This window comes from Polaribacter filamentus, from assembly GCF_002943715.1.
Classification (GTDB): Bacteria; Bacteroidota; Bacteroidia; order Flavobacteriales; family Flavobacteriaceae; genus Polaribacter; species Polaribacter filamentus.
Map to the genome: position 1 here is coordinate 346,029 of NZ_MQUA01000014.1, position 115,343 is coordinate 461,371.

Below are 115,343 nucleotides of genomic sequence, written 5' to 3' on the forward strand. Positions count from 1 at the left end.
TTACTTCGTTTGCTTTGCTTGCTAAAACGGACAAATTATCACCAAAAATTTTAATAGCTACATCTGCTCTAACTCCGGTAATCAACTCGTTAAAACGCATTTCTATAGGTTGCGTAAATTCTACCTCCATACCTGGAATAATAGCTAAAGCTTCTTTAAATTTATCCGCTAATTCGTCTTTGCTTTCGGCAGAAATCCATTCGTCTTTTGGTTTTAATTTGATAATGACATCGCTTTCTTCCATAGACATTGGGTCTGTAGGAACTTCCGCAGCACCAATTCTACTGACTACTTGATCCACTTCTGGAAAATTATCTAAAAGAATTTGCTCAATTTTAGTAGTAATTTCTATGGTTTTACCAAGGGATGTTCCTGTTTTTAATACTGGTTGAATCACAAAATCACCTTCATCTAAGGTAGGAACAAATTCGCCGCCCATTCTACTAAATAGAAAAACGCTAGACGCTAATAAGAATATTGCAAAACCAATAACGATTTTTTTGTGCTGTAATGCCCAATTAATAGATGGACTGTACCATGAGTTTAAAGCTTTCATTAATCGAACAGAAATGTTCTTTTCGCTTTGTTTTTGAGGTTTTAAAAAAAGTGAAGATGCCACGGGAACATAGGTTAAACATAGCAACATGGCACCAATTAGGGCAAAACTAAAAGTAAGTGCCATAGGTCGAAACATTTTACCTTCTACGCCATTTAAAGATAAAATGGGAATGAATACGATTAAAATGATTAATTGTCCAAAAATGGCGGAGTTCATCATTTTTGAAGCACTTTTAAGTGTAATGGCATCAATTGCTTGTTGTTTTACTTCTGCCGAAAGAGATTTTAGTTTGTCACTTTCTCTAATAATCCGAAATGCAATAAACTCTACAATAATAACAGCACCGTCAATGATAATTCCGAAATCGATGGCACCCAAACTCATTAAATTGGCATCCACACCAAAGATATTCATCAATGAAATTGCAAATAATAAACTTAAGGGAATTACAGAGGCTACCACTAAACCAGAACGTAAATTACCTAATAATAGAACGACTACAAATATTACAATCAATGATCCTAAAATCAGGTTTTCCGATACCGTAAATGTGGTTTTGTCAATCAGTTCACTACGTTCTAAAAATCCATTAATATAGACACCTTCTGGCAAACTACTCTGTATTTCGATAACGCGTTCTTTGACAGCATCAATAATGGCTTTAGAATTCCCATCTTTCAGCATCATAATTTGGCCAAGTACTTTTTCACCTTCACCATTTCCTGTGATAGCGCCAAAACGAGTTGCGCTTCCAAAACCAATTTTGGCAACGTCTTTAACGTAAATAGGTGTGCCCTCATTTTTAACGACAATATTGCCAATATCCTCTAAACTTTTTATCAAACCTTCGCCTCGAATAAAAAAGGTTTCGTTGGTTTTTTCAATATAACCGCCACCTGCAACACTGTTGTTTTTTTCTAAAGCATCATAGATTTCAACCACCGAAACTTGCATTGCATTTAGTTTATTCGGATTTATAGCAACTTCATATTGCTTTAAAAGTCCGCCCCAAGTATTCACTTCAACAACACCAGGAATCCCTGAGAGCTGACGTTTAACTACCCAATCTTGAATGGTGCGTAGTTCGGTTGTTGAATATTGGTCTTCATAACCTGGTTTTACATCTAAAATATATTGGTAAATTTCGCCCAAACCAGTTGTTATTGGACCCATTTCTGGTGTACCAAAATCTTGAGGTATTTTTTCCGATGCCGACTTAATCTTTTCCGCAATTAATTGTCTTGGTAAATATGTACCCATGTCGTCGTCAAAAACAATAGTAACTACGGATAATCCAAATTTTGATACGGATCTAATTTCTTCTACACCAGGTAAATTAGCCATCTCTAACTCAACAGGATAGGTAATAAATTGTTCGATATCTTGGGTAGATAAGTTGCGTGATGTGGTAATCACCTGCACTTGGTTATTGGTAATATCTGGCACGGCACCAATAGGTATTTGAGTTAATGAAAAAATACCAAAACCGACAATAAATGCTGTAAAAATGAAAATAAGCAGCTTATTTTTTAAGCTGAATTTTATAATGTTTTCTAACATAATTCATAAATAATTTAAGAAATAATAAAGGCCTATTTTAAAAACAGGATTAAGAATCTAAAATAATTTATGCGCACTTGGGTGGTTGAAAAATAGAAGGTTTTTCGAAAAAAGAAAGAGACTCTTTATAAGAATAATTTGGTTTAGATTCTAAAATAATAGTATCTTTTATCTCAAAAAGAGTATTGCTAAAGCTAAAATCTGTAATGTGATGTGTGCAATTGTGTGTATTATGTTTAAAAGGTAAATCTTTATGCTCTTTATGCTCTTTTTTAGCTAAAAGATCTTGAGTTCCATAATGTTCAGATAAAAACTCAAAAAAACTATCTCCATATTTTTCTTGATGAAATTGTGCGTGTTCTAACAATACATTTAGTTTAGAAAATGATTCTACATCAACATTTAGACTCTGAAGCAGAATCAAATTTGATAAGAGTATTGTTATGAATTTCGTCATTGAGTTGCGAATTTAATTTATTTTTAGGTGTAAATAAAATATATCAACTTAGAAATTTGCTCTCAATTGCACACTTCCTGTGTGAATTGTTTTAGAATTTTCACTTTTTCTTCCTAAATAATTAAGGTTTAGATTTAAAAAGGAGTTTAACTTCTGATTAAATAACAAGCTCCACGTGTAATTTTTTCCATTCTGTAAGCCTTCTAACATTTGATATGCAACTGGCGTATTTGCACTTCCTGTAAAATCATTTAAAAACACATTTACATTTGCAGAAATCTGATTTTGCTTTTTACTGATATAAAAATATTCCATTCCGAATTTTTGTTGATTTAATTCTTCAAAATCTTGCAGTTTATTTTGCTTGTTTTTAAAATGATAAAACGCAGAAAATCGATTGTTATCATTGTATAAAAAAGTAAGTTTTGGCTGAATTTCTTTTGCATCAATTTTGTAATTTCTATTGATAAAATTTTCAGTCTCTAAGGTGTTTATCGATGTTTTACCCAAAAGGTCTATCAACCATAAATCTGCAAATTTATGCGCATACTCTAGTTGGTGAAGTTTGATGTTATTTTCTTGATTACCAATAAAATACTGTTGTTTTATTTTAGAATCACCAAATGTAAAAGTTACACTGTTTTTTTGTAAATCTTTGTTGAAAAACAAACTGTTTCTAACACTTAGATTTAAACCAATTAACGAGTTTTCATCAAAATTAAATGGATTTAATCGAAACGAATTTCCAGTTCTTTCTTGTTCGTTTGCAACGGATAAAAAACTTTGATTGTAAAAATGAGAAATCAGTTTTTTAACACCAGTTTTATTTGACCATTTTCTAGGATTTACAGTTATATTTTGCTGAAATTTTGCACGTTGCGTTGCGATAAAACGCAAGTTTGGTTTTGGCAATCGCAAATAGTTGGCTTGGTCTTGAAATTGTGCAATTTCAAACTCATTAAAATCTTGCACACCGTCATTATTGTAATCAATCCAAGTGTAAAAACCAAAACCAGGCTCTGTTTTTACATAAATATAATCTTGTCTTGGAACATTCCCCGAGGAAGTTTTGTACACAGAATTTAAAAGAATAAATTCATTAAATAATTTCTGATTAAAAACTACCCTTGAATTCAAGTTTTTTTCATCTTCTGTAAAGTAGTTTTTCGTGATTCTGTAATTTGCAAACACACTTAAATCTGTGTTTTTATTTTGGATGAGTTTACTGTTGATGTAAACCGTTTTTCTGTTGTTAATTTCAGTAAATTCATTTAACTTAATACTGTCATTATTTCTATAATTAATACCGATTTTTGCAAAAATTTTAGTTGAATCTCCAATGCCAAAATAACCTTCGTATTCTTTAAAACGATGGCTTGTAGTTACAAAATTCTGCGTATTAATATTTTTTCTGCTGTTGGTTTCAAAATTCACAAAAGCACCAATCCAAGAATTTTTTAAACTTTGTTCGGCTTTTGCGCTGGCTCTAAAAAAGGAATTATCTTCTAGTGTAGAGGTGTTTTCTAAAAAGCTTCCATCAACAAAAACAGCGGTATTATTTAACTTTAATTTCGATTTTAGTTCATGTTTAGTTCCTTTAAACACATCGGTATAATTTAGATTGTTAAAGCGATACAGTACAAAATCATCTTTTTTATTTTGCAAACGTACTTCGGATTGAAAATAGTTTTTTGTGGCATTATTGGTTAAAATATTCCAATCTCTATTAAATTCCACGGTTTCCCAACGCTGAATTGTTCTAAAATTTTTGTGTGCAAACTCATAATTGATATTACTTTTTAATTGCCATTTTTTATCAATTAAAACTTGTTGCCAACCAACTTTTGCCGCTAATGCCTTATTTTGATTGTCATCTATAGTAGAAAACAAATTGGCATCGTTATTACTCAAAGCAATTTCTGAATTAAATTGCGTCTTTTCTGTATGATTATAGTCTGATTTTACAATAAAAAACTGCGATTTTGTTGGTGCAATTAAATTCACAATAGGCTGATAATCTCCTTGATTTACACCTACAAAAACAAAAATAGTACCAATAGCGATGCTTCTATCTAAATTATAATCGCCCCTATTTGCACCAACATTTGTAAACGTTACATTGTACAATTCATTGGTTTCTACTTTGGAATATTCAAAGTTTTCTACAGCTCCGATTGTTACTTTTTTGTACAAAATTTTATTCTCATTATACGTGTCTAAAAAAGCACTCTCAGAAAACATTGCATCGGTATTGTTGCCAGCATTTGCTAAAATTTGTTTTTGTTCGATGGTTAAATTTTGTTGTATTGGTTGATTTTTAGCATCATTTTCCGAATATAAATAACCAGCAATAGTTAGTTTTTCACTTTCATAAGATACTTCATTATAGGTGATAAAACGGGTGTAATTTCTATCTGAATATTGAAATTCTATCGTAATTCTCATATCATTTGTAATAGGGAATATAGTAGTAAAGGAAATTTCGGCTAAATTATAGTTGATCGTATAGTCTGCATTTTCTCCGCGCTTTAAGGGAATTCCGTTTGCATAAACGCTTTCACTTCCTTCAATAATTAAAATTGCAGCTTCATTATTTGTGCCAAAAAGTTTGTACGGACCTTGGTTTCCTTCAACGCCAACAAATCTAAAATTATTAAATTTCCCTCGCACAGCGGCTCCTGATGCAGCTACTTTTAAGTTGTCATTGATGTTTGCTTCAACCTCTAAACCAGCAACTTGTTTTGTGAAAGGTAAAAAGAAACTTTTATTATTTTTAAGCGAGATATCACCCGCTTTTACACGCCAATTATCGCTGAACATTTCAATAAAAATTCGATCAAAATCTGTGATATTTTGCGAATATCCATTTTCTTGAATCGGAATATTGGTGTCAAAAATATTAGCTCTTAAAGTAACATCCTTAGAAAGTTTACCAGATATTTCTAAATCTAAAGCCGAGTTTGTAACCGCATTTTGGTTGTTACCGGAAGTAAGGCCTCTCGTAATAAAACCTTTGGTTTCTAAACCTTCAAAGAGCTTGATTTCGGATGCTTTTTTATTGGTAGTTAAACTGTATAAAACGCCATTATTAGTCGTGTTTTTTATGATGAGTTTTTCATCAAAAGGAGCATATATTTTAGTTACAAATTCTGGAAACCTAAAATATTCAACGGTAATTTCTGAATATTTTTTTGAGTTTATAATTAAGACTGCTTGGTTAAAATCTATTTTGTAATTTGAAGAAGAAAGCTCTTTTTTTGAAACATCAAGGATTTTAAATGTTTGAGAATTGATAGGGACAGAATCCAATTGAATGGTGTCTGTTTTTACTTCAATAATTTTTTTTCTAAAATCTTTAGATATTGTTTGCGATTGGACAGAAAGTCCAATAAGAAAAATCAAAAAGAAAATATTTTTTTGAAACATATAAAACAATATCTAAGGAACGTAAAAATATGTTTTTTATGTTTTAATAGATTTAATTTAAAAAAGAGATTGTTGTTTTACGGGGTTTTCATGCGCCAACAACCATTTTTTACGCCAAATTCCGCCTGCATAACCTGTTAAAGAACCATCAGAACCAATAACTCTGTGACACGGAATAATAATCCAAATTGGGTTTTTGCCATTTGCAGAAGCAACAGCGCGTATCGCTTTTACATCACCCAAAGCTTTACTTTGTTCTGCGTAACTTCTCGTTTTTCCGTAAGGAATGTCTAATAAAGATTGCCACACTTTTATTTGAAATTTAGTTCCTTTAGGGTTAACGGTTAAATTAAAACTGGCTCTTTCGCCTTTAAAATATTCTTTAACTTGTTTAACACATTCTTGCAAACACGTGTGGGTTTCTGCATTTAGGAGTTCATCAGAAATGGCGTCATCATCTAAAACAGAAACAGCCTGAATTCCGTTTTCATTGCCAATAATTTTTGCAATTCCTAAAGGCGTTTTGTAATAGGTGGTATATGAATTCAAATTATTGGATGTTTTCAGCATCAAAAGTAATAAAAACTATTCGTTTTCTTGTGAATCCTTTGTAAAACTCATTTATTTTGTATATTCTCAATCAATTATAAATCAAGTAATTAGATTATTTTTTAAAAAGTTATTCATTTTTTCGGTAGGGTAAAGCTAAACGAAATACATTAATAAACAGAAGCACGAATCAATAAGTAATAACAATTTAAAAATCAATAATTATGAGAAATTCAATATTAAAAACAGCAATTTTAGCTTTAGTAGTATCCTTTGCATCTTGTTCTGAAAACGGAGAAAGTATGGCAGATGACTCACAAACAAGAAACACGAAAGTTTCTATTACAGATGCACCAATTGACAACGCAGAGGTAAGTGGCGCTTTTGTAACGATTACAGATGTAAAAGTTGACGGAGTTTCTATTCAAGGGTTTACAACTACTACAATAGATTTAATGACTTTACAGAATGGAACAAAAAAAGTACTAGGAGATTTAGATTTAAACGTAGGCGCAATGTCTAGTGTTAGTCTAATTTTAGATTATGATATGGATGCGAATGGCAATGCTCCTGGAAGTTATATTAAAACAAAAAATGGTTTAAAACACAAATTAAAAGCTGCTAGTAACGAAATTAAGATTTCAGAAAAAGTAGAAGTATTAGCAAGTACTGCAAACGAAATTATTATTGATTTCGATTTAAGAAAAACAATAATTGCATCGAATACTATTCAAAGTGATTTCGATTTTGTAACTGATTTCGAATTATCTAAAGGTATAAGGGTAGTTAATAATGAAGGAGCTGGTACGGTTTCTGGTTCAGTTTCTGATGGCAATAATACAGCGGAAACTATTGTAGTATTTGCTTACAAAGCTGGTGTTTATACAGAAGCGGAAGCGAGCGGACAAGGGTCAAGTAATGTGCAGTTTGTAAATGCAACTACAAGTACAATTGTTGCTTCAAATACTACTTATGAACTAAATTTTTTAAAGGAAGGCGATTACGAAATTAAGTTTGTTGCTTTTGAAGATTCAAATAATGATGGCAAGCTAGAGTTTAAAGGAATGTTAAACGTAGAAAGTATAATAGGATTAAATGTAAATAGTTTAAAAGTATCCTCAAATACGAACGTTAATTTATTGATTAATGTAAAAGGCATAAAATAAGACAACTCCCAATTCTTTTGTAAGACCCGATTTAAAAATCGGGTTTTTTTGCGTTAGTTTAAAAGTTGACTAGTTCGTTAAAAATAGTATCTATGTTCTTACGAATTAATTGGACTAGAAATTGCAAATAAGATTATAAATACAAAGTATTTTTTCATAAAGTTACACATTAAAAATATCTTTAGAATTTTGAGTGGTAATTTCTGCAATTTCATTAAAACCGATGCCATAAATGTCTACTAGTTTATCTACAACATTTGTAATATAAGAACTTTCATTTCTTTTTCCTCTAAAAGGAACGGGTGCTAAGTAGGGTGAATCCGTTTCTAAAACAATGTGTTTTAGATCTATTTCATTTAGAAATGTATCTATTTTTCCGTTTTTAAAAGTGGCAACTCCGCCAATTCCTAATTTCATATTGTACGAAATAGCCTGTTTTGCTTGTTCTAAAGTACCGGTAAAACAGTGGAAAATTCCGCGTAAATCGTCACTTTTTTCAGATTCTAAAATCTCAAAAATTTCATCAAAAGCGTCTCTACAATGAATTACAATTGGTAATTTTTTTTCTTTTGCCCATTTAATTTGAGTTCTAAAAGCTTCTTGTTGTTGTTGAAGAAAACTTTTATCCCAATATAAATCGATTCCAATTTCGCCAATAGCGTAAAAATTTCTTTTATCAATCCAATTTTTTACGTGAACAAGTTCTTCTAAATAATTTTCTTTTACCGAAGTTGGATGCAAACCCATCATTAAAAACACTTCATTAGGGTTTTCCTTTTCCAAAGAAAACATACTTTCGGTGTAAGAAGAATCTATGGCAGGTATAAAAAAACGTGAAACGCCGGCGTCTTTTGCACGCTGCATCATAGCTTTTCTATCGTCATTAAACTGTTCTGCGTATAAATGTGTATGCGTATCTGTAATCATTTTTTAGTTTGATTTTCATCAACAAAACTACTAAATATTACTGTTTAGAATACTATTGTTGTACATTTTATAAAACGTACCTTTGCACAAAATTAAAAGAATGACTTTTAAAGATTTAGACTTATCAAATCAGTTACACTATGCGATTGAAGATTTGCGTTTTGAAAACCCAACGCCAATTCAAGAGCAAGCATTTTCTGTAATTAGATCTGGTAAAGATGTTGTTGGAATTGCCCAAACAGGAACAGGAAAAACATTTGGTTATATGTTGCCAATTTTAAGAGATTTAAAATTCTTAAAAACGCAGCATCCAAGAGTTTTGGTGTTAGTTCCTACGCGTGAATTGGTTTTACAAGTTGTAGATGAAATAGAAAAACTGGCAAAATATTTGAATGTTCGTGTTTTGGGAGTTTATGGAGGAACGAATATCAATACTCAAAAACAAGGAATTGCGCAAGGTCAAGATATTATTGTGGCAACTCCTGGACGTTTATATGATTTAGCGTTGAGCAATGTTTTAAAGCTAAAAACGATTCAGAAATTGGTGATTGATGAAGTGGATGTCATGCTAGACTTAGGTTTTAGGTTTCAGCTGATGAACATTTTCGATTTGTTACCAGAAAAAAGACAAAATATTCTATTTTCTGCAACCATGACAGAAGATGTAGATGCTTTGATTGATGATTTCTTTAAAAATCCAGAAAAAATTTCTGTAGCAGTTAGTGGAACACCTTTAGATAATATAGAGCAAGTTTCTTACAATATTCCTAACTTTTTTACGAAAGTAAATGTATTACATCACTTTTTAAAAGACAGACAAACTTATCATAAAGTATTAATTTTTGTTGCTTTTAAAAGAAGTGCAGATTTACTTTTTAAACATTTAGAAGAGGTTTTTGGGAACGAGTTGTGTATTATACATTCTAATAAAACACAGAATTATAGAATACGTTCTATTCGTCAATTTGATGAAGGTAAAAACAGAATTTTAGTTGCTACAGATGTAATGGCACGTGGTTTAGATTTTGATAACGTTAGTCATGTTATCAATTTTGATACGCCAGATTTTCCTGAAAATTATATGCACAGAATTGGTAGAACCGGTAGAGCAGAAAAAGCGGGAAAAACTATTTTGTTTTCAACAGAAAAAGAGCTCGAAAACAAAGAGACTATTGAAGCATTAATGGATTATAAGATTCCTGTTTTAGAGCTCCCTGAAGGCGTAGAAATCTCGAAATTATTAACAGAAGATGAACGTCCAAAAGAAGATAGCCAGCAATCTAAAAACAGAACAGCTTTAGAGTTTGTACCTGGAGCATCTTTTCATGAAAAGAGCGAAAAGAATAGCAAAACCAATCAAGGAGGTTCTTATAGAAGAGAAATTGCTAAAAAATATAAGAAGCCAAAAACAAGAGGAGATAAAAACTACAATTTACGTAATAAGAAAAAGTAATGCAGATTTTAAAAGCGCAAGAATTGCATAATTTGGCAATGAATATCGTTGGCGAAAAGTTGCAAGAAATGGGGTATGAGTTCCAAGCAATTAATAGCCAGCTAAAAAGACATCCACAGTTTGTGTTATTTAAAAAAGGAGAACCAACCATCTTTGTGTTGGTAAAAACATCCAGTAATTTGCAAAATCCAAATGAGTATGATACCGTTTGGATGGAAACTTTTAAAGAACATGCCAAAAATCAAAATGCTAAAGTATGGTTTGCTGGTGTGGGGATTGCCAATGCAGAAAGTGTAGAAAGTCCGGTTTTTAAAGACCAACCATATTATGTTGCTTTTGATGATTTTGTAAAGATTTTGGAGTAGGTTCGTTTAACGTATTTGTGTATGGTTAGTTGCGAGTTTTAAGCACCAAAGTTAGCAAATAAAACACAGATAGAAAGTCCGCAAGGACTTTCGTAAATTGGCAGAAACCAAGCAATTAATTATACACGGTGTTAGCAAACGTTTTTATTCTTCTTCAATTTTTTTAAATAGTTCAGTTTTTTCTCGTTCACTAATATCCTTTCTTGACATAACTTTATTTCTATATTCTGTTTTATAATATTCTGACATTTTGAGATTATTGAGCTGATTATAGTATCCAATAAGTTCTAAATCAAAATCAGGATAATTAGGATAATACTTTTGCCCTAGTTTAATAAAGTCAATAGCTGTTTGAATGTCTTTTTTCTCATATCCAAAAGAACTCGCTAATGAAAATATATGAGTTAGGTTAGGATTTACCTCAAACCCTAATTTTTTACCTGTTTGTTCTAAATCAGATTTAAATTCCTCTATTGGCTTTTCGATAGTATCTTTTTTTAACTTGATATAAAACCAGTTATTTAGGATTGAATTATAATCAGCGTATGCGTCCATAAAAATAGAAGGTGCTGAAACCCAATAGTTGGTCATATGGTTAGCGTTTTTGCTTTCGGCAAAACGTCCTACAAAGTTTTTTGGCATTTCGGTTTTGGAAATATAATCAGATACATCTTTACATTCAGTTAGATATGTTTCTTCTTCCAAAGTGCTTCCAGCAGTAAAATAATAATTAAACTTATTAAGAAAATTAGAAGAGTCTGAAATATAAGATTTGAAATTCTCAATAGACAAAGGTTTATTATTGTAAAATCCACTTAACGCAATTGCGATATCAATTTTTTTACTTTGTTTTGTGGTTAAATAATTGACTAAAAAAGCAGTCCTTGAATGTCCAACAAGAGTTATATAGTCGTTTGCTTTAAACTCTTTTTGAAGTTTTGGAATAAGTTCATTAAAAAGAAACCTTTCCATTCTTTCAATACCTAATAAAGAATCGTTTTTATTTTTCTGACTAGAAGTTAAGTAATACCTATTATTGCGATTAAAAGGCACTCCAATTATAATTGTTTCTGGTATTTGAGATTCATTAGTCAATAAATCAATTGAATTTATTATTTGAGGATACGTTCTTTCGTGTTGACTATCAAAAATTATTGTGATTGGATATTTTGTTGATTTTGCTGAAAAGTTAAATGTTTCCGGAATATGTAGGTTAAGACTTACTGTTTCTTTTAGAAAAACGGATTTAATTTTTAAGCTATCATTGGAATAACCTAAATAGTTTTGACCAAGTGTAATGTTTGTAAAAAACAAAACAATTATTATAAGTTTTACTATTTTCATTTTAATATTTGCTAACTATAATGATAAGGTGAGTTTTAATTCATTTTATCAGAAGTTAAACGAAGTTAGTGGTTTTTTTTGAGAAAGTCAAGTTTAAGAAATCATCTAAAAAAGTAAAACCCAACTCATTTGAGTTGGGTTTTAAAATAATGTAAAGTTTAAAAATTATTTAGTAGCATCTTGCTCTAACAATTCAAAGAATTGATTTAATTTAGGCATGATAATAATTTTTGTTCTTCTGTTTATAGATTTATTTGCAGCAGTATCATTTGGTGCTAAAGGAATATATTGACTTCTACCCGCAGCAATTAATCTTTCTGGTTGAACACCGTATTTATATTGTAAAATTCTTGTAATTGAAGTAGCTCTCAAAGCAGATAAATCCCAGTTATCTTGAATGATATCTCTTTTTATTGGAGTGGTGTCTGTATGGCCTTCAATCATCACTTCCATAGTAGGTTGGTCATTAATTACTTTTGCAATCTTTTCTAAAACAGTATATGCTTTATCAGTTACATTATAGCTTCCGCTTTTAAATAATAATTTATCCGAAATTGAGATAAAAACGACCGTTTTTTCAACGTTTACCTCGATATCTTCATCTCTAATCCCATCAGTTAAGTTTTTAGTTAAATGAAACTTAATAGCTAGATTTAATGAGTCTTTTTGAGTCATTGCTTCTCTAATACCATTAATGTACTTGTCTTTTTCACTTAATTGAGAAATAACAGTTTTAATATTGTCAGAAGAAGATTGTGTTAAAACAGTTAAGTTTTCAACTTGTTTTAAAGCTGTTTTTTTATCCTCTTGTAAATATTTTATTTGCTCTAACAAAGTAAAAACCTTGGTAGATTCTCTTTCATTGTCAATTAAACATTTTTGTAAATTTGCTTTTAGATCTACTAATTCTGTTTTAGATAAATCGTGTTTTGTTTCTAATTCAACAAATTTTTTCTTAGAAACACAAGAACTTACCAAAACAGCGGTTAATAATAATATTGATATTTTTTCATCTTTATATTAATTAAATTTATCTACAAATTTAACAAAATGTACCAATAAAAAGTGTGTTTAACAATAAATTGTGAAAAATTTATACACTATTTTTGTACAAAAATTAAGAAATTCATGAAACTCAAAATAATAGTCGCTTTTCTTATCATTTCATCAATTTTAATAGCATGTAAGAAAGAGGTTCAGAACAGGGATTATACGTTACAAGGCCTAGTTTTTGGGACAACTTATAAAATAACCTACTTAAATTCAGCTATTAATTACCAAGATTCGTTAGACAGTCTATTTTTGTTGATAAACAGCGCTACATCTACATATATTTCTACTTCAGATATTTCTAAAATTAATAATGGCGATACCACAATAGTTGTGGATGCTATTTTTTCTGAAGTTTTCGAAAAATCAAAAAGAATCTACAAAGAAACAGATGGTTTTTTTGATCCAACGGTTGGAAATTTAGTAAATGCTTACGGATTTGGGCCTGAAAATGAAAGAAACAATCTTACAGAAGAAGAAATAAAAGCGCAAATGCTATTTGTTGGTTTAGAAAAAATTTCTATCAGTAAAGGAAAGGTAGTTAAAGAGGATCCAAAAATATATTTAGATTTTAATGCCATTGCAAAAGGTTTCGGAATCGATTTGGTTGCTCGTTTTTTTGATGAAAAAAAAATAGAAAATTATTTAATTGAAATAGGCGGAGAAATAAGAGCAAAAGGGACGAAAAAGAATCAGAAACCTTGGCTAATTAGAGTTGTAGATCCAGCAAGTGCAAAGGAAAATGGAGGTTTCAAAAATATTAACCTTTCTAATAAATCAATGGCAACTTCCGGGAATTATAGAAAGTTTAGAATTGCTGATGATGGAAAAAAATATGTACACACCATAAATCCTAAAACGGGTTTTGCAACAGAAAGTAATTTATTAAGTGCTTCTGTAATTGCAAGTAAAGATTGCGCAGATGTTGACGCCTATGCAACTGCTTTTATGGCAATGGGTTTAGAAAAAACGAAGGAGTTTTTAAAAAAACATCCTGAAATAGAAGTGATCCTTTTATTTTCTAATACAGAAGGACGTGTTGAAGAATATGCAACATATACATTTCATCAATAAATTTTATTCTTTGTAACAAACAGGAAGAATTTCGTTCTTCATTAAGCAAAATCGTTCTAGTTTTTCTGGAGCGATTTTTTTTGTATAATCAACTTCATCCACTTTAAAACCTACAGAACGCAGTTTGTTAAAATAATCTTTGCCATAAATACGCACATGATCATATTGACCAAAAATTTTAGCACGTTCTTTTCTATCGGTAATAGAATCGTTTTCAAAAGTGGTTTCTTTGGTAATGTCTTGCGGAATTTGAAAAATACCAAATCCGCCTTTTTTCATTACTCTAAACAGTTCTTGCATTGCTTTTGTGTCATCAGAAATATGCTCTAAAACATGATTACAAAAAACAACATCAAAAGAGTTATCTTCAAAAGGTAAGTCGCAAATATCTGCTTTTACATCTGCAATTGGGGATTCTAAATCTGATGTTAAATAATCAAGATTTTTTTGTTTTCTAAAAATGTTTAAAAAACATTGTTCAGGTGCAATGTGTAAGGTTTTTAGTCTCCTATCTGATGTAAAAAAATCAGTTTCATCCTTTAGAAAAAGCCACATCAATCGATGTCTTTCTAGTGATAAAGTTGACGGAGAAAGTGCATTTTCTCTTTGTTTTCTATATCCGTAAGGTAAAAATTTACGAAAACTTTTCCCGTCTATTGGATCGGTAAACTTATTGCCTTTTAAAGAAAGTGCAATTATTGGACGCACTAAATAACTAGCTTTAATTAGCCAAGGTCTAGGGATGGTATTTAATACGGATTTGAAGATTTTCATAGTTGTTACACAGCGGTTTTTTGACACGGATTTCACTGATTTTCACTGATAATATTATAAGATAACTCGTTTATATTTTAAACTACCTTCACCAAAATTGATTAGTAAACCAATTTTTAATTTAGAAACGGCTAAATAATTTAATGTTTGTTTTACATGCGAAGATGTCAGACAATGAATTGCTTTTATTTCTAAAACTATGGTATCATTAATTATAAAATCAGCCCTGTATTTATGAGGAAGAATATTTCCTTTATAACTGATATTAAATTTTTGTTCTTTTGAATATTTAATATTATTATCAATAAATTCTATTTCTAAAGCGTCACTATAAACAACTTCGCTAAAACCTTTACCTAATTGATTGTGAACTTCCATACAGATTCCAATTATCTTAAATGTATCTTCTTTATATAATAGAGTATTCATAATATTATAATTTGATAAATTTTCTTTAATCCTTGAAGATCAGTGAAATATGTGTCATTTTTTTTTAAGTAATTTTGTGATACTCCATAATTTCTCTGTGAAGCTCCTGAACGGTGTTAATTAAATAACTTAGAAGAATCTTTATTTAATTATTTTTAATTCGTGAAAATCCGTGAAATCCTTGTCAAAATTTTAATTGCATCTCATTGAAATCCATATCAAAATCTAATTCCGAAACTCATCCTCAATATCAGTAACAATCCCCAATGCCTCATTCACATATTTAAAAGTCGATAAAAGCTCTGGTTTACCATTCACAATGGCTACATCATGTTCAAAATGAGCCGAAGGTTTATTATCTAAAGTAGTAATGGTCCAACCATCAGAATGCTGTCTTATTCTATGAGTTCCTAAGTTTGTCATCGGTTCAATGGCAACAACCATTCCTTCTACAAATTTCTTTCCTCTTCCTCTTGTTCCGTAATTTGGCATTTCTGGATCTTCGTGCATTTCTCGTCCTAAACCATGACCAACAAGTTCTCTTACAACTCCGTAACCATGTTTTTCCGTAAAATCCTGAATTGCAAAACCAACATCGCCAACTCTATTACCCGCTTTAAACTCTCTGATGCCAACATATAAACTTTCTTTGGTAACTTCTAATAATTTTTGAACTTCCAAATCAATTTCTCCGATGGCAAAAGTGTACGCATGATCGCCATAAAAACCGTTTTTTAAAGCGCCACAATCAATGGATATAATATCTCCTTCAATTAGAGGGTTTTTATTCGGTATTCCGTGAACAATTTGAGAATTCGGACTCATACAAAGGGTGTTTGGAAAATCATACAAACCTAAAAAACCCGGAATAGCTCCTTGTTCTCTTATAAATTCTTCGGCAAGTTTGTCTAAATATAAAGTAGAAACGCCAGGTTTTACCTCTTTTGCAAGCATTCCTAATGTTCTAGAAACTACCAATGCACTTTCGCGCATAATTTCTATTTCTTCTCTGGTTTTGATCTTTATCATTATAAAAAATTGAATCGCAAAGTTACTATTAATTATTAGGAATTAATTTTCTTGATCAAACAATGGTGCATAAAACGGCTTAAAAAAAATAGGACACGAATTTCACAGATTTTTTTCTGTGTTCATCTGTGAAATCAGTATCAAAAAAATACTTGAAATTAAATAAATTACTGACTTCTGTCGTAAGAATGTTTGTAAGGTTGGCCCATTACAATTTTTAAAATATCTTTCTCTAAAGTTTCTCTTGGATACTCTACATAACGTCCAACTTCTTCACCATCTTTATAAAAAATAAAGGTTGGCACTCTTATAATATTTAAACCTTCTTGAAGATTATCAGGTGTTTTTTTACTTCTATCAACTGTAATTAATTCAAAATCATTTTGATTAAAACTAGTTTCATCTAAAAGTTTATAAAAACGAGGTGTTTCTCTTTTACTATCTCCACACCAACTACCCATAAATCCTTTTATAGTATAGCCTTCAATAGCAGTTTTAAGTTTGTCCATCGTTTTTTTATCAGTTGTATATTCCTCATAGCTATTGTCAAACCAGCCTTTAAAAGCTTCATCTTGAAAAGATTCTTTGTTAGCAATACCTATTAAATATCCATTTGCATCTTTTTTAGCAGTAATTTCTCTAGCAATTTTATTTACACTTTTAGGAGCTACTTTTTGAACTTCAATTCTTTCGGTTTCAATTGTGTTTGTTTCTGTAACTTTTTTAGCTGAATTACAAGCCGCAAGAATCGTTACTAAAAATAAGAATAGTATTTTTTCATAATTATAAAAGTGATTTTTGTGTCATTTCTTTTGGTTGTGCAACGCCCATTAATTCTAGAATTGTCGGTGCAATATCGCCTAAAACTCCACTTTTTATTGATTTTATATCTTTATCAATCAAAATAAAAGGAACGGGATTTGTTGTGTGTGCTGTGTTTGGAGAACCGTCAGGGTTCATCATCGTTTCACAATTGCCGTGATCTGCAATTAACAAGATTGAATAACCGTTATTCAAACCAGTTTCAATCACTGCTTTTGCACAAACATCTACAGTTTCACAGGCCTTTATAGCAGCCTCCATAATTCCTGTGTGCCCAACCATATCGCCGTTTGCAAAGTTTAAACAAACAAAATCGGCTTCGCCTTTTTCTAAATCTTCACAAAGTGCATCTTTTAATTCGTAGGCAGACATTTCTGGTTGTAAATCGTAGGTAGCTACTTTTGGTGAGTTTCTTAAAATTCGAGATTCGCCTTCAAAAGGAGCTTCTTGACCGCCAGAAAAGAAGAAAGTTACATGTGGATATTTTTCTGTTTCCGCAATTCTAATTTGTTTTTTTCCAGCTTTTGATAAAACTTCGCCTAAGGTGTTTTTAATATTATCGTTGTTGTATATAACATTGATACCTTTAAAAGATTCATCATACAAAGTCATTGTTGTGTAGTACAAATCTAACTTTTTCATGTCGAATTCAGGAAAATCATTCTGACTTAAAGCATTCGTTAATTCGCGTCCTCTATCGGTTCTGTAGTTGAAGAAAATGACAGCATCACCTTCTTTTATTTGTGCTTTTGGAGATCCATCTGCATTTGTAATTACAATTGGCTTGTGAAATTCATCCGTTAAACCAGCTTCATAATTTTGGTTGATGGTCGCCAAAATATCCGTAGTTTTTGTCCCAACAGCATGTACTATTCCGTCGTACGCAATTTTAACGCGTTCCCATCTATTATCTCTATCCATAGCGTAATAACGACCAGTAACTGTTGCTAATTCGCCCGTACTTTTTTTCATGTATTCTTGCACTTCGTTGATGAAATACGAACCCGATTTAGGGTCACAATCTCGTCCGTCTGTAAACGCATGTAAAAACACATTGGTAACGTTATTTTCTTTGGCAACATCCAAAATTCCTTTTAAATGATCAATGTGCGCATGAATTCCGCCATTAGAAACCAACCCTAATAAATGCACATTTTTGTTATTTTCTTTGGCATATTTAAAAGTATCTAACAACGCTTTTTCTTTACCTAAGGTTTTTTCTCGAACAGCTTTGTTTATTCTTGCTAAATTCTGATATACAATTCTACCAGCACCTAAATTCATGTGTCCAACTTCAGAATTCCCCATTTGACCCTCTGGCAAACCAACATGTTCTCCTTCGGTTCTTAATTGAGCGTTCGGATATTTGTCATATAAACTATTGATAAATGGAATTTTAGCATTGTAAATTGCGGATACTTTTGGGTCTTGCGTAATTCCCCATCCGTCTAAAATCATTAGAATAACTTTCTTGTTCATTTTTCTGAATTATACTGTAAAAATAAGAAATATTTTAAAGCTTTTTTTAAATTTTCACGAAACCGATAACGTAAATGATAACGGAAATAAGAGCAATGATGATCAATATATTCCTTTTTAATAATTTTTTATTTTCTTCTTGAAGTTTTTCTTTAATCTTTTTGAGTTGGTAGGAAGAGGCTTCTTTGTCAAAAGCAACTTGAATACTTTTCCCTTTCTTAAAATTTTTCAATTTATCAAAAGTTGAAACACGAGTTCTTTTATTATTTTTTAAACTGGTAATCATTCCGGATATTGAACTCATAGCTGAAAGTCTTTTTTTTTAATAAGTATTTGAAAATCAATAAATTTTATAAGAAACTACTTTTTAATTTTCGATATTTTTTACTGATAAATTTAAAGATACAAAAAAGATCTTTTAACAAGAAAACAAGCATATTAAATTGTAAAATTCGTAATTTTGTACTGAAAACTTTATGAAATCTTTAATGAAAGAACATTTTGAATTTAATGAGGTAACAAAAAAGTTACCAAAACATTTGCACAAATTTGTTGTAAAGCAACCTTATAACGAATATACTCCTCAAAATCAAGCAGTTTGGAGATATGTAATGCGAATGAATGTAGATTATTTAAGCAAAGTTGCGCATAAATCCTACATGTCCGGACTTCAAAAAACAGGAATTTCTATTGAAAATATTCCGCATATGGAGGGCATGAATAGAATTTTAAAAGAAATTGGTTGGGCAGCAGTTTCTGTAGATGGTTTTATTCCTCCAAATGCTTTTATGGAATTTCAAGCCTATAATGTTTTGGTAATTGCTTCTGATATGAGAACTATCAATCATATAGAATATACGCCAGCGCCAGATATTATTCATGAAGCAGCTGGTCACGCACCTATTATAGCAAATCCAGAATATGCAGAATATTTAAGACGTTTTGGAGAAGTTGGCAGCAAAGCAATTTCATCTTCTAAAGATTATGAAATATATGAAGCAATCAGGCTTTTATCCATCTTAAAAGAAGACCCAAGTTCAATCGAAAAAGAAGTAGATGAAGCGCAAGAAAAAGTAGAATGGTTGCAAAATAATATGGGCGAATTGTCAGAAATGGCACAAATTCGAAACTTACACTGGTGGTCTGTAGAATATGGTTTGATAGGCACTTTAGATGCCCCAAAAATTTATGGAGCAGGTTTGTTATCATCAATTGGTGAAAGTGCTTGGTGCATGACGGATGAAGTTAAAAAAATGCCCTATTCCATTGACGCAGCAACTATAAATTTTGATATTACAAAACCCCAACCGCAATTATTTGTCACTCCAGATTTTGCTTATTTAAGTTTGGTTTTAGATGAATTTGCAAATACAATGGCTTTAAGAACTGGTGGTTTAAAAGGAGCTCAGAAACTACTAAATTCAGAAAATTTAGGAACCGTAGAATTATCAACAGGAATCCAGATTTCTGGAGTATTTACAAAAGTAATTCAGTATAAAAATAATAAAGTTGCGTATTTACAAACAACAGGTCCAACCGCTTTGTCTAACAGAGATAAAGAATTAATTGGTCACGGAATTACAACACATGCTAGTGGTTTTGGTTGTCCTGTAGGTAAATTAAAAGGGATTAATTTGCCAATTGAAGACATGAGTCCGAGAGATTTAAGAGCGTACGGAATTTACGAAGGCGAATTTATGACCTTAGAGTTTGAGAGCGGAATTATGGTGAAAGGAAAAGCGATTACAGGAACAAGAGATTTAAGAGGTAAAATTTTAATTATTTCTTTGGATAAGTGCACAGTAACTTATAAAGACGAGATTTTATTTCAACCAGAATGGGGTATTTATGATATGGCGATTGGTAAAGAAGTAGTTTCTGTGTATTCTGGTTCTGCGGATGTAGATTCTTTTGCGGATACGAGCAAAGTATCCGAAGTAAAAACACATAAAATCACGTATTCAGAAACTGAGAGAGAATTGTATGGTTTATACGACCAAGTAAAACAAATACGCGAAGGGAATTCATCATCCGAAGATAAAATAACAGCCATTTTTAATCAATTAAAAGCAAAATTTTCCAAGGATTGGTTATTGCTTTTAGAGTTGTACGAATTAGCGAAAAGAAATGATTTTTCTATCAAAATTGCTATTTTAAAAAGTCTAAACGATTTAAAATATAATAAAAGTTACACAAAACTTATAGAAAATGGTTTAAATTTGCTCGAATAATAAAAATAGATAGCATGGTTTTTTTTGACATGTTTAAAAGAAAAGATATGAGTGCAGGTATTAAAGAATATTTAGAAAAAGACGCCGTAATTTTAGATGTAAGAACTCTGGATGAATGGAATGAAGGTCATATAACAAGCGCAAAACATATTGTTTTGAATTTAGTTCCTTTAAAAATTGATGAAATAAAATCTTGGGAAAAACCTATAATTGCTGTTTGTAGAAGTGGTGGTAGAAGTGGCCAAGCAGCACAGTTTTTAAAACAAAATGGAGTAGATGTTATTAATGGTGGTCCTTGGCAAAATGTGGATCAGCATATAAAAAAATAAGTCTTTGAAATTTAATAAATTATTTTTAACCTTAATATTAAGTGTTGCTGCTGCTGCCATCTATGCATAAGATAAATTAACTTTCAGTATTCAAGGAGGAGTTAAGTATTCATCTCTAAGGTTTGAAGATGATAGAATCACAGACCATGACTCTGAAATAGGGTATCTTTTTGGAGTATCTTCAAATTTTTATTTAGGAAAAAAGTTATATTTAGATGTTGAAGTCAATTATGAGCGTAAAAAGGTAAGTGTTTATGTAGCTGAGATCTTCATTAATTCAGTTTCATTTGGTGGAGATTTCAGGAATTTTGATATGTATGAATTTATAACATTGCCAGTTATGTTAAGATACGAAATTGGTAAAATAAATTTTTTTTATGTGAAAGGAGGTCCTTTTTTAGGATGTTTTTTAACCGCAAAAGAAAAAATTAATGATGGAGACTTAAGTCAAGATTTATCTGAGTATTTTACAGATTTTGATTTTGGGTTTTCTAGTAGGAATCGGAAAAATAGTTTCTTTAAATGGCTCTAATAAACTGATGTTAGAATTAAGAAATAATATTGGTTTAACAAATGTTGATAGTGATCCTAAAAGTCAATATACAAAGTCAAATTCATTAAATTTTATTTTAGGTTGGAATTTTGCTCTTTAAAAAGATGAAAAATTTTATGCTTCGAAAATCTTTAAATAACATTGTTTTTTTTTTGCTTTCAATACACCTTCTATTTTACGCTGAATTTTTAATTTTTAGTAAATATGTTTTCTAAAGGTAGCAGCAGATATAATTAGATTTTCAGAAATACTATTGTAATTTAAACCTTTACATAGTTCTAGTAGTCTCTCTGTTGCTCTTTTTGCTCGTTTTAACTTCTTCTGGTCTAGAATAACAAAATCATTTTAAGAATAGAAATAAGTAAAATGCCGTATTTTAAAAGTTTACAAAAGGTAATTGTTGCTGAATTTTCTCTTTTTTAGCTTCTAAATTTTTAAGAAATTGTTGATGTTGCGCAGTATTTTCTTGAAAAGGTCTGTGTAGAATCCCTTTTTGGATTGCATCAATTTCTTTCATGGTTGATAGCGTTTCGTCTAAAAACCAAGTTTCAGTAAATCGTTCCCAAATATAATTGATGGCCGTTTTATTTGGGTGAATCATGTCTTCTGCGTAAAAACGATAATCGCGTAATTCATCCATCATAATTTCATAAGACGGAAAATAAGACACATTTTGGTGCTCTAGCACCTGATGAATTGCAGCAATTAAATGCGCTTTGCTTTGCGTGTTTTCTATAAATCCGTCTTTTAAATGTCTAACGGGTGAAACTGTAAATAGTACAGAAATATCTTTATTTACAGATTTTAAAAGCACAAGTATAGCGGCTAAACTTTCTGTAATTTCAGCAACAGTTAAGAGTTCTTTTAAGAATTTTTTCTGTGGAATTTTATGACAATTGGCAACAATAGCATCCGTTTCTATAAATCTATAAACCCAACAAGTGCCTAGCGTAATTATAATGTGTGATGCATCTTTTAGTGCTCTATTTGTATTGGAAATCGATGCGTTTAATTTGTTTAAAAGTTCATTTTTATTTACCGAACTTAAACTAGAATGTGCATCAAAAGAATGCCAAGTTTCATTTTGAAAAATAAGATCATCATCCAAATACTCTTTCTCATTAATAGCATTTGTAATAAAATTTTCTATAGCCTTTGGATGAAAAAGAATCCCAAATGGGTTTTGAGTAGACTGAAATTTAAAGTAACTCAATTTATCGCCAATGTTTTCCGAAAAACAAGAACCTAGCAATAAAATTTTAGATTGATACGCTATTTGGTTTCTAGTTTCCTTTTTTAACGGGATTTGAGTATGAAGTTTCATAAAATAAGTATTAATGCTAATTTACAATTTTACTAAAATGCATTCAATTCTTCAAGAATCTCGTTAAAACTAAGACGAGATTTAACATCTTTAGTTGTGCAATCAGTAATTAATTTTTGCCATTTATTTAGAAACTGATTATTCATTTCGTTTACAATAACAAGACTTAATAAATCTTCTAATAAACATCCAAAAGCCCTCGATTCGACACGTTCAATGTTATGAGAAATATTTGAATTGATATCGTAGAAAGGCGTTGCACCAAAATCGCCAAAAAGACAATCTGGTGTTTTGTTTATTAATATATTATGAGCATAAAGATCTCCGTGATTAATTCCCTTACTATATAATTGGGCACAAACTGAAGCGATACTTTTAGCGATTTTTAAGATTTCTCTTTGATTAAAAACTACTTTTTCATCAAAAACATCTCTGGTACAAGTTTCTAAACTTGGCGGATTCCCTAAATTAGTAAAAGTAGGAGATGTTAGTTTCATAATTAAGCCATCTTTCTTTTTAGGGTGATTTTTAATTTTTCCTAATATTTGGATTAAATTTTCTTGAAAACCAGTTGAAATTGATATTTTCATTTTATCTTCTGGCAATCCATCACAAGTCATGCTTCCTTTAAAAATCTTAATTGCAGCCTTTTCTTTTTTTGATTTCCGGCTTGTTTTCGAAATCAGACCAGAACCATTTTCACCTAAAATTTCTTTCAGACCGAAATCATTCCAATCAAAGGAATCAAAATTAGTGTTTGTTTCTGTTTGATGAGAAACAGGATTTCCTCCAAAAGCAATCCAAGATAATTTTGGTAATTCAAATAACCAATTAGGAATCGATTGGAGTTTGTTCGCAGAAATTCGTAAGAGCTCTAAATTTACGCAATTACTCATTTCTGATGGTAATTCTTTAATTTGGTTGCCTGCGATTGTACCTTTTTGAAGGAATAAACAATCACCAATGCTTTTAGGTGTTTTTTCTATTTTATTATTCGTTAAAATCAGCCATTTTAACATTGATGGAAATACATTTTCTGGCACTGTATGAATTTGATTGGATTTAAAACTAATCATATTTAGAACCGGTAATTTCTTTAGTATTATAGTGAATTTTGTACACTTATTTCGATCGAAAAATATACTTTTTAAGTTCTTTTAGCTCATAAATACGCTCAGGTAATTCAGTTAATTGATTGTCTGATAAATCTAAAATTGCTAAAGTATCTGAAAGAGATAATATTTCGATTGGGAACTGTTTTAAATCACAAGCTAAATTTAATCTTTTTAATCCAATTAAGCTTCTTGATTTTAATTATTCTAAAGCGGGAGTCATATGTATTTAATAGTCTATAAATATTATTGATTTTTATTAAGATTTAAATCAATCAATAGCCATTTTTATAAGTTTAGCACCAAACTATTTTTACCAAAAGTCAATAAAATCTTTACAGGTTGATCCCTTGAATAAACATCAGTACATCAAAAAGTATACGAGAAGACACAAAATATTTAAAATGAATGTGTTTGAAATTTTGTAGAATAAAGCTCGATTATGAAAGAGCGAGTTTTTTAATAAAATATTTGAGTTATTAAATATTGGATTAAGTTTTTGCTTTTTTAATGAAATTTTTGTTTGAAGATTCATAAATTAGTACTTCAACAACTTTTTGGTTTTAGATATTCCCTTAGTCTGGTAATGCACAAAGTAATTTCCTTTAGGCAAGCTATCAATATTCACTTTTAAAACTTGCTGTATAGCATTATATTTTTGATTTGTAACTTGTTTTACAACTGCTCCAATGCTATTGTATAAGGTAATTTTTATGTTTTCGTTATTTCCAAAAAATCGAATATTCACAGTATTTATTGTTGGATTTGGATACACTTCAATTTCTAATTCTTGTAAAAGAAAATCGTTGGTAGATAGTGCAGCAGCGCAACCTTCTTTAAAAAGAGGTAAAGCAACAAATTCATCAAATAATACATTGGTAGATTCTTGTTTTGTTGCACCTAGCCAATCTGTTAAAATAGTACTGTAAACATTTCTAAAATCATATTGCATTTGCACTCCTTCTTGATCGTCAACTTGTGTGTCAATTTCTGGAGCATCTCCTAAAACTTGATTTTTTGCGCAAGTACCAAACAAGAATAAAGGAGCTGCTGAGCCATGGTCTGTGCCCAAAGCACCATTAGAACGAATTCTCCTACCAAATTCAGAATAAGTCATTCCAATCACTTTTTTATCGATATTTAGCAATTCTAAATCTTCTTGAAATGCCGCAATTGCATTAGATAATTCTTTGAGTAAATCACTGTGTTTTCCTTCAGTAAGATTTCCTTCAATTATTTGATTATCATGATTGTCAAAACCACCTAACTGAACAATGTAAACTTTTGTTTTTAGTCCGCCAGAAATTAATTTGGCTACATTTTTCAGTTTTCCTGCTAATTTATTATTGTTGCTATTTTCATATTTGTCAGATAAATTGTTGCCAGCGTTATCAGCATTAGTAATAATATCAGCATACGCATTTGTTTGAGCAATGGTTTTGTTTACAAAGTCTAACGTTTCTCCGTAACAATTTGCAGGGATTTCTCCTGTATTAGATACCAAAGCAGTTCCAGGATTGCTTGGATCTGATATTGCCATAGAAAAATTAGTGCTTGTGCCTTGGCAAGTTTCTGATACAACTTTCCCTATGGTAATTGCAAATGGATGCGGATTGTTTGTGTTTGGATAATTCTCAGGATATTCACCATGATTTTCATCAAAAAAACGTCCAAGCCAACCAGAGGAAATGTATTCATTTGCAGGTGAAGCAGAATTCCAAATATCTGTAGATCTAAAATGCGATCTATTTTGGTCTGGATATCCAACATTCTGAATAACAGCCAATTTTTCTTGATTCCAAATTCCTTTCATTCCTGAAAAAGAAGGATGAAAACACGTTTCACCATCAAGAGATAATAAATTAGCTTCAGGAATAATAATATTTGAACGTACGCTTTGTAAATTATCGTATTGATTTAAATTAAAAACAGTATTTAATCCGTCATTACCACCTTGTAATTGAACTAAAACTAAAATGTTTTCATTGTCTTCTGAAAATTGATATTCTTTTGGTTTATCATTTGCAAATAAACGAAAACCACCTAATGTAATAGGTAAAGCAGCAGAAGCAAAGGTGCTTAGTCTTATAAAATCTCTTCTATTTAATTTGTTTGTCTTCTTCATAATTACATAATTTGAAATTCAGACATTTGTACCATTACAGCAATAAGGTTTCGTAGTTTGTTATCTACAGAAATTCGCATTGCATTGTCAGATGGGTTGTTTATATAATTTGAATATTCTACAGTCCACTCAAAATCGGGTAATCCAGGAATTAAAATATCTTTTAAGGTTGTTATTTGACTTTCTGTAATAGGATAATTAAATAATTGATTCGATAATTCTGTGATTAGAATAGTAGGATCTTGAGCATTAGTTATTCTAGAAGCAATAAGTAATACTGGAACTAAAGGAGGGACTGTATATTTTTTTTCATCAATTATTAAATCGCCACCAGAAACAATAATTCTACAATAATCCAATCTTTTTGGTAATAAATAACTATTAATCCAACTTTTATAAAATAGCGGTTCTTGGTAATATGCTTTCCAACCTGCAACATCAGGATGATGTAAGTAAGATTGATTTAAATCTGTAGCAGCTAAATATAATACATATGCGAAATTATATTCGTCATTAACCGAAGTTTTTGGAGCCGAAAATAATAAAGATTTTGTGGCTGATAGCATTAAATCAATTGGACTTTTTACCATGCAAAATGTGTTCTCAAAGAAATGTTCTGAGGATAATAATACTTTCAATGCAGGAACAATATCATAATTGTTATCTCTTATAATTTTTGCCAAAGGTTCTATAATATTCGTTTCAATTTCTGCTGATAATTCAGAATTTATAAACCATATATAAAATTGCCTGCTAATGAATCGTGAGCACTCATCTTGTTTAAAAATGATGTCAATTAAATCTTTGTATTCATTTGCGCCATTTTCAGAAATAACAGCATTATTAAATCTATGCGATAAATTTTTATTGCCTTTAGCATGATTAAAGTTTGAAAACCAAGAAGTAAGTGCCTCAGTTTGTTGTACACCTCTCACTCTCCATCCAGTTAAAACTTGTGCAATTGCTATTACATCATCTTCTGTATAATTTGTATAATCGCCATTTCCAAAAGCCTGTCCTTTTCCAATAGTAAAAAGTTCAAGCAATTCTCTTGCATAATTTTCATTTGGTGCACTTTCTGTGTTTTGAGAACCACTCAAATAAATTAGCATATTAGGGTCTACCGTAATTTGCTTTACCAATTCTTTAAAGTTTTTTAAAGAATTTCTTCGTAAAACATCTGTATAGTAATACTCTCTATGAGGATTTGAATTTTCTGATACAAAATGATTGTGCCAAAATAACGTAAGTTTTTCTCTGATAGAAATTTCTGCATTTTGCATTTGTAAAAAAGACCAAGCATACATAGAACGATTTCTAGAATTATAGATTCTAGTTCGTTCTTGAGTTGTAGCAACCTCTGGATAAGGTGGCGAAGTCACCCAAGTTTCTCCATAATTTGCCCCAGGATCATTTATTTCATCATTTCCAACACCATCTAATAGATATTTTAAGGGAGGTTCTGGTAACGGATTTTCCTCAAAAAGTTTTTCTATAGTGCCAGATAATCCTAATGAAACGGATGTTGTTACTAAGTTTTGTGTAACACCAAAAGAAGATCTTTTTAGTAAATGTCTTGCTTCTTTCTCAGTCCAATTTCCAGAAAAAGTATCTAAATTAGGCATAGTATAGTTAATGTTGATGAAAACAAATTTTTATAGTATTTCAAATTTAATCTTTTTATTCGAAATACTACAGAATAATTATTTTTACAATAACACTTTAGAAGTTAAAAAAAAGTTTAAAATCTACACCAAATAATCTTGCGCTCTTTCTAAAGCTTTCGGAATTCCGCCAGGATTTTTACCGCCTGCAGTTGCATAGAAATTCTGTCCACCACCGCCACCGTGAATTAATTTCCCTAATTCTCTAACTACTTTTCCGGCATCGTAACCACGTTCAGTTGCTAATTCTTTAGAAATATAACAGGTTAACATTGCTTTTTCTTTATTCTCTGATGATGCAAAAAGCAAAAACAAGTTGGTGTGCTCTTTCCCAATTGCAAAAGCTAGGTTTTTAATTCCGTTTTGATCTAAATCAACTTTGGTTGCTAAAAATTGAACGCCATTAATTTCTTGCAATTCATTTTTTAAATCACCAATTAAATTTTGTGCTTTATCTTTTAATAATTGCTCAACTTGTTTTTTAAGTTGGGTATTTTCCTCTAATAAAGTATGTACAGCTTTTACTGGATTTTTAGCATTATTTAAAAGATCTTTAACTTCAAATAAACTCCTATTATTTTCAAAATAAAAATCTTTTACAGCATCATTCGTAATCGCTTCAATTCTTCTAATTCCTGCAGCAACTGCGCCTTCAGATTTTATTTTAAAATGCCAAATATCACTTGTATTTTTTACGTGCGTTCCTCCACAAAGTTCTATCGATTTTCCAAATTTAATAGCTCTCACGGTATCGCCATATTTTTCGCCAAATAAAGCCATTGCGCCATCATCAATTGCTTGCTGCATTGGTATGTTTCGTTTTTCAATTAAAGGCAGTTTACCCTCAATTCTTCTATTTACAAAATTTTCTACTTCACGTAATTCATCCACAGATAATTTAGAAAAATGAGAAAAATCGAAACGCAAATATTTAGAGTGAACAGCAGAACCTTTTTGCTCTACATGCGTTCCTAAAATGGCTCTTAATGCTTGATGCAATAAATGAGTAGCCGTATGATTACATTCCGTTTTATGGCGTTGTTTTAAATCAACAACCGCTTTAAAACTTTCGTTTAAATTTTTTGGTAGATTCTTTGTAAAATGGATAATTACATTGTTTTCTTTTTTGGTGTCTAAAATATAAACAACATCACCTTGAGGTGTTTCTAAATATCCTTTATCACCAACTTGACCACCCCCTTCTGGATAAAAAGGCGTTAAATTAAATACAAGCTGATACATTTCGCCATCTTTTTTAGAAGTAACTTTTCTGTATCTTGTTAATTTTACAGCTGTTTCTAGCGTGTCATAACCTACAAATTCTTCAAGAGCATCATCACTTAAAGTCGTCCAATCTTCGGTAGTCATTTCACTAGCTGCACGCGATCTTTTCTTTTGCTTTTGAAGCTCAACCTCAAAACCTTTTTCGTCTAAAGTATATCCTTTTTCTGATAAAATTAAAGCAGTTAAATCTATCGGAAACCCAAAAGTATCATACAATTCAAAAACTTTATCGCCAGAAATTTCTTTAGTTTCTGCGGATGAAATAATGCCATCTAACAATACTAAACCTTGATCTAAAGTTCTTAAAAACGAAGTTTCTTCTTCTTTAATTACGTTTTCTATTAAATGTTTTTGTGCTTTTAGTTCGGGGAAGGCTTCTCCCATTTTATTGCTTAAAACAGCTACTAATCGGTAAATAAAAGGCTCTTTTTTATCTAAAAAGGTAAAACCATATCTAACAGCTCTTCTTAAAATTCTACGGATAACGTAACCTGCACCCGTATTACTTGGTAATTGACCATCCGCAATAGAAAAAGCGACAGCTCTTACGTGATCAGAAATTACACGAGTTGCAATATCTTGTTCTTTATTTGAGCCATATTTTGTGTTGGTGATTGTTTCAATTTCTTTAATAATTGGTGTAAAAACATCCGTATCATAGTTAGATTGAACACCTTGTAAAACCATACACAAACGTTCAAAACCCATTCCGGTATCGATATGTTTGTTGGGTAAATTTTCTAGAGATCCATTTGCTTTTCTATTGAATTGCATAAAAACCAAGTTCCAAATTTCTACCACATGAGGATGATCTTGGTTTATCAAAGTTCTTCCATCAACCTTTGCTTTTTCTTCTGCAGAACGAATATCAACATGAATTTCAGAACAGGGTCCGCAGGGTCCTTGTTCGCCCATTTCCCAAAAATTATCCTTTTTATTTCCTTTTAAAATACGATCTTCAGAAATAAATTGTTTCCATAAATCAAAAGCTTCTGTATCCATTTTTAGATTATCGGCATCATCAGATCCTTCAAAAACTGTTACATATAAAATGTCTTTGTCAATTTTAAACACATCAACTAACAATTCCCATGCCCAGGCAATTGCTTCCTTTTTAAAATAATCGCCAAACGACCAGTTTCCCAGCATCTCAAATAAGGTGTGATGATATGTATCATAACCTACTTCTTCTAAATCATTGTGTTTACCAGAAACACGCAAACATTTTTGAGAATCTGCAATTCTATTATTTTTCGGAGTTCCGTTTCCTAAAAAATATTCTTTAAAAGGCGCCATTCCAGAATTCACGAATAATAAAGTAGGATCATCCTTTGTAACCATGGACGATGAGGGCACAATTAAATGTGATTTTTCTTTAAAATATTGTAAAAAAGTAGCACGAATTTCTTGAGATTTCATAAAAAAGAAGTTTCCAACAAGTTGGATTATGTTAATTTATTTTTAAAAAACTACTTATAAAAAGCAGTTGTAAAACATTTTGTAAATTTGTGAGTTGTTATAAAAGTAAAAACCAGTTTAAAAGAACAAAAATAGTATATTTCGCAATATGGCAAAAGTAAAATATTATTATGATGAGAGTGCTCTTTCTTACAGAAAAATTACTGTAAATAAGAGTAATTACTATCGAAGAATATTTTTAATTTTTTTAGCCATCTTTTTTATTGCTTTTATTGGTTTTATAGGCTTTAGTCAAATTATAATGTCGCCTACTGCGATTGCTCAAAAAAGAGAGTTAGAAAATTTAGAATTTAATTTTGAGTTACTAAATAAAAGACTAGAAGAAAGTTCTGCAATTTTATCGCAACTACAAGAACGAGATAATAACATTTACAGAAGTTATTTTGAGGCAAACCCTATTACAGAAGAACAACGCAAAGCAGGTTTTGGAGGTGTAAACAGGTATAAAGTTTTAGAAGGATACGACAATTCTAAATTAATTAAAAGCATTACAAAAGAAGTGGATATTTTATCTAAGCAAATGGTTGTACAATCTAAATCTTTGGATGAAATCGTTGCTTTAGCAAAACAAAAAGAAAATATGTTGTCTTCTATACCTGCTATTCTTCCTATTAAAATTGAAGATTTAACATCGGTTGCATCTGGCTATAAAATGAGAATGCATCCTATTCTTAAAATTAATAAGTTTCATAAAGGAATGGATTTTACTGCCAGAATTGGAACTCCAATTTATGCATCCGGAAATGGTAGGGTTATTATCGCAGAAAGAAGCAGTACGTACGGTAATGTTGTATATATAAGTCATGGATATGGATATAAAACTATTTATGCTCATATGAGTAAAATTAAAGCCAGGCGAGGACAAGAAGTAAAAAGAGGAGATTTAATAGGGTATGTGGGTAATACAGGTTTATCTGTTGCAGCACATTTACATTATGAGGTTCAGAAAAATGGTATATCTTTAAACCCGATTAACTTTTATTATGGAAATTTATCTTTAGATGAATTTGCAGCACTACAAAAAGCCTCCGAAGAAAGTCAATCTTTTGATTAATCCTTATTATTTATGTACGTAGAATTACCCGAAAAAAGATATTATAAAATAGGAGAAGTAGCCACAGCTTTTCAAGTAAACACTTCATTAATTCGTTTTTGGGAAAAGGAATTTGCAATTATAAAGCCCAAAAAAAATGCAAAAGGAAATAGGCTATTTACCCAAGAGGATATCATTAATTTTAAATTAATCTTTAATTTAGTGAAGGAAAGGGGTTTTACTTTAGAAGGTGCAAAGCAAAAACTCAAGAATAATCCGGAAGGAATGTTTAATAAACACGAAATTATTAGTAGACTAGAAGCTGTAAAAGCGGAACTTCAAAAAATTAAGGATCAACTATAAAGCTTCAATTTTATAGTTTTTTTGATTTACAAACTCTTCAGCATAGCACTTCATAGCGCTTATATGTGAAATTTAACGCAGTGGGTCTTCAAAATTTTTATAATTTACTATGCGTGCATAATAATTTTTCTTATATTTGGATATACGAAAGCTGTTATATCAGCATAGAACTATATTAAACCCAACTATAAAATTTAAAGAAAATGTCAAAAAAATATATAGACCTCGAAACACTTAAATATGTACTTTATGATATTCATAAATTAGAAGATTTATTAACAAGAGAAAGATTTAAGGAACATGATTTAGAATCTTTAGACCTATTTATAGACTCAGTAAAAGAATTTTCTGATAGAGATTTGTATCCTTATTTTAAAGAAATGGATCAAACTCCGGCATATTATAAAGACGGAACCGTAATTGTTCACGAACAAGTAAAAACAGTAATGCATAAATCGGGCGAAATGGGTATAATTGCAGCCTGTTTTGATTATGAAGACGGAGGTTTACAAATTCCGTTTTCTGCTTTACAAGCCGCATCTTATATTATGGATGCTGCAAATAATCAATTACCGGGGTACCCAGGTTTAACGCAAGGCGCAGCTGAATTAATTGTAGAATTCGGAACTGATTCTTTGAAAGAAGCTTTTTTGCCTAATATGTTATCTGGAGTTTGGGGCGGAACTATGTGTTTAACAGAACCGCAAGCAGGAAGTTCGTTATCGGATATTGTAACCAAAGCAACACCAACCAACGAAGGATTTTATAAAATTTCTGGTCAAAAAATATTTATTTCTGGTGGTGATCATCAGTTTGCAGAAAATATTGTGCATTTAGTGTTGGCAAGAATTGAAGGAGCACCAAAAGGAACAAGGGGTATTTCTCTTTTTGTAGTTCCTAAAAATAGAGTACAAGAAGACGGAACTTTAACGTATAATGATGTAATGACAATTGCCGACTTTCAGAAAATGGGACAAAGAGGTTATTGTACAACACATTTAGGTTTTGGAGATTCTGATGATTGTAGAGGTTGGCTTGTTGGGGAAGAACACAAAGGTTTAAACCAGATGTTTTTAATGATGAATGGTGCAAGAATTGCAGTTGGTAGAGGAGCGGCAGCAATTGCAATGGCTGCGTATAGAACGTCTTTACAATACGCAAATGAAAGACCACAAGGAAGAAAGTTATCTGCGGACGGCAAGAAAAACCCATCAGAAAAACAAAGTTTGATTATAGAGCATCCCGATGTTAGAAGGATGTTGTTATTGCAAAAAGCAATTGTTGAAGGTTCTTTAAGTTTGGTGATGTTGGCTTCAAAATATCAGGATATTTTAACTACAGCAACATCCGAAGAAGAAAAAGAAAAGTATCATTTATTGTTAGAAACTATTATTCCTATTGTAAAAACATATCCTTCAGAAGCGGGTGCAGAAGCTGTCGATAACGGATTGCAAGTTTTAGGGGGTTATGGTTTTTGTACAGATTTTAGCTTGCAACAATATTACAGAGATATTCGAATTTTTGCTTTATATGAAGGTACAACTGGAATTCAATCGCAAGATTTATTGGGTAGAAAAGTAACCATCGAAAATGGAAAAGGGCTACAATTGTTATACGCAGAAATTTTAATAACCATAATTGCAGCATCAAACGATGAATATTTAAAGCCGTATGCCATTATTTTAGGTGAGAAATTAAAACTTTCCGAAAAAATATTGGGTCATTTAATGCCTTTTGCGATGAAAGGAAATTACGAACGTTATTTAGCGGATGCCAATTTATTTATGGAGTATTTAAGTATTGTTGTTTTAGGTTGGTTGTGGTTAGAAATGGCAGTTGATGCAAAGAGAGAACTCGAGAATGCGGATAGAAAATACTCAGAAAATTTTTATGAAAGTAAAATTCATACCATGAAATTTTACTTCAAATATGAAGTTCCGAAAACAAATTCATTAGCAGAGTCTTTAATGTCTGATGAAGTTCTAACTATTAAAAACGAAAAAGAATACATCATATAATGACACATATTTCAGCACAATTTAACTTAGCACATAAAGTGGCCATTGTTACAGGCTCTAGCAAAGGAATAGGAAAAGCAATTGCAAAAGGTTTAGCAGAAAATGGAGCGCACGTTGTTATTTCTAGTAGAAATCAAGAAGCTTGCGATGCCGTTGTAAAAGAATTTACAGACGAAGGTTTAAAAGCGATTGGCATTGCCTGTCATATTGGCGATGAACAGCAACGTAAAGATTTGATTGCTCAAACAGTAGAAGCTTTTGGGCGAATTGATATTTTGGTGAACAATGCTGCAATAAATCCAACGTATGGACCAATTGAAAATGTAGATCCATCAATTTTTGATAAAATAATGGATATCAATGTAAAGGCTCCTTGGGCTTTGTCAAACTTGGTTTTGCCATATCTTCAAAAACACAAAAACGGCAGTATTATAAATATTGCTTCGGTGGAAGCTTTAACTCCGGGTTTTGGTTTAGGAATTTACAGCACCAGTAAAGCTGCCATTTTAATGCTGACTAAAAATCAAGCAAAAGAATGGGGACAACACGGAATAAAAGTAAATGCAATTTGCCCAGGATTGATTAAAACAAAGTTTAGTGCAGCTTTGTGGCAAAATGAAAAAATGTTGAACAAGTTAGAAAAAACCATTCCTAGCGGAAGAATGGGAATGCCAGAAGAAATGGTTGGCTTGGCATGTTTATTAGCTTCGGATGCAGGAAACTATATGACTGGTGGAGTTTATACTGCCGATGGTGGTTATATGATTGCTGGATAGTCAATTAACATTTAACAATAATAAATTGTCAATTTTTCATTTTCCGATAATTGATAATTGATAAAAGAACATTGAATAAATGAACTTCGAATACACCCCAAAATCAATAGAATTACAACAAAAATTATCCGCTTTTATTGAGGAGCATATTGTCCCTATCGAAGCTGAATATATTGCTTTTCAAAGTGATGCAAATAATCAATGGACACGTTTTCCTAAGATAGAATTGCTAAAACAAAAAGCAAAAGAAGCGGGTTTATGGAACCTTTTTCTTCCAAAAGACTACGGAACTTTAAGTCCGGGTTTAACTAACTTAGAATACGCTCCATTAGCAGAAATAATGGGAAGAAAAATTTGGGTTTCAGAAATTTTCAATTGTTCTGCGCCGGATACTGGAAACATGGAGGTATTAGCAAAATACGGAAATGATGCTCAGAAAAAACAGTGGTTAATACCTTTAATGAACGGCGAAATTCGTTCTGCTTTTTTAATGACAGAACCACAAGTTGCTTCTTCGGATGCTACAAATATTGAAACTTCAATTGTTTTAGAAGGTGATGAATATGTGATAAACGGAAGAAAATGGTGGTCTTCTGGAGGCATGGATCCTCATTGTAAAGTTGCTATTGTGATGGGAAAAACAGATACTACACTGCATAGACATCAGCAACAAAGTATGATTTTGGTTCCTATGGATACGCCAGGATTAAAAATTGTGAGAGCGCTTTCTGTTTTTGGATATGTAGATTCACCAGAAGGACACGCAGAAATTATTTTAGAAAATGTAAGAGTGCCAAAAGCAAATTTAATTTTAGGCGAAGGCAGAGGTTTTGAAATTGCACAAGGTCGTTTAGGTCCTGGACGCATTCATCATTGTATGCGTTTGGTTGGGATGGCGCAATATGCGCTAGAAATAATGTCTCAAAGAACCTTAGAAAGAGAAACCTTTGGTAAAAAGTTTTACGAGTATAGTAGTATCCGTCAGGAAATTGCAAAATCTCAATGTGAAATTGAACAAGCACGTTTGTTAACACTTTCTGCTGCTGATAAAATGGATAAAGCAGGCAATAAAGAAGCAAAAGATATTATTGCGATGATTAAAATTGTGGCGCCAAATATGGCTCAAAAAGTAATTGATAGAGCAATTCAAGTTTTAGGGGGAAAAGGAGTTAGTCAAGATACGTATTTGCCACATTATTTTGCAATTGCAAGAATATTACGTTTGGCAGATGGTCCGGATGAAGTGCACATGTATCAATTAGGTAAAAGTTGTATCCAAAAATATGGTAAGAACTCATGAGCAATCAAAAAGTAAGAGAAGGCGAAGCGTTATCGGAAGTAGCACTTAAAAAATATTTACAAGAAATTAAGCTGATAAATTCTGTTGAAAGCGAATTATTTGTTGAACAATTTACACACGGTTTTTCCAACTTAACCTATTTGTTGAAAATAGAAAATAAAGAATTTGTTTTAAGAAAACCACCAAAAGGAGCTATCAAAAGAGGTCATGATATGCATCGCGAATTTAAAGTACAAAGTGCGGTACAAAAAGTATTTTCTAAGGTTCCAAAAATGTATGGTTTTTGTGATGACGAAACTATTTTAGGAAGTGATTTTTATATCATGGAAAAAGTAGAAGGAATCATTTTAAATTATAAGGAAGCACACAAAAGAAAAATAACCTCAGACGATTATGAAACCATTGCAAATTCTTGGTTAGATACTTTGGTGGCATTGCATAATGTAGATTATAAAGCCATTGGTTTAGCCGATTTAGGTAAACCTGAAGGCTATGTAGAAAGGCAAATTTCTAATTGGGGAAAACAATATTTGAAAGCAAAAACTGATGAATATCCAGAGGCAGAAATTGTAATGAATTGGATGGAAGCACATCAGCCAGAAAAATACGAGCATTGTTTAATTCACAATGATTTTAAATACGATAATGTTGTTTTTAAAGATGATTCTTGGCAAGAAGTTGCTGCTGTTTTAGATTGGGAAATGGCAACTTTAGGCGATCCTTTAATGGATTTAGGAACATCTTTAGGCTATTGGACAGTTGCCACAGATCACGATTTTGTAAAACAAGGAATTCCGTCGCCAACTATTTTTGAAGGAAATCCAATAAGAAGTGAAATCGCAAAAATGTATACCCAAAAATCTGGAAGAAATACTGACAATTTAGTTTTCTATTATGTTTTTGGTTTGTTCAAAATTGCAGTAATTGCCCAGCAAATTTATTTTAGATATGCGAAAGGATGGACAACAGACCCTCGTTTTGCGAACCTGAATAAAGCATCAGAATTATGTTGCAAGTTGGCTTTGAAAGCGATTAAAACGAAATCAATAGATTAGAAAGCGTCATTGCGAATGCAATGAAGCAATCTGTTCATTTAAACAAACAGATTACTTCGTCATTCTTCCTTGTAAGGATATAAATTAGAACAATGGAAATTAATAAAGAAGGATTAGCAATTTTAGCAACTTTTGATGAAAATTCGCCTGTTTTTATGATGAATTATCTCAATTATAAGGAACGAGTATCATCCACAGGAAAAACAGGGAAAGAAACATATAACAAATATATGAAAGCTGCATTTCCTTTTTTTCAAAAGATAACAGCAGAAATTGTTTTTAAAGGAAAACCAATGGCAACTATCATTGGTTCGTCCGAAGAAAAATTGTGGGATGAAGTTTTAATAGTAAAATATGCCACAAAAAATGAATTTTTCAAGTTAATGGAAATGAAGGAATATCCGTCAGAACTAAGAGCATCGGCATTATCAGATTCACGTTTAATTTTTTATAAATAATATGGAAGTAACAAATAAAATAGTCATTATTACAGGCGCAGGTTCTGGAATAGGGAAAGCAACTGCAATTCATTTTGCAAAATACGGAGCAACTGTGGTTGTTTCTGATATCAATTTAGAAAGTGCTCAAAAAGTTGTGGATGAAATTGCAACAAATAAAGGGAAAGCATTCGCTATAAAGGCAAATGTTGCCAAGTTTGAAGACGTGGAAAATTTAATAAATACCACTGTTGAAAAGTTTGGCAGCTTAGATGTAATTGTAAATAATGCCGGAATTGGCCCAAATTTATTAAAAACGCACGAGTCACTTTTAAAAGATTGGGACAGGGTAATTGCTGTAAATCAGACAGGTGTTTTTTATTGCATGAAAGTAGCTTTGCAGCAATTTTTGAAGCAAGGTTACGGAAATATTGTAAATATTGCTTCTTTGGCAGGTTTAAAGGCATCACCAAGTAACATCAGTTATAGCGCAAGTAAATTTGCAGTGGTTGGAATGACGAAGTCTGCAGCAATGGAATATGCAACGAAAAACATTAGAGTAAATGCAGTGTGTCCTGGGTATACAGAATCGGCTTTATTAGATCAATTGCTAAACGCAAAACCAGAAATGGATGCTGTTTTAAAAAGTGTCATTCCGATGAAACGGTACGGGAAAACATCAGAAATTGCAGAAGCAGTAGTCTGGTTGGCTTCGGATAGTACAAAGTTTATTACAGGTCAAACAATTACTTTAGATGGAGGAACATCGCTTTAAAGAGTGGATAATAATCCGTAAATTTGTGAGGTAAAAATCAACATAAAATTAAAATTTAGAAATTATGAAAAAATGGTTAATTCCGGTAATAATAATAATTGTAATAATATTCGGATTTTATAATTTTGGAAAAGGCTTTAATAACACAGCAGTTGTTTTGCAAGAAGACGCAAAAACGACTTGGTCTAACGTAGAAAGTTCTTATCAACGTAGAAACGATTTAATTGGCAACTTGGTAAAAATTGTACAAGGAGCTGCAGACTTTGAGAGAAACACGTTAACAGAAGTGATTGAAGCAAGAGCGAAAGCAACGTCTACAACTATTGATGCAAATAATTTATCACCAGAAAACATGGCGCAATTTCAACAAGCGCAAAGTGGTTTAACTGGCGCGATGTCTAAATTATTAGTTTCTGTAGAGCGGTATCCTGATTTAAAAGCAAACGCAAATTTTTTGGAATTACAAAGTCAATATGAAGGCAGTGAAAACCGTATAAATGTTGCCAGAGATCGTTTTAACGAAGGTGTGAATAATTATAATAAACATATTAAAGTATTCCCAAATTCATTTTTAGCAGGTTTGTTTAATTTTGATGAAATGAATCGCTATACAGCGGACGCAGGTTCTGAGAAAGCACCAGATGCTAGTTTCGATTTTAATAAGAAAAAATAATAAATATGTCTAAAGTAGAAGCTTTTCTTACTAAAGAAGAAGAACAAGAAATTATTTCTGCTATTAGAACTGCAGAGAAAAATACTTCTGGTGAAATACGAATTCATATGGAATCTTCCACGAAAAAGGTTCATTATGAGCGGGCGCTAGAAGTATTTCAGCTCTTAGAAATGCACAACACAAAAGACGCTAATGCCGTGTTAATTTATGTTGCTGTAGCTGATAAAAAGTTTGTTATTTATGGTGATACAGGGATTAATAACGTGGTGCCAAAAGATTTTTGGGATACCACTAAAGATGTAATGCAAAACCATTTTAAAACAGGTAATTTTAAACAAGGAATTGTTGACGGAATTTTAAAAGCCGGTGAAGAATTACGCGATCATTTTCCATATCAAAAAGATGACGAAAACGAACTTTCAAATGAAATTTCTAAAGGATGAGTTTAAAAAAAGTTTTCAGTTTTCAGTTTTCAGTTTTTAGTAAAAGTCTTGTAATACTGGTGTTTTTAGTGTCACAAAATATTTTTTCTCAGGGATATGAAATTCCGGAGAAACCAAAATTTCAAACAAGTGTTTACGATTTCACGACTCCAAAATTACTTACAGATTTTCAAAAAACAAGTTTAGAAAATAAATTAGTTCGGTATTCAGACTCTACCTCAACTCAAATTGTGGTTGCAATTATCGCATCCACCGAAGGTGAAAATATTAATTATTTAGCCGCCAATTGGGGAGAAAAATGGGGAATTGGTCAAGCCAAAGAGGACAACGGTATTTTATTTTTATTAGCTAAAGACGATAGAAAAATTGCAATTCAGGTTGGTAAAGGTGTCGAGTATTTAGTAACCGATTTTCTATCAAAAAGAATTATTGAAAGAGTCATTATCCCGGAATTCAAAAAAGGAGATTATTATAGCGGTTTAGACAAAGGATCTGACTATATATTTAAAACTCTGAATGGCGAGTTTGAAGGTTCTCGTAAAGAAGAGTCTAAAGGTTCTGATTTTTCAACCATCATTTTTATTATAATCATAGGCGTATTTTTTCTTTTAGTTTCTAGAGGGAATAAAAATAATAAAGGCGGACGAAATAATCGAACAGGTTCTTTATCTAGCACTGTTTTTGACGCTATACTTTTAAGTAGTTTAGGCAGATCTGGTGGAGGTTTTGGTGGCTCGTCTGGCGGGGGAAGTAGTGGTGGATTTGGTGGTGGCTTCGGTGGAGGAAGTTTTGGCGGTGGCGGTGCTTCTGGTGGCTGGTAAATAAGCCCATTTTAACCTTGCTAACTTAAAGAAATAGACAACTTGTGTAATTTTAATTTAGATGTTGAAAAAAATAGTTTACTCATTCATTTTTTTTCTATTGATAAGCTGTCAAAATTTTGGACAATTAAATATACTCGCAGATTTACCAAATGAATTAAAAGAAGTTTCTGGGACAGAAGTTTTAAGGAATTCCAATATTATTTGGATGATTAATGATGGAGGAAACAAATCAACATTATTCGGAGTTTCTGAAAAAGGAAAAATAAAAAAAGAAATTGAGATAAAGGCTAAAAATACAGATTGGGAAGACTTAACGACCGATGAAAAAGGCACTATTTATATTGGTAATTTTGGAAATAATACAAACAGTAGAAAGAATTTAAGAATACTAAAAATTGATAAAAAGTATTTAAGGAAAAAAAAGCAGAGGTCGAAGAAATTAAAATTGAGTATGAAGATCAGTATGATTTTCCTCCAAAAAAGAAAGAGCTATTTTTTGATGCAGAGGCATTTTTCTATTTTAAAAAGAACTTTTATATTTTTACTAAAAGCAGAGTAGAGGATAGATACGGTAAAACTTCTTTGTATAAAGTCATGGCAGAAGAAGGGAAACACACCGCTAAATTAATTGGCGAATTTGAAAATTGTAACGATATAGAATGTTGGATAACTTCTGCTGATATTTCTTCGGATGGAAAAAAAGTGGTGCTTTTATCGCAAAAAAATGTTTTAGTTTTTACTGATTTTAAAGGTGATAACTTTTTATCAGGAAAGGTAAAAAAAATTGAGTTAAAATATGAATCTCAGAAAGAAGGAATCTGTTTTAAAGATGGCAATACATTACTAATTACCGATGAAAAATCTCATGGAGAAGGCGGAAATTTGTATGAACTAAAAATTGATGTGGACAATTAAAATAATGGCATACAAATGAAAGAAAAATCAAAAAAAACAGCGGAATTAGATGATTATTTAGACAATCATTATATCCATAGAAGTAATTGGTTAAGAGCCGCGGTTCTTGGCGCTAATGATGGCATTTTATCAACGGCAAGTTTAGCAATTGGTGTTGCTGCTGCAACTGATTTAAGAGAGCCTATTATTTTGGCAACTTTAGCAGGATTAGTTGCGGGTGCATTATCAATGGCTGCTGGCGAATACGTATCTGTAAGTTCACAAACCGATGTTGAAAATGCGGATATAGAAAGAGAAAGATTAGAATTAGAAGAAATGCCAGAATTAGAATTGCAACGTTTGGCGGATATTTATGAACAGAGAGGATTAAAAAAAGAAACGGCTTTAATTGTCGCTAAAGAATTGACAGAAAAAGATGCGTTGGCTGCGCATGTTAGAGATGAATTAGGCATAAATGAAATGAATCAGGCAAATCCTATTCAGGCTGCATTGGCATCTGGTGCTGCATTTACGATTGGAGGATTGCTTCCGTTTTTAGTCACACTTTTTCTTCCATTAAATAGTATGGAATATTCTATTTATGGTTTTGCTACGGTCTTTTTAATAATTTTAGGCGCATTAGCGGCGAAAGCAGGTGGTTCAAAAATAGGAATTGCAGTTTTAAGAATTACTTTTTGGGGAACGGTTGCAATGGGCTTAACGGCTGCAGTTGGTTATATATTTAATGTGAATGTAGTATAAAATAATGGAGATTATCTACCTTATTTAAAGTTGATCTGTGGATAGAATATATTATTTTAATCGCTGCACTTTAACGATTAAACTGCAAATTTGTAAATTAAAAGTGCCCAACCAGCAACCAAAAACAAACCTCCTAAAGGTGTGATTGGTCCTAGAAATTTTATTTTTTTATTATTTGCTGATGAAAGTACCAAGCCATAAATAGAGAAAGAAAATAACAAGGTTCCTATAATAAAAGCGTAGATAATGCAGTTGTCAAGGGAAGCATTTAGCTCTAAATTAAATCCTAAAATAAGTAAAACAATGGCGTGATACATTTGATATTTTACGCCAGTTTCAAAACTTTGTAATTGATCTGAAGTTAGTTTTTTCTTTAACAAATGCGCTCCAAAAGCCCCAAATATTACTGCAGTGCACCCAAGTAAGGAACCGAAAATTAATGCTTTTTGTATCATATAAATTATTAAAAAGTAAAGCCGAAAGTAAAAGCAACTCTTAAACCTTCATCGCTATTAAATGTGGAAATATTTCCAGAAATCATATTTGCTGCGTTAAAGAAAACTCCGCCTCCAATAGAAGTATTAAATTTACTATTTTTAAAAGTTGAATTCTGTTGACCCCAAACAGTTCCGTAGTCAAATCCTCCAAATATACCAACATTTAAAGGAATTAAACTTGTTTTAAAACGTCGTAAATTTAAACGAATATCAGAACTGTGGTAAAAGGAGTTTTTATCAGTAAAACGCTGATTTCTAAACCCTCTTAACCCATCATTTCCACCAATGCTTGCTGCTTGATAAAATTGATACGAATTACCAAAAGTATAATGAGATTTTAATTTAGTTGCGAATACTAATTGTCCGCTAGGAATTAATTTGTGTTGAAATGATATAGAAGGAATTAAATACCCGAAATCACCATTATTATTTAAGCTTGAAGTATAACCAGCTATTAATTCCGTTTTCATTCCCATTGTTGAAAAAGCACTGTTATCTGTGTTTTCAAAATGATAACTAGCTTCTGTATTGATGAATTTCTGAGTATCAAAAATAGCATTATTAGCGCTGAATTCATCGGAAACGAATCTGCCAAGAGTATTATCAACTTTAAATGTTTGATAATTAATGGCTAGTTTTATTTCTGCATCTAAATCACTTTTCCATTTTATAAAGCTACCTGCAATAAACTTGCTGATTTTTACTCTATTATAATCTTCTTCTTCTAAATCATCTGCTTCAAGATTTATAGAGTTATTGCCGAAACCAAAATAGTTTACTGCAAAATTCGGACTTGTAAAAGTTGCGTCTACTCCTAAATTCCAACTGCCAAAAACGTTTGCGATTTCAGAGGCATAATTAAACTCAAAACCATTGGTTGCAAAATAGTATGAAGCATTTAAAGTGTGTTGAGTTGTAAACGGGTTTCTTTCAAAACCATAAACTGTGTATGTGTTAGAAAACCCAAGTTTTATGCCATCATCTGGATTGTAACCAATAGTTGGTGTTAGTATATTTTGATTGTTTTTGAGCTTCTTATAATCATATACATTTGTTTTATAATCATCTGTTAATTTTATTCTTGTATTTTTAGTTTTAAAAGTGTTTTTCTTGGTTTTATAATCGTAAATAATTACCTGTTTACCATTTTTAACTTTGTAGATATCATTGTTTTGTCCGCCAATAAGTCTTAGTTTTATTAGCTTTCTTCCATCACCTTTTACCACAAAAACATCATCATCATCTAAGCCATAGATCCAAATTTCTTTGGTTTCAGATTCATTATAAATTCGTTGATGAAAAATAGCATCTTTGTCTCCATTTATTATTCGATAACCTGTAATTTTTGTTTGTCCATTTTGTAATCTTTCAATTTCAAACCAATCATCTTTTTGAGTTCCTCTAATAATTTGAAACTTATTTATATGATAAAAATAAGCATCAGAAATTTTCTGTAAATTGTGCCTTCTTCCTTGTAATTTTTTCTTTATTTCTTGTATTGTTTCATCTTTTACTTCATCAGGAAATTCTGTAAAAGCATCGTCAATTACAGCATCGGTTATATTGTCGATGATCAATTTAACTTGCTTATCCCAAACAATTTTTGTAGACATAGATATTAAAAACATGTCTAAAGGATATGGTTCTAAATTAAACCATTTCGGACTTTTTAATTCTTCTTTATAAGACCTCATTAAACGTAAAGAAGGTACTAATTTTGTTGCTATATGTAACAAAGCTCCATCTCCAAAAATAGAAAATGCTTGATCTCGATCTCTTGGAACTGGTCTGTAAATTGTTTGATTATTTTCTTTAAAAACGGCCCACCTCCACTGATCTTCATGTCGGTCCCAATCTCCAATTAACATATCAAATAAACGTGCTTTTATATACGCTTCTTCATCTAAAACATGATGCTCGTCCTTATTTAATTTTTTTAATAAATCGTCTGTACTTACTAATTCATCAGAAAAACCAAAGCTAGCTTTATCTCCATGACCAGAATCTGTGCGTTCTTCAATCATATATAATTCATTGCCAAAATCATCATTAAACTGCTTCAAACTAGGTTGTTTTGGCACATAATACAACACAGGATTTGTATGATAAAGGCCAATAGCATCAGACAATTTTCCAATAGTAAAAGGGGCATAAGGATGTGAGCCTGTAAAAACATCTGACAATAAATTTTCTGCTGCAGTATCATCAAATTGAGCTCCTATATACTGATCTTTAAAAGCCACGGCTTGCAAATATTGCACAGCATTTTTACGCAAAGCGCGCATTACATATTCGCGCCCTTTTTTATCTTTTAATCGTAAAGATTTCGATTGATGGCCGCCACCTTTTCTAACTGGTTTTAATCCGCCAAAAAGCGTATCTAAATCAACTGTTGGTGCGTTTACTTTTGTGCCAAAATATTTTCGATATCGTTCTCCCCATAAATAACGATACAGTTTACTTTTTGTGATTTCTTCTTGCGTATAAATTGATGCTTTTTTTTCTGTTATACCCTGCAAAGGAAATGTTGTAAAATTTTTCTTTTCATCTTCTGATAAAACTTGGCTTTGATACACTATTTTATCATCTTTTACAGTATGAAAACTTACGGTTGATGAACCATCTTTATAGACATCTAATTTAGCAAAACCTTGCGCACCATAAGTAAATTTCGCGCCTCCAGATAATTTTGTAGCGGTTGTTTTAGAACCAGAACCACTAACAATTTGAGGAATATTATCTTGAATGATATACTGCAAATTATGATCATGACCAGAAACAAAAATGGTTTTATCATTTTCTTGTGCCAGTGTTACAATGCGTTTTTTAAGTGCATTGTATTTTTTATTTTGGATGTCTGTATTGGAAAGACCAGATGTTTGTCTTATTAAATTTTTTAGAGAACCTAAAATTGGCAAAGGATTCATATGGCTAGCAAACGAATATTTTCCTCCATGAGAACCATTGGTAAACATTGGATGATGCATAGCAATAATGGTCGTTTTTCCTCTTGATTTTTTAATTAAACCTTCAAACTCATCAAAGAATTTTGTTCTTGTTTTTATTTCGCATTTATCATTTATAGTTGGGTGGTTGTCCCAATTTGTTAAATACCAATGCGTATCTACAATAATTAAAACGATGTTCTTAGAAATATCTACGGATTCTAAAGGGCAGCCATTTTGGGGAAAGAAGGATTTCTTTCCTAATGCTTTTTCTACTAATTCTTCTTCTCTTTTTAAGCCATCTAGACCGTTATACCAATCATGATTTCCAGGGATAAAAATGGAATTCCCTTTAAATTTTTTCGCAACATCGGTTTGCGCTTCTAACCTTCTTTTTGCTAGTTTATATTTTTTAGATTTTTTTTTCTTCGGAATTCCCGTCTCATAAACATTGTCACCTAAAAAAATTAAAGTTGACTTTTGAGATACGTTTTTTGTTTTCTTTTTTAAATATTTTAAAGCAGGTGAATCTTTTTTTAAAGTTGAATTCCCAGCATCACCAATTAAATAAAAAGTATATTCAATTTCGGCAGTGCTTTCTTTAGGTTCAAAAAATTGATTTTCAGCAACTTGTAGTTTCATTGTAGCGCAAGCCGAAACCAAGAAAAGGATAGCTAAAAAGAATAATTTTTTAAGTAACTTCATAAATGTAAAATTAACTATTTTTAAATAACTCTAAGTCTTCTTTGGTATCTATATCAAAGAAGTTTGTGGATGATTCCGGACAAACTACTTCGTTTTTTCTTTGGTTGATAAACTCTTTTGCGCCTTTATCACCTTTTATCAATAGTAATTCAGGAAAATATTTTTTAGGAAAAATAGCAGGAACTCCTAATTTATTTCCATAGTTAGATGCTATAATTATATCCTTATGTTCTTTAAATAAAACAAGTAAGGATTCTAAATAAGCAATTTCAATGGCCGGTTGATCTGCTAATAAAATGTAGATTCCGTCAAATTTTAACGCCTCTTTTTTAAAATATTGAATCCCAGAAATAATACTAGAACTCAACCCTTTCTCATAGTTTGGGTTCTCAATAAATTGGATATTTTTTGAAGTGATTTTTGCTTTTATTTTAGCAGCATTTGCTCCTAAAACACAATAAATTTCATCAGAAAAAATACATTTTAATTTCTCTAAAGTGATGTCTAAAAGTGTTTTATTGTTGATTTTTTCAAGCTGTTTTATGCCATTCATTCTTGACGATTTTCCAGCAGCTAAAACTAATACAGCAATATTTTTCATTTTAAAGAGTATGAATTTTACCATTGATTTCGCGCAAAGAAAAAGGTTCTTTTTTTCTAATTACAGATAATATTTCGGCAATAATAGAAAGCGCAATTTCTTCTGGAGTTTGTGCCCCAATATGCAAGCCTGCGGGCGAATAAATAGTTTCTAAAAAATCTTCTGAAATAGCAGGCACAAACTCAAAAAGCTCGTTAAATAACCGTTCTCTTTTGCTTGGTGCACCTAAAACACCAATATATTTTGGTTGATATTCAGAAAGCTTTACCAAATATTTTAAATCTTGCACATAACTATGATTCATAATTACGATGGCAGTATTTTGTTCAATATTAGAAAACTGAATTGTTTCTGGAGTATCTCCAATTACAGAATGTGCTCCGGGAAAATCTGAGAGCTGTTTGCTATCTTTTGCAGAAGTAATTACATCAATTTCCCAACCTAAATTCGATGCTATTGTGCACAATTTTACAGCATCATGTTCACCGCCAATGATTATCAATTTAAAACTTGGTGCTAAAATTTGAGTGAAAATTGCTACATCATTTTTTTGTTGGAGAATGAAAGTTTCAGAAAATACAAATTGCTCCTTATTTTCAAAAGTTACAACAGATCTAAAATCACCAAAAGCTTCATCGTCTTTTGTAAAATGACTTTCAATTTTTAAAGATTCTCTGTTTGCATTTGCTTCAGAAAAAGTGTGTATGAATTCATCAGAAATAAAAAAAGGTTCAATTAAAATGTATAAAACACCTTCGCAACCCAATCTGTAACGACCGTCGTAAGTTATGATTTTTGATTTATTGTCAGCAAAAACACTTTTTGTTCTATGAATGATTTCTTTTTCAACACATCCACCACTAACGGCACCAACCGAATTTAAATCCTGAGAAATTAACATTCTAACACCCGGTTTTCTATATGAAGAACCATTTAAGTGCACCACAGTTGCCAATACGTTTTTCAATCCTTTTTTTTGATTGATAACAGTTTCATTGATAATTTCTTTGAGTTCGTGAATCATTGTTGGAAACTAAATTTAGGCTTAAATATAAAGTTTTTAAAGTTATAACTTTTTATAATTCTAACAAAGTGTAATCTAAGTTTCCATCATTTTTTAACGACAAAGTATCTTTTTAAACTTAAAAATAATAACCGATTGCAAAGTTAAAAACAGGTTCATCAACCCTAAAATCAAGCGGTTGTCTAACGCTAATGCAGGATCATGAAAAGGAGCCGCCAAATCAAACCGAATTACAAAACCTTGCACATCTACTCGCAAACCAATACCTGTCGCCCATACCTAGTTTATTTGTAAAGTTAGAAGTAAAATGTGTCTTTCTCTTTAAAATATGGGCTTGCAACAGAGTTCCATACGTTTCCAGCATCCGCAAAAACAGCACCTTTAAAGAAAGAGTAAATAGGAAAGCGATATTCGATATTTACTTTTAAATGAATATTACCTGTTTTATCAAAAAAAGAACTAGCATTTTGAGTCTTGTTTTTATCGTAAGTTCCTAGTCCTAAGGAGCGAATATTAAAGACTCTAACACTATAAGGTCCGCCAGAAAAATCTTCTTTTACAAACGGAACAACATCAGAATTACCATAGGCCAAACCATAACCTGCAAACAATCTTGCTGCAATTGTTTGCTCATTTTTTTGATCTCCAAAATTATAATGATTTCTTGCATCAAAATCTGCTTTTGCATATTCTAAACCTAAAAACTGTTTGGGCCTACCAACCTCTTTTTCTTTTCTTAATAAACTAATTGAATTCCCTGCACATCTATGGTAGATTGCAGGTAAAATTGACGTGATTTGGCGGAATTCGTCATTTCGTTATGCGTATAAGAAAATGCAAGTCTGCTTAATTCCATTCAATAACTTAACGCAACAAATCTAAATTTATAGATTTGTAAAATGATAGTAAAAAAACATAGACGACTTACCCTTAAAGAAAGAGTCCAAATTCAGACACTTTTAAAGGAAAAAAAGATGAAGACTTACATTGCTAAAACTCTCGGTAGAGCACTTTCTACAATCTCAAGAGAAATCAATAAATGGGTACTAGATAACAATGATATTTATGGTGCTGAACTTGCACATTGGAATTCAAAAGATGAGTATGCCAACAAAAGGAATAGAGATAAAACCCGTTGTGCATTATAAATAGTTAAAAAAAGTTATTCATTTGACTATTAAAAGGCGTATATTTAATTGACAACCAATCGATTAAATACAATGAATAACTTTAGAGCAAATTACAATAAAATTTTAGAAGTCTTAGCCACAATTACAGAAAAGGAACAATTTTTACGTCAAAACAGGAAACCAAAACTAAAAGACATTGAATTAATCGCTATGAATTTAACAGCAGAATATATGGGTATAGACAGTGAGTGTCAGTTGTTTCGGGATATTCCAGAATATTTGTTTGCTAAAATAGAGCGATCAGTTTACAATAAACGGAAGCGAAAATTATTTTTTGCCATTGAATTTATAAGAACTCAACTCTCCAATAAATTCACGGAGTTTGAAAACTATTATGTAGTAGATAGTATGCCTTTGGAGATTGTAAAACTCTCAAGAAGCGGGAGAAGTAAAGTTTGTAAGGAGTACTTTTATTCAGCCCCAAATAGAGGTTATTGTGCTAGTCAAAACATGCATTATTATGGCTATAAAATACATGCTGTTTGTTCTATTGATGGCGTGTTTAAAAGTTTTGATATTAGCAAAGCTTCTGTACATGATATTCATTATTTAAAAGACATTAAAAATCAGTTTAATAACTGTGTGGTTTTAGGGGACAAAGGATACCTAAGTGCGGACTATCAGTTAGATTTATTTGAGAGTAAACAAATTAAATTAGAAGTTCCAATGCGTAAAAATCAACAGAATTACAAAAAACAAACGTATATTTTTAGGAAGAAAAGAAAACGAATTGAGACCTTGTTTTCTCAACTTTGTGACCAGTTTAAAATACGGAATAATTATGCAAAAACTTTTGAAGGTTTTAAGACAAGAATTCTTGGAATAACTAATAAATTTGTGACTATTTTTTAAGCTACTTTTTTAATAATTCTTCTCAATTTTATTTCCATTTCCAGAGGAGATAAATATCCTAAACTAGAATGTAACCTTTCTGTATTATACCAATAAATATAGTCTTCAATAGATTCATATAATTGGTTATAAGATGTAAATTTAAATCTATATAGCCACTCGTGTTTAATCGTTTTAAAAAAACTTTCAGCTACAGCATTGTCCCAACAATTACCTTTTCTACTCATGCTTTGAGTTATTTTAAGGTTAAAGTTACAAATTTTTGTCATTTTATTTGATGCATACTGAACACCTCTATCGGAATGAAAAATAAGTTTATTACTAATATTTCTTGTTTTTCTAGCATCAATCCAAGCTTTCATTACTGTGTTTTGAGTTGTCATATCTTCACTAAGAGACCATCCAACAACCTTTCTATCAGCAAGGTCTATAATTGTTGTTAAATAATTCCAATCATCATTAACTCGGACATATGTAATGTCAGACACCCATTTCTCTCCTAATTTCAGGCTGTTAAAATCTCTATTTAGCACGTTTTTAGCGATTAAACATTGATGATTAGAGTCTGTTGTTACTACAAATTTTCTTTTTAAAACACTTCTTAAACCTATTTCTTTCATCAGTAATCCAACATAAGAGCGGCAGTAAATTAAGCCTTCTTGCTCCAATTTTTTTTGAATCCTATAGCTACCATAAATTTCTCTATTCTCTTTAAATAACACTTTAATTCTTTCTTTTAAATGCATTGTAGCTGTTTTTAACAATACAATATCTTTGTTGTTAAACCAATGATAGTAAGCATTTTTACTAACTTTCATTGATTTACACATCTTCTCAACTGGGTATATATCAACATTCTTTAAGATGAATTGATATCTTATAAGTCGCTCTTGGAGAAGATGCTCACCGCCTTTTTTAAAATGTCCCGCTCCATAGTTACATTTTTTAATTCTTTGCGAAGGGTTTTAAGTTCTTGTGCTTCAATAGTTAATTCCTTCTTTTTTGAGAAATCTCCAGATTTCAACTTGTATTCACGTTTCCAACGCCCAACCATACTAAGGCTTAAGCTATAATCCTCACTAACTTGCTTTGTCTTAATTCCTGAATTTAACAGTTCTACAATCATCACTTTAAATTCATTGTCATATTTTTTTACCATAAATCAAATATAAAATTTATAAGCTCATAAAAATCGTCACATCAAAGGTAGACACTCCACCAGTGGTACTTTTTCCTTTTAAATAGTCTTTATTTATTAGGATAGAGATCGTATCCCAATCGATAAGGGTGTTTATTTGAGTAAAAAATGTCTTTTTAATTTTTCTTGCTCGTAAATCGCAAATGCTATCCGCTAAAGTTGGTTGTTTTTGTATTTTCATACACTAAATTTACCAATTAATATACTTACAATCAAATATTTAACATAGATGATTACGAGTTATTTTTGTGCTTTTTATTAGGTACTTCCCTTCAACGGTCTTAAATAGTGCAATAGCGGTTTACTCCTAATTAATATGTATTTACGCCTTATTGGGTTTTAGGGGTAAAAGAGAGCTATGCGCAGGGAATAGTGTCGTGTATGAAATAAAGCAAGTAAATGTGCCAGCGAGGATGTGCCACCGCAGCCGTATTATTTGCGTTAAGGACCAATGCGACAAGGGAGTATTTGTAATTATGTCTTTATGTAATTAAATGAAGCGACTGACGAACTCCTTTAATCCAGTAAGAACTTCAAAACCAAATGAACTTTGGTGTGCTGAAGTAACTATTTTTAAAACCACAGACCAGATAAAATATTCTATTCATTTCTTAATCGACCACTGTAATATCTATCCCTAAATCTATTAATTTTTCTTTAAAATCTGGATCTATTCCGCTATCAGTGATTATTTGATCGATTTCTTCAAGTCCACAAATTCTGCCAAAACCCCTTTTTCCAAATTTTGAAGAATCGGCTAGTACAATTATTTTTTGAGCAGCTTTAATCATTTCTTTATTTAAGGAAGCTTCCATCGGGTTTGTGGTAGTTAGCCCGTATTCTAAATCTATACCATCGACTCCTAGAAATAATTTAGTAAAGGAAAATTCAGCAAGCATTTTTTCGCTAATTGGACCAACAACGGATGATGAACTTCGTCTAATAATTCCGCCTAATTGTATTACATCAATGTCTGGGTTTTTTGCTAAAATTAGAGATGTATTTAGTGATGCTGTTAGAACTATTAGGCCCTCAACTGGCTTTATGTTTTTGGCAAATTCAATTACAGATGTTCCTGAGGCGATAATAATGCTATCGTTTGGTTTTAGAATTAAACCAGCAGCAACTGCAATTCTTATTTTTTCTTTTCTGTTAATCTTCTCTTTTATGCTAACATGGTGTTCTGTTGTGTATGGATTTGATGGAATTGCTTTTCCGTGAGAGCGAAAAAGTAATTTTTTTTCTTCTAAAGCTTTTAAGTCTTTTCTTATGGTAACTAATGACACGCCAAATTCTTGACTTAAATCGATGACTTCAACAAAGCCATTTTTTTTAAGTTTCTTTAAAATTAGTTTGTGACGTTCTGCGATATTTAAAATCATTCTAAAAATATTTTATTTAACAAATATACGGCATTGTTGATTTGTTGCGAAATATTTTTCTTTTAGTTTGTATTTCATCCTTTTAGGATGAAAACCTAGTTATTTGTTTAAGCTTGTGATAAGCTACTTTTTTAGCCTATTTTAAATACGGATGCACTTAGTAATAATAATATAGTCATATTTTTTAAAAAAACATAAAAAAAGACAAAAAAACATTTCGAAATGTTTCGAAATGTTTTACATTTACATTTCATAAAGAAGATCTATTGATTAAAATTATTTGAGATATGAAAAAAAGTGAAATGATTGATAAAATCACTAATTCTTCAAAAGAATTTGACTTTATAATTATAGGTGGTGGTGCTACTGGAATTGGAATTGCATTAGAGGCGTCGGCAAAAGGATATTCTGTTGTTTTGTTGGAAAAATCAGATTTTACAAAATCAACCTCAAGTAAAAGTACAAAATTGGTACATGGAGGAGTTCGTTATTTAGCTCAGGGTGATGTGGGTTTAGTTAGAGAGGCAGTTGTAGAACGAGGTTTGTTAATTCAGAATGCGCCACACTTAGTTAGCAATCAGTCATTTATTATTCCAACACATGGGTTGTTTGACGAGTTAAAATATACAGTTGGGTTAACATTTTATGATTTGTTAGCTGGAAAATTAAGTTTAGGAAGATCTAAAAGAATTTCTAAAGCAAAAACTTTAAAAAGAATTTCAACTATTAATCCTGAAAAAATTACAGCAGGAGTAGAATATCATGACGGTCAGTTTGATGATACGCGTTTAGCAATTAATACACTTCAAAGTGCGGTTGAGTTTGGGGCAATTGTTATTAATTACTGCTCTGTAAATGGATTACTGAAAAATAATGAGGGAAAGGTTTCTGGAGTACAATTTCTTGATGAAGAAAGTGGTGAGCAATACGAAATAAAAGGAAGTCAAGTTGTAAATGCTACTGGTGTATTTGCTGATGATGTTTTAATGATGGATTCTCCAAACGCAAAAAAAACAATAGCTCCTAGTCAAGGTGTTCATTTAGTGTTAGGCAAGAAGTTTTTACCAGATGACGATGGTATTATGATTCCAAAAACAGATGACGGAAGGGTATTATTTCTGGTTCCCTGGCACGGAAGAGTAATTATTGGAACAACAGACACACCTATTAAGAAAGAATCTTTAGAGCCAATTGCTTTAGAAGAGGAAATTGAGTTTATCTTAAATACGGCTGAAAAATATTTAATAAAAGCGCCAAAGAGAAGTGATGTTTTAAGTGTTTTTGTTGGCTTAAGACCTTTAGCAGCAGCAAAATCAGAAGGGAAGAAAACGAAAGAGATTTCTAGAAATCATAAAATTTTTGAATCTGCATCTGGCTTATTAACTATGGTTGGTGGAAAGTGGACTACTTATAGAAAAATGGGAGAAGATTTAGTAGCGAGAACCGAACGAAAAAATGGTTGGACTAAATTACCATCAAAAACAAAACATTTAAAAATTCATGGGTATAAGGAAAACGTTGATTATAATAGTCCTTTGTTTTTTTATGGTTCTGATGAAACTGCTATTTTAGAATTAGCAGCAAAAAACGAAAATAATAGGTATATTAGTGAAAGCCTTCAAGTTATTGAAGCTCAGGTGCTGTGGGCTGTAGAACACGAAATGTGTCGTACAATTGAAGATTTTTTAGCTAGAAGAACTAGATGTCAATTATTAGATGCAAGAGAAAGTCTTAGAATGGCTCCTAAAGTTGCAGAAATTATGGCAAGGGAATTGGGTAAAGATCTTAACTGGCAAAAAAATCAAATAGCAGATTATCAGTCAGTAACATCAAATTATATTTTAAAATAAACCATATTCATGATAAATATTTTTAAACCAGCAGAGCATAAAGAATTACTGCCTCCAGGTAAAATAGATTCTTCGTATAAACGCCTTAGATTACAAGTTTTTATAGGTATTTTTGTTGGATACGCTGGCTATTACCTTGTTAGAAAAGTATTTTCTTTAGCAATGCCAGATTTAATTGATTTGGGTTATTCAAAAACGGAATTGGGATTTGTATTATCAGGTGTGTCTATAGCATATGGCTTAAGTAAGTTTTTAATGGGGAATGTGTCGGACAGGAGTAATGCTAGATATTTTCTTACGGCTGGTCTTGTTCTTTCTGCTTTTACAATGATTTTAATGGGTGTGCTACCTGTGGCTACTTCGTCAATATTAATAATGTTTGTACTACTTATACTAAATGGTTGGTTTCAAGGAATGGGCTGGCCTGCTTGTGGAAGAGTTATGGTGCATTGGTTTTCAATTAGAGAACGTGGTACAAAAATGTCTATATGGAATGTTGCACATAATGTTGGTGGTGGGATTATTGGTCCTTTAGCAATTTTAGGTGTTGCTATTTTTGCAGATTGGCACGCCAAATTATATTTCCCAGGTTTTATAGCATTAGCTGTTGCAGTAATTGCGTGGTTCTTAATTAGAGACACACCACAATCTTGTGGTTTACCTAATATTGAATCTTATAAAAATGATTACCCTGATAATTATTCCAAGAAATTTGAAGAAGAAATGTCTGCTAAAGAGATTTTCTTTAAATATATATTAAAAAATAAGTTATTGTGGTCGATTGCTTTTGCAAATGTCTTTGTTTATTTAGTTAGATATGGAGTGTTAGATTGGGCCCCATTGTATCTAGAAGAAGCTAAAGGATTTTCAATTAAAGAATCTGGATGGGCCTATTTTGCATACGAATGGGCTGGTATCCCTGGAACACTTCTTTGCGGATGTTTAAGTGATAAAGTATTTAAGGGTAAAAGAGCCCCGGTAAGTATTATCTATATGGTTCTTGTAATGGTTTCAATATATATGTATTGGACTAGTGAATCTATTCTTACAAACTCAATAGCTTTAATATGTATTGGTTTCTTAATCTATGGACCTGTAATGTTAATAGGAGTTCATGCATTAGACTTAGTTCCTAAAAAGGCTGCCGGTACTGCTGCTGGTTTAACTGGTCTTTTTGGTTATTTAGGAGGAGCATTATTTGCAAATATAGCTATGGGTGCAGTTGTTGATCAATGGGGTTGGTCTGGTGGTTTTGTGGTGTTAATAGGAGCCTGTATTCTTGCAATTTTATTTATTGGATTAGCTTGGGTACAGGAGAATAACGGTCACAATGGAATACATAAATAAGACTCCTTTCAATTATAGGCTTGCAGATGTTGTGAGTTGAATTTTAAGGGTTTAAGATATGAATACAAATTACTAAATATACCCGTTGTGCATTATAAATAGTTAAAAAAAGTTATTCATTTGACTATTAAAAGGCGTATATTTAATTGACAACCAATCGATTAAATACAATGAATAACTTTAGAGCAAATTACAATAAAATTTTAGAAGTCTTAGCCACAATTACAGAAAAGGAACAATTTTTACGTCAAAACAGGAAACCAAAACTAAAAGACATTGAATTAATCGCTATGAATTTAACAGCAGAATATATGGGTATAGACAGTGAGTGTCAGTTGTTTCGGGATATTCCAGAATATTTGTTTGCTAAAATAGAGCGATCAGTTTACAATAAGCGGAAGCGAAAATTATTTTTTGCCATTGAATTTATAAGAACTCAACTCTCCAATAAGTTCACGGAGTTTGAAAACTATTATGTGGTAGATAGTATGCCTTTGGAGATTGTAAAACTCTCAAGAAGCGGGAGAAGTAAAGTTTGTAAGGAGTACTTTTATTCAGCCCCAAATAGAGGTTATTGTGCTAGTCAAAACATGCATTATTATGGCTATAAAATACATGCTGTTTGTTCTATTGATGGCGTGTTTAAAAGTTTTGATATTAGCAAAGCTTCTGTACATGATATTCATTATTTAAAAGACATTAAAAATCAGTTTAATAACTGTGTGGTTTTAGGGGACAAAGGATACCTAAGTGCTGACTATCAGTTAGATTTATTTGAGAGTAAACAAATTAAATTAGAAGTTCCAATGCGTAAAAATCAACAGAATTACAAAAAACAAACGTATATTTTTAGGAAGAAAAGAAAACGAATTGAGACCTTGTTTTCTCAACTTTGTGACCAGTTTAAAATACGGAATAATTATGCGAAAACTTTTGAAGGTTTTAAGACAAGAATTCTCTCAAAATTAACAGCACTAACTATCATTCAATACATTAACAAATTTGTCTTTAACAGGAATATAAACAATTTAAAAGTCAATATTGTTTAAATGCACAACGGGTTAAATATAAATTTTAATACATATGAAAAACTTTAATCAAAGCAATTTTTTCCATAGGACAGGATTTTTATTGAATATTATTGTTATAGCATTTTTTATATCGATATTGACTTCTTATTCACAAAGTTATAGCCCAATAGGTGGTTGGTCTGCTGAAGTTAATCAAAAATTAGAAACGTTTTTGGATTCTACACAGCATCTAAAAACTAGAAAAGTCGCTGTTTTTGATGGTGACGGTACTGTTTTTGGGCAAGTGCCAAATTATCTTGCAGATGAAGCGCTTTATCTGTATGCCGATGAACATTTTAGAGGCAAGAGTGATCCATATTCTGTTGAAAAAATGGAAATTATTAACAGAATGATTGATAATGGAAATAATGTTAGTAAGGAGTATGTTGAGGATAGGGTTCATTTTTTATCCGGATTAACCCCTGAAAGAATCGAAGAGATAGGATATGACTGTTATCAGCGATTTTATAATGACAAGATTTATCCTGAAATGATTGAATTAATTGCCAATTTAAAAGTTAATGATTTTGAAGTTTGGGTTATTACAGCTTCCCCAGAATTGCTTTATCAAAAATTTCTTTCAGAAGTTCTAGGGATACCAAAAGTGAATGTAGTTGGTGTTAAAAGTGTTGTGGTCGATGGTAAAGTAAGTAACGTAATGATCCAGCCAATTCCACAAGATGATGGAAAGGCTAATGCTTTAGAAACCTTTATTAAAGTAGAACCATTGATTGTGGGTGGTAATAGTAGAGGAGATATGGATATGCTTAATAAATCAATAGGGTTGAAAATTGTTGTAAACCCTGGTGATAAAAAGGTTAGAGGTGAAGATGATGGAGAGATGAATGGGTGTACTGTAAAATCATACTGGAAAAAGGAAGGTGTCTTAATTGTTAACTGTAATGATGTGCCTATTCCAAATGTAGATTTTTACACTACAAAATGGAAGATCAGAAAGAATATTGCTCATCTTAAGGATTAGGTTAAGCAAAATTGATTTATAGCCATAGTTCGCTCCCAGAAAGTTAATTATTTGAATAAAAAAGCAGAATATTAAAAATGTATAATTTTTATAGTTAAAATAATATTTTGCTTTTTATTTTTTAATGAGAAAAGAATAAATCAATGAGCTTATTTCACGAAGCCCTAATGACTAACATAAGTTTTAAGTGCAACTGGTGAATCCAAGTCCGATCAATATATTATTATAACAATAAAATAAAATTATGAAATCTTATTTAATTATTTTTGTATCTCTTTCTATAATTCTTACTTCGTGTCAAAACGAAATAAAGGTAGCTTGTATAGGTGATAGTATCACTAAAGGTGGAGGGAAGAATAAATCATCATTTTACCCAGTTCAATTGGACAGTTTGTTAGGTGATGGCTATCAGGTGTTGAATTGTGGTGAAAGTGGAGCTACCATGCAAAGAGATGGAAATAAACCCTATTGGCATCAAAAAGATTTGAATAATGTATTTGTGTATATGCCAGATATAATTGTTATAATGCTAGGCACAAACGATTCCAAAACTAATAATTGGAATGCTACCAGTTATGAACGAAGTTATCAATCAATGATTGATACTTTAAATACTATGGACACTAAACCACAAATTTATCTTTGTTTCCCTCCTCCTGCATTCAGTAGTGCCTTTAGCATTAACGGTTCAACAATTCAATCTGGAGTTATTCCTATAATTAATAGAATTTCAAAAAGGAATAACCTTCAAATAATTGATGTATACAATGGTATGACAAAAATGTCTGATTTATTTCCTGATGGAATCCATCCTAATGAAAAGGGAATTAAAATTATGTCTGAAATTATAGCCAAAAGTATTAAGAATTAAAATAACAGCACATAACACCGTGTATAAGTAATAGCGGTTAAAGTGATAAAATGAAAGAATAAACACAAAACAAAGGCGGTACAAAACTGAAAAGTTCGTGAGTAGAAATCCGCTACTACTCAAACACCAATTATTGGCGGTAATTAACGAATAACAAAAAAAGCGTTGATAAAAAACATACTAACCTGAGTTCAATTAATAATTAAGTAGGTTTCACTAGTGAAAAAGATAGATTTTTAGTAAATTAAGGTTCTGAATATCAATTTATTAATCTAATTAAAATACTTAATACTTTGTAATTAAACATGTTGTGTTTTTTTGTCATATACTAAAATAAATTAGTTAAATTTATTTTCTATAATTCTAATTATAAATTTTATGAAAAAAGAATTCCTAGTAGTATTATTTACAGTATTGTTTACGATAATTAATATAGCCGCTCAGCAAAATAGCAATCCCAAAGTAATTGTGGTAACGTTGGATGGTTTAAGATGGCAAGAGTTGTTTTCTGGTGCCGATTCAAAATTAATAGCAAATAATGATTATGTACACGATTCAGTTTCTTTAAAAAAACAGTTTTGGAGAGAAAATAATAAAGATCGTAGAGCGGTTTTATTTCCATTTTTGTGGAATGAAGTTCCGAGTATGGGGCAGATTTATGGTAATAGAACATTTGATAATAAAGTAAATTTAACCAATAAAATACGGTTTTCTTACCCAGGATATAATGAAATATTATCAGGACAAGCAGATGATGTTAGAATTACGAGTAATGATAAATTAAATAATCCAAATAAAACGATGCTTGAAATTGTTAATTCAAGTTCAAAATTTAAGGGTAAAGTTGCTGCTTTTGGTAGTTGGGATGTCTTTCCATTTATTATTAATGAAGAGCGTTCTGGGGTCCCTGTAAATGCAGGATTTGAAAATGCAAATAGTGACAACCTCTCTGATAGGGAATTGTTTTTAAATGAGTTACAATCACAAATCCCGAGTCCTTGGGGAAGCGTTCGTTTAGACGCGTTTACACATCATTATGCTTTGGAGTATATGAAAAAAAAAAACCAGAATTAATCTATATTGCCTATGCTGAAACCGATGACTTTGCACATGATGGAGATTATAGTGCTTATTTAAAATCGGCCAATACCACCGATGGAATGCTAAAAGAACTTTGGAATTTTACACAAAGCGATTCTTTTTATAAAGGGAATACTGTTTTTATTGTAACAACAGATCATGGGAGAGGTACAGAACCTTTAAAAACATGGAGGCGTCATGGTAAGAATATAGATGGTGCCGATCAGGTTTGGTTAATTGTGTTTGGAAATAATATAAAAGTAAAAGGAGAGGTTCTTGAACAAGGCCAATTGCATAGTATAAGTATTGCCCCAACAGTTTTAAGTATTCTAGATGTTGCTATTGATAATAGCAACATTAATGGAAAAATATTAGATGTTTTAGTAAAGTAAGTTTTAGCACATGATGAAAAACACAACATGCTGATTTATAGTGAATTAATAGGATAAACAACTTAAAGCAATTAAATCTGGAAGAAAAGGACTTGAAATCGAAATGAATCACGAAAAAACAGGTTACTTCAATTATAATATAGCCAACGCTTATTATAAATTGAATGAGTTTGATAAATTTAAAAAACATAATGAAATAGCATTAGAAATAGTGAGTGATAAAGAAGTCATAAAAGATCTTATGGAATTAAAAAATGCATTGGACAAATTAATAAAATAACTATTGCCAACACCCTATAAAATTAATTGCTAGTTCTACTCCAATGTCATTAAGTTAAGGATTATTCATATTGTATCTTTCTGGTTTTTAGTTACTTTAGGTTTTCTTCGCGTTCTATATTTACTGGTATTTCTTTTGTTAGAGCGATTTGGACGTATTGGAATTTGATTTTCTTTGAATAATTTTTTGAGTTCAATAATACTATTTTCTTGCGAATTTTCTGAAAAGAATAATTCAAGAATTCTATTTTTTAAAAAACCATAAGACAGATTGGTATTTATTTTATAGTTATATTTTTTGTTTTTATTTTCTAGAGTAATTTCATCCTCTAGCTCACTCACTATTAAAGTCTGAATGTTACTAATAAAGAGTGCTGCATAAAAATCTTGTTGAATACTTTGATTAGAATAACCCGAGAAATGCTCTACTTTTAATTTGTTTTTCAACTCATCATAAAAAGTTTCAACACCCCATCTTTTTGGATATAACTTTTTGAATATTTTGCTAGGATACTTTTCTATATCTAACAAAGAGGTTATCAAAATTTCTATTTGATTTTTTGGAAGTTTAACGCTCACTAACCTTACTTTGATGCCTGCATTTTTAGCAGCTAACTTCTCTGAATTTTTTGTGTACTTCCCTGGGAATATCTCTACTATTGTAGTCTCTTTTTTACTTTTGTCAAAGTCAATTATTTGTTGATTAAAACTAACTTAAGTTCGCTTTTTGCAACGGTCTTAAATGGACTCATAAGAAGGTACCTACCAAAAGGAACTGACTTTAATCTAATCGATAAAAAAACACTCCTATATTATAAAAGAAAAACTCAATAATAGACCCAGAAAAATTATAGAATATAAAACACCGAAAGAAATAATGGATTCTGAACTAAAATATGTAGCTTAGACTCACTCAAAAAAAAGCAACATTTGTTGCGTTAGAACCTTGAATGCAGCAATTATGAAAATTAAAATCCTATTTTCGATACTTATTCTTGTAATTACTTCTATTGACGAAATACATGCACAGCAGTTAGCTAAAAGTGGTAACCATTATAGTTTGAAAAAGATTTTACGTGTGGATGGAAGACAGGGTATAGCTGTAGATAAACATTATTATGTTTCTAGTAGTGTAGCCTTGTATAAGTAGACTGTTTTGACCCCTATAAAACAAGAGTATTCTTTTAAATTTCGATTATTAATTAAGCGGTTAATTTTTTCATTATAATTAGGTTTTTATCAGCATTCCATTTTTCCATTGGTGTTATTCGTCCCAACAAGCCGTGTAGCCTTCTATTGTTATAAAATTTCACATACCGTTTTAGTATCTGTTCTATTTCTCCAAAATATTGATAGTCGAACCTTTTAAAAACTTCTTTTTTTAATATTCCGTGATAGGCTTCTATATGTGCATTTTCCTCTGGTGTTGCAATGTGTGTAAATTCTTGTTGTACTCCTATTAAGCCTAAATATTCACGTACATTTTTTGCTATAAATTGGCTTCCATTATCACTTCTAATGACTACATTATTAGGGTAATCATAATTTTCAAATAACTCAGAAAGTAGCGCTATAACCTGATTTTGTTTAATATTAAAGGAAAAATAGTCTTTTAATATTCTACGTGTGTGAACGTCTATAATTGAGAGTAAATAAGCATTCTTTCCTACACTTGGGATCCAAACCATCTTTATATCCATCTCCAAGCATTCTAAAGGTCTAGAAGTGTAAACCTTTCTAAACTTTACAAACTTGCGTCCAGAACCACTTCTGTCTATCCTATTGTCAAGCTTCAATAGACCTTCTTCTTTCATAATTCTATATAGCTTTTTATGATTGATAGTGTAACCATCTCTACTTAAATAGCTGGTCATTAGTCGATATCCACAATCTATAAATTCGTGTTTTAAAATCTCCTTTACAGCCGCAACTACAACATTTTGTAATACAAACCCTTTAGTCTTGTGAAAAGTCTCTGTAGAAGGCTTATTTCCTTTTTTACCCCCACTAGGCACTCTATAATAACTACTCGCTACAATACCTACCATCTTTATGATCTCTGATTTACTGCACTTGTATTTTTTATAAGTTGTATCTACTAAATCTTTCTTGGATCGGACGTCCCAAACTTTTTTTTTAAAAGCTCACGTTGCACTTCAAGCTCGATTTCTCTGTCGCTCAACAATTTTCTTAACACTCTATTCTCTTCTTCAGCTGCTTTAAGTTCTTTACTTTAATGTTATAGGTGACTTTTAAACCTGCTTCACCTTTGTGTTCAAACTTCTTTTTCCAACTGTAGAAAGTGCCAGTACTCACGCTGTATTTTCGGCAAGTTTCAATAATTCCTATTTCTTCTGAAATAGATAGTATTTCTAACTTCTGTGCTAAGGTCCATTTCTTGTATTTCATATCTCAAATATATTAGTTTTGAAATTTAAAATATCACTCCGAACTTATTGGGGGCTAAAATAGTAGACTAAAGATGGAAATTTGGTTTCTAAAAATGAAAAACCATTTGTTGGACTTAAAAAAAGCTAATCATATTGGAGATATTGACGTTTATAATAATAAAATTTACATAGGTATTGAATGGTTCGACGATGGAGTAAGTAAAGATATTCAAAATTGCAACTTACAATGCAGAAACGCTTGAGTACGAAAGTTCAATTAACTTTGACCAAGAGTCGGGGCAAACAGAAGCTTCAGGAATAACTGTTGATAAGCGGCGTAATATGGCTTGGATGTCGGGCTGGGTGGAAGGTAAATATTTATATCGTTACAATCTTGCAACAGGTAAATATTTAGGAAAAATCCATTTAAGACCTATGCCACAATACCAGCAAGGGATACTCTAAGTTGATGGGAAAATAGTGATCACAGCCGATGATGGTAATGCTGATTTACATGAAACTGATAATATTTATTTGGCAGATGTATCGGATATGGTATGACAGCAGCGTATGTTCATTTATTTAAGGAGTGTAAAGAGTTCCTGCGTGCAGGAGAAGTAGAAGGTCTTTCTATAGATTCTACAAACAATGATTTGTTAGTTTTAGCAAACCGTGGTTCTCGGATTGTATTGGTGATGGTTAAAGGCTTTTATCCTAAATATTCTGAAGAGCTTCATGAGTTATATATTTACGAAAGGGTTAAATAAAATTACTGCTACTTGAGTTTACTTTTTGCGTTCTTCCAATATAGAAAATAGTAATTCGGGTTCATTGGTAGTAATAAAGTCAAATTCATTATCCAATAAGAAAATTAAGTCTTCTTTTTTATTTACTGTCCAAGCGTTTAGAGTTAGCCCAAGGTTTTTGGCTTCGGTAATCCAGTTAGGATTGTTCTTTAAAATAATAAATTTATAATCAAAACCTGCAATACCATCTTCTTTAAGTTCATGAGGTGGTTTATCACCATTTAAATATTGTGTATGAAGTTTTGGATTGATAGCTAATAAGCCTTTTAACATATTGTAATCAAAACTAATATATGACGAAATATAATTAGCTGCATCTAGCTCTTCAACTAAATCCAATGTTTTTTTAGCAACTGCTAATGTTCTTTCTTTAGAGGATGCTGGTTTTAATTCGCATACCAATCCAGTAGCCATGTTGTTTTCCATACCGGCCTGTAAATAAGCTTTTAAGGTTGGTAAGTCTTCGCCATTTGATAGTTTTTGTTCGTTTAATGTAGCATATTTGTTATTTTCTATCACCATCTCATGATATTCTGCATCATGGTGAACAACCAGAATACTATCGGAAGTCATATGAACATCAAACTCTGATCCTACACATTCTAATTCAATGGCTTGTTTTAAGGATGCAATTGAATTTTCGGGTAAGTTATGAGTTTTAAAAGCTCCTCTGTGAGCTACTACTTCGTTATCTGCGAAGTTTAGATCATTACAAGCTACACAAATAATAAGTATTAGAATAAGAATTAATTTTTTCATGAAATAAATTTTTGAGTGTGATTATTATATGCTTATTTAGTTTAATTATGATATTTCAATTACAACACCTCCTTATCAAGCCATTTCAAATTCGGAATTATCAATTTTTGTCAAAACTGTTATACACTTAGTAATTATTGAAACATGCGTCACCTAAAAAATCTATGAATCTTCCATGCTTTGATAAGTATTAATTTATCTTTCTCAAGAAGAAAAAGATATTTTTTTATTGAAATACTCCAAAACAGGTTAAATTACTCTTTAAATCATTGGCCTCATATTCTATATATTGATTTTAAAATTTTAATTTTTCTACATCTATTTCATATCATACTTAAAGAAAATGCTTTTGGACGTACCATACTTTCAGTATAAACATTTCCAAATCGGTCTGTTACCTTAATTTCTAATTTAGTATCAGGCGCCGAAGCGGTAACTTTAAATAAGTGTGGAGTATCTTCAGTAACAAAAGTGCTTGTAGGAGTTGCTCCTGCATTTAAACGCAATGCATCATATGATATAATATGTAATGGATCTTTGTCATTTATACGGATAACATTAAGGTTGTTACTATTTTCAGTTACTTTAATTTGCCATTGACTGTCATAACCCCATATATTGATTAAAACTTCATTATTAACATTTTTTTGAGCATATGATCCTGCATAATTGGCAAGTTCATCATCAGATGAATTTGGAGCAAAATCTGCTGCTGTTATATGAATTGAATTTAAGTCGTATGTTCTAAACTGATAGTCTTCTTCGTGACCAATACTTTTATAAATCCATTCAATATTTTTTCCATTAAATTCCCAAATACCATAGCCTCCTGGGCTACCATCTTTACAAATATGGTTTTCGGCATAACCGTTTCTCCCTGTCCACCACCAAGTGGCACATATAGCTGCAGTATTATGCTCCATTAAATTAAACTCCTGTTCTACTCTATAATTAACATGAGTATGACCAGATAAAACATTTACATTAGAAAAATCTTTGAGATTATCAATTAAAGAGCTTCCGTTTCCTAATGCTATTTGGTTAATTTGGTTGCCGCTTGAATCTAAAGTAGGTTTTCTATACAAAGGTGTATGCATAGCCACTACTATAGGCGTTGTTTTATCAGTAATAGTAGCTAAGTCTTTTTTTAGCCATTCCATCTGATCTGAACTAATGTTAGTGTTGTAATTGCGACTACCTACTGTTCCTTGTGAGCCGCCAGAATTAAGATATTCAACATCATCTAATACCACGTAGTGTATATCACCTAAATTAAAGGAATAATAGGTAGGGCCTAGTACTTCTCTATATTTGTTTTCTGCTTCCCAATCATTCGCATAATAAGGGTCGTAATCATGATTTCCTATTATGTTAAATACAGGACTGTTTAGCTTGTTCATATAAGGAATATACTCATTTAACCCAAAGTTATTGTTATACCAATATGTATCCCAAGTCATGTCACCTAAGGTTAAAACGTATACTTTAGTGCCCTCTGCAACATATTTATCAATTGTTGCATTTACATCGGGCAATACAAAGTTGTTAAATTGATCTAAATCATTATTACGGTTAGCCAAATGCCAATCTGCCATTGGAATAACAACATGTTTGCTATTGTCAACTTTTAGTAATGAAAAATCTTTTTGTTCAACTAAACTCGTGTTTTTACTTAAGCGCTTAAAAAATTGAGGAGCATTTCCAGTATTAACTACTTCAAAATTTCCAGGAATAGAAATATAAACAAAACCAGTCTTTTTAAGCGAAGGAAGATAGTATACACCTTTATTATCAGTAACTGTAACTTCGAGTCCGTCAGATACTACAACTCCCGGGATACCTTTACCATTAGAATAAATAACACCCTTTACAGTCATTCCATTGATATCTGGAATATTTGTGTCTTCAATCAAGTTAAATAATGTAGCACCCAAGATTAGAGTTTCTGATCCTCTTAAAACAGAAATTTTATATCTACCAGTTTTAAATCCTTCGAGAATACGAAAAGTAAAAGAATTATCAGTCGTTGCTATTACAGTACTATTAAAGTTTATTTTTTCATCCAAGTAAGAAGTAAGTAGAATTATATCACCTATTTCAAATCCTTTGCCAACAAACGTAATATCACCACCAATAGATACATCTATATTTGAGGGTATCGATACTCCAGAAATATTAAAATTATTATCCTCAATAAAATCGTTACCGTCTTTATTAAAACAAGAAGAACATCCAATTCCAGTAAGGCTAGCAAAGGTTATTAACCCACTTAATTTAATAAATATTCTTCTTGTTTGACTTTTCATAAAAAAAGTTTTATTCTATGGCTTGTTTACTCCACCAAACCGGGGTTTTCATATCATTGCTACCTTGCACTCTGTCAAGAGCTGCTTGAGCATTAGCATTGTTCGTAGCCATAGTTGTAGTTGGGTAACCAAAACGGGTAGGGAGTATCATATCATTAAAAATAGTACCATCCCCTATAGTAAGTTTAGGGTATTCCGTACGACGATATTCATGATACGCCTCCATGCCAATCCAGAATAAAGCTAGATATTTTTGGTTTGCAATTAGTTCTTCTTTATTATCATTACTATCCCATGATGCTAGATCAGAAGCAAGGAATATTGTAATATCTTCATTGCTAATTAAAACAAGTGTCTCACTGAATTGACCAAACTCAGCCCATTTTTCTACGGAAGCCTTAATCGCATTTTGATAATATTCTTTAGCTGCCGTTTCGCCTCCCGAAATATTTCCTTTTAAAGCGGCTTCCGCTAAAATGAATTGAACTTCTGCATAATCCATGTAGGTCGTTGGGCTTTCAGCTCTAGCTAGTACAGCAGTATTTAACCATGAAGTCCCAAAATCTACAGTTGTTCGCTCCTCTTCAGTAGACCCTGCTACTGTACCTATCCAAATATTATTAGGATTCTCTGAAACATTTGAATTTTTCTTTCCTATAATAGCTAAACGTGGATCTTCATAAACTTGCATATTACTATTATCAGTAAGTACTGTCATTTTAATTAGTTGTTCCGCTAGCTTTCTTCCACTACTTGTAAAACTACCTTCATTTGTAACAGCAAATTCATTCTGATAAGGGTCAATACCTGAGAATATTACTGTAGCGTTATCTGCATTGGAAGTAAATATGGGATATGTTGAAGGATCGTTCAGTACCTTATTCATTTTATCTCCTACGTTCATTTCAATACGCCCACTAACACGAGTAAGTAAGCGAAGGTATAGTGAATTATTGAATTTTTGCCATTGACCCATAGACCCTCCGTACATTCCATCTAAAGAAGGTTTTATAAATAAAGGTTCTGTAGCATAAATTTCGTTGGCAGCCATCAAATCAGCAAACATTTGTTCATATACTTCTTTTTGCGATTCGAATTTAGGTTTAGTTGTGCCACCTGCTGCTTGTGCATTAAAAGCTTCTGAGTAAGGAATGTCACCATAAATATCTGTAAGATTAGACATGTATAAAACTTTTAAAGTAAGAGCAATAGCTTCTAAAGATTTATCATTTTGCTCAATACTCAAATTATACATATGTGATACATTATTACCATAGCGACTATAAGTATTCCAAACGCTTTGCCAGTTTCCATCACTAATAAAATAACGATGTTCCTGGCGTGTAGTACCTCCTGTAAATGCAGTAAATTGAATTAGTTCGTTGTTCCAAAACCAGGAATAATTTAACCATAACTTGGCTCCATTATAAAGCAGTGGTTCAAACATGCCACTAGCCTTTATTTCTCCAACAGTAGTAGTGTTAGGATTTGTATTTATATTTTCAAAATCAGATGTACAGCCAAAAGTTATTGCTATAATTAATCCAATTGTTAATGTTTTATATAATTTATTCATCGTTTTTCTATTTAAAATGTAAGTTTAACATTGAAACCTAATGATCGTGTCATTGGAAACGACATTGTTTCAATACCTTTATAAATATTTGATCCACTAAGCACTCCTGTATCTGGATCATATTGAGGGAATTCAGTGATAACAAATACATTAGTAGCAAAAACACCAAAACTAGCATCTTGTAGTACATTTATTTTTCTTACTATCTTTACAGGGAGTTGATAGTCTAATCGTAGCTCATTCAATTTAAAATATGAGGTGCTAAAAGTATTCATTTCTGTGTTATTACGATTCCATATATACGAATTGTAATAGGTTTGAACACTTTTAGTTACAGTTGTATTTTCAGTATAAGAAACGGTTCCGTCACTATTTGATATTAGATTAACACCTGGGTGAACTACTCCTTCATCATCTCTTCCTTCCAATGAGTTTTTTAGCTTACCTTGATATGAAAGTGCAAAATTGGTAACGGAAAAAGTATTCCCTCCCATTTGACCTGTAAATGCAGCGGTTAGTGTAAGGTTTTTATATCTTAAACGCTGTGTCATACCGCCTCTCCAATCTGGATTAACATTACCTATTTTACGATCTGGAGAAGCATCTAGTATAGGATACCCACTAGAATTAACAAGGTGCATTCCGGAGGCATCTACTTCATTTCCGTTTTCGTCAGTGTAAAAAGAGCCTTCTGGCGCTCGTTGAAAGCCTCTTCCGTAAATTACATGCATTTGTTCACCTATATATGAGTTAATAAAGATTCTGTTTCCAATCGTTGTTCCCATATTTGTTTGGAGCGGTTGTTTTGGATCCCAACCATCCTGTAAACTAACTAGTTTATTAATATTTTTGGACCAGTTAACATTAAAAGACCATTCAAAATTAGGTGTTTTAATAGGTACGAAATTTGCTGAAATTTCAATTCCTTCATTAGTGATTTCTCCAGCATTAATTTGTTGACCTGTCACTCCTGTAATCTGATCTACATTTACTGAAACTATTTGGTTAGTTGTTGAGGAATAATAATAAGTGAAATCAAATGATACACGATTTTTAAATAGTTTAGCTTCAATACCAGCTTCCCAACTTACTACGTTTTCTGGCTGAATAAGTGAATCAGTCATCGTTCCAGGTAACAAATATCCTCCAGGATATGAACTTGTTTCATAAAACTGATCTAGAGAATATGGAGATGTGTCATTACCTACATTAGCCCAAGAAAACCGTAATTTTGCGAAATCAATCCAGGGAGCATTTGATTGGAAATCAAAAATTTTGTTCACTAAAATACTCGTTGAAACTGATGGGTAAAAATAGGACCAATTGCCACTTGAAAGTGTACTTGACCAATCGTTACGTCCAGTAATATCCAAAAAGTAGGTATCATCCCAGCTTAATGAAGCTAAGCCATACAGACTATTAACAACTTTTTTACTTCTGAAATTAAAAGGATCAGGAATTACACCTGAAGGGAGGTTTTTAGTATGATAAACATCTTCTTCTCCAAGTTGGCTCAAAGTGATTTTGTCGTCATGAAAATTATTAACTCTATTGTTTCCACCAATCATAACAGAAAGTCCAAATCGCTTATTGGCCAAATCATTATTAGTGTAACGTAGCATAAAATCATTATTATTCTCTAACTGCCTAACTGTTTGTTCACGATAAAAACCTTTTTGATAGCCAGCTGTATAGTAAGGTCTTTGTTGTGTTCTGAATTGATTTGACCAGTCAATACCTGACCTTAAATCAAGTGTGAGTCTTTTCATTAAATCAATAGATAATCCAATATTACCAAAAACTCTATTTCTATCTTCTCCATTCAGGTGTGTGTAAAGCACTCGATAGGGATTAAAACCATCTGAAGAAGGAAAAACTAATCCTTGGCCATTTGCGCCTCCTGCATCCCAATTTGTAAAGTTATAACGCCCGTCAAAATGTTCGTCTTTCCATTCATTTATACTGTTTACATTGAAACCCCAAGCTAAGTTGTACATAACGCCAGTCTCATCATAACCACCACTAGGCATATTATCACTTTTCTTACGGGTATAATTAACATTTGAAGTTAATTTTATATTATCGTTGATTGGTGTGCTAAATGACAAAGAAATTGTTTGTCTATCAAAACCCGTATTAGGTAATATATATTCATTTTGAAAATTTGTGAAAGAAAAACGGCTAGTTGTCCCTTTTCCATTGCTTCCGCTTAAAGAAACCGAATTATTTTTAGTAATACCTGTTCTAAATAAACCTGTATACCAATCATCTTGATAAACCCAAGGTTTCTTTGTAAATTCACCTGTTTCCCAATCTTTTGAACTATATAAATAGCGTAGTTTATTAGGATCAAACCTTTCACCAAAAGTGTAACGTGAATATTTTCTGGGTTGAGCCACACCATCTGGGGCCATTTCAGAACTAATGTTCCATAAAGAATATTCATTTGCCCCCGAATCAGATCCATTACCATATTCAGTCTGAAAATCAGGGAATCTAAATGCCTCATCAAAAACTACTGAAGAATTAACAGTTACACCTATACCTTTGGTTTTTTTACCAGATTTGGTTGTTATAACAATCGCACCATTGGCAGCACGAGAGCCGTAGAGCGCTGCAGCAGCAGGCCCTTTCAGTATAGAAACTGTAGCAATATCATCTGGGTTAATGTCAGTCATGCCGTTTCCATAATCTACAGGTGCATCAGCTTCAGCATAATTAGTTCCAGATGAGGTAGAAGTCATGCCTGAATTAACGGGCACCCCATCTATTACAAATAAGGCTTCATTATTACCATAGTTTAACGATTGATCACCGCGTAAGGTAACCCTCATGGATCCACTTGGTCCTGTACCTCCTTGGGCGACAGATAACCCAGCTACTTTACCTACCACGCCATTTAACCAGTTACCGGTAACAGACCTTGTTATTTCTTCACTCTTTAAATTGTCTATGGAGTAACCTAACGATTTTTCCTCTCTGGAAATATTAAGGGCTGTAATAACAACTTCGTCTAATAGGTCGGCTGCTTCCTCAAGAATAATCTCTTGCAGTTTATTTGAGCTAGCACTGATTTCCTGAGTTAAATATCCAAGAAAAGAAATTTTTAATTGTGATGTCTTACTTAGTACTTTTAAAGTAAAAACTCCATCAAAATTGGTAGTCGTTCCGTTTTTAGTGCCGACTTCAATAATGGTAGCGCCAGGAAAGGGTAGTCCGCTACTGTCAAAGACCTTCCCGTTAATTTCATTGCTTTGAGCCCAAGAGCACAATGGCAAAAGACAGCATAATAGAAGTGTTGTAAAATTCTTCATTGTATTGATTTTTAGTTGATTTGTATAATTTCAATAAGCGCCATTCAATAATATTGTCAATTTTATTGTTTCGAATTGTTATATTCTAAATCAAAGATATGTAATAAATTTAATAAAACAAAATAATAAGAAACAAAAAAAATATAATATTTTAATTTTATTCTTTTCAGAAAGGTTGTTAAGTGTAAAAAAGCTAGTATGTAAATGAATTTACTGTTGTATTATAAGGTTTATAGAGTGTTTATATTTAGTGAGTCTTTATATTTTTAAATAGCTTTATTTATTTAGATTAACATTTTATTGTTTCGAAATATTGCAATTAAAATAAAAATGTATAATAATTTTAAATAAACAAAAGAATTCGAAAGATTAGATGAGATATTGAGTTTGCCTTTTGTAGAGTGCTTACTAAGCATAGAAAAGCTATTACATATGTTTTTTCATATTAATATATGACACTTACTAGAATATGGCTACAGGTTAAAATTAATTTTACGTTAATAATTTTACCACCTTTAGCTACAACTAAGGCAGATGCATCAATTGGATCTTATTTAAAAACAGCTTTAATAACTGTTATTGTTGAATAGTTAATGTTACACCAGCATTAACAACAACTTTTCCATCTAAAGTTACATCTCCAGACCAAGTAGTATTGGTAGTTAGCATAGTAACTTGGCTGAAAGCCAAAGTACTTGCGAAAAGAATACAAAAAAGTAAGATTTTTTTCATAATAAAAATTTTTTGAGTTATACGCTTAGCATCTGTTTTATTTGATTTTGATATATTGGTTTACTTTCTACCATTCTATTAATCGTTTTATGAAATATGCTGGTTTTAAATTGAGAGCGATTAATTCTAAAACAAAACTCATCAAAGTATGCTTGAATATGCCATTTACTTACATGAGTTGGTATTGCTCTCAACCATGACTTAACTTGCATAATCACAATGTGTAATTGTTTGAAATTAGCACCATTATTACTATATATTTGGTCAATGTCATACATCTCTTTTAAAGGTTGGTAACCTCTCCATTTATCAGTTACTATTTTAGCAGATGTGCTTATATGCTCTTCAAATATCGGGGTTAATGATTTTGCAGAATAGTCTTTGATGGATCTGATATAAACTCTTTTAACTTTATTGCCATCTGTTAATTCTACTGCGATAACAGCCTTTTTCTTTTTCGTATCATAACTTCTTCCTTGTTTGCCTTCTTCTTTCCCTCCAACAGTAAATTCATCAACATGGATTAATTTCTCTAAAGGATATTTTTGACTGCTTTTCATTGCTTTACGCACTTTTTGCATGAAATACCACGCTGTTCCTTGGCGAATGCTAAAACGTTTTCCCATTTGAATACTTGAAATACTTTTACTACTTGTACTCATTTCAAAAACCACACAAAAGGCTTTTTGCAATCCAAATTTAACTTTATGAAATAAGGTGTTTGCAGTGGCGCTTTCTACGTGTTGACAGTTATAACAATGGTATCTATAATCTACTTTTTCACAGCCTTTGGTATGACCACATTTCATACAAGTAAATCCATCTTGCCATTTTATTTTGGCTAAATACGCTTTACAAGCAGCATCATTTGGTAATTCTTTTATAAAGTTTAGTATATCTTGATCTTCAAATTGTTCCATATCTCTTGTTTTAAAGGTTATAATATACGGAAATTAAATGACTAACTCAAAAAATTTATATTGTTTATTTAAGTCACAAAATTAATTTAGAATTCATTTCTTTGAGTTAACTGATTATTAAGTATTTATTAAGTGTTTATATGGGGTGTTAATAATTTGTAAATTGTTAAAGATGTCATGAATTCTAAAATATTAATATGTTAATAGAGATAAAACGGGTGATTTTTAACTAAAAAAACATTTTTTTTAAATGATTTTGGCTAAGTTCTAAAGTAAATATGTGTTATCTTAACAAAAAAGAACATTTATGATACCATCAGATTTTAGAGATTATTTTTTGAGCAGTAGCTTAATTATCCAACAAGATATTGTAAACTCTTTACTGTCTTTATCAACATCGGGTTCACATTTAGAAGAAGATAAAGAACGAAAAGCAGTTACTTGTCCTCATTGTAAAAGCGAACGCATACGTGCAAACGGTACATTAAAAGGCGTACAACGCTATTTGTGTAATGGTTGTGGTAAAAACTTTAGTGAAACGACAGGGAAATTTTGGTTTGCATTAAAAAAGAAAGACAAGATTAACAAGTATCTTTATTGTTTACTATCGGGCTATAGTATTAGAAAAAGTGCAAAGGAAACAGGAATCTCAATTCAGACCTCATTTGATTGGCGTCATAAATTATTAACCTCATTTTCTAGCGTTTCAGTATCCGAATTTGAAGGTATTGTAGAGAGTGATGATTTGTTTTTTCCAATTTCAGAAAAAGGGAATCGTACTTTAGAAAGAAAACCTAAGAAACGAGGAGAAAAAGCTAGCAAAGCGGGTATATCTAATGAGAAAGTAGCCGTAATTGCTACCTGCGATCGTTCTGGAAATAAGGATTTTGAAGTGGTTACAACAGGACGAATTAGTAAAAAAGACCTAAACAAGGTGTATCAAGGTAAGCTCGATAAAGCAACAGTACTTTGCAGCGACAGTCATAGAAGTTATGCTGCCTTTGCAAAATCTAATACAATTATTCATAAGAAGTTCAACACATCAAAAGGACAGAAAACAGTTGATAAAATATATCATGTTCACAATGTGAATACTATGGATATGAGATTGAGGAAATTTATGGAATCCTTTAATGGTGTAGCAACTAATACCAATTTAGTTAATAAATGTCGCATTAAATGCATTTAAAAAATGATGATTTCCAGTTATAGATTTAATCGTTTCACTATCCATTTTCGTGACGGTTTTATGTAGCCATTCTTTAAGGTTTTCCATTTTTTCAAAGCGTTGATTTTTAAATCTATTTTTAATGTATTGCCAAACTTGTTCACAAGGATTTAACTCTGGATTATAAGGGGGATTCTTAATAAATGAATATTTTCAGGTATTTCGATATTCTTTGTTGAATGAAAACCTGCGTTATCGATCACCACAATTTTATATTCCTTAGGCTTATATAAAGAGAATTCTTTAAGATAGGCTTCGAATATTTTAGTATCAACACCATTAATTTCCCATACAAAACAAGACCGTTGCAAAAAGCGAACTTAATTATTTTTACTTTTTAGAGTTCCCTTTTTTTTAGCTACAACATCGATTATGCTATTTTTTTTCTATTTTAAGTGAGTAAATGCCTTTTTTAGGCTTCATTTTTCCTTAATTTTTACAATTAGACGCAAATATCCCTGGACTTCGATATAAATTGTAGCACATTGCCTCCATCAAATTTTGTGTATGCATTTTTTTCATCCCTCTATATCTTGCAATTCCACCTTTAAACCATAATTTTATTCCTCCAAAAGTACGTTCTACTTTAAACCTTGTTTTTCCTATTAATTTATTGAATCTAGTTTCCCATTTTGTTAACGGTTTATTTTTTACCGCCTTTTTAAGGATATGATTCTTTAAATTACGCTTCTTTAAAATCGCAACATTTTTCTTTGATTGGTACCCTTTATCTGCCTTTAGAGGGATGCCTTTTGGTAATGCTACATTTACAGTTTCTAGAACTTCCTCCAAATTTGCAATCTCATTTTTGCTCGCAGTTGTGGTTAGTACTCCTAGAACGAGTCCTTCGTTATCCGTTACATGATGCTTTTTAAACCCAAAATGGTACTTTCCTCTTTTCTTTAACCAAGTACCCTCTTTATCGACACTATCTGGATATTCTTTGTGTACTTCTACTTGGTCTGCACAGCGGTCTTCGGTTACCTTAAAATTTGTTTTTCCTTTTGGTCTAAGTGGCGTATCTATTACACTAGCGTCTATTATTAAACCTGTTTTTACAATGATATTATGTGCATCTAGCTGTTTGTTTATGGAGGTAAATAATTTTTCGAAGGTTTGTGTTTTGGTTAATGCGGTTCTAAACCTACTTAAAGTACTATGATCTGGAGCAACCTGTTCAATGGTCATCCCACAAAAATAACTAAAGGAAAGACTGTCATTTATTCGGTCTTCAACTTCATAATCGCTTAAACCATACCAACTTTGTAAAAGACACATTTTAAAAAGTAATGTCCCATCATAAGAAGGCTTGCCAGTGGCACTTTTTCCTTTTAAATAATCATTATTTATTAGGATAGAGATCGTATCCCAATCGATAAGGGTGTTTATTTGGGTGAAAAATGTCTTTTTAATTTTTCTTGCTCGTAAATCACAAATGCTATCGGCTAAAGTTGGTTGTTTTTGTATTTTCATACACTAAATTTACAACTTAATATACTTACAATCATATATTTAACATAAATAATTACGTGTTATTTTTGTGCTTTTTATTAGGTACTTCCTTGCAACGGTCTTAAGTTGTTTTGAAAATATGCTGATAAGTAACTATTGGTTTGACTCCACTAGCTGTTAAATATTTTCCTAAATGATTCATCATTCCAAATCTAGCTTCGTCTTGAAAATATAGATTTACCTCTTTGTATTTATTTTTATTTAGACTTAATCTAATGTTGTTTAGCGTATTAGGTAGTTTTTAAAAAGGCTTTTTCAGCCTCTACATTTTTTTTGTAATGAGATTTTCGCGGGCTTTTAAGTTTTGTTTTAAAATGTTGCTTTAAATACTCTCGAATACGTTGATATTTTATCTCAATCCCATAGGTTTCATTTACCCATATTTGCGCATCCCAATATCCTAAAAAAGGGTTGAGAGGGTCATTAACTCTTTGCGATAAACCTAAATGAATTTCAGAAGTAATAATTTTTGATTGTTTATTTTTTGGCTTATCACTAATCATTTGATCAATTCCAAATAATTTATAGGTTTCTACCCATCTTTCTAATGTTCTGATGTGAACTCCTACAGAAGCTGACACTTCTTGTCGAGTTTTAAACTTTTTTGTCTTTATATAAATTAAAGATTTTACTCGCTTTTCCCCTTTTAATGTTGTTTGCTTTGACACTAATTCTTTAAGCTCAATTAGTGATTCTGAAATATCTAAACTTGCTATTCTTCCCATAACGTAATATAATGAAAATATACGGCATTAAAAAACTATTTTGGTATAAATACCTGCAAAATTATTTAAACTGGTTTTTGGTACTAGAAAGAATAAAGAATAAGACCAATAAAATGGCAACAATTGTTAGTATTGCATTAGCTTCTAATCAAGTCTGGATACAATTCAAAGAAATAGCTATAAACAATATGCTTTATAGAATTTAGCCTTTATTTTTAATACATCAGTAAAAAAAGTCAAAAATAAAGACAAGAAATTTTTCATTAATTATAGGTTTTCGTCGGGTGTTTTTTTGAGTTTGTACATCAGACAACAGCTTTATCTAAAAGGTTTTAAACTTATTTTTTATAATTTACTTTACAAGTTTCACAATCGTAAAAATTTTCTTTTATGGTAATTCCTTCAATATTAGTTTCTATAATTTTATGTATGAAATTAGTATATGTTTCGTCATTAGCAACCAGTCTATTTCCTTTATTTAATTTGTAAAATTCGCCTTCCCATTCTTGTTTTCCCCAGCAATTTGGTCAAATCCCTTCGGGTGCATTTGCCGAAGTATTACTTTCTGCTTTAGAATTGAAATAATTTTTGATTTTTTGCAGGATGTTCATAATTGATGGGTTTCTTTAATAGTCGGAATAAGATGAGAAACTTTACTTTTTTCGATTTGATTAGAGAAGTTTTGCACTAAAAATTTTAGTTTAGGATTGATGTAAGTTTCACAGAATGGTTTGCTAGGATTTGATTGATAATAATTATGAAACTCTTCTGTAGAAGGTTTAAAAGCTGTAAATTCTACTATTTGTGTAATGATTTTATCTTTGAAACCCGTTTGTAAATCATCGATTATTTTTAAACTTTTTTCTTTTTGAGAATTAGAAAAATAATAAACTGCAGAACGATATTTACTTCTCATAGAATGATTGCTCGCACTTTTATGGGTACATAAATGAATTTCAATAAGTATTTTTAATTCAATTTTTTTAGCATTAAAGTGTACAATTACAGCCTCAGAAAAAGTATTGTTTTCGGCGGTGGACGAAATAAAACCTTGTTCAACTTTATGAACACCTATTAAAGTTTGAAAAACAGCTTCTGTGCACCAATGACAACCACCACCAAAAGCTATTTTAGTTAATTCCATTGCAATTGTTTGCGTTCTGACCAGTAAAATTTTGGAGTAACTTTAAAAGAATTTAAGATCGCAATTTCATCAGAAGAAAGTAAAAAAGAGTTTATTTTTAAATTTTCTATTAGTTGGCTAGTGGTACTTGCTCCGCTTAAAATAACACTTTTTGGGATTGTTTGTTCGCAATATTTTAAAGAAATTGCATCAATGCCAACGTTGTGTTTTTGAGCTAAATCTTCTAAAGTTGCATACATTTTATTGTATTGAGGATAGTTCACATTCCTAAAAACTCTACCATTTGCCAAAGCTTCTTTAATAACGATCGATTTATTTTGACTGATTAATTGTTTAGAAATTGCTAATAAACTTTGGTCTAAAAAATTATAAGTTACCTGAAATAAGTCAAAAAGTTGTTCACCATCAACCAATACAGTTAACGCTTTTTTAATGACTTCAACTTGATTTGTACCTGTAGTTGTCAAACCTATTTTTAGGTTGTGTTCTCTTTTTAAAAAAGCTAATCGCTCTAAAATTTCGGTATTTTCTAAAACGCCAGTTTCTAAAGTTGCAGAATGAATTTGATATACTTTTAAATAGGGTAGAAGCTGTTTAGATAAATTCCATTGCTCGTTTAATTTAGAGACGCTGTGTTCTTTTACCTCATGCACAGTTGCATTTTCATTAAAATTTGCGGTGTATGTATATCCCCATTTTGTAGCAACTTCAATAGACCTATCGTCTTTTGTTCGCAACCACTCTAATACTAATTCTTCTGCCAAACCATAACCAGGAGCCGTATCAAAATAGCGAATTCCTGAATTATAAGCAGCTTCTAAAACTGAAAAACTATGTTTTTTAAAAGTATCTAAATCAGAATTTTTACTGTTTTTCTGACGAACATTTATGTATTGTGGTCTTCCTAAAGCTGCAGTTCCTAATCCTAATTTCATTTTTTTATTTTTAAGAACTACAAGATAACATAGAACAACCTACTTTATTTCGTGCCCATTCAGGTCTTTTGGCGAACCATTTTTCATTTTCTGGTTGCTCAGCATATGGTTTTTTTAAGAGTTGAAATAGTTCGTCAATTAAAGTGTAATTTCCTTTATCAGCTTCATCAATTGCCATTTGCGACATGTAATTTCTAAGTACATATTTAGGATTTACAGCATCCATTTTTTCTTTTCTTTCTTCGGGTGAAATCCTATCAAATTGAAGTCTTTCAGCATATTTTTTGAACCAGTTGTTCCATTTATTTTTTACGTCATCAGAAATAGTTTCAAGCTCATAAAATGAATCTTTTATTAAATGAAAACCAGAATTCTCATCAGAAAAATTACTTAAATTTCTAAAGAAAATGGTCATATCTGTTTCTACTAACTGTAAAGTATCTTCTAAATTCTTAACTAGTTCAACATCATTTTCATCCGAAGAAAACAAGCCTAATTTTGATTTCATCATCTGTAAAGATTTTATTTCAAAATCAATTTTATATTGCTCTAAAATTGCATTTAAAGGAGCTACCTCTTCAATTATTGGGTACAAAGCATTTGCTAGCTGATATAGGTTCCATAAACCTATATTTGGTTGATTTCCATATCTGTAACGTTTGTGTTGAATATCAGTCGTATTTGGTGTCCAGCCAAAATCAAAGCCTTCCAACCATCCGTAAGGTCCAAAGTCGATGGTTAAACCTAAAATTGACATGTTATCGGTATTCATTACACCATGCACAAAACCAACACGTTGCCAATCAATAATCATATTTAAAGTTCGTTCTGAAACTTCCTTAAAAAAAGTAATATAATTTTCTTTGGATGTTTTTCTTAAATGTGAAAAATGATGTTTGATTGTATAATCCACCAACACTTTTAAATTTTTCACATCTTTTCTAGCTGCAAAAATTTCAAAATTACCAAAACGTAAAAATGAAGGTGAAATTCTAGAAACAATGGCTCCTTTTTCATACGCTGGATTTCCATCATATAAAACATCGCGTAAAACCATGTCTCCAGACAAGCTTAAAGACAAAGCACGTGTAGTTGGAACGCCCAAATGAAACATTGCTTCGCTGCATAAATATTCTCTTACAGATGAGCGTAAAACCGCCAAACCATCTGCTGTTCTTGAATACGGAGTTTCGCCAGCGCCTTTTAATTGTACTTTCCAGTTTTTAGTATTGTGTTCAACTTCAAATAAATTAATTGCTCTGCCGTCTCCTAATTGTCCGGCCCAATTGCCAAATTGATGACCACCATAACACATAGAATAAGGCTTTGTATTTGGATACACTTCATTACCAGTAAACATATTTTTAAAGAATTCTGATTTCGTTTCTTTTTCAGAAATATTTAGTTCAGAGGCCATTTCTGGCGAAACATGAAGAACCTGAGGTTTTTTGGTTTTCTTCGGATTCACATAAGAAAATACTGCTTCTGTAACTTGTCTTCTGGTATTTTGTGGATTTTTATCCGCAGGTAAATTTTTAGTAAAAGTATCTTTTATGTGTAGTTTCATCATAATGTATCAATGCATTTTTGGAGGCCTTTATCAGAAGGATTTCTTAATTTTTTATCATTAATTGGTAATTGTTGGGAAATTTAGTTTTCTATTTTCATACAAGTTACGCAATTCTTCTGCATTTTATTCAGGTTGTTCTACATCTAGAAACGTGTAATCTACACAACGCGTTTCTAAGAATGTTTTATAATATTTTGTTTTATTACATCTTTCTGAACCAAATAGATTAGTCATTTTACTTCAGTTTATCAGCATGTAACTTCCTTAACTTAGATAGTTTAGGTTCAATTACATAACTGCAATATCCTTGTTGTGTATTTTCTTTGTAATAATTTTGATGTTCTTGTTCAGCTTCGTAAAAAACGGGTAACGCACTCATTTCTGTTATGATTGTAGTATCATAATATTGTTGAACTTCCTTCAAAACTTTAGCTGCAATTTCTTGCTGATGTTTATCATGATAAAAAATTACAGAACGATATTGAGTTCCTTTATCTGCTCCTTGTCTATTTAGAGTTGTAGGATCGTGAGTGGTCATAAAAATGATTAAAAGATCTTCAAAAGAAATAACATCAGCATTAAAAGTAATTTGAATTACTTCCGCATGCCCAGTTAATCCTGAACAAATTTCTCTATAGGTTGGCTTTCCAGGAACTTTTCCGCCAGCATAACCAGAAATTACTTTTTCTACACCTTTTACTTTTTGAAATACAGCTTCTGTGCACCAAAAACAGCCACCGCCAATTGTGGTAATTTGTATATTTTTACTCATTTTATATTTTTAAAATAAGGGATTAAAACCCCTTGTTGTTTATTTTTTATCTAAAACCATCGATTCAGAATTGATGCAATAACGCAATCCGCTTGGTGCTGGTCCATCAGGAAAAATATGTCCTAAATGCGCATCGCAAGTATTGCACATTACTTCAACTCTTATCATACCTAAAGAAACATCTTTATGATATTTAATTGCATTTTCTTTAATTGGCTGTGTAAAACTTGGCCATCCAGAGCTAGAATCGAACTTTATTGTAGAGTCAAATAAAGGCATGTTACAACAAATACAGTTGTATTTCCCTTCATCATAAATACTACATAAAGCGCCAGAATTTGGCCTTTCTGTTCCTTTTTGCCTTGTAATTCTAAATTGTTCTGGCGTTAATAGAGCGTTCCATTCTTTTTCTGTTTTTTCAACTCTTTTATCTGGAGTTGGATTTCCTTTTGTTGTGAAGCTAATAACCTCTTTCCATGTTAGCATAAAATGTTTTATTTTCGTTATCTAATTAAAGTAATTTGTTTTCAAAGTAGTCGAAAAATAGACCATAAACTTACAGAATAATTTTGTGGAATCTTCCTTTTAACAATTTATAAAATTACGACAATACAGCAAGGAATAAAAGTAAGTTTTAAATGCTTATTTTTGTTGTTAAATTTTTTTATGACAGCGACATTACTAAATAATGCAGAAAAATTTGTTATTGATTTATTAAATAAAAAGCTAGCGAGTATTTATGTGTATCATAATTTAGTGCATACACAAAGTGTCGTAGAAAAAGTAATTGAGCTTGCAGAAAATTTAAAAGTTGATGAAATTTCTTCTGAAAATTTGCAACTAGCAACTTGGTTTCATGACACTGGTTTTATAAAAGGGGCCACAAATCACGAGGAAGAAAGTGTACTAATTTTTACTCAATTTTTAACTCAAAATACTATTGAAGCTAAAAGAATAGAAGTAATTTCTGCGCTAATTTTAGCCACAAAAATTGGTCATCAGCCTGCAAACGATTTAGAAAAAATAATTATTGATGCAGATTGTGCACATTTAGGAAGCAAAAACTTTGAGGATAAAACATCGTTATTAAGAAAAGAGTGGGAAATTGCTGAAAATAAGATACATTCTGATGCAGAATGGACAGCGATAAACCTTGAGTTTTTAACCCAAAAACATCGCTATTATACTGATTTTGCTCTTAAAAATTGGTCTAAAATTAAAAGTAAAAATATAGCATCTTTATTAAAAGATTTAAAGAAAATTAAGCAAGAAAATAAAAAGTTTGATCAGAAAAAGGAGGCGTTAAAGATTAAAAAAAATAAAAACGTAGTTCCTGAAAGAGGCGTGGAAACGATGTTTAGAGTTGCCTTAAAAAACCACATGACTTTAAGTAATATTGCAGATACAAAGGCAAATATTTTACTTTCTGTAAATGCAATTATTATTTCTTTAGCGCTATCTACCTTGTTGCCAGTATTAGATAATCCATCTAATCATTATTTAATCGCACCTTCAGTGGTTTTTATTATTTTTACTGTTGCTTCTATTATATTGTCAATTTTAGCAACAAGACCAAATGTTACTGAGGGTAAGTTTACAAAAGAAGATGTTGCAAATAAAAAGGTAAATCTTTTATTTTTTGGAAATTTTCATCAAATGAAATTAGATGATTTTGAATGGGGAATTACAGAAATGATGCAAGACAGAGACTATTTATATAGTTCTTTAACCAAAGATTTATATTTTTTAGGATTGGTTTTAAACAGAAAATACAAAATATTAAGAATTACCTATACCGTTTTTATGATTGGGATCATTGTAAGTGTCCTTGCGTTTGCGATTGCATTTAAAATAAAGGAAACAGGGAGTTTTTTATAAAATTAAGCCTCAATTTCTTTTATTAAATCATTGAAAGTAATCGTGTTTTTGGCATCAAAATCTTTTTGATAAACAACTTCTATTCTCAACGCTTTTAAACCAGATACCCCTTGTAAATCCTCTAGTTCTAAACTTTCAACTTTGCCTAATTGGTTTTTAGATTGCAAATAAGAAATGTATTTTAAATATTCTAAAGCATCTTTTTCTTGAGAATATACAATAGCAATTTTTCCAGTAGCCGTTAATCGTTCATCTGTGCCTTTTATATTAGCTTTGTCTATCCTTTTTTTAATGATCTCGTACCTAATGTTATAAGCGCCATCAACATCAAATTGTTTTTCATCCATCCTAAATTTAATAGCCATCGGATTGCTGTGAACTAAAATTAAGGAGGCAACTCGTAAATCTGCAATCATATTTTTACGTTCAGAAAAAGCAACATTTTCCATTTCACACATCACTTGCAATTGCCATAAGCGTAAATTGTATAAATAAATATCATCAAAAGTATCTTCTTTGGTAAGAGATTCCCCAATATACATGTTGTATTCTATGCCATCTGTTTTGTATCTTTCAAAATAATGAGGATACATTTCTTGTGCTTGAATTTGCTTTTTATCTATAAATTTAGAAAGTTTATTATTTAAGAGATTTACACTATTTTCATACTCTTTTCTTTTTTCGTAAACGACACCTAAGTCACTGTCTAGGCGTTCCATATAAATTGAAACTTGCTCAGAGAGTGCTGTGTTAATTGTTTTTATATGATTAAAAATCGGATAAATTTCGCGCTTTAAAAAGTCTAAAATTGTTAGTTCATCACCCGCATCTAAACCTTTTTTTACATCAGCTAAATAAGCCGAAACTCGAAACTTGAGTTCATTATAAATTGGTAAAGCTTCATATTTACACGCCTCCTTAAGTACCGTAATAGCCAAGGTTAATTGGGTTGTTAAGTCTTCTTTTATAGCAATATTTCTTGCTTCTGATGAACCTTTTATGTCGCTTTGACCAAATAAAGGGTACACGTCATGAAAGATAATTTCGTCTAACTTTGCGTTTTCATCACTTTGAGAATCTATATGATATTTTTCTGCAGCTTGATAAAAACGCCATTTTACGGCGCTATGAATTGATGTGTAATGTTCTTGAATTGTTGCTTCTAAGATATTCTGGTGTTCTTCTGATGTTCTTTTAACAGCGGCTTCAAAAACAGGAATAATATCTTTTAATTTATTGATGTTTACAGAGTTTAACTCGTAAGCTCTTGGAGAGGCAATTTCTAACAATGCTAAATCACCTTTTGCAGTCGCTTCAATAGGAATTATAATTATACTCTGAATTTTATTTTTTTGAAGGTTCTTGTAAAAAGGATTCTTACTTGTTGCTGAGCCGTATTGCTCTAAGTCAGAAATCACAAAAGTTTCATGATTTTTAAAAATTTTTTCTAAAATGCCATTACAGAAATAGCTATCGTCACAAATTATCTCTAAGCTATCTGCTAAAATAATACTGTTTGATTTTTTCACAAGAGTTCCGTAAATTTTCGAGTTTGTGTTGTCGAAAATAGAGTAGCCTAATTTTAAATCTTTTATGCCATAAAAATTTCTTAGGTTATTTTCTAGTTTTGAAAGTAGTTTTTCGCCTCCAGCCAATAAATTTTCTTTAATAGAAGAAATCATTTCTTCTGCAGTAACGTCAAATAAACTGATGAGGCCAAAACCTTTAAAAAGATAACTGTTAGGCGGTAATTTTTCTCTCCATAAGTCAATATTATCGAAATTATCTAGAAGCTCTTTAAAATCTTCTTGGGTTAGTTTTGGGGCATTTTCTGTTGGTGTTATTTCAGAGAAATCGGCATTAAAGTTGGCTCTGTAATATTTCATGGTTCCTGTTGTTTTATCAGGAATATCAAAGTAAAAAGGTCTTTTTACGTCAACTTTATAACCATAAACAGAACTTAAAATAAATGTACAGGCCATAATGTACATGCCGTCATCTTCAAAATTACGAACGTTTAACTCGAAGTCTTCACCAGCATTATTAATAATGTTTTCAAAACGTTTTGTAAATTTAAAAGAAGTAAATGAAAAAGGAATACTTGCTGCTTTTATTTCGTTTAATTGCAAGGGTTCTGGAAACAAAGGGTCTAATAATAAATTTATTTGTTCTTTGTATTTTTCTAATAAAGAATAATCAGAAAAACCAGTATTTAATTCAGGATGTTTTTCAAAAATACGTACCATTTCCTTTGCTGCTCCATGATATGGATGATGCGCATATTCAGTATCTGTGTATTTTTGGAACAACACAAAAACTTTCTGAAAAGAAATATTTAATTGTAACGGAAGCTCTTTGTCTAAAACGGAATTAGGTACTATGATTTTCATTCTATGGAATTGTAGATGCAAATTTACGTAAACTAATCTTGTAGACGCAATTGATTCAAAATCCTTTCAAATAAAACCTATTTCTGTCTAAAATAAATGGTAATTGGCACTCCAGAAAAGTTGTAAATTTCACGTAATTTATTTTCTACAAAACGTCTGTAAGGATCTCTTACATATTGCGGTAAATTACAGAAAAAAGCAAATTGTGGCGTTAAAGTAGGCAATTGCATACAATATTTAATCTTCACATATTTTCCTTTTGTTGCGGGCGGTGGATATGTTTTTACAATCTCCAACATTGTATCATTAAATTTACTTGTAGAAATTTTAGTTTTTCTGTTTTGAAAAACTTCAACAGCCGTCTCAATTGCTTTAAAAATTCGTTGCTTAGTCAAAACAGAGGTAAATATAATGGGCACATCTGTAAAAGGTTGTATTTGTTTCCTAACCATCGCTTCGAAATCTCGCGTGGTATTGGTTTCTTTTTCAACTAAATCCCATTTATTAATTAGGATTACAACACCCTTTCTGTTTTTTTCTGCTAACCAAAATATACTTTGATCTTGACCTTCAAAGCCGCGAGTTGCATCTACAACTAAAATAACAACATCAGAATACTCAATGGTGCGAACGGCACGCATTACAGAATAGAATTCTAAATCTTCTTTTACTCTCGATTTTTTTCTGATTCCTGCCGTATCCACTAAATTAAAGTCGAAACCAAAACGGTTATATTTTGTGTCGATAGAATCTCTTGTTGTACCGGCAATGTCTGTTACTATATTTCTTTCTTCACCAATTAAAGCATTGATAAAAGATGATTTTCCTGCATTTGGTCTCCCAACCACCGCAAATCTTGGGAGTGCTTCTTTTTCTATATCAATAGGTTCAGGCTCTGGCATTTCTGCAACTAAAGCGTCTAATAAATCTCCTGTTCCGCTTCCATTAATTGATGCAATTGTAAAATATTCGCCCAAACCAAGATTGTAAAATTCTACAGCATCAGGCTCACGCATTGCATTATCAACTTTATTTACCACAGTGAAAATTGGTTTTTTAACCTTGCGTAAAAGTTTTGCAACTTCAGCATCCATAGGTGTAATACCGTCTTCTACATTTACTACAAAAACAATTAAATCTGCTTCTTCAATAGCAAGTTTTACTTGTTTTCTAATTTCTTCTTCAAAAATATCATCTGAACCAATGGAATATCCACCTGTATCAATAACAGAAAAATCTTTTCCATTCCAATCAGATTTTCCATAATGTCTGTCTCTTGTAACTCCGCTAACAGAATCTACAATAGCTTCTCTTCTTTGAACCAGTCTATTAAAAAGTGTTGACTTTCCTACATTTGGTCTTCCTACAATGGCAACAATGCTATTCATTTGAATTGAAATTTTTTGCAAAGGTACGATTTACTAAATTAAAAATTATCGTAAATTTAAACAGTTATAAAATAGGTTTTTATGGATGAAGAATTGACTATTTTAATTGAAACTAGAAATAATGAAATCTTTTTAAGACCTAGGTTTACGATAGATTTAGATGAAAATTTCGATAAAATACTTGCAAAATTTTCTAATGAATTTAAAAAAGAATGCTGTTCTTTTTTAGGAAATATTGTTGACGGATATGTATTTATCTCTATTTCTAAGAAGGAAGAACACTTTAACGTGAAGTTAAAAGCATGTGTTTTGTTATTAAGAGTAGTAAGTAGAGAAGTAAACTTCGGAACTTCAAAAATTGTTTTTTAAATAAGATAAAATTGTTTTTATATATAATATCGTTTTTTTAAGCTAGTCTAGCCCTGATTATAACCAAAGCGTTTTAATTGACTTTTATCACTTCTCCAGTTTTTATTTACTTTTACATACAACTCAATAAATACTTTTTTCTCAAAAAATTGTTCTAAATCCTTTCTAGCTTCGGCGCCAACTCTTTTTAATGCAGACCCTTTATGACCGATGATAATTCCTTTTTGAGTTTCTCTTTCAACCATTATAATTGATCGTATTCTTACGATCGTTTCTTCTTCAATAAAACTTTCAGTTTCTACTTCTACAGAATAAGGAATCTCTTTTTTGTAGTGCATTAAGATTTTCTCTCTAATCTTTTCATTAACAAAAAAACGTTCAGGCTTATCGGTTAATTGGTCTTTAGGATAAAAAGGAGCACCTTCTGGCAATAGTTCTTTAATTTTCTCGAATACAGCAGTTATATTAAATTTTTCTAAAGCAGAAATAACAAATACATCCGCATTAGGGACTTTAATTTTCCAATATTCAACTTTCTCTTCAACTTCACCTTGAGTAGATTTATCAATTTTATTTAATAATAAAATAACAGGTATCTTACTGCTAATAATCTTATTAAAGAAAGCTTCGTTTTTTAATTCCTTTTCACCAACTTCTACCATATAAATTAATACATCGGCGTCATCTAAGGCAGATTTTACAAAATCCATCATTGATGCTTGCAATTCATAGGCAGGTTGAATGATTCCTGGAGTATCCGAAAAAACAATTTGATAGTCTTCTTCATTGACTATACCTAGAATACGATGTCTTGTAGTTTGTGCTTTAGGAGTAATGATAGATAGTTTTTCACCTACCAAAGCATTCATTAATGTTGATTTACCTACGTTAGGATTTCCTATAATATTTACAAAACCAGCTTTATGTGTCATGCAGCAAAGATAAATAGATTTTGTAGTTGATTAGATTTTAGATGATTAAAAAATGATTAAAAAAAATAAAAAAAAGTTTGGCTAATTGTTTAACTAAAAAATATCTTCCTCTCTCAAAACCTATATTATAAACAATAATGTCTCCACTGGTGCAAAATCATCAATCAGTTGGTTTCATTATAATTCCATCTTTTACCAACTGATTTCTTCCTTTTCCTGAATTGTTGTTCAACAATGGGTGTGAACTTAAATACGCACCATTGAATAGTAGCATGATCCATTTTTACGGCTCTTATAGATAGAAGTTCTTCTACGTTTTTATAGCTAAGACTAAATCTTAACTTAAAATACACTGCTTGTACTATAATTGATTTAGGGAAGCAGTGACCTTTGAAAATCTTTTTGGAGTATATATATAAGATTTAAGTTTTGCTTAACTTAGATGCGGCAGAACCTTAATATTTGCATTTATAAAATCTTTTTTAATTGATACCGTCACGTTTTCTCTCCGCTAATTTTAGAATTTCTAAAATCTTTCCAATATTCTGTTGGTGTACATCCTTTATTTTTTTTAAAAGCTCTATAAAATGTTTGATGTGAATTAAATCCAGATTCAACGGATAATGATTTTAAATTTTTCTTAATTAGATAGTTGCTATTAATAAGCTGAATAGATCTATCTATTCTGTATGAGTTTACAAAATCATTAAAATTTAATTGAGAGTTCGCAAAGATTGCTTTTTGCACCTTTTTTTTATTAGTGCCAATACGGTCCACAACTTCTTCAATTGTGATTCTCTTTTTTAAATATGCTTTTTCATTTTTAAATAAATTTTCGACCCTAGAAAAAGTGTCTACATGAATTTTTTCTTCAATAATATTGATTTTTTTAATAAGTGGTAAGTATTTTAAAATAAAGGGATTGGATAAGAAGAAAATAACAGACACCATTGCATTAATTCGAATAATTAATGCAATAGTGTTGTCAAAAACAGGATTTGTAATATTGAAGTAATAGCAATTTGTAATTAATATTGTTTCAACTAAAATAAAGAGATAACCATAAATCCAAATTTCATATAGTCGTTTTTTTTTAATTGTATTAGAAAAATGGATATGCTTAAAGCATAGTCTAAAAAGGTATACAAATATAGGAATAACCCCTATAGACTTTATAAGTATTTTATCACTAAAGAATATCGGGTTGTCTATTTTAAGTAATAAGATATCTGATTTCACAGTATTATAGTTTAATATATAAATCCCATAATAATTTAAAATCATGATTAGCATATATAATACTATTGGAATGCAAAAAAGAAGAGATATTTTTGTTTTATGTCCCTTTATGGCAGATTCTACATGCAGTGTTAGATAAATAAATGACCCAATATGTAAAATATGGATCAAGTCGAAAAAGCTTGTTCCAATATCATACGATTTTATTCCTTTGTATATTAAAGAGGATACTAGTAATAAAAAGGTGTGAATGATTATATAATCTAAATGGAATTTATTTTGGTAGTTCCGTTTAATCAATAAAAAGCAAATTAAGATAGTGAGTATTCCTATAGTAACATGTATAGTTTGATTTCCCATTTTATATTTTTACTCAAATATAGTTTTTTTATTTGTTCTCATTATTTTTTATTTGGACTTATTAGTTTTTTTTGGACTTAATTAGTTTTTTTTGGGTTAACTTAACTCTTTCGAAACATATATTTAGTTGTTTTGTTTTTATTTTTGAAAATTAATTAGAATTTTTTGTGAATAAAACTATCTATTTAATGTTTTGCATGTTACTTACTAATGTTACATGGTCTCACGATCTGTATGTAGGTTCTGGAGCAGCAATAACAACGTTACCTGGTAGTGTTTTATTTGCAGGAAGCAATGCCTCTGTCAATTCAGTAGCAAGCTTAACCACAACTTCAGATGCTACTGCAAGTGGCTCTAGCTTTATTGGTTTAGCTGATACTTTAAGTCCATGGACTCGTTCGGGACATTTATCTTTGGGAGGGACTTTTAATTTTGTTTTTGGAAAGAGCTTGAAAAAAAGCAATTTAAATATTATTGAGAATACAACTTATAAGATAGAATACCATAAAAATAAAATGAATCAAATTCACTCGTTTCATCACACTTTAAGCATATCAAAACATGGTAAAGATCAATTTCAGATAGATAATGACAACCTACTTTATGCTTATAGACTTGAAATTGATCATACTAAAAAATATCATTTTGGGTTTTTATTAGATCTTCGCACACAATCTGCTCCTGGCACTTCAACTGGAAGCATTGATGATAAATCTCGTATCTCCAATTTTTTTTCACCAGCTATTATAACTGAAGGGGTAACATATGGATATAATAATGATAAGGGCATACATGTCACATACTCCCCATTATCAGGCAAACATACGCTAGTGCTAGATAAGAATGTAGATCCGACCTATTATGGATTAGATGAAGGAAAAAGAGTACAACATGAAATGGGAACTTTTTTAGCTTTGGGGATACACGGTTTACAAATTATAAAGAATTTCACCCTTTCAAGTGAAGTATTATTTTTCTCTAATTATCTTAATGATTTTGGTGCAATTGATTTTTCCTCTAACAATACGATAAATATAGATCTTAATAAATGGATCTCTCTTAAATATATCTTGGTAATGAATTATGATAATGATCATAATGTACCTGTTTCGCAAGATTTAGTTACAAATTATACCGGTACTACTTTAGTTTATACTCAGAGTAAGGTTAAATTTTCAAATATTTTATTTTTATCGCTTAACATTAATTATAATTTAAAAAAAAGAAGTAATAAATAAAAAAGGGTTTCACAAAAATTAAGAATATTCTAAAATTAAAATAAATAAATAAATATGAAACAATTATTACTAATTCCAATGTTATTTTTCTGTTATCTGGGGATGGGGCAATCTAGTATAATAGGAACACCTATTACAATAGGAAATCTTTTAGTTGCTCAAAAGGATTTTCCTACAACTTTGACTTGGTATAAGGCCACAGATGCATGTACTGCACTTGGCGATGGTTGGAGACTACCAACTGCAGAAGAATTGAATACGATATATAAAAACCAGACTATAATTGGTGGTTTTAATTATCCGGGTAGTGGTAGTTATTGGAGTTCTACGGTGGGCAAGAAGGACAGTCCGTGGCAACAGAATTTTGAGAATGGTGTTCAGACCACCAACTACTATAAGTTCTACGCATTTTTTGTTCGTGCCGTTAGGGATAAAGATTAAAAGTCCCTTCAAGAATGGGTGTGCTTTTTTAAAAAAAAACTAGTTCCTCAGCGATACGGAATAATAGATCAAATGATATAAAAGGTGTTCATAAGAATGTAGAATGTTCTAAAATTAAAATAAATAAATAAATATGAAACAATTATTACTAATTCCAATGTTATTTGTCTGTTATCTAGGGATGGGGCAAGAAGCACCTGAAGACATCGACATAATAGGTACACCTTTTACAATAGGTTCAATTGAAGTTGCTCAACTCGATTTTGAAAATGAGATTAATTGGTTCGATTCGGGACGCGCATGTGCTGCACTTGGCGATGGTTGGAGACTACCAACTGTAGATGAATTGAACGTTTTATATACCAACCGGGAAATAATTGGCTGTAAAAGAACTGTGTATTGGAGTAGTACGAGGCAAGGGAAACACAAACCAGCGGCTACTCGTGATTTCACCGCAAATGGACAAGTGCTTCAGCAGAACACTAACTTAAGCTTCGGGGTTCGTGCCGTTAGGGATAAAGATTAAAAGTCCCTTCAAGAATGGGCGTGCTTTTTTCAAAAGACTAGTTCCTCAACGATACGGAATAATAGATCAAATGATATAAAAGGCGTTCATAAAAATGTAGAATGTTCTAAAATTAAAATAAATAAATATGAAACAATTATTACTAATTCCAATGTTATTTGTCTGTTATCTGGGGATGGGGCAATCTAATATAATAGGAACACCTATTACAATAGGGAATCTTTTAGTTGCTCAAAAGGATTTTCCTACAACTTTGACTTGGTATAAGGCCACAGATGCATGCACTGCACTTGGCGATGGTTGGAGGCTACCAACTGCAGAAGAATTGAATACGATATATAAAAACCAGACTATAATTGGTGGTTTTAATTATCCGGGTAGTGGTAGTTATTGGAGTTCTACGGTGGGCAAGAAGGACAGCCCGTGGCAACAGAATTTTGAGAATGGTGTTCAGACCACCAACTACTATAAGTTCTACGCATTTTTTGTTCGTGCCGTTAGGGATAAAGATTAAAAGTCTCTTCGATAATGGGTGTGCTTTTTTAAAAAGACTAGTTCCTCAACGATATGGAATAATAGGTCAAATGATATAAAGGGATTGGATAAAAAGAAAATAACATACCTCAAATGGAATAAATTTGTTTGATATAGCACTTTTTAAAACTACTTACACTTTTGTTTAAAAGAAATACCGTGTAATGTGTGTGAAATATGATAAATTTGTATCAAAAGCACAGTATTTTGCTCTTTACATTTTGATAATGTCTTAAAAAATTTGACTTTTGTTAAGTTAATCAAAAAATACAAAAGACATATTTCAAATGAAATTAAAACAGACTCTTCTTCTTGTTGCAATTTTAACGTGTAGCCTGCTAACAGCTCAAAAAACAGCTCAAAATAGTTATTGGACAAAAGATAATACAAGTTTATCCAAACAAGTACTTGATAAAAAGAATATTAAAGAAAATAGCTATGCTGTTTATCAACTCGATGAACAAGCGTTTAAAAATAATTTAAATGCTGGCAGCAAAACAAGTGTAGTTTATTTTCCAAATCAAGAAGGTGTACTTATAAAGTTTCAGGTTCAAGAAAAGTCAAATATGGCTCCTGCTTTAGCAGCTAAATATGCTTCTATAAAATCATTTAGAGGTTTTGCTGTGTCAAATAAAAGCCTAATCATTTCCTTTACAATGTCTAATAATGGTTTGTCAGCCTTAATGATGAGCCATAGCAATGAAGGAGCTGTATCCGTTATAAAACTTTCAGGAAATCAGTATATTAGTTTTAACTCTGTAGCATCTAAAAATAAAATAGAAGAGTTTAATTGTTCTTCAGAATTAAGCCAATTAAAAAAGTCAACAAAGTCGCTTACTTCAAAAAATAGTAATGCTAAAACAGCCAAAAATAACGCATCAGATTTACGCACTTTACGACTGGCTGTAGTCGCTCCAGGAGAATATACAGAACTTGTTGGAGGTACTGTTGAAGCCGCCTTGATAGCAATTAACAATACCGTTAATGCTGCTAATAGTGTTCTTGAAGAAGACCTAGGTATCGTTTTCCAGCTTATTGCTGATAATGATCAGCTCATCTTTATAGATAAAACGAATGATCCTTATGACATTGAGGAACAGGGAGTTAGTACTAGAAGCATCTATTTAAATAAAACCACCCAAGAAGTCATCGATGCAAGAATACCTTTTGATGCTTATGATTTGGGTCATTTATTCATTGCCCGCGATGAAGACGGTGATAGTGCTTATGGTATTGGTAATGCTTATGGCATTGGTAATGTTGGTACCCCAGAAAAAGGCTCGGCTTGGAACTATTGGTCGCAACCTGATGTAGCCAGTAATCCTGGCTTTGTCAAATTATTTTTACATGAAGCAGGTCATAATTTAGGGGCTACTCATACGTTTTCCTTTGAACCAGATTATACTTTTAGTCAGGTAGAACCTTCTGCAGGGAGAACTATAATGAGTTATGGTCCAGATCATTTTTATTATCATTTTTATTCCATCAATCAAATACTAAATCATTTTTATTTAAATCCTTGGGATGTTTCATTAGGAAGTGTAATTGCGTATACCAACCAAATTTCTATTTCAGACTTAACGGAGACTTACTATATCCCAAAAGGCACTCCATTTTATCTGGAAGTTCCCGAAACTGGTGCAGATCCATCGTACAATTACAACTGGGAACAGTTAGATTATGGATTAACTAACAATATGAGTTTTTGGGGCCACAAATGGTCTCTGGCCCACTGTTTAGTTCTACCGTACCGTCAAACAATAGAATACGATATTTTCCTTCATTGCAAACCATTCTTGATGGTGAGTTAACAAATAATTTTGATAGTTATATTGGGTACAATCAAGATGCTCAAAAAATTGGTTTTTATGAGACTCTACCTTTAATCCCTAGAACCTTAAGTTTTGGATTAACGGTTCGTGATCCCAATTTTACAAAAGGGGTATATTTAGATAGTACCAGTGTTGTAGTTGTAAAAAATACACAGCCTTTTAAAATCACCTCCAATCTAGCGGCGCAAAATGTAACAGCTGGTGAGATAACGACGGTAACCTGGGGGGTGGGTAATACCAATTTAGCGCCTATTAATGCTCAATTTGTAGACATTCTATTATCTACAGATGGAGGCTTAACGTTTCCTATAACCCTAGCAAAAAATGTACTTAATGATGGTTCAGAAACAGTGGGTTTCCCAAATATTAATACTACAGACGCCCGCATAAAAATACACCCTGTAAACAAAATTTTCTTTGCAATCAACGAAGGGTCATTTAGCATAATACCCTCAGATATCGTATTATTTTTTGAAAACTTAAATTTAGAACTCAATAATTGTGATTTAACTCCGCAAAGTTTTAGCACAGCATTCCAATACCAAACCGCTGCTGGATTTTCAGAAACCAGCGCATTAAGCATTGCAGGTTTACCTGCAGGGTTAACCGCAACCTTAAGTCAAAACAGTGTGTCTGCATCTGATACAGATATTGATATTGATTTTCAAGCAGATGCAACATTAACTGCAGGCACATACGCTATAGATATTATTGCCACAGCAGCTTCTAAAACGGTAACAAAACAAATACAAGTTATTATTTTAAACAGTAATACTGCTATTACCACACTCGTTACCCCTGCAGACACTTCACAGAATGTGTCGTTAAACCCTATATTAACTTGGGTGGCCAATACCAATGCAACAAAGTACCGAGTGCAAGTCTCTAAAGACGTTTCATTTGCAACAACACTCATAGATACTTATACTTTTAATACTAATTATACACCTATCAATTTAGATGCAAACACCACCTATTACTGGCGCGTGTCTGGTGTAAATACTTGTTCAGAAAACACGTTTAGTGCGGCTTTTAGTTTTACTACTGTACAAGCTTATGAACAAGAATTTTCTTTAATTTCGCATTTAAACCAAATAGAAATTCCTAATGGATCATCAAGCTATTTCATTACGATAGAAGATGACGTACCCCTTTTAGATGTTAATGTATTCACCTCTTTTACAGGTACCCAAAATGGTGGTTTAACTTTAAAATTGAAAGGTCCAGATGGCACCGAAATAAATCTATCAAACGGCTTAGCTTCAGATAATAATACAGAGGAGCTAAATGCTTTAGCCGATGATGAAACCGATGAGGTTCCTTTAGTTTCCGCTGATATTATAAACATTTCTTATTTACCAGAACAAGCATTATCAGTCTTTAATAGTAAAAGCATCAAAGGAGATTGGGTCTTGACTGTTACCAATGCAACTAATGCTCAAGGTATTTATATAAAAGATTTTGGTTTAAAAATAAAAGCAAGTAATAATTATTATGTACCCTTGGCTATTTCTGAAACAAAAACGGTTTTTGGTGCGGAAAATAGGTCAATTAATTTATTAGCAACCAATCAAAACAAGGAGGCTATCTCTGGGTTTAGTGTTAAAATAACACGCTTGCCAGAGCATGGTAATTTATTAAATAGTGTAGATAATGCTATTTTAATGCTTAATGAAGTCATTAGCGATACTACCATTATTTATCAAAGCACTGAATCTGAAGACTTCTTAGGGGTAGATTATTTTTATTTTAGTGTAAATGATCAAACAAATGACAGTAGACCAGCAATTATTGTGGTTAATAATATAGCGGGATACAAAACTCCAAAAGCTTTACCAGCTTATGCTGCAACCCCAGTTAATACAGAATTAGAAGTAGGTTTGGACATTGTATATTTTTATTTAAGTGATATTGCAACTATTAATCTAACTCCACCAACAAACGGGACAGCATCCTATGTGAACGGAAAGGTCTTATACACACCCAATCAAGGATACATTGGTTTAGATACTTTTTCTTATTCTGCAGATGATGGACGCTCTGAAACTACAAATTCGATAAATGTAAAAGTTTTTGCAGCTTATAAAACGGATACGAAACCAGGTTTTATGCTAGAAGGAGTTATGCATGGACACCCTGTTGCTCAAAGTATAGCTATTAGTGGAAATGGAAGCATTGTAGCTACTTCTTCTGGTCTGGACCCTTCCATTAATCCTTTAGTTTTTGAAGGGCATGTTATCGTTTATAAACGGGACTCACAAACGGGTATTTACAGGCAATTAGGTAATCAAATATTTGGTGATAATGCCTTGGATCAATTTGGGGGCTACATTGCGCTTAGTGATGATGGTAAAATACTTGCAGTAGCAACTAATAAAGTAACCGGATATAGTCAAGGTAATATTGATTACCTTAGAACTTACCAATATAATGAAACATCAAATACTTGGGAGCAAATAGGCCAAACTTTGACCTTTGAAGGTGGTGGCTCACTCGTTGATTTAAAATTGGATTTGAATGCCGATGGTTCTATATTAGCGATTAGTAACCCTAGAATAGGATTCACCGATTTTGGTCAGGGTGTTGCGGAAGTGCATCAATTTGACCAGAATAATAATCAATGGAATTTATTAGGGGATAAATTTGAGGGAGAATTAACATACGGGCTTTTAGGATCTTCTATATCCCTAAATGCAGTTGGAGATGTTATAGCAATTTCTGAACTACTTGAAAATAGTCGTTATAATAAGCCTGGATATGTTAAAATTTTTAAATATAATGGCATTTCTTGGATTCAAAAAGGAAAATCAATACGTGGTAAAGAAACTATGGATAGATTTGGAAAGTCAATTTCTATAAACAATGCTGGAAACGTAATCGCTATTGGTGCAGACTACGAGTTAGAAACAGTGCAACAACCAGGTATAGCTGGCTATGTCTCTGTATATTCATTTAATGAAAGCAAAAATGACTGGGAGTTAAAAGGACAAACATTAGATGGTAGATTAGAAAGTGATTATGTGAACTTAATGTTCGGTCATTCAGTATCTATTGATGGTTCTGGTGATATTCTTAGTGTTGGCGCTCCAACACGGGATTCCAATGGAATTAATAATTTAGAAACTTTTACACTTGTTTATAAATATAATAAACAAAATGACTTATGGTCAAGAATCAACCTAACAAACAATAGCGGTAAAATCGGCTCTGCAGCTTATCCTAAAGCTGGTAGTTCAGTAGCCTTAAGTTCAGACGGGACAGTTCTGTGGAATGGTTTCAAACCCCTGTCCGATAAAAGAGAATCTGCAGTAATGGCGTATAAATTAATTAGTGATTTTGAAGTAGAAATTGAAGATGTTAATTTTGCTCCTAAACCAAAAGATATTTTGATAAGAGAAGCTTTTCAAGAAGTTTCTGAAAGTTTAAACTTGTACGGTAATGATCCTGAGAATGTTCAGATTACCTATTTTATTTCAAAAGCACCAAATAATGGAAGTTTGAAAACTATGGAGGGAAAGGAAATAATAACGGGTGAGTTGATCCCTGATTTTAGTAGAGTTCTCTATACAAGTGATGCAGATGCTACAAGTGATTATTTTGAATATCAAGTATTCGATGGAGAAAAATATGGACTTGGTCTTGTTTGGATAGATCCTATTTCTGAATCAACACTTTCTAATAATGAATTTGAATTAGCAAATAGCATTCTGTTTTATCCAAATCCAACTAAAGGTGTCCTAAATATACAAGGTGATGTTTCTAAATTAAAATCTATAGAAGTGTATTCTATACTTGGAAAACGTCTACTAGAGGTTAAAGAAAACCTGAATGAAATTAATATTTCAAATCTGCAATCTGGTATGTATTTATTAAGAGTAAATACAGACGAAGCTTCTGTAACTTATAAAATTGTTAAGGAGTAAAAAGGGTTCTGTCGCATCTACCAAATATAATTATAAAAGTTTGATTTGAATCTTGATGTACGAAGCTAATGATATAAATGATTTATAGGTTTGATTGAAATTTACAAAAATAGATCTCGAGTCTGTGTTAGATTTTTGTGCTACAAAATCCTATGAATTACTATTAAATGCATGTTTTGTGTTTTAACTAAAAACATTTTCCTTTTTTTAAATTATATTAAAATAAACCTTGTAGAAGTTAAAAACTATCGTATATTTGCATTCGAAATCGCGGGATAGAGCAGTAGGTAGCTCGTCGGGCTCATAACCCGAAGGTCACTGGTTCGAGTCCGGTTCCCGCTACTAATCGAGACTCAAAGGCTTTCAGCTTTTGAGTCTTCTCTTTTTTATTGGTATAACAATCAGAATAACAGTTTGTTAACTCAAGCATAAGGTTCATTTTGGGCGTTCGACATTCTTTATTTTTTAATGAAAACCTCAAACCATCAGGAAATAGGATATTTTGATATGTTCTCTTTTCATTGTAGTTTAACTTATCCCAATATTGATAAGGGTTTTCAGCCATTTTCAGGAAGTTATTTATGAATTTTTTATGGTTCGACATTTTTGTTGGTGCCTTTGCAATAATATCGTTTTTTTCTTGAATTTTCTTTTTCAGGTTTGAACCATGTTTGTCAAAAATTTCTTTAGAAATTTCATTTATGGCAAAACGATATTCCATCGTATCAAACTTTTCTTGAAATTGATTTACTTCTGTTTTAAGAATTCTTTGTCTATCAGCATAATTAGAAAACTCAAAATCAATAATCTTTTCAAGTTGCTTAGAAAACAAAGGATGAAATTCTTTTGAGAATGACAAAGATTCAAGTACTTTTTGAAAGTGTTGATGCACTCCTTCGTTAAGAGATGTTTGTTTTGTAGTTGCATTTATTGTTTTATTACAACTAGGACATTTGTAATAATAAATTCCTTTTCGTTTGTTATGATATGAAGTCATATTTCTGTTGCAGTCATCACATACTAAAAATTTTGGTATCAAAGGAGTCGCTATTTTACCGTTCATTTTTGGAATACCTTGTTGAACAGACCCACTTAATATTTTTTGCAGTAAATCATATTCTTTAATTGAAATGATAGGTTCCCAATGACCCTTAATGATTTTGTTTTCTACTAAACTATTTGTAAAATGACCTGTATAAAATAGTTTTAACCACATCACACTTATAGTTTGTTTAGGAATGTGCAAACCTCTTTGAGATAGATAGTCTTGTATTTCTTTATTCGTATAGGCCTCATAAATTTTGAGACGAAAAGCTTCCTTAAGCAGATGACCATCTGAATTTAGTTTTATTTCTTGAAAAGCTTGAACCTTTTGTGGGTCAACTACTCTAGGTCCAAAATGGTCATATCCTCGGGGTGTTTTTCCTAAAAAAGTACCTTTTTCCAAAGCATTTATCATTCCTGGAATAATTACATCTTGCCGACTAAAATTTTCTCTTTGGGCATATAATAATTGTGTAGAAAATTCATTTTCATTTCTGTCTGTAAAGGTATTATGTTCACTGCTCACAGAATAAAGATATACTCCATATTTACGACGTAAGCTAACAAATAATTCAATATGTTCGGCACCTGCTCTACCAAATCGACTTGGTGACCAGATTAAAATAATTCTTGGTTTCTTTGAGTGATGTGTTTTTTTGATTGCATCTAGAAGTTCTTTTAAAGTTTTTTGAGTGTTTATTTTTTTGGAACTTTCATATTTTGCATCAAATTCTTTAGAAATAATTAAATTATTTTCTGAAGCGAACGACTTAATACGTTTCACCTGTGTTTCTATACTTCCGTTATTTTGAAATTGCTCTTTAGAAGATACACGAGTGTAAGACCATACCAATAAACCTTCAAAATCTTTGATTGTTATTTGTTTTTTCATTTTAATTAATTCTTCACGTTAAAATTGTCATATATTAGTTTTGTAAACTCATAAATAGATGATGATATCTTATAAACTTGCTCATCGTTTAAAGGTTCAATTTGTTCTGGTAAACATTCTTCAATTTCTTTACGAGTAAGAAATAATTGTTCTTGAAGATTGGTTTTTGATTTCCGGCCCATTCCTGATTTGTTTAAAATCAGGCTGTAAAATCAGGGACTGACGGAATGATACATAATAATTCATTTATTTTGTTATTAATGTTAATTTATAATTGTCTTGTGAACGCGGTTCAATTAATAATTTTGAGTTTTTAGGCAGCTTATTACTTAATATAAAGTTTGCCAATTGTTCACCTTTTTTGTGTTGCTCAGTTATTATAAGTGGTTTTATTTTTTCGTTATCTATAACCAATTCAATATACTTAGGACTTTTAAATAGTATGATATCTTTTAATTGATTCTCTATTTGACTCAAATAAGCTAAATCTCCTTCTATCATTTCAAATTCTATAGTGACTATTTTTTTTATAAAGCCAATAAGAGGAATGCAAATACTTGTTTCTTGATTCATTAATGAATTTAGCTTTAAAGTAGGAGTTATATCTCCAATGATAAAAGTGTGTTCTCCAGTATTTGGGAAATATAATAATGATGAAGGAGATTTTTCTATATAAATACTAGCTTTAATTGCATCTGTAAAAGGATTGTTTTCAGTTCTTAGTGTATTCATTAATAATTCATCATCGAGCATAATCTTTAATGAACTAATATGTACATCATCTAATCGGTTTACCTTTTTATTTAGATGATATTCAAATATTGAATCTAAATACTTTTCTTCCCTTGGCAGGTCCCAAACATCTTTTGCTAATTGTGCGAGTCTTTTGGTGTCAATTCCAAGCTTTGTAAGCTCATTAATTGCATACAGCCAAACAGCCTGAGGAATATTCATTTTGCCATATTTCTCTTTTTCAAAAAAAGGTAGAATAACTCTTTCCTTCCAATAATTAACTTGACGGGAAGAAATACCTAAATGACGTGGTAAAATATACCTTTCTGAAAAAAGCTCTCCAGTAGCAATATAATCTGTATTCATAAATTGTTAAATTAACGTTAAGGTAAATTATAAAATAATTATTTGTAAATTTACGTTAATTATGTTAATTTAGCAAAATATTTAGTCTAATAAGTCACAAAATAGGATTCCACGATTGGTAAGACCAAGTGTAACCTCTAGAAAGACTCATTTCATTAATAATTTATAAAATTAAAAATAATGGAAGCTGAAAGCGAACAAAAACAAGGGATAATTGAACTAGTTGAAAAAACACCACTACCTCGACCTGTTTCACCTAGAGACTGTGAATGTGGATGCGGTAATAGATTTCAACCAAATAGAAGAGATCAAATGTATTTAAATAAACAGCACGCTGACTACGGGTAAAACCAAGTAAAGAGAAAGGAAAAGAATCTTAACAGAAAAAAATGTGAAAAGATTTTATTGCTTAATGATAATATTTTAAAGAAACACTGTACCTCAGATAGGAGTGGTAAGCAAGTTGATTGTTATTATGATATTATTAAAGCAGAAGGTTTCAAATTTGCATTTAATTTAGGTAGAAAAGAAGTTCAGGAAGTCGTTTATAATTATACTTATAACTACACATATTCTATATACTTCATGAACAAAATAAAAATGATAAAAATATTAAAAAGATGAATTCACCTATGCCAGTTGACGAGTTGCCAAGTTTTTTAGCTAAACATAATAACGTAATAGAGCCTTCTAATAATCCCATGTTAAAATATATGATAGTTGGAGGTCTTTTGCTTTTTGCATTTGTAATTTCTGTAGCTATAATAGGTAAAAAAGGAGCATATAGTATAAACAAAAATCCAGAAGAAAATGAATCCAGTAATGAATAAATCTTCAAAAGAAGATATAAAAAAAATTGTAAGTATTACGATTGGAACAATAGTTCTTGTAGGGGGATTTACCGTTTTAATAAGATTAGGTAGAATAATGATTTTTGACTGTAAAGAGATGGGGTTGTAGTTGAAACATTCTCACAAAATCAATCCAAATAAAAAAAAGGTCGTCCATAATAGGAGGGGGCTGAAAAAGTAGATTAATTTTAAAATTGACCTATAAAACGATTGTTTTTAACCCTTTTTTAGGTAATTCTTCTACCTATTAGCTTAGTTTTAAGAATCTTTTAAGGTTCACTGCAAAAATAGCTATGGCTCTCTGCATTTGCATGTTTGTAATACTGTGTGATTTTGTTCTTCTAAAATCCTGAGTTTTTTCAATTCTCCATTTTTTTTTTAAATAGTCGGTTTCATGAAAAGTCAATTGGTACTTATGAACATCTGACTTTATAATAACAGAATACGTTTTTGATTCCGATCCTTCTTTATAATATCCTTTTTGACATACAAACATATCAGCATCTTTATTATAATCAAATTGATCTTCTTTTTTTCTAAAGCCTTGTGTTATTGAAGGGTTTAGTTTAGACACAACTTTAATTCCTTGCTCATTGGTTAGTTTAAGAATACTCTTTCCTGAGTAGGCTGCATCACCTATCACTGTGTCAACATCAATTCTATTTTGTTGACTATTCTCTAGTCGCTCAGTCAGTAATGGGCCATCTCCCTTCCTCTTAAGGTTACAAGGGCTGCGGTTATAATATATTCTTCGCTCATTGCGAGATGAGTCTTGCAGCCATAAAAGGAACTATCTACCAATTTATGTCCTATTTTTGCATCGGTATCTTTAGCACATAGCGTACAGTTATTTTGAGTTTCTTCAATCGCTTCTTTGAGTAAATTTAATTTTTATTTTATAGCTCAATTGAACTTTTTGTTGCTGAATTAGCATTTTTAAGGGGCTTTACATTATTCCTAAAGTGCAAAAAAAAAGAGTAGAAAACTTTCGTATTTTACTCTTTTTTAATTCTGTTTTTGCTGCTATTGACTTTTTTAGAGCCCCTTCTTAAATTGCTTTGTCTTTTGTTATAATCTATTTTGTACGATCTATAATAAAAAACCTGAGAACAGCGTAAAAAGCCGTAAAACGTCGTTGTACATCGTAAAGCCTCTTGAAACGACGTTTTAAGTAATTTAGTTAAGCGTCAAATTTGACAAATTTAATGAGATTTCAGTTGACAAAACCACCTTTGAACACCTGTTTTTGAGTAAAGAAAAAATCTAGTTTTCTTCTAAACTAGTTGAGACAGAACCTGGCTCCCATGAAGTTACTTTAGCTTTTGATTTAGGAGCGAACGGAAAATATGCTGCTAAAAAGAAAACACCTTTATTTTGATAGTATAATAATAGCAATCACATAAAACTAAAAGTAACGATTCTAAAATTGTTGCTTTTTTATTTAAATAATCTCAAAATTATGTCCGATTAAATGTAATAACTCCATTTGTTTAAGTTGTCTAATTTTTAGTCAACCTATTTTAGGAAAGTACAGTTTCGCAATTGCAAAATCTGGATTACCTTATGATGAAAAGTACGTTTCTATTTTACCAAAATAAGTAGTATTTATATAAAAAATAAAAGTTCAAAACACTAATTAATAGAATTATGAGCCTAGAATAATTATGCATAAATTTAATGAAGAAAAGAGTTGTTTTTTAGCTCAGTTCTTTGTTGTCAGTAGTTGTTTTAAGCTTTCTGTTATTATCTTTCTCAATTCATCTGACCAAAGAATATTATAATGACCTAGATTATCTAATTCTATAAGACTACTTCTTTTAAAAGCCTTCGTTACCTCTCTCGCTCCCTCGATGGGTAATACTTTATCTGTTTTTGAATGAACAATAATTGCCTTTTTCACATTCGATAATTCTTGACAGTATGAAGCCATATTAAGATGATTAATATCTTCATTAGTATCATTTTGAATAAGCTTTATCAATTCATTCTTAGCTTTGCTTTTTATTCCAAAATAGTCTGAAATTTCATTAACTCTCGACATAAAATTATATGGTGTTGTAACCATTATCCACAGATCTAAATTAAATTCAGGATTATTCCTAAAAATTGTTGCTGCATTTACACTACCGAAGGAATGACTAATGATTACTTGAGGCATTATATTAGTAAATTCAGATTCTAGAAATTCAGCAAATTCAAACATCGATGTTTTTTTTATTGAACTTTTTCCGTGTGCTGGTGCATCATACGCTACAACCTGATATTTATTTTGTATTAAATCATCTATAATTCCTGCAAAATTCCCGGCTCGTCCTTCCCAACCGTGAATAAGAAGAGCAGTTTTCTTATTTTCCTTTCCCCACTGATATTTATGAATTTTAAACTTTTTGTATTCTATATCTTCAGTATGTGCTTTACTTAATATCGATTCCTCTGAATCTCTTAATTTTCTAATTCTCGGGTTGCTCAAATACTTATAAGCAATCCTTGAAACAAGTTTAGGGGAAAATAACTGTAGTATTTGAATCATTCTTTTCATATGTAATTGGTATTAACCTTGGAATACGCGTATCATTTCGTTGCGTATTAAAGCAACTAATTTAACAGTTAAAATGGAGTACTAAAAATCATACTTGGTTCTTTTTTGAATAAAGTTTGTGGAATACTTCATTATTTATAGGTTTTGTTATCTGTTCGGTTTTTTTCTTTATTTAGAATTATCCAAATTAGAATTGAGAAAGCTAATGTTAATAAAGTGAAAAATTTCTCAAAATTGGTTTTAGCTAAAATATTTCCAATCGTATTCAAACCAAATACTATAAAGAAAATCCATAAAGTTACATTCACAATTTTCATTGATATAAAAGCTCTTAAATACTTTCCTTTTATCAATAGGATTGAAAATAAAAATAGATTGATTATTACAGAAATAGTTTCAAAAATATACATCTCGAAATCATTTTTTAGTCTTCCTCCCCAAGAAATTTCATAGGGAACTATTTTTATCATAATACATAAGTGAAAAAGTATTACCGCTACCAATAGATAGAACATAGTTTTAATTGCAGATTTTGGATTCAATTTTTTTGTTATTTAAAAATAAATTATACTCTATCGTACATAATATCCTGTCCGCATTAATTAATTAATTAACTCCAAAATCATCTTTCCTGCTTGTATATACACCTCTTGCCTAATTACTTGTCTGTTGTTAATATCAATATAAAATGTCATAATACCTTTATCGTCCATAATATCATCAGTCACTTTTACTATCCAAACATCCCTATCGCCATTTCCGGGCATTTTACCTTCTTCAACATTTTTAATAAATGCCTTTATTACGCCTGTTTTAGCACTTGGGTTATAATCAAAAATAGAAATAGTTTTTTGGTAGCCGTTATGCAATGGCAACCATCGAATCAATTGCGGATACATATTGCTATCGAAATAACTGCCAGATGTAGTTTCAGATATTTCGCTTTTAGTATTTGTGTTTTTGTCAAAATAATAGCCTGTTACTATTTCATCATAATTAAGTACCACATCTCTTTGTCGATTATATGAAGAGTGGTAAATAGGTTTAAGGCTATTTATATGAGCAATAGTGGTGTCAACCCATTTTGTTGGAACTTGCTTCATTTTAACAGAGGTAATTATTAAAACCCTATTTTTTATTTTTTTTATCTCTGTTTTAATTTTTCCTATTTCTAGTTTGGTGGTGTCCATTTCAATAGACCAAGTCATTTCGTAATTCTCATTTTTGATCAATTCTGAATCAAAAGAATTGTTTAATGGTGTGATTGTGGACTCTTGCCCAAATGAACTCAGAGAAATAAATACCAATAGGGCTGTTAAAAGAATATTTTTCATAAATTATTTTTTAAATGTTATTAGCAATAGTCAATTTTAGTTAGAAGAATTATTATTAATTAAATCAACTAATGAAGGATTGTAACTTTAGGGTTTAGAGTAACTTCTGTGAATTTTCCACTACCATTTTTAGTTTCTTCCATTATTCCAGTTGCGTTGTCCAAATATTCAGTCACTATAATTTTATTCACAGAACATAAATGCAAATACCAAAGCATATGGCAAGCTGACAATGAAGATAGGAAAAGGTCTTCAGGGTTATATCTCGTTTTGTCTCCCAAAAAAGAAGGGTCAGAAGAACCATTTATTCCATCATATTTTCCTGTAGCTATAATTTTATGATTTCTATTGAAAGATTTGTAATTCAAAGTTCCATTTCCTTCGTTTCCTGTCCATTCAACTTTGATTTCGTAATTGTGTTTTTTCATTCTTATTTCAAATTATTATCGGTTTTCTCAAATGGCTTACAACACCTGGCTATCTGCTCCTGGTGTTGATATATTATAATATCTACACACCCGTTGTGCATTATAAATATCTACACCTTTATATACTGTTGTTTGTGGACTTTTTCGTTTTTGTAAACACGTGCGATAATATTAGAAACAAGAAGGCTATTCCAAAGCCTAAAATTCCAATATTAATTCCTAATACAGTCTTTTCACTTCCATCTAAATATTTCATAGAACCACCATAGCCATCCTTTAAGAAAAATGCTAATAAAAATCCACCCATAACTATGAGGCTTAATAAAGTGCTTAATCGGACATCTTTTTTATACCAAACTAACCACAAGCATACTACGCCTATACTTGAGTTGGTAATCAATTGCCAAACTTCGTGGATTAGAGCATGAGGTGTCCAATCTGGATTCCAAACATGCGTTTCACTGACATCCAAAAAAGGGACGACAACTGCATATAAAATTACACTGAATGTTATTGCTATTTTTTTTATCATAACTATTTGTTTTTAGATGTACATAACTAATATTATTTGATGTATTTCATTTCAAGTATTCTAAAGTTTGAGAGAACCTTCATAATCAAGAGCGTTGCTATTAAGCGTTTTATGAATTTCATCTCTAAATTCTTGATAATATAACAAAACACCACTTGGATTCTCAATTTGTGGCCAATGCCCAATGTCTTGCCTCAGTAGCTTTACATTCGGTTCGGGAATCAGTTCTTTATATCGTTTAGCCATATGAATACCAGAATTAGGATCGAATGGCCCATTTATAAAGCACATTGGGATCTTAGTGTTTTGCATTGCACTTATCCATCTTTCTTGATGGTTTAATTTGTCTTATTTTTTGTTAACCATTTATATAGAATAGGTACTACCAAAAGTGTTAATATTGTACTAGAAATCATTCCCCCAATTAATGTCCAGCCTAAGGGCGACCATAAAGTAGTTCCTGAAAATGTAAGAGGCATCAATCCTAAAATTGTTGTCAAAGACGTTAATACTATTGGTGTGAATCGTGTCTTGGCGGCAAGTTTAATGGCTTCCATTTTTTCCATACCTTCCGAAATGAGTTGATTTGTATAATCCACTAGAATAATCGAATTGTTCACTACGATTCCCTGTAAACTGATAAAGCCTACGAAGGCAAAAAACGAGAACGACCAACCTGTTAGAAACAAGGCGATAAAAGAGCCGCTGAATGCCAAGGGAATCGCTGAAAATATAATCAACGGTTGAGTTACACTTCTAAACTGTAGAACGAGAACTGCAAAAATCAAAATAAGCGCGATCCCAAGAAGAAGACCTAAATCACCAAAACTTTCGGATTGTGACTCGTATTCACCGCCTAGGTAATATCGATATCCTTTGGGCCACTTATATGCATCAAGTTTAGGAATGATAGCTTCCATATAATCCTTGGTTTTATCTGGGTCTGAAACATTAGCGGTTACGGCTGTATTTAAATTCGTATTAAAATGATTCAAGGTTGCATAATTCTGCTTGAACCTTAGGGATGCAACTTGCTTTAGTGGTAATGTAGCACCCGTACTACTGGTAACAAATATCCTGTCAAAATCTTCCAGTACTTGTTTTTCGTTAAATGGCATACGTATTACTAACGGATAATTATCTTTATCAATTTGAAGGTTATCTATTGTTAGTCCATTTAGACTAGCACGAACGGTCTGGTCGATTGTAATTAATGGAACATTTAATAAAGCGGCTTTATCTCTATTGATTTCTATGGATATATCTGTCTTGGCCACAGAAAGTGGGTTGTCGACATCCATAACACCTTCTGTCTGCTTCAATATGCGTTCCACTTCATAAGCAATACTTTTTAAGGTATCTATTTCCTCGCCTATTAATAGAATTTCAATCGGTGCTGCGAAGGGTGCTCCATTTTTTAACTCTCTAAAAGAAATTTGTGCATCTGGATAGCTCGCAAACCTTTCGCGCAAACTTTGCAATGTGGCGTAGAATTTTTTTGGATTCCATTCTTCAAAGTTTACCAATACTTCGCCGTGATATGTTTTGTATTCTTCTGGAATTCGATTGTAATAGACCTGTGGGTTTCCGTGGCCTGCATTTACCGTATAATTTTTGACATAACCCGTAGTGTCCAAAACAGATTCAATATACCGTAATGTTTTATCAGTATGGTCAATATTACTTGAGTATGGATGATTTACATCAATAAGTAGCATCGGTTTGTCCGCAGTTGGAAAAAAACTGATGCCAATACTTGGGAACAAAGCGGCGGATGCTATCAAGAATCCGAAACTGGCAAGCACAACCAAAGTACCTTTTCGAAGTGCAAAATTCAATAGACGACTGTAGTGCTTCTCAACAAAATAGTTAAGTTTTTTAGTAACAAGAGGTGTTTTTTTCTCTTTGCCTTTTTTCAATAGTCTACTCGCGATTATAGGCGTAAAGGTCAATGCAAGAACAAGTGAGGCCAGTAAAACAAAGATTACCGTTAGTGGAAGTGTACGAAGAAATTCGCCCGGTCCACTTTCTAACAACGCCAAAGGCGCGAACGATAGAATTGTTGTAAGCGTAGAGCTGATGATGGCGTAGCCAACTTCACTAGTGCCTTTTGCTGCCGCTTCCATTAAAGAAAAACCCTCTCGTTTGAAACGAACGATATTTTCTATGACTACGATACCATTGTCGACTAAAAGGCCCAATGCAATAACCAATGCCGCAATGGATATTTGTTGTAAAGCATAGCCTGATAGGTCTAAGACCGTTAAGGCTATCAGAATAGAAAGCGGAATAACTACCATAATTATCAAAGAGGAACGCCATCCTAGAAAGATTAGAATTATGATACCTACCAACAGAATGCCTTGAACTAGATTTAAGATAAAATCATTGATTCGTAACGCAACAGCAGGTGCTTGTTCAAAGGCCGTTTCAAGCGCAATCGTATTGGGTAGATTCTGCTTAAAAGCTGTGGTAGTTTTATTTATTTCTTCTGCTAGTTTGATGATATTTCCACCACGCTTTTGAGTGACGTTTATATAAATAGCTTTTTTGCCGTTGTGCCTAGCAATCCATCTACTTTCTTCATAATCAAAATTGACTTCCGCAATATCTCTTAAATAGACGATTTGATTTTCATCCGAATAAATTGCTGTATTCCTTATTTCCTCTAATGATTCATAGTTACCCGATGTTTTTATATTGAATCCAATATTGCCAGCTTTAATATTTCCCCCAGGAATATTGAGATTATTGGACTGTAAGATGTTAATGACCATACCGAGGTTGATGTCTAGGTTAGACATTTTTTGAAAATCCAGAGTTATTCTTATTTCTTCTTCAGGATTGGCTTCAATTTCAACCTTCTTTATGTAGTCTATGGTTTCTAATTCATCCTCAAAATCTTCAGCAATATCATTTAATATGTTATAGGGAACGGTTTCAGAAACAAGTGCGAATTGATTCACCGCAACGCGGTCTTCTGGTTTAAACTGGTCAATATCCAACTGTATAATTCCATCTGGTAATGTTGGTCGTATTTTGTCGATTTCTGAAACAATATCATCGTAGCTATCATCGTAGTTCACCCCAAACTCAACTTCTACTTTTATAACAGCTAAACCATCTGCAATTTCGGTTTTGATTTCGGTTACATCGTCTATTTCGCCTATTACTTCTTCAATAGGGTCAACTATCAACTCTTCCATATCTTCCGGGCTTGCACCAGGATAAACCACAACAACAGTATAGTTAGGTAGGTTTAGAAAAGGGTCCTCAGACCTAGGCATAGTATTAAAACTACGAATACCTAGAAAGACTGCAAGTGCAATTGTAGTAAGTACAAAAAGGTAGTTTTTTATTGCTAATTGTGGTAATTTCATTTTACTGTTTTTATTGAATCATTGTCTTTTAAAAAGGGTGCACCGTCTATTATGACCATTGCGTCATTAGACAGTTCAGAGGTGCTGATACTGAAGTAATTGTTACGGAACTGTTCTATTCGAACTGTTGCCCGTTTAGCAATTTGATTATCCGTGGTAAAAAAAATAATCGCTTGTTTATTGTTACCTTCAACCAACGCATCCATTGGAATTTTATAGGTTTTTAAGGCGTTCTTAGGATAGATTTTTATTTTACCGATAAACCCGTTTTTTATCTCGCCTTTAAAATCATCGAGTGTGATTTCTACCTCAAAAAGTGCTGTTTTGGGATTGGCCATCATACCTATTTCAGTAACAGCCCCTTTATATTCGGTTTTTTCGAATACATCAAAAACAACAGTAGCAGAATCGTTTAAGGCGATCTTCACCACATCTTTATCCGGCAAACCTAATCGGATAATCTGAGAACCGTTAGTTCCTGAACTGCCAATTTTATAGATAGGTTGACCAGAAGAAACTAATTGGCCGACTTCTACATATCGTTGCAAAACTTTTCCGGTTACAGGGGAATTAACAACGGCAAAACGTCTATTGAACTGAGCAATCTCGAGATTGGAATTGGCAATTTCTTTTGCTGTTCTGGCATTTTGCTTTTGTTCTAATGTCCCAACGGTGTCCCGATATAAATTTGTAGCACGTTCCAAGTCCCTCACAGACTTATCATAGGTATTGTTTGCGCTAACAACTTGAGCATTGATTTCGGAAAGGTTGAGACTTCCTATTTTCTGGTTCTTTTTGACAGTTTGCCCTTCTTCTACGAGTAGACTGCTCAATATACCACCAATTTTAAAAGAAAGAACGATTTCTTGTTTAGATTGAAGTGTTCCTGAAGCTATGATAGGTTCAATATGTTCTAAACGCTCTAACGGTAGCACTCGTACAGTTTTTGAGGCCGATATCTTTGTGTTCGATTCTTTAATATACTCTTGCTTACAAGAGGTAAATACCTGAAGTATTAATATTGCGATAATGTGATACCTATATTTCATCTTTTGCTATTTAATTGTTTGTCTAATTTATTATTTGATTTGAATGGTTCTATCAAGATTCGCTTTTGCTATTTTGATATTAAACCTTGCGATGGATTCTTTCAGTTGGGCTGTGGTCAATTGTGTTCGAGATTCGTTAAATTCGACTAAAAGCACTTTATTCTGTCTATACTTACCTTGAACGATTTTAAAATTTTCTTTTGCACTTTTAAGTAGTGCTAATTGCAAATCGTAGACTTTCAGAGTCTCTTCATATTCATACACCGCAGTTGAAACTTCTAACTGAATTCTTTTTTTAATGTCGCTCAAGTCAGCTTCAAGTTGTTTTTTTTCGAATTTTGCCTTTCTTACTTGAGCATTATTCTTTCCGCCCTGAAAAATCGACCACGATAGATTAAAGCTAATCAAGTAGTAGTCTTGATTCCGGTCGAACTCATAACCAAAACCTTGATATCCAAATTCCCCTGCTACTGAAATATCTGGAATCAGAAAGCCTTTGCTACGTTTAATTTCATAGTCACTGGCATCAATGCCACTCTGTACCTGATTTACTTCCGTACGATTTGTAAGCGCATTATTCTGAAGTTTTTTAATGGAAAATATTTCACGCTCAAAGCCAATAAGTTCATCTCTATCAATTGGTGTTTCCAAATCACGGTTCAGAAGGAAATTGAAGAAATTTCTTGAAGTGCTAATATTCTTTTGAGCTTGGGTCAGTTGAGCATCAACTTCGTAAAGCTGCGCTTCCGCGTTGTAAAGAACATCCTTAGTGGCTAAACCATACTTGACAAACTTTCCATTGACTCGAACTAATTCTTTGACTACTAATCTTGTGCTGTCCAAAATTGTTTTTTGTTCTAAGACTTTTAAGTGGTTGAAATAAGCTTTTTTTATTTCAAATTTCAATTGGTTTCGGTAGGCATTCGTTTTTGCTTCGCTCAACGATATCAATGCCTTTTTAGCTTTGTAGCCAAAATAGATATTGGTATTAAGAATAGGTTGAATAATTCTAATTTTAGTTTCGTGAAAATTGTTAGGTAATAGTTGCTCATTGAAGTTTTCCAAGTCTGTTGGGAACTGATTTGAATTGGTCAATTGGTTCAGGGTAGCATATGCGGGATTGAGCAAATCACCTACGGGGAATCCTATCGTCCTTCCGCCACCGGATAAAAGATAACTGGCATTAAAACTTATGTCTGGAAAAAGGAGACTTTTAGAAATATTGCTTTCTTCTTGGGCAATATCTATACTTAATAGTTGTTTTAAATACTGTTGATTTGAAATAAGACCTTCCTTGACATAAGTGTCTAAAATAGATTGGGCTGATGCTTCTATAGTGCATAGCATAAATGACAATAGAATAATAATTTGTCTCAATTTAATTTTTAATTGTTTCTTCATTTTGCTTTTGTACTTATAATGACATTAATAATACTGATATGATGCTTAGTATGTATTTCTAAAAACTACTTTGCTTCGTCTTTTTTAAGAACACCGAAATCAGGATGTATGAAGTAGGCGTTATTTGGAAGTGAATCCATTTGAAGGATATTAGATTTCGCTAGTTCTTAGTCAAGGTTATTTTTTTCTATTGTTATGAGTTTGGGTGGACGTACATTTTCAATTGCCTTTGCTTGTCTGAGAGGCATTTCCTCAAAGGCAAACAACATTGATTTTCCAGTATTCAAACTCTCACAAAAATCTTCGGGATTTGATTTTTCCAAAGCGCTATAAATCTGATTGATAGTTAGTAGAATATGGTCTAAGTGCCAACCAACAAAAACTGAGGAAACTTCAGTAGCTATAGATTCTCTTTGTTTAGTGCGGGTAAGTAAACTTTTTATTTCATCCTTTAAAAATAATGATGAATTTTTGTTAGTATTTGAAATTGAACATCCCATAAGTGAAAAGAATATTAGAGTTTGTGATATATAAATTTTCATATCGTTTTAGAGTTTCAAAATTTTATTAAAAAAAGACCGTACGGTTTTTTTTATGGCAAAAAAATTAAACGCTTTCTTGTATATTTTTTTTCAAACGTTTCATATTACTATTTAAAATGTACTTCTGTTTAAATGTTTTAGCAAGAGTAATACTTCCTTCAATCGTTGCAATTATATAAAACGCTAGCTCTTCTGCATTCAATTCTTGATTGAACTCATTATTTGATTTACCCATATCCACTATCTCTATTATCAAATTTTTCCAAGATGAGAACGCTTGTTTTACTATCTCATTCATATGCGGATTGGTATCATCAACTTCAATAGCCGTGTTAAGAATTGGGCATCCACCAGGAATGATTTGCTCAACGCGATTGTTAATGTAGAAATCAGGAATTGCTAATAGTTTTGAAATTGCTGATTTTTTAGAATGTACGTTTTGTATCAGTCCTCTTTGTAGTTTACCAAGGTTGTATTTAAAAGCCTCTAAAGAAAGTTCGTCTTTGTCTACAAAAGTTCTATATAATGCACCCTTTGAATATCCAGCAGCATCTAATATTTCTGAAATAGCCGTGCCCGCGTATCCTTTCTTATTGAATAAATCAGCACTCACTTCTATAAAGTGCTGTCTTGTTCGTTCGCCTTTTTCTGTGTACATAATAGTTTTTTAAAAGTGCTAAGATAGAAAATTAATTTTAAAAAAATACCGTAAGGTCTTTTTTTTTGGTTTATAGAAATTAATCACACTATCCAAAGCTTCATCGGTATCTTTATGAATAAAATCAGATTGATAATTTAAAATAACTTTCAAGTTACTATGCCCGAATTTTGCAATTGTATTATACTGATATAGGTTGACCTTTTTTGGTTTAATTTGAACTAGCTATTTTCTAAATTAGAAGTTCAGTTAAATTTACGTTATTTCTGCGATATGATTTATATTTTATATTCGGATTCAAATGGACTTCGGCAGGTTTTCTTAAACCGAGGCTAAAATGGGCTCTTAAATTATTGTAAATAGATACTGCTTGTTTTGTTATTTGTTGAGCAATGTCGGTGTTTTTTATACAGTTTCTAAGTTCATATTCATAATTTAAAGTTCTATTAATCCTTTCTGCAATTGCAATTTGCTTTGGTGGAAAATTAATTACTGCAATAACTTGCTTTCCTATAATTTCCTTTGTGTTATAAAGTTCAGTTATTTGTGCAGAAGTTTTTCGTTGTCCAAATTCTCCAAAATCGACGACTGTTTTATAAGCTGGATTTCTTACCTCTTTAAATTCTTCTGCTGAAATAATAGTTCCTACTCTCATTTCAACTTTCATAAATTCATTCCATTCTAATTTTTTTCTTTTGAAGACTCCATAAATATATTGTTTTAAGTACAATTTTGGCTTTTTATAAATTTGTTATTTACTTATTTTTAGTCCTATAATCACGAATATCGTTCCGACTACTTCGTAAATAGTTATTTCTTCTCCTAATATCAAATACGATAATAAATACCCAAAAACAGGCGCTAAAAACAACCACTTACTTGCTTTGACGGTATCTTTTTTGAGTAGATTTAGCCAAAGTAATGTGGCGAAAACTGAAATGACGATAGTTAACCAAAACAGAGAAATATAAAAATTAGAATCTAAAATAATAGCCTTAGTATTCATTATATAAGCAACTGGAATTAGAAAAATTCCTCCTATAAGAGTTTGCCAACCATTAATAGATTTATTTGATAATTTTAAATCAATTTTTTATAATATACACTTCCTAAAGAGTATGATGACATTCCGATTATTAATAATATAATTCCAATTAAACTGGCTTTTGACTCTTTAAGTATAGGAATAGTTGCTATTAAAAGACCTCCAAAACAAATTAAAAAACCAATTATTTCATATTTAGAAACTTTCCTTTTCAAAAAAAGAACGGAAAATAATATTATTAATATTGGGTTAATAGAAATGAATAGATTCATTAATCCAGCTGATACAAATTCTATTGCTGCGAATAAACAACCGAGATAAATAGTTATGTTTAGTAATCCGAATATTGTAATTTTTAACCATTCAGATTTAGATGGTAGTTTTTCCCTTGAAAACATTTGAAGAACTGTGACCATTAATAGACCTGCTATTAAAAATCTAATTACCGCTAACGTTAATGGCGAAGATGAATTTATGCCGATTTTCATAGCAATTGCAGCAGAAGCCCAAAGCAAAGCAAAGAATATTCCAGTTGTATTTTCTTTTTGTCGTATAGTTAATATTTGCATTTATTTTATCTGGTTATTTTCGCCTTACTGATTTTTTTCAAATTGTGCCTAACGGCTCGG

The 115,343-nt window shown here is 31.4% G+C and carries 104 protein-coding genes, 1 tRNA gene and 5 pseudogenes (1 of these 110 only partly in view); 45 read left to right on the forward strand and 65 right to left on the reverse strand.

Annotated elements, in window-relative coordinates; all coding sequences use genetic code 11:
- The 4 genes from BST83_RS18235 to BST83_RS18250 all read right to left on the reverse strand — a co-directional run.
- Nucleotides 1-2,119 carry the start of a CusA/CzcA family heavy metal efflux RND transporter gene (locus tag BST83_RS18235; protein WP_104811170.1) on the reverse strand. Its footprint begins 2,201 nt before the window's first position, so only the first 2,119 of its 4,320 coding nucleotides appear in the window; its start codon is at nucleotides 2,117-2,119; its stop codon lies off the left edge, out of view.
- 67 nt (nucleotides 2,120-2,186) lie between these two features.
- Nucleotides 2,187-2,576 (reverse strand): hypothetical protein, encoded by a 390-nt coding sequence (locus tag BST83_RS18240; protein ID WP_146092205.1) that lies wholly within the window; start codon nucleotides 2,574-2,576, stop codon nucleotides 2,187-2,189.
- Nucleotides 2,577-2,624: 48 nt separating this feature from the next.
- Nucleotides 2,625-5,978, reverse strand: a complete 3,354-nt coding sequence (locus BST83_RS18245) for a DUF8818 domain-containing protein (protein ID WP_240614868.1) — start codon at nucleotides 5,976-5,978, stop codon at nucleotides 2,625-2,627.
- An 81-nt stretch (nucleotides 5,979-6,059) separates the two neighbouring features.
- Entirely contained in the window at nucleotides 6,060-6,572 is a 513-nt protein-coding gene (locus BST83_RS18250) for a methylated-DNA--[protein]-cysteine S-methyltransferase (protein WP_104811173.1), read from the reverse strand.
- A gap of 203 nt (nucleotides 6,573-6,775) precedes the next feature.
- On the opposite strand from BST83_RS18250, the gene BST83_RS18255 reads away from it, so the two are divergent.
- A complete protein-coding gene (locus tag BST83_RS18255) occupies nucleotides 6,776-7,717 on the forward strand; it encodes a DUF4382 domain-containing protein (protein WP_104811174.1) in 942 nt (313 codons plus the stop codon).
- A gap of 162 nt (nucleotides 7,718-7,879) precedes the next feature.
- On the opposite strand, the gene BST83_RS18260 is transcribed toward BST83_RS18255, so the two are convergent.
- Nucleotides 7,880-8,644: a TatD family hydrolase gene (locus tag BST83_RS18260; protein ID WP_104811175.1), complete on the reverse strand. Its 765-nt coding sequence runs from the start codon at nucleotides 8,642-8,644 to the stop codon at nucleotides 7,880-7,882.
- 100 nt (nucleotides 8,645-8,744) lie between these two features.
- Here BST83_RS18260 and BST83_RS18265 point away from each other — a divergent pair, with 100 nt between their 5' ends.
- Together BST83_RS18265 and BST83_RS18270 are read left to right on the forward strand one after the other, a co-directional pair.
- Nucleotides 8,745-10,097 (forward strand): DEAD/DEAH box helicase, encoded by a 1,353-nt coding sequence (locus BST83_RS18265; RefSeq protein WP_104811176.1) that lies wholly within the window; start codon nucleotides 8,745-8,747, stop codon nucleotides 10,095-10,097.
- A complete protein-coding gene (locus BST83_RS18270; RefSeq protein WP_104811177.1) occupies nucleotides 10,097-10,462 on the forward strand; it encodes a DUF8840 domain-containing protein in 366 nt (121 codons plus the stop codon). The genes BST83_RS18265 and BST83_RS18270 overlap by 1 nt, the downstream gene beginning before the upstream one ends.
- 144 nt (nucleotides 10,463-10,606) lie before the next feature.
- Here the strand turns inward: BST83_RS18270 and BST83_RS18275 are convergent, their stop codons facing one another.
- Both BST83_RS18275 and BST83_RS18280 read right to left on the reverse strand, forming a co-directional pair.
- Nucleotides 10,607-11,806 carry an alpha/beta hydrolase-fold protein gene (locus BST83_RS18275; RefSeq protein WP_104811178.1) on the reverse strand — a complete coding sequence of 400 codons (1,200 nt, stop codon included), beginning with the start codon at nucleotides 11,804-11,806 and terminating at the stop codon, nucleotides 10,607-10,609.
- Nucleotides 11,807-11,971: 165 nt separating this feature from the next.
- Nucleotides 11,972-12,784 (reverse strand): OmpA/MotB family protein, encoded by an 813-nt coding sequence (locus BST83_RS18280; protein ID WP_240614608.1) that lies wholly within the window; start codon nucleotides 12,782-12,784, stop codon nucleotides 11,972-11,974.
- A gap of 150 nt (nucleotides 12,785-12,934) precedes the next feature.
- Between BST83_RS18280 and BST83_RS18285 the strand changes: the two genes are divergently transcribed.
- Complete coding sequence (locus BST83_RS18285; protein WP_104808340.1) at nucleotides 12,935-13,930, forward strand: FAD:protein FMN transferase; 996 nt, start codon at nucleotides 12,935-12,937, stop codon at nucleotides 13,928-13,930.
- 3 nt (nucleotides 13,931-13,933) lie between these two features.
- On the opposite strand, the gene BST83_RS18290 is transcribed toward BST83_RS18285, so the two are convergent.
- The 6 genes from BST83_RS18290 to BST83_RS18315 all read right to left on the reverse strand — a co-directional run bounded on the left by BST83_RS18290 (nucleotide 13,934) and on the right by BST83_RS18315 (nucleotide 18,749).
- Nucleotides 13,934-14,704 (reverse strand): class I SAM-dependent methyltransferase, encoded by a 771-nt coding sequence (locus BST83_RS18290; protein ID WP_104808339.1) that lies wholly within the window; start codon nucleotides 14,702-14,704, stop codon nucleotides 13,934-13,936.
- Between the two features lie 54 nt (nucleotides 14,705-14,758).
- Nucleotides 14,759-15,133 (reverse strand): GxxExxY protein, encoded by a 375-nt coding sequence (locus BST83_RS18295; protein WP_104808338.1) that lies wholly within the window; start codon nucleotides 15,131-15,133, stop codon nucleotides 14,759-14,761.
- 225 nt (nucleotides 15,134-15,358) lie between these two features.
- Nucleotides 15,359-16,162 (reverse strand): type I methionyl aminopeptidase, encoded by an 804-nt coding sequence (gene map / locus BST83_RS18300; RefSeq protein WP_104808337.1) that lies wholly within the window; start codon nucleotides 16,160-16,162, stop codon nucleotides 15,359-15,361.
- 167 nt (nucleotides 16,163-16,329) lie between these two features.
- On the reverse strand, nucleotides 16,330-16,935 hold the full coding sequence (locus BST83_RS20915; RefSeq protein WP_367889213.1) for a thioredoxin family protein: 606 nt from the start codon (nucleotides 16,933-16,935) through the stop codon (nucleotides 16,330-16,332).
- A 10-nt stretch (nucleotides 16,936-16,945) separates the two neighbouring features.
- Nucleotides 16,946-18,463 (reverse strand): 2,3-bisphosphoglycerate-independent phosphoglycerate mutase, encoded by a 1,518-nt coding sequence (gpmI, locus tag BST83_RS18310; RefSeq protein WP_104808335.1) that lies wholly within the window; start codon nucleotides 18,461-18,463, stop codon nucleotides 16,946-16,948.
- A 46-nt stretch (nucleotides 18,464-18,509) separates the two neighbouring features.
- Nucleotides 18,510-18,749 (reverse strand): hypothetical protein, encoded by a 240-nt coding sequence (locus BST83_RS18315; protein ID WP_146092093.1) that lies wholly within the window; start codon nucleotides 18,747-18,749, stop codon nucleotides 18,510-18,512.
- A gap of 202 nt (nucleotides 18,750-18,951) precedes the next feature.
- Between BST83_RS18315 and BST83_RS18320 the strand changes: the two genes are divergently transcribed.
- The 4 genes from BST83_RS18320 to BST83_RS20000 all read left to right on the forward strand — a co-directional run bounded on the left by BST83_RS18320 (nucleotide 18,952) and on the right by BST83_RS20000 (nucleotide 21,676).
- Entirely contained in the window at nucleotides 18,952-20,694 is a 1,743-nt protein-coding gene (locus tag BST83_RS18320) for an aromatic amino acid hydroxylase (protein ID WP_104811362.1), read from the forward strand.
- Nucleotides 20,695-20,741: 47 nt separating this feature from the next.
- Complete coding sequence (locus BST83_RS18325) at nucleotides 20,742-21,023, forward strand: rhodanese-like domain-containing protein (protein ID WP_104811363.1); 282 nt, start codon at nucleotides 20,742-20,744, stop codon at nucleotides 21,021-21,023.
- Between the two features lie 136 nt (nucleotides 21,024-21,159).
- Nucleotides 21,160-21,555, forward strand: a complete 396-nt coding sequence (locus BST83_RS21620; RefSeq protein ID WP_367889214.1) for an outer membrane beta-barrel protein — start codon at nucleotides 21,160-21,162, stop codon at nucleotides 21,553-21,555.
- Nucleotides 21,506-21,676, forward strand: coding sequence for a hypothetical protein (locus BST83_RS20000; RefSeq protein WP_170062822.1), 171 nt, complete (start codon nucleotides 21,506-21,508; stop codon nucleotides 21,674-21,676). The genes BST83_RS21620 and BST83_RS20000 overlap by 50 nt, the downstream gene beginning before the upstream one ends.
- Before the next feature lie 276 nt (nucleotides 21,677-21,952).
- Here the strand turns inward: BST83_RS20000 and BST83_RS18335 are convergent, their stop codons facing one another.
- From BST83_RS18335 to alaS, 5 genes are all read right to left on the reverse strand, one after another.
- The gene (locus BST83_RS18335; protein ID WP_104811181.1) at nucleotides 21,953-22,900 is read right to left on the reverse strand and encodes a GSCFA domain-containing protein; all 948 of its coding nucleotides are present in this window, start codon (nucleotides 22,898-22,900) and stop codon (nucleotides 21,953-21,955) included.
- A 32-nt stretch (nucleotides 22,901-22,932) separates the two neighbouring features.
- A complete protein-coding gene (locus tag BST83_RS18340) occupies nucleotides 22,933-23,976 on the reverse strand; it encodes a leucine-rich repeat-containing protein kinase family protein (RefSeq protein ID WP_240614870.1) in 1,044 nt (347 codons plus the stop codon).
- Between the two features lie 574 nt (nucleotides 23,977-24,550).
- On the reverse strand, nucleotides 24,551-26,137 hold the full coding sequence (locus BST83_RS18345) for a DUF1501 domain-containing protein (protein WP_104811182.1): 1,587 nt from the start codon (nucleotides 26,135-26,137) through the stop codon (nucleotides 24,551-24,553).
- 2 nt (nucleotides 26,138-26,139) lie between these two features.
- On the reverse strand, nucleotides 26,140-27,762 hold the full coding sequence (locus BST83_RS18350) for a DUF1800 domain-containing protein (RefSeq protein WP_104811183.1): 1,623 nt from the start codon (nucleotides 27,760-27,762) through the stop codon (nucleotides 26,140-26,142).
- Between the two features lie 123 nt (nucleotides 27,763-27,885).
- A complete protein-coding gene (gene alaS, locus BST83_RS18355; protein ID WP_104811184.1) occupies nucleotides 27,886-30,504 on the reverse strand; it encodes an alanine--tRNA ligase in 2,619 nt (872 codons plus the stop codon).
- 148 nt (nucleotides 30,505-30,652) lie between these two features.
- On the opposite strand from alaS, the gene BST83_RS18360 reads away from it, so the two are divergent.
- The 14 genes from BST83_RS18360 (at nucleotide 30,653) to BST83_RS18420 (ending at nucleotide 41,917) form a co-directional block, all read left to right on the forward strand.
- Nucleotides 30,653-31,618: a M23 family metallopeptidase gene (locus BST83_RS18360; RefSeq protein WP_104811185.1), complete on the forward strand. Its 966-nt coding sequence runs from the start codon at nucleotides 30,653-30,655 to the stop codon at nucleotides 31,616-31,618.
- A 12-nt stretch (nucleotides 31,619-31,630) separates the two neighbouring features.
- Entirely contained in the window at nucleotides 31,631-31,960 is a 330-nt protein-coding gene (locus BST83_RS18365; protein WP_104811186.1) for a MerR family transcriptional regulator, read from the forward strand.
- A gap of 203 nt (nucleotides 31,961-32,163) precedes the next feature.
- Nucleotides 32,164-33,978 carry an acyl-CoA dehydrogenase family protein gene (locus BST83_RS18370; RefSeq protein ID WP_104811187.1) on the forward strand — a complete coding sequence of 605 codons (1,815 nt, stop codon included), beginning with the start codon at nucleotides 32,164-32,166 and terminating at the stop codon, nucleotides 33,976-33,978.
- Nucleotides 33,978-34,754, forward strand: coding sequence for an SDR family NAD(P)-dependent oxidoreductase (locus BST83_RS18375; protein WP_104811188.1), 777 nt, complete (start codon nucleotides 33,978-33,980; stop codon nucleotides 34,752-34,754). Before BST83_RS18370 ends, BST83_RS18375 begins: the two co-directional genes overlap by 1 nt.
- A gap of 79 nt (nucleotides 34,755-34,833) precedes the next feature.
- The gene (locus BST83_RS18380; protein ID WP_104811189.1) at nucleotides 34,834-36,054 is read left to right on the forward strand and encodes an acyl-CoA dehydrogenase family protein; all 1,221 of its coding nucleotides are present in this window, start codon (nucleotides 34,834-34,836) and stop codon (nucleotides 36,052-36,054) included.
- Nucleotides 36,051-37,109 carry a phosphotransferase family protein gene (locus BST83_RS18385; protein ID WP_104811190.1) on the forward strand — a complete coding sequence of 353 codons (1,059 nt, stop codon included), beginning with the start codon at nucleotides 36,051-36,053 and terminating at the stop codon, nucleotides 37,107-37,109. The genes BST83_RS18380 and BST83_RS18385 overlap by 4 nt, the downstream gene beginning before the upstream one ends.
- Before the next feature lie 92 nt (nucleotides 37,110-37,201).
- Complete coding sequence (locus BST83_RS18390; protein ID WP_104811191.1) at nucleotides 37,202-37,567, forward strand: hypothetical protein; 366 nt, start codon at nucleotides 37,202-37,204, stop codon at nucleotides 37,565-37,567.
- 1 nt (nucleotide 37,568) lies between these two features.
- Nucleotides 37,569-38,321, forward strand: coding sequence for an SDR family NAD(P)-dependent oxidoreductase (locus BST83_RS18395; RefSeq protein WP_104811192.1), 753 nt, complete (start codon nucleotides 37,569-37,571; stop codon nucleotides 38,319-38,321).
- Nucleotides 38,322-38,385: 64 nt separating this feature from the next.
- Nucleotides 38,386-38,994 carry a LemA family protein gene (locus tag BST83_RS18400; RefSeq protein ID WP_104808316.1) on the forward strand — a complete coding sequence of 203 codons (609 nt, stop codon included), beginning with the start codon at nucleotides 38,386-38,388 and terminating at the stop codon, nucleotides 38,992-38,994.
- Between the two features lie 5 nt (nucleotides 38,995-38,999).
- Nucleotides 39,000-39,437 (forward strand): TPM domain-containing protein, encoded by a 438-nt coding sequence (locus tag BST83_RS18405; RefSeq protein ID WP_104808317.1) that lies wholly within the window; start codon nucleotides 39,000-39,002, stop codon nucleotides 39,435-39,437.
- Nucleotides 39,434-40,258, forward strand: a complete 825-nt coding sequence (locus BST83_RS18410; RefSeq protein ID WP_104808318.1) for a TPM domain-containing protein — start codon at nucleotides 39,434-39,436, stop codon at nucleotides 40,256-40,258. The genes BST83_RS18405 and BST83_RS18410 overlap by 4 nt, the downstream gene beginning before the upstream one ends.
- A 100-nt stretch (nucleotides 40,259-40,358) precedes the next feature.
- The gene (locus BST83_RS20920) at nucleotides 40,359-40,820 is read left to right on the forward strand and encodes a hypothetical protein (RefSeq protein ID WP_240614871.1); all 462 of its coding nucleotides are present in this window, start codon (nucleotides 40,359-40,361) and stop codon (nucleotides 40,818-40,820) included.
- Nucleotides 40,821-40,855: 35 nt separating this feature from the next.
- Nucleotides 40,856-41,176: a hypothetical protein gene (locus BST83_RS20925; RefSeq protein WP_240614604.1), complete on the forward strand. Its 321-nt coding sequence runs from the start codon at nucleotides 40,856-40,858 to the stop codon at nucleotides 41,174-41,176.
- 15 nt (nucleotides 41,177-41,191) lie between these two features.
- Nucleotides 41,192-41,917 (forward strand): VIT1/CCC1 transporter family protein, encoded by a 726-nt coding sequence (locus tag BST83_RS18420; RefSeq protein ID WP_104811193.1) that lies wholly within the window; start codon nucleotides 41,192-41,194, stop codon nucleotides 41,915-41,917.
- 77 nt (nucleotides 41,918-41,994) lie between these two features.
- Here BST83_RS18420 and BST83_RS18425 read toward each other — a convergent pair whose 3' ends face one another.
- From BST83_RS18425 to BST83_RS20930, 5 genes are all read right to left on the reverse strand, one after another.
- On the reverse strand, nucleotides 41,995-42,372 hold the full coding sequence (locus BST83_RS18425; RefSeq protein WP_104811194.1) for a DUF423 domain-containing protein: 378 nt from the start codon (nucleotides 42,370-42,372) through the stop codon (nucleotides 41,995-41,997).
- Nucleotides 42,373-42,380: 8 nt separating this feature from the next.
- Nucleotides 42,381-46,064, reverse strand: a complete 3,684-nt coding sequence (locus BST83_RS18430; protein WP_104811195.1) for a metallophosphoesterase — start codon at nucleotides 46,062-46,064, stop codon at nucleotides 42,381-42,383.
- Nucleotides 46,065-46,074: 10 nt separating this feature from the next.
- Nucleotides 46,075-46,665, reverse strand: a complete 591-nt coding sequence (locus BST83_RS18435) for a nucleotidyltransferase family protein (protein ID WP_104811196.1) — start codon at nucleotides 46,663-46,665, stop codon at nucleotides 46,075-46,077.
- 1 nt (nucleotide 46,666) lies between these two features.
- Nucleotides 46,667-47,689, reverse strand: a complete 1,023-nt coding sequence (locus BST83_RS18440) for an XdhC family protein (protein ID WP_104811197.1) — start codon at nucleotides 47,687-47,689, stop codon at nucleotides 46,667-46,669.
- 296 nt (nucleotides 47,690-47,985) lie between these two features.
- A complete protein-coding gene (locus BST83_RS20930; RefSeq protein ID WP_367889215.1) occupies nucleotides 47,986-48,486 on the reverse strand; it encodes a BamA/TamA family outer membrane protein in 501 nt (166 codons plus the stop codon).
- Between the two features lie 102 nt (nucleotides 48,487-48,588).
- On the opposite strand from BST83_RS20930, the pseudogene BST83_RS18450 reads away from it, so the two are divergent.
- Nucleotides 48,589-48,819, forward strand: a pseudogene (locus BST83_RS18450) (helix-turn-helix domain-containing protein); the annotation flags it as partial.
- Between the two features lie 90 nt (nucleotides 48,820-48,909).
- Nucleotides 48,910-49,731 carry an IS982 family transposase gene (locus BST83_RS18455; RefSeq protein WP_146092206.1) on the forward strand — a complete coding sequence of 274 codons (822 nt, stop codon included), beginning with the start codon at nucleotides 48,910-48,912 and terminating at the stop codon, nucleotides 49,729-49,731.
- On the opposite strand, the gene BST83_RS18460 is transcribed toward BST83_RS18455, so the two are convergent.
- The 3 genes from BST83_RS18460 to BST83_RS18470 form a co-directional block, all read right to left on the reverse strand.
- A protein-coding gene (locus BST83_RS18460; RefSeq protein ID WP_104811200.1) for an IS3 family transposase occupies nucleotides 49,728-50,890 on the reverse strand; the annotation gives its coding sequence in 2 pieces (ribosomal slippage) (nucleotides 49,728-50,650 and nucleotides 50,650-50,890; 1,164 coding nt in all). The two genes, BST83_RS18455 and BST83_RS18460, sit on opposite strands and share 4 nt — an antisense overlap.
- 16 nt (nucleotides 50,891-50,906) lie before the next feature.
- On the reverse strand, nucleotides 50,907-51,110 hold the full coding sequence (locus tag BST83_RS18465; RefSeq protein ID WP_205853619.1) for a hypothetical protein: 204 nt from the start codon (nucleotides 51,108-51,110) through the stop codon (nucleotides 50,907-50,909).
- 430 nt (nucleotides 51,111-51,540) lie between these two features.
- A complete protein-coding gene (locus BST83_RS18470) occupies nucleotides 51,541-52,311 on the reverse strand; it encodes a DeoR/GlpR family DNA-binding transcription regulator (protein WP_104811201.1) in 771 nt (256 codons plus the stop codon).
- Between the two features lie 287 nt (nucleotides 52,312-52,598).
- Here BST83_RS18470 and BST83_RS18475 point away from each other — a divergent pair, with 287 nt between their 5' ends.
- The 8 genes from BST83_RS18475 to BST83_RS20005 all read left to right on the forward strand — a co-directional run bounded on the left by BST83_RS18475 (nucleotide 52,599) and on the right by BST83_RS20005 (nucleotide 60,183).
- Nucleotides 52,599-54,161: a glycerol-3-phosphate dehydrogenase/oxidase gene (locus BST83_RS18475; RefSeq protein WP_104811202.1), complete on the forward strand. Its 1,563-nt coding sequence runs from the start codon at nucleotides 52,599-52,601 to the stop codon at nucleotides 54,159-54,161.
- A gap of 9 nt (nucleotides 54,162-54,170) precedes the next feature.
- Nucleotides 54,171-55,508: a glycerol-3-phosphate transporter gene (gene glpT, locus BST83_RS18480; RefSeq protein WP_104811203.1), complete on the forward strand. Its 1,338-nt coding sequence runs from the start codon at nucleotides 54,171-54,173 to the stop codon at nucleotides 55,506-55,508.
- Between the two features lie 170 nt (nucleotides 55,509-55,678).
- Nucleotides 55,679-56,557 (forward strand): IS982 family transposase, encoded by an 879-nt coding sequence (locus BST83_RS18485; protein ID WP_104808617.1) that lies wholly within the window; start codon nucleotides 55,679-55,681, stop codon nucleotides 56,555-56,557.
- 34 nt (nucleotides 56,558-56,591) lie between these two features.
- Nucleotides 56,592-57,560 carry an HAD family hydrolase gene (locus BST83_RS18490; RefSeq protein ID WP_104811204.1) on the forward strand — a complete coding sequence of 323 codons (969 nt, stop codon included), beginning with the start codon at nucleotides 56,592-56,594 and terminating at the stop codon, nucleotides 57,558-57,560.
- A gap of 244 nt (nucleotides 57,561-57,804) precedes the next feature.
- Complete coding sequence (locus BST83_RS18495) at nucleotides 57,805-58,431, forward strand: GDSL-type esterase/lipase family protein (protein ID WP_104811205.1); 627 nt, start codon at nucleotides 57,805-57,807, stop codon at nucleotides 58,429-58,431.
- 378 nt (nucleotides 58,432-58,809) lie between these two features.
- Nucleotides 58,810-59,505, forward strand: a complete 696-nt coding sequence (locus BST83_RS20935; RefSeq protein ID WP_240614873.1) for a hypothetical protein — start codon at nucleotides 58,810-58,812, stop codon at nucleotides 59,503-59,505.
- On the forward strand, nucleotides 59,430-59,903 hold the full coding sequence (locus BST83_RS20940; protein ID WP_240614874.1) for a sulfatase-like hydrolase/transferase: 474 nt from the start codon (nucleotides 59,430-59,432) through the stop codon (nucleotides 59,901-59,903). The genes BST83_RS20935 and BST83_RS20940 overlap by 76 nt, the downstream gene beginning before the upstream one ends.
- Before the next feature lie 103 nt (nucleotides 59,904-60,006).
- Complete coding sequence (locus tag BST83_RS20005) at nucleotides 60,007-60,183, forward strand: hypothetical protein (protein ID WP_170062823.1); 177 nt, start codon at nucleotides 60,007-60,009, stop codon at nucleotides 60,181-60,183.
- Between the two features lie 65 nt (nucleotides 60,184-60,248).
- Here BST83_RS20005 and BST83_RS18505 read toward each other — a convergent pair whose 3' ends face one another.
- On the reverse strand, nucleotides 60,249-60,878 hold the full coding sequence (locus BST83_RS18505) for a transposase (RefSeq protein WP_104811206.1): 630 nt from the start codon (nucleotides 60,876-60,878) through the stop codon (nucleotides 60,249-60,251).
- Nucleotides 60,879-60,923: 45 nt separating this feature from the next.
- Here BST83_RS18505 and BST83_RS21735 point away from each other — a divergent pair.
- Nucleotides 60,924-61,089 (forward strand): annotated as a pseudogene (locus BST83_RS21735) (IS30 family transposase); the annotation flags it as partial.
- Between the two features lie 295 nt (nucleotides 61,090-61,384).
- On the opposite strand, the pseudogene BST83_RS18515 reads toward BST83_RS21735, so the two are convergent.
- Nucleotides 61,385-62,242, reverse strand: a pseudogene (locus tag BST83_RS18515) (IS3 family transposase); the annotation flags it as partial.
- Between the two features lie 130 nt (nucleotides 62,243-62,372).
- Nucleotides 62,373-62,591: a transposase gene (locus tag BST83_RS18520; protein WP_240614875.1), complete on the reverse strand. Its 219-nt coding sequence runs from the start codon at nucleotides 62,589-62,591 to the stop codon at nucleotides 62,373-62,375.
- A 538-nt stretch (nucleotides 62,592-63,129) separates the two neighbouring features.
- Between BST83_RS18520 and BST83_RS18525 the strand changes: the two genes are divergently transcribed.
- Nucleotides 63,130-63,339 (forward strand): hypothetical protein, encoded by a 210-nt coding sequence (locus BST83_RS18525; protein WP_104811208.1) that lies wholly within the window; start codon nucleotides 63,130-63,132, stop codon nucleotides 63,337-63,339.
- 18 nt (nucleotides 63,340-63,357) lie between these two features.
- On the opposite strand, the gene BST83_RS18530 is transcribed toward BST83_RS18525, so the two are convergent.
- The 6 genes from BST83_RS18530 to BST83_RS18550 all read right to left on the reverse strand — a co-directional run bounded on the left by BST83_RS18530 (nucleotide 63,358) and on the right by BST83_RS18550 (nucleotide 72,985).
- Entirely contained in the window at nucleotides 63,358-64,137 is a 780-nt protein-coding gene (locus BST83_RS18530) for a glycerophosphodiester phosphodiesterase (protein WP_104811209.1), read from the reverse strand.
- Between the two features lie 323 nt (nucleotides 64,138-64,460).
- The gene (locus BST83_RS18535; protein WP_104811210.1) at nucleotides 64,461-66,443 is read right to left on the reverse strand and encodes a calcineurin-like phosphoesterase C-terminal domain-containing protein; all 1,983 of its coding nucleotides are present in this window, start codon (nucleotides 66,441-66,443) and stop codon (nucleotides 64,461-64,463) included.
- A gap of 10 nt (nucleotides 66,444-66,453) precedes the next feature.
- Entirely contained in the window at nucleotides 66,454-68,019 is a 1,566-nt protein-coding gene (locus tag BST83_RS18540; RefSeq protein WP_104811211.1) for a SusD/RagB family nutrient-binding outer membrane lipoprotein, read from the reverse strand.
- Nucleotides 68,020-68,030: 11 nt separating this feature from the next.
- The gene (locus BST83_RS18545) at nucleotides 68,031-71,333 is read right to left on the reverse strand and encodes a SusC/RagA family TonB-linked outer membrane protein (RefSeq protein WP_104811212.1); all 3,303 of its coding nucleotides are present in this window, start codon (nucleotides 71,331-71,333) and stop codon (nucleotides 68,031-68,033) included.
- A 576-nt stretch (nucleotides 71,334-71,909) separates the two neighbouring features.
- A complete protein-coding gene (locus tag BST83_RS20010) occupies nucleotides 71,910-72,065 on the reverse strand; it encodes a hypothetical protein (protein WP_170062825.1) in 156 nt (51 codons plus the stop codon).
- A 17-nt stretch (nucleotides 72,066-72,082) separates the two neighbouring features.
- Nucleotides 72,083-72,985, reverse strand: coding sequence for an IS1595 family transposase (locus BST83_RS18550; RefSeq protein WP_104811213.1), 903 nt, complete (start codon nucleotides 72,983-72,985; stop codon nucleotides 72,083-72,085).
- Nucleotides 72,986-73,292: 307 nt separating this feature from the next.
- Here BST83_RS18550 and BST83_RS18555 point away from each other — a divergent pair, with 307 nt between their 5' ends.
- The gene (locus BST83_RS18555; protein WP_104811214.1) at nucleotides 73,293-74,174 is read left to right on the forward strand and encodes an IS1595 family transposase; all 882 of its coding nucleotides are present in this window, start codon (nucleotides 73,293-73,295) and stop codon (nucleotides 74,172-74,174) included.
- On the opposite strand, the gene BST83_RS20945 is transcribed toward BST83_RS18555, so the two are convergent.
- The 8 genes from BST83_RS20945 to msrB all read right to left on the reverse strand — a co-directional run bounded on the left by BST83_RS20945 (nucleotide 74,142) and on the right by msrB (nucleotide 81,357).
- Nucleotides 74,142-74,354: a transposase gene (locus BST83_RS20945; RefSeq protein WP_240614896.1), complete on the reverse strand. Its 213-nt coding sequence runs from the start codon at nucleotides 74,352-74,354 to the stop codon at nucleotides 74,142-74,144. The genes BST83_RS18555 and BST83_RS20945 overlap by 33 nt on opposite strands.
- A 288-nt stretch (nucleotides 74,355-74,642) precedes the next feature.
- Nucleotides 74,643-75,686: an IS5 family transposase gene (locus tag BST83_RS18565; protein WP_104811215.1), complete on the reverse strand. Its 1,044-nt coding sequence runs from the start codon at nucleotides 75,684-75,686 to the stop codon at nucleotides 74,643-74,645.
- A gap of 269 nt (nucleotides 75,687-75,955) precedes the next feature.
- Nucleotides 75,956-76,450 (reverse strand): winged helix-turn-helix domain-containing protein, encoded by a 495-nt coding sequence (locus tag BST83_RS18575; protein WP_104808085.1) that lies wholly within the window; start codon nucleotides 76,448-76,450, stop codon nucleotides 75,956-75,958.
- A gap of 607 nt (nucleotides 76,451-77,057) precedes the next feature.
- On the reverse strand, nucleotides 77,058-77,594 hold the full coding sequence (locus tag BST83_RS18590) for a peptide-methionine (S)-S-oxide reductase (RefSeq protein WP_104811217.1): 537 nt from the start codon (nucleotides 77,592-77,594) through the stop codon (nucleotides 77,058-77,060).
- Nucleotides 77,585-78,529 (reverse strand): aldo/keto reductase, encoded by a 945-nt coding sequence (locus tag BST83_RS18595; protein WP_104811218.1) that lies wholly within the window; start codon nucleotides 78,527-78,529, stop codon nucleotides 77,585-77,587. The genes BST83_RS18590 and BST83_RS18595 overlap by 10 nt, the downstream gene beginning before the upstream one ends.
- Nucleotides 78,530-78,539: 10 nt before the next feature.
- A complete protein-coding gene (locus BST83_RS18600; RefSeq protein ID WP_104811219.1) occupies nucleotides 78,540-80,096 on the reverse strand; it encodes a protein adenylyltransferase SelO in 1,557 nt (518 codons plus the stop codon).
- A gap of 238 nt (nucleotides 80,097-80,334) precedes the next feature.
- Nucleotides 80,335-80,871, reverse strand: coding sequence for a peptide-methionine (S)-S-oxide reductase MsrA (msrA, locus tag BST83_RS18610; protein WP_104811220.1), 537 nt, complete (start codon nucleotides 80,869-80,871; stop codon nucleotides 80,335-80,337).
- A 39-nt stretch (nucleotides 80,872-80,910) separates the two neighbouring features.
- The gene (msrB, locus tag BST83_RS18615) at nucleotides 80,911-81,357 is read right to left on the reverse strand and encodes a peptide-methionine (R)-S-oxide reductase MsrB (protein ID WP_104811221.1); all 447 of its coding nucleotides are present in this window, start codon (nucleotides 81,355-81,357) and stop codon (nucleotides 80,911-80,913) included.
- Between the two features lie 180 nt (nucleotides 81,358-81,537).
- Between msrB and BST83_RS18620 the strand changes: the two genes are divergently transcribed.
- On the forward strand, nucleotides 81,538-82,749 hold the full coding sequence (locus BST83_RS18620; RefSeq protein ID WP_104811222.1) for a Pycsar system effector family protein: 1,212 nt from the start codon (nucleotides 81,538-81,540) through the stop codon (nucleotides 82,747-82,749).
- A gap of 2 nt (nucleotides 82,750-82,751) precedes the next feature.
- On the opposite strand, the gene BST83_RS18625 is transcribed toward BST83_RS18620, so the two are convergent.
- Both BST83_RS18625 and der read right to left on the reverse strand, forming a co-directional pair.
- Nucleotides 82,752-85,139: a GAF domain-containing protein gene (locus tag BST83_RS18625; protein WP_104811223.1), complete on the reverse strand. Its 2,388-nt coding sequence runs from the start codon at nucleotides 85,137-85,139 to the stop codon at nucleotides 82,752-82,754.
- A 77-nt stretch (nucleotides 85,140-85,216) separates the two neighbouring features.
- Complete coding sequence (der, locus tag BST83_RS18630) at nucleotides 85,217-86,527, reverse strand: ribosome biogenesis GTPase Der (RefSeq protein ID WP_104811224.1); 1,311 nt, start codon at nucleotides 86,525-86,527, stop codon at nucleotides 85,217-85,219.
- 81 nt (nucleotides 86,528-86,608) lie between these two features.
- Here der and BST83_RS18635 point away from each other — a divergent pair, with 81 nt between their 5' ends.
- Nucleotides 86,609-86,896 (forward strand): hypothetical protein, encoded by a 288-nt coding sequence (locus BST83_RS18635; RefSeq protein WP_104811225.1) that lies wholly within the window; start codon nucleotides 86,609-86,611, stop codon nucleotides 86,894-86,896.
- A gap of 47 nt (nucleotides 86,897-86,943) precedes the next feature.
- On the opposite strand, the gene era is transcribed toward BST83_RS18635, so the two are convergent.
- Nucleotides 86,944-87,828 carry a GTPase Era gene (gene era / locus BST83_RS18640; RefSeq protein WP_104811226.1) on the reverse strand — a complete coding sequence of 295 codons (885 nt, stop codon included), beginning with the start codon at nucleotides 87,826-87,828 and terminating at the stop codon, nucleotides 86,944-86,946.
- Nucleotides 87,829-88,323: 495 nt separating this feature from the next.
- Complete coding sequence (locus BST83_RS18645) at nucleotides 88,324-89,067, reverse strand: helix-turn-helix domain-containing protein (RefSeq protein ID WP_170062826.1); 744 nt, start codon at nucleotides 89,065-89,067, stop codon at nucleotides 88,324-88,326.
- A 557-nt stretch (nucleotides 89,068-89,624) separates the two neighbouring features.
- On the opposite strand from BST83_RS18645, the gene BST83_RS18650 reads away from it, so the two are divergent.
- From BST83_RS18650 to BST83_RS18680, 7 genes are all read left to right on the forward strand, one after another.
- Complete coding sequence (locus BST83_RS18650; RefSeq protein WP_104811228.1) at nucleotides 89,625-90,665, forward strand: DUF3078 domain-containing protein; 1,041 nt, start codon at nucleotides 89,625-89,627, stop codon at nucleotides 90,663-90,665.
- A gap of 102 nt (nucleotides 90,666-90,767) precedes the next feature.
- Nucleotides 90,768-91,106, forward strand: coding sequence for an Lcl C-terminal domain-containing protein (locus tag BST83_RS18655; protein ID WP_170062828.1), 339 nt, complete (start codon nucleotides 90,768-90,770; stop codon nucleotides 91,104-91,106).
- Nucleotides 91,107-91,239: 133 nt separating this feature from the next.
- Nucleotides 91,240-91,632 (forward strand): Lcl C-terminal domain-containing protein, encoded by a 393-nt coding sequence (locus BST83_RS18660; RefSeq protein ID WP_104811230.1) that lies wholly within the window; start codon nucleotides 91,240-91,242, stop codon nucleotides 91,630-91,632.
- Between the two features lie 175 nt (nucleotides 91,633-91,807).
- Nucleotides 91,808-92,146: an Lcl C-terminal domain-containing protein gene (locus BST83_RS18665; RefSeq protein ID WP_170062829.1), complete on the forward strand. Its 339-nt coding sequence runs from the start codon at nucleotides 91,808-91,810 to the stop codon at nucleotides 92,144-92,146.
- A 307-nt stretch (nucleotides 92,147-92,453) separates the two neighbouring features.
- A complete protein-coding gene (locus BST83_RS18670; RefSeq protein WP_104811232.1) occupies nucleotides 92,454-93,977 on the forward strand; it encodes a reprolysin-like metallopeptidase in 1,524 nt (507 codons plus the stop codon).
- A complete protein-coding gene (locus BST83_RS18675; protein WP_146092207.1) occupies nucleotides 93,872-97,921 on the forward strand; it encodes a T9SS type A sorting domain-containing protein in 4,050 nt (1,349 codons plus the stop codon). The genes BST83_RS18670 and BST83_RS18675 overlap by 106 nt, the downstream gene beginning before the upstream one ends.
- Before the next feature lie 269 nt (nucleotides 97,922-98,190).
- A tRNA-Met gene (locus tag BST83_RS18680) sits at nucleotides 98,191-98,263 on the forward strand.
- Here BST83_RS18680 and BST83_RS21625 read toward each other — a convergent pair.
- The 3 genes from BST83_RS21625 to BST83_RS18690 form a co-directional block, all read right to left on the reverse strand.
- Nucleotides 98,223-99,857, reverse strand: coding sequence for a recombinase family protein (locus tag BST83_RS21625; protein ID WP_104811364.1), 1,635 nt, complete (start codon nucleotides 99,855-99,857; stop codon nucleotides 98,223-98,225). The genes BST83_RS18680 and BST83_RS21625 overlap by 41 nt on opposite strands.
- A 5-nt stretch (nucleotides 99,858-99,862) precedes the next feature.
- Complete coding sequence (locus BST83_RS20015) at nucleotides 99,863-100,039, reverse strand: hypothetical protein (RefSeq protein WP_170062830.1); 177 nt, start codon at nucleotides 100,037-100,039, stop codon at nucleotides 99,863-99,865.
- 64 nt (nucleotides 100,040-100,103) lie between these two features.
- Complete coding sequence (locus BST83_RS18690; protein ID WP_104811234.1) at nucleotides 100,104-100,955, reverse strand: hypothetical protein; 852 nt, start codon at nucleotides 100,953-100,955, stop codon at nucleotides 100,104-100,106.
- 620 nt (nucleotides 100,956-101,575) lie between these two features.
- On the opposite strand from BST83_RS18690, the gene BST83_RS18700 reads away from it, so the two are divergent.
- A complete protein-coding gene (locus BST83_RS18700) occupies nucleotides 101,576-101,785 on the forward strand; it encodes a hypothetical protein (protein WP_104811236.1) in 210 nt (69 codons plus the stop codon).
- A 268-nt stretch (nucleotides 101,786-102,053) separates the two neighbouring features.
- Here BST83_RS18700 and BST83_RS18705 read toward each other — a convergent pair.
- From BST83_RS18705 to BST83_RS18775, 15 genes and pseudogenes are all read right to left on the reverse strand, one after another.
- Nucleotides 102,054-102,697 (reverse strand): annotated as a pseudogene (locus BST83_RS18705) (transposase); the annotation flags it as partial.
- Nucleotides 102,698-103,508: 811 nt separating this feature from the next.
- On the reverse strand, nucleotides 103,509-104,336 hold the full coding sequence (locus BST83_RS18710; RefSeq protein WP_170062831.1) for an alpha/beta fold hydrolase: 828 nt from the start codon (nucleotides 104,334-104,336) through the stop codon (nucleotides 103,509-103,511).
- A 140-nt stretch (nucleotides 104,337-104,476) separates the two neighbouring features.
- Nucleotides 104,477-104,815 (reverse strand): hypothetical protein, encoded by a 339-nt coding sequence (locus BST83_RS18715; RefSeq protein WP_240614876.1) that lies wholly within the window; start codon nucleotides 104,813-104,815, stop codon nucleotides 104,477-104,479.
- A 132-nt stretch (nucleotides 104,816-104,947) separates the two neighbouring features.
- Nucleotides 104,948-105,679, reverse strand: a complete 732-nt coding sequence (locus BST83_RS18720; protein WP_104811240.1) for a DUF3108 domain-containing protein — start codon at nucleotides 105,677-105,679, stop codon at nucleotides 104,948-104,950.
- Between the two features lie 77 nt (nucleotides 105,680-105,756).
- Nucleotides 105,757-106,107, reverse strand: a pseudogene (locus tag BST83_RS18725) (OsmC family protein); the annotation flags it as partial.
- 118 nt (nucleotides 106,108-106,225) lie between these two features.
- Nucleotides 106,226-106,639 carry a hypothetical protein gene (locus tag BST83_RS18730; protein ID WP_104811242.1) on the reverse strand — a complete coding sequence of 138 codons (414 nt, stop codon included), beginning with the start codon at nucleotides 106,637-106,639 and terminating at the stop codon, nucleotides 106,226-106,228.
- A 60-nt stretch (nucleotides 106,640-106,699) separates the two neighbouring features.
- On the reverse strand, nucleotides 106,700-106,951 hold the full coding sequence (locus BST83_RS18735; protein ID WP_146092209.1) for an alpha/beta fold hydrolase: 252 nt from the start codon (nucleotides 106,949-106,951) through the stop codon (nucleotides 106,700-106,702).
- A gap of 26 nt (nucleotides 106,952-106,977) precedes the next feature.
- Nucleotides 106,978-110,019, reverse strand: a complete 3,042-nt coding sequence (locus BST83_RS18740) for an efflux RND transporter permease subunit (protein WP_104811244.1) — start codon at nucleotides 110,017-110,019, stop codon at nucleotides 106,978-106,980.
- Complete coding sequence (locus tag BST83_RS18745) at nucleotides 110,016-110,954, reverse strand: efflux RND transporter periplasmic adaptor subunit (protein WP_170062832.1); 939 nt, start codon at nucleotides 110,952-110,954, stop codon at nucleotides 110,016-110,018. The genes BST83_RS18740 and BST83_RS18745 overlap by 4 nt, the downstream gene beginning before the upstream one ends.
- Nucleotides 110,955-111,098: 144 nt before the next feature.
- Nucleotides 111,099-112,469, reverse strand: a complete 1,371-nt coding sequence (locus BST83_RS18750) for a TolC family protein (RefSeq protein WP_104811246.1) — start codon at nucleotides 112,467-112,469, stop codon at nucleotides 111,099-111,101.
- Nucleotides 112,470-112,636: 167 nt separating this feature from the next.
- Nucleotides 112,637-113,011 (reverse strand): hypothetical protein, encoded by a 375-nt coding sequence (locus BST83_RS18755; RefSeq protein ID WP_104811247.1) that lies wholly within the window; start codon nucleotides 113,009-113,011, stop codon nucleotides 112,637-112,639.
- 64 nt (nucleotides 113,012-113,075) lie between these two features.
- A complete protein-coding gene (locus BST83_RS18760) occupies nucleotides 113,076-113,669 on the reverse strand; it encodes a TetR/AcrR family transcriptional regulator (RefSeq protein ID WP_104811248.1) in 594 nt (197 codons plus the stop codon).
- 232 nt (nucleotides 113,670-113,901) lie between these two features.
- Nucleotides 113,902-114,336, reverse strand: coding sequence for an integrase core domain-containing protein (locus BST83_RS21210; protein WP_170062842.1), 435 nt, complete (start codon nucleotides 114,334-114,336; stop codon nucleotides 113,902-113,904).
- Between the two features lie 84 nt (nucleotides 114,337-114,420).
- Nucleotides 114,421-114,759 (reverse strand): EamA family transporter, encoded by a 339-nt coding sequence (locus tag BST83_RS18770; protein WP_104811249.1) that lies wholly within the window; start codon nucleotides 114,757-114,759, stop codon nucleotides 114,421-114,423.
- Nucleotides 114,750-115,283, reverse strand: coding sequence for a DMT family transporter (locus BST83_RS18775; protein ID WP_104811250.1), 534 nt, complete (start codon nucleotides 115,281-115,283; stop codon nucleotides 114,750-114,752). The genes BST83_RS18770 and BST83_RS18775 overlap by 10 nt, the downstream gene beginning before the upstream one ends.
- Nucleotides 115,284-115,343 lie beyond the last annotated feature (60 nt).

Bases quoted from the DNA above. Each gene is read 5' to 3' on its own strand.
- BST83_RS18350 (WP_104811183.1), bottom strand. From the start codon at position 27,762: ATGCCTAATTTAGATACTTTTTCTGGAAATTGGACTGAGAAAGAAGCA.
- BST83_RS18315 (WP_146092093.1), bottom strand. From the start codon at position 18,749: ATGATTACCAGTTTAAAAAATAATAAAAGAACTCGTGTTTCAACTTTT.
- BST83_RS18525 (WP_104811208.1), top strand. From the start codon at position 63,130: ATGACAGCAGCGTATGTTCATTTATTTAAGGAGTGTAAAGAGTTCCTG.
- alaS (WP_104811184.1), bottom strand. From the start codon at position 30,504: ATGAAATCTCAAGAAATTCGTGCTACTTTTTTACAATATTTTAAAGAA.
- glpT (WP_104811203.1), top strand. From the start codon at position 54,171: ATGATAAATATTTTTAAACCAGCAGAGCATAAAGAATTACTGCCTCCA.
- BST83_RS18380 (WP_104811189.1), top strand. From the start codon at position 34,834: ATGAACTTCGAATACACCCCAAAATCAATAGAATTACAACAAAAATTA.
- BST83_RS18425 (WP_104811194.1), bottom strand. From the start codon at position 42,372: ATGATACAAAAAGCATTAATTTTCGGTTCCTTACTTGGGTGCACTGCA.
- msrB (WP_104811221.1), bottom strand. From the start codon at position 81,357: ATGCTAACATGGAAAGAGGTTATTAGCTTCACAACAAAAGGAAATCCA.
- BST83_RS18270 (WP_104811177.1), top strand. From the start codon at position 10,097: ATGCAGATTTTAAAAGCGCAAGAATTGCATAATTTGGCAATGAATATC.
- BST83_RS18545 (WP_104811212.1), bottom strand. From the start codon at position 71,333: ATGAAGAATTTTACAACACTTCTATTATGCTGTCTTTTGCCATTGTGC.
- BST83_RS21625 (WP_104811364.1), bottom strand. From the start codon at position 99,857: ATGAAAAAACAAATAACAATCAAAGATTTTGAAGGTTTATTGGTATGG.
- map (WP_104808337.1), bottom strand. From the start codon at position 16,162: ATGATAAAGATCAAAACCAGAGAAGAAATAGAAATTATGCGCGAAAGT.
- BST83_RS18715 (WP_240614876.1), bottom strand. From the start codon at position 104,815: ATGATAAAAATAGTTCCCTATGAAATTTCTTGGGGAGGAAGACTAAAA.
- BST83_RS18360 (WP_104811185.1), top strand. From the start codon at position 30,653: ATGGCAAAAGTAAAATATTATTATGATGAGAGTGCTCTTTCTTACAGA.
- BST83_RS18775 (WP_104811250.1), bottom strand. From the start codon at position 115,283: ATGCAAATATTAACTATACGACAAAAAGAAAATACAACTGGAATATTC.
- BST83_RS18625 (WP_104811223.1), bottom strand. From the start codon at position 85,139: ATGAAAATCATAGTACCTAATTCCGTTTTAGACAAAGAGCTTCCGTTA.
- BST83_RS18345 (WP_104811182.1), bottom strand. From the start codon at position 26,137: ATGAAGAAGACAAACAAATTAAATAGAAGAGATTTTATAAGACTAAGC.
- BST83_RS18365 (WP_104811186.1), top strand. From the start codon at position 31,631: ATGTACGTAGAATTACCCGAAAAAAGATATTATAAAATAGGAGAAGTA.
- BST83_RS18485 (WP_104808617.1), top strand. From the start codon at position 55,679: ATGAATAACTTTAGAGCAAATTACAATAAAATTTTAGAAGTCTTAGCC.
- BST83_RS18595 (WP_104811218.1), bottom strand. From the start codon at position 78,529: ATGAAATTAGGATTAGGAACTGCAGCTTTAGGAAGACCACAATACATA.
- msrA (WP_104811220.1), bottom strand. From the start codon at position 80,871: ATGAGTAAAAATATACAAATTACCACAATTGGCGGTGGCTGTTTTTGG.
- BST83_RS18760 (WP_104811248.1), bottom strand. From the start codon at position 113,669: ATGTACACAGAAAAAGGCGAACGAACAAGACAGCACTTTATAGAAGTG.
- BST83_RS18550 (WP_104811213.1), bottom strand. From the start codon at position 72,985: ATGGAACAATTTGAAGATCAAGATATACTAAACTTTATAAAAGAATTA.
- BST83_RS18465 (WP_205853619.1), bottom strand. From the start codon at position 51,110: ATGAAAATACAAAAACAACCAACTTTAGCGGATAGCATTTGCGATTTA.
- BST83_RS18535 (WP_104811210.1), bottom strand. From the start codon at position 66,443: ATGAAAAGTCAAACAAGAAGAATATTTATTAAATTAAGTGGGTTAATA.
- BST83_RS18290 (WP_104808339.1), bottom strand. From the start codon at position 14,704: ATGAAAATCTTCAAATCCGTATTAAATACCATCCCTAGACCTTGGCTA.
- BST83_RS20925 (WP_240614604.1), top strand. From the start codon at position 40,856: ATGGCAGAAGAAGGGAAACACACCGCTAAATTAATTGGCGAATTTGAA.
- BST83_RS20935 (WP_240614873.1), top strand. From the start codon at position 58,810: ATGAAAAAAGAATTCCTAGTAGTATTATTTACAGTATTGTTTACGATA.
- BST83_RS18390 (WP_104811191.1), top strand. From the start codon at position 37,202: ATGGAAATTAATAAAGAAGGATTAGCAATTTTAGCAACTTTTGATGAA.
- BST83_RS18470 (WP_104811201.1), bottom strand. From the start codon at position 52,311: ATGATTTTAAATATCGCAGAACGTCACAAACTAATTTTAAAGAAACTT.
- BST83_RS18250 (WP_104811173.1), bottom strand. From the start codon at position 6,572: ATGCTGAAAACATCCAATAATTTGAATTCATATACCACCTATTACAAA.
- BST83_RS18385 (WP_104811190.1), top strand. From the start codon at position 36,051: ATGAGCAATCAAAAAGTAAGAGAAGGCGAAGCGTTATCGGAAGTAGCA.
- BST83_RS18435 (WP_104811196.1), bottom strand. From the start codon at position 46,665: ATGAAAAATATTGCTGTATTAGTTTTAGCTGCTGGAAAATCGTCAAGA.
- BST83_RS18370 (WP_104811187.1), top strand. From the start codon at position 32,164: ATGTCAAAAAAATATATAGACCTCGAAACACTTAAATATGTACTTTAT.
- BST83_RS18735 (WP_146092209.1), bottom strand. From the start codon at position 106,951: ATGCAAAACACTAAGATCCCAATGTGCTTTATAAATGGGCCATTCGAT.
- BST83_RS18395 (WP_104811192.1), top strand. From the start codon at position 37,569: ATGGAAGTAACAAATAAAATAGTCATTATTACAGGCGCAGGTTCTGGA.
- BST83_RS18410 (WP_104808318.1), top strand. From the start codon at position 39,434: ATGAGTTTAAAAAAAGTTTTCAGTTTTCAGTTTTCAGTTTTTAGTAAA.
- BST83_RS18655 (WP_170062828.1), top strand. From the start codon at position 90,768: ATGGGGCAATCTAGTATAATAGGAACACCTATTACAATAGGAAATCTT.
- BST83_RS18540 (WP_104811211.1), bottom strand. From the start codon at position 68,019: ATGAATAAATTATATAAAACATTAACAATTGGATTAATTATAGCAATA.
- BST83_RS18495 (WP_104811205.1), top strand. From the start codon at position 57,805: ATGAAATCTTATTTAATTATTTTTGTATCTCTTTCTATAATTCTTACT.
- BST83_RS18600 (WP_104811219.1), bottom strand. From the start codon at position 80,096: ATGAAACTACACATAAAAGATACTTTTACTAAAAATTTACCTGCGGAT.
- BST83_RS20010 (WP_170062825.1), bottom strand. From the start codon at position 72,065: ATGAAAAAAATCTTACTTTTTTGTATTCTTTTCGCAAGTACTTTGGCT.
- BST83_RS18665 (WP_170062829.1), top strand. From the start codon at position 91,808: ATGGGGCAATCTAATATAATAGGAACACCTATTACAATAGGGAATCTT.
- BST83_RS18555 (WP_104811214.1), top strand. From the start codon at position 73,293: ATGATACCATCAGATTTTAGAGATTATTTTTTGAGCAGTAGCTTAATT.
- BST83_RS18700 (WP_104811236.1), top strand. From the start codon at position 101,576: ATGAATTCACCTATGCCAGTTGACGAGTTGCCAAGTTTTTTAGCTAAA.
- BST83_RS18240 (WP_146092205.1), bottom strand. From the start codon at position 2,576: ATGACGAAATTCATAACAATACTCTTATCAAATTTGATTCTGCTTCAG.
- BST83_RS18375 (WP_104811188.1), top strand. From the start codon at position 33,978: ATGACACATATTTCAGCACAATTTAACTTAGCACATAAAGTGGCCATT.
- BST83_RS18265 (WP_104811176.1), top strand. From the start codon at position 8,745: ATGACTTTTAAAGATTTAGACTTATCAAATCAGTTACACTATGCGATT.
- BST83_RS18635 (WP_104811225.1), top strand. From the start codon at position 86,609: ATGGATGAAGAATTGACTATTTTAATTGAAACTAGAAATAATGAAATC.
- BST83_RS18400 (WP_104808316.1), top strand. From the start codon at position 38,386: ATGAAAAAATGGTTAATTCCGGTAATAATAATAATTGTAATAATATTC.
- BST83_RS18420 (WP_104811193.1), top strand. From the start codon at position 41,192: ATGAAAGAAAAATCAAAAAAAACAGCGGAATTAGATGATTATTTAGAC.
- BST83_RS18750 (WP_104811246.1), bottom strand. From the start codon at position 112,469: ATGAAGAAACAATTAAAAATTAAATTGAGACAAATTATTATTCTATTG.
- BST83_RS18320 (WP_104811362.1), top strand. From the start codon at position 18,952: ATGAAAGAACATTTTGAATTTAATGAGGTAACAAAAAAGTTACCAAAA.
- BST83_RS18670 (WP_104811232.1), top strand. From the start codon at position 92,454: ATGAAATTAAAACAGACTCTTCTTCTTGTTGCAATTTTAACGTGTAGC.
- BST83_RS18730 (WP_104811242.1), bottom strand. From the start codon at position 106,639: ATGATAAAAAAAATAGCAATAACATTCAGTGTAATTTTATATGCAGTT.
- BST83_RS18295 (WP_104808338.1), bottom strand. From the start codon at position 15,133: ATGAATACTCTATTATATAAAGAAGATACATTTAAGATAATTGGAATC.
- BST83_RS18710 (WP_170062831.1), bottom strand. From the start codon at position 104,336: ATGATTCAAATACTACAGTTATTTTCCCCTAAACTTGTTTCAAGGATT.
- BST83_RS18285 (WP_104808340.1), top strand. From the start codon at position 12,935: ATGAAACTCAAAATAATAGTCGCTTTTCTTATCATTTCATCAATTTTA.
- BST83_RS18490 (WP_104811204.1), top strand. From the start codon at position 56,592: ATGAAAAACTTTAATCAAAGCAATTTTTTCCATAGGACAGGATTTTTA.
- BST83_RS18530 (WP_104811209.1), bottom strand. From the start codon at position 64,137: ATGAAAAAATTAATTCTTATTCTAATACTTATTATTTGTGTAGCTTGT.
- BST83_RS18275 (WP_104811178.1), bottom strand. From the start codon at position 11,806: ATGAAAATAGTAAAACTTATAATAATTGTTTTGTTTTTTACAAACATT.
- der (WP_104811224.1), bottom strand. From the start codon at position 86,527: ATGAATAGCATTGTTGCCATTGTAGGAAGACCAAATGTAGGAAAGTCA.
- BST83_RS18335 (WP_104811181.1), bottom strand. From the start codon at position 22,900: ATGAAACTTCATACTCAAATCCCGTTAAAAAAGGAAACTAGAAACCAA.
- BST83_RS18740 (WP_104811244.1), bottom strand. From the start codon at position 110,019: ATGAAATTACCACAATTAGCAATAAAAAACTACCTTTTTGTACTTACT.
- BST83_RS18660 (WP_104811230.1), top strand. From the start codon at position 91,240: ATGAAACAATTATTACTAATTCCAATGTTATTTGTCTGTTATCTAGGG.
- BST83_RS20015 (WP_170062830.1), bottom strand. From the start codon at position 100,039: ATGGGCCGGAAATCAAAAACCAATCTTCAAGAACAATTATTTCTTACT.
- BST83_RS18620 (WP_104811222.1), top strand. From the start codon at position 81,538: ATGACAGCGACATTACTAAATAATGCAGAAAAATTTGTTATTGATTTA.
- BST83_RS18325 (WP_104811363.1), top strand. From the start codon at position 20,742: ATGAGTGCAGGTATTAAAGAATATTTAGAAAAAGACGCCGTAATTTTA.
- era (WP_104811226.1), bottom strand. From the start codon at position 87,828: ATGACACATAAAGCTGGTTTTGTAAATATTATAGGAAATCCTAACGTA.
- BST83_RS18650 (WP_104811228.1), top strand. From the start codon at position 89,625: ATGTTACTTACTAATGTTACATGGTCTCACGATCTGTATGTAGGTTCT.
- BST83_RS18260 (WP_104811175.1), bottom strand. From the start codon at position 8,644: ATGATTACAGATACGCATACACATTTATACGCAGAACAGTTTAATGAC.
- BST83_RS18475 (WP_104811202.1), top strand. From the start codon at position 52,599: ATGAAAAAAAGTGAAATGATTGATAAAATCACTAATTCTTCAAAAGAA.
- BST83_RS18430 (WP_104811195.1), bottom strand. From the start codon at position 46,064: ATGAAGTTACTTAAAAAATTATTCTTTTTAGCTATCCTTTTCTTGGTT.
- BST83_RS18755 (WP_104811247.1), bottom strand. From the start codon at position 113,011: ATGAAAATTTATATATCACAAACTCTAATATTCTTTTCACTTATGGGA.
- BST83_RS18455 (WP_146092206.1), top strand. From the start codon at position 48,910: ATGAATAACTTTAGAGCAAATTACAATAAAATTTTAGAAGTCTTAGCC.
- BST83_RS18340 (WP_240614870.1), bottom strand. From the start codon at position 23,976: ATGATTAGTTTTAAATCCAATCAAATTCATACAGTGCCAGAAAATGTA.
- BST83_RS18520 (WP_240614875.1), bottom strand. From the start codon at position 62,591: ATGAAATACAAGAAATGGACCTTAGCACAGAAGTTAGAAATACTATCT.
- BST83_RS18590 (WP_104811217.1), bottom strand. From the start codon at position 77,594: ATGGAATTAACTAAAATAGCTTTTGGTGGTGGTTGTCATTGGTGCACA.
- BST83_RS18565 (WP_104811215.1), bottom strand. From the start codon at position 75,686: ATGAAAATACAAAAACAACCAACTTTAGCCGATAGCATTTGTGATTTA.
- gpmI (WP_104808335.1), bottom strand. From the start codon at position 18,463: ATGAACAAGAAAGTTATTCTAATGATTTTAGACGGATGGGGAATTACG.
- BST83_RS18405 (WP_104808317.1), top strand. From the start codon at position 39,000: ATGTCTAAAGTAGAAGCTTTTCTTACTAAAGAAGAAGAACAAGAAATT.
- BST83_RS18690 (WP_104811234.1), bottom strand. From the start codon at position 100,955: ATGAATACAGATTATATTGCTACTGGAGAGCTTTTTTCAGAAAGGTAT.
- BST83_RS20005 (WP_170062823.1), top strand. From the start codon at position 60,007: ATGAATCACGAAAAAACAGGTTACTTCAATTATAATATAGCCAACGCT.
- BST83_RS18440 (WP_104811197.1), bottom strand. From the start codon at position 47,689: ATGATTCACGAACTCAAAGAAATTATCAATGAAACTGTTATCAATCAA.
- BST83_RS21210 (WP_170062842.1), bottom strand. From the start codon at position 114,336: ATGAAAGTTGAAATGAGAGTAGGAACTATTATTTCAGCAGAAGAATTT.
- BST83_RS18720 (WP_104811240.1), bottom strand. From the start codon at position 105,679: ATGAAAAATATTCTTTTAACAGCCCTATTGGTATTTATTTCTCTGAGT.
- BST83_RS18255 (WP_104811174.1), top strand. From the start codon at position 6,776: ATGAGAAATTCAATATTAAAAACAGCAATTTTAGCTTTAGTAGTATCC.
- BST83_RS18575 (WP_104808085.1), bottom strand. From the start codon at position 76,450: ATGGGAAGAATAGCAAGTTTAGATATTTCAGAATCACTAATTGAGCTT.